The sequence below is a fragment of the Runella sp. genome (assembly GCF_965279615.1).
Lineage (GTDB): Bacteria > Bacteroidota > Bacteroidia > Cytophagales > Spirosomataceae > Runella.
Genome location: NZ_OZ257252.1, coordinates 7,987,666 through 8,103,008, shown reverse-complemented (window position 1 = coordinate 8,103,008; position 115,343 = coordinate 7,987,666). Strand labels below are relative to the sequence as shown.

The window sequence follows — 115,343 nt, the reverse complement described above, 5'->3', positions numbered from 1 at the left end:
TTTAAAAGATCCTTCATCTTAGTGGCCGAATACGCCATTTTAAGGCGAAGGATTTTTTTAAATGCTATCTCGTGCAGCAGTTCCTCGTCGGTCGGAACGGCAATATGGTGTTTTTCTTCCCAATTCTCGCTTAAATGATGTCTGCTGGTACAAAGGTCAATGGAAAAGCGTTGAATATCAGGATCAATATGGGAAAGAAAATAGTCGGTTGAAGGAACTTCACCTAAACTGAATCGTTGACGAAAGATATTTAAGACCAGATCAAACAACTGATTCTCAAATGCCATTTCTCCAATCTCGTGCAGCAAATACCGACAAAGTGAAATTCCCGTTTCAAGTTCTGTTTGCCCGTGTAGGATCAATAGTTTCACAAACGCCTGTTCCTGAAAATACAATCTTTGCTTGAACAGATCGGCAGGTGGCTCGTGCTTTGGAGCTACATTTGGAACGTTGGCGGGCACAGAATCTTCCACCAAAATTCCAAATTCTTCCTCAATAAAATTCTCTGAAAAATGAGATTGGAAAGGCTCCTGCGGGCGCTCACGCTCTCTTGTCCGTTCCTGCGATTTAGACTGCGACGATTTCTCAGCGGCTTTGTCCTGTCGCTGACGCAGGTGTTTATTCCCTTCCGAAATGAGCGTTTGCTCATCCATTTTCATCAAATCAGCCGTGCGTTTGAAGAAAATCTGACGTTTTATCGGGTCAGCGATTTTGGTAATACTTGTAACAATTTCGTTAATAGCTTCGGCGCGTTTGAAGGGATTATCGCCGGCATCCTTCAACAGCATTTCGGTCTTGAACGTAATAAAATCCTTCGTAGCTTGCTGTACGTGCTTTTTGAAGCCCTCCGCTCCCACTTTATACACGTAGCTGTCAGGGTCTTCACCATCGGGCAGCGTCACGAGGCTTACGTTCATGCCTTCTTCCAACACCATATCCAGCCCACGTAAGGCCGCTTTGATACCTGCTGCATCACCGTCGTAAAGAATGGTGATGTTTTGCGTAAAACGCGCAATCAGCTTGATCTGCTCTTCCGTCAACGATGTTCCCGAGGAAGCCGCTACGTTTTGAATACCGGCTTGGTGCAGCGAAATGACATCGGTATAGCCTTCTACCAAATAGCAAACATCTTCCTGCCGAATGGCATTTTTGGCCTGATAAATTCCGTAAAGTATTTTGCTTTTGTGGTAGACGTCGGTTTCGGGCGAATTGATGTATTTAGGTTGGGTTTTGTCCGCAGTTAAAATCCGCGCCCCAAACGCGATCACTTTCCCGGAAACATTATGAATCGGAAAAATAACCCGTCCGCGAAAACGGTCGTAATAACGGGTACTGCGGTTGGCTTGGGCATCGCCTTCTTTATGTAATGCCAATCCTGCTTTTTCCAAAAGTTCAGGATTATACCCTTTTTTGGCTGCTTCTTTGGTCAGCCCGTCCCAATCGGTAAGACTGTAACCGAGGCCAAACGATTTGATGGTTGGGTCATTGAAGCCCCGGTTACGAAAATAACTCAATCCGATAGCCTGCCCTTCTTCGTGCTCCATGAGCAGGCTTTGGTAATATTTCTGGGCAAAATTAAGCACAATGTAAAGACTGTCGCGCTCGTTTTGCCGCAACACTTCCTCGGGTGTTTGCTGCTCTTCTTCGACCTCAATATTGTATTTTTGGGCCAAATGCCGCAACGCTTCACCGTAGCTGACGCCCTCAATATCCATCACAAACTTGATCGAATCGCCCGCCGCTCCGCAACCAAAACACTTGTAGATCTGACGAACGGGATTGACGTTGAACGAAGGCGATTTTTCATTGTGAAACGGACAGCAGGCAGTATAATTAGAGCCTCTTTTTTTCAAGGACACAAAATCTCCCACCACTTCCACAATGTCGGCGGTCTGCTTGATTCGTTCGGCAATTTCGTTACTGATTCGCATACGGCAAAGGTACAGGATTTGAAGGTCGGTTAAACAATTTCCTGCTTTTATCAACCCCGAAAATCCGTAAAATAATTCTCCGAAATAAAGTTTTAATTCCTACCAACCTTTTAATTTCAGAATGCGTCTTTCTACTAACAACGGCTTAGAACTCAAATTGAACCCTTTATTGACATTTTTTCACGGTTCAACCTATTAAAGTGGCAAGCTGTTTTGAACACCATTAGTTTTACACAAAAATTCATGCAGCTATGACAACTTCACTAAAAAAACAAATCGCGGGTTTTATCTTCATCATTAGTGGATTGACCCTTCTTTCACTGCTGGTACTTGCTTAGTATTCAGCATACCCATATTAAAATCCCCCGTCAGGCACATCGCCGGGCGGGGGATTGTTTTGTCAGTGGTTTCTTCTTTCGGGTTCTCAAACCCGAAAGCACTCAATAACCCAAAAGCATTCGAAAAACCGCAGGTAATAAAGTTTTTCAGTTTATCATTTTTCGGTTTATCATTTTTCTGTTCAAACTTAAAACTTACATTTTAGCGTTTGCAACTGTTTTTGACCATACACGCCATACATTTTTATACATGATATTGGCAATGTCTTCTTCTTTATAACCGCGTTTGAGGAGTACATAGATCAGGTTAGGATATTGCGACACATCTTTCAAACCCGTCGGAAGGCTGTCTCCTACCCCATCGAAATCTGAACCAATACCGACGTGCTGAGAGCTGCCCGTCAACTTTACGACGTGGTCGATGTGATTGGCTACGGTTTCAACATCAGCAAACAACACCGGGTTTTCTTTCTGGAATTTTTTCAGCAGTTCCTGTCCTGCGGGATCGGTGTATTTCACTTTGTTTTCGATCAGGATTTTCGTAAACGCCCCTTGCAAGATTTCCGCCTGTTTGCGGTAGTTTTCGTCCAAAAAGCTCGAACCGAAGTTGATCTGAATTACGCCTCCTTTTTTCCCCAGCAGTTTGATCATATCATCCGACATGTTACGCTTAAATGTCGGCGTAAAAAAGCGGCATGAAGAGTGCGAAGCGATCACCGGAACGGTAGAAAGCTCAACCGCCTGGTAAAAAGAATCATCAGAAATGTGCGATACATCCACCATGATGCCCACGCGGTTCATTTCTTTCACTACCTCTTTGCCGTAGGCGCTTAAGCCTTTGTTGGTGAAGGTACTGTCGTACGAAGAATCACAGATCAGATTGTCTTTGGCGTGGGTAAGCGTTACGTAGCTGATACCCTGTTTGCGAAAATAAGCAACATCGGAAAGTTTTTCGAGCGGTGCGCCGTTTTCCATGCCCATCGGAAATGAGATAATGCCTTTTTTGAAATTGGCATCGGCTTGCTGCGGTGTGGTCACGACGCCAAATTTGTCGGGGTGAGCTTTGGCAATTCCTTTCACCATATTGATAAGCGTGTCGGCCAATTGCTTGGCACCGCCCGTTGTTTGATACGATGATGGAATATAAATGGACATGAACGGTGCCGAAAGGCCGCCTTTTTTGGCGCGTTCGTAATCAAAATCACCTTCGGTGGTGCTGATCGGAATGCCCATATACTCGCGCTCCAGTCTGAAGTTTTTGATTTTCAGCCGGTACGGCAAATCCACGTGCCCGTCAGTAAGAATATATTTGTGAGCGAGTTTGTCGGCCAATTGGCGCAGTTCTTCGTCTGATTTTTGCGCTCTAACGCTCAATGAAAGCGCTAAAATGCCTACTAATAAGGTGGTTAATAGTTTCATGATGAATGTAGTTGAGATAATTAAAGTACGTAATAAATTGTTTTTGAATGTGTTTCAGGGATTATAAATCCCTTTTCAGTTAGGTTCAGGATTGCAAATCCTGAACAGCTATTTTATTTCCAATAGATCAAGGTATCCTTTTAAATCCAACGCTCGTTTTTTGATCACTTCTACGCGGTCACTGACCGCCATAGGTTGATACATGGTGCCTTCCATGGTAGCATAAATGGCGTTCTGCGCCTTGAACTCCAAGTCACGGTATTCGATCCATTTGCGCTGGGCGGCCAATAGCGCAGCTTTTTGGTCCGCCTTCAGGTTTGCGCTCAACGCTTTGTAATTTTTATTGAGTTCCGCGTCCCATTTTTTATACGCCGCATCCAAACAGCCGATCATTCCGTGGGTGGAAGGATTTTTGTCCATGCAATTGTCCAAGGCGCTGTCAATCGGGTGTTTTTCAGACTCTTCCTGAGCAAAAGTACATAACGTCGATGTTGCCACTGCAAGAAGTAAAAGGACAGGAAATCTCATTGATCAGGGAATGGGTTTTAATGCAGACCACAAATTAACAAAACTTGGCAGTGATTCCATAACTTTGTCAAAGACCAAGCACACATAATTCAGCGTTCAGGTTGAGCACTACTAAATTTCTCTCATGACCACCGACGATTTTGTCCGACAACAACGAAGTCAACTCATCAAAGCGAAAGCGGCCGAATTGGGTTTTGATTTCTGCGGCATTTCTGCGGCGACCTTTCTGGAAGACGAAGCACCGCGTTTGGAGCATTGGCTTCACCGGCACCAACACGGACAGATGCACTACATGGCCAATCATTTTGACAAACGACTCGATCCGCGAAAGCTGGTCGATGGTGCCAAGTCGGTTATTTCTGTTTTGCTTAATTATTACCCCGACCAACGTCTGCCTGAGGGAGAAAATGACCTTAAACTCTCCAAATACGCCTACGGCACCGATTACCATTTTGTACTGAAAGATAAACTCAAAGAACTTGTTGCGCAATTGCAGGAAGAGATCGGCGAAATAAACGGACGCATTTTTGTAGATTCTGCTCCTGTTATGGATAAAGTATGGGCGGCCAAAAGTGGATTGGGTTGGGTCGGAAAACACAGTAACCTGCTCAACCGCGACATGGGCAGTTTTTTCTTCATCGGCGAGATCATCTGCGACCTTGACCTTTGGCCCGACGGAGCCATCAAAGATTACTGCGGCACCTGTACACGCTGCGTGGATGCCTGTCCTACGGATGCCATTGTAGAACCGTACGTGGTTGATGGCAGTCGTTGTATCAGTTATTTTACGATCGAACTCAAAGAAGCCATTCCCGCAGAAGTAAAAGGCAAATTTGAGAACTGGATCTTTGGCTGCGACATCTGCCAGGATGTCTGCCCGTGGAATCGTTTTGCCAAACCGCACCAAACGCCCGAATTTACTCTTCACCCTGAATTGGCCGAGTTTACCAACAAAGATTGGGAGGAAATTACACAGGAGGTGTTTCAGGAAATCTTCCGTCGCTCTGCCGTAAAACGCACAAAGTTGGAAGGTTTACAGCGGAATGTGGAGTTTGTGAAAGGAGATTAGGAAAATCCCTCCGACCTAAGGTCAGACGGGTATCTAAGCTTCAAAAAGAATTTGTTTACTCCAACTCCGTCAATTCCGGCATTTTAGATTTTCGGGTCAATAAATGAATAATGAGCCAGGCAATCAGGTAGGTACATCCGCAAATGGTAAAGATGATGTTGTACCCGCCGGCCAGGTTTCCGGCAGCTTTATAAGTGTCCAATAAACTTCCGATTAACATAGGGAAGAGAATACCACCCACCGCGCCGGCCATGCCGCCAATGCCTACAATAGAGCTTACAACCTGTTTCGGAAACATGTCGGAAGGCAGCGTAAATACGTTAGTGGCCCACGCCTGATGCAGCGCTACGGCAAAACTGATGAGCGCTACGGCCGTCCACACATTGGTGGCAAATTGGATTAGAATGACCGATAATTCCAAAAAAGCAATCACTAAAATAACTGCCTTGCGGGCTTTGACGGCGGTCCAACCACGCTTGATCAGTTGTGAAGAAAACCAACCGCCACTGATGCTTCCTACAGTGGTTGCGGTATAAATTAACATCAATTCCAAACTCGGTTTTTTGAGGTCCAGGTTGAAGGTAGACGCGAAATAAGAAGGAAGCCAAAAGAGAAAAAACCAATAGATCGGATCAATTAAACCTTTGCCCGTAATGTACGCCCAAGTTTGTGGGAAAGAGAATAATTTAAACCAATTTATGGTTGATTTCTCTCCCGCACCCTGTTCTTCTTTTTCCTGTCCACTCACGATATAATTGTACTCTTCCGTTGTCAGGCGTTTTTGTTGGGCGGGAATATTGTATAGCCAAAGCCAGAAAATCAGCCAGACAAAGCCCAACGCTCCTGTGATCCAAAAGACCTCTTGCCAGCCGTAAGAAGTTAATATCCAAGGCACAAGCAGCAATGCTACAACGACGCCGATACTTGTACCGGCATTGAAAAGCCCGGTCGCTAAGGCCCGTTCTTTTTTCGGAAACCATTCCGCCACCGTTTTTACGGCTGCCGGATAGTTACCTCCTTCTCCCAATCCTAACCCAATGCGTGCCACACCAAAACCAAAAGCACTCCGTGCTAAGGCGTGGAGCATTCCTGCAATGCTCCAAAAAACGATGGTAATGGAGTAGCCTTTTTTAGTTCCTATTTTATCGATCAGCCAGCCAAAAGCCAACAATCCGAGGGCGTAAGCGGCCGTAAAAGCCATCACTATGCGTGCAAAATCGGTTTCTGACCACGTAAATTCCTTTTCCAGAATGGGCTTCAACAAGCCAATGATCTGACGGTCAAGGTAGTTGATGGTGGTGGCAGTAAACAATAAAACCACAATCAGCCAACGGTAATTTTTGATCTTGGGGGCGCTCATCGGCGGGCAAGTTGTTTAGTAAATTGTAAAAAATGCGTTTTAAGTCCTTTCCAATCTTTTTCCTGAATCATTTTTTTATCCAGCAGTTTCCCACCCATTCCAACGCCGTCGGCTCCGGCACTGAAAAATTCAATCATATTTTCCAAACTTACGCCACCCGTTGGCAGCAATTTCAGTTGATTCAAAGGAGCTTTCAATTCTTTGATGTAAGACGACCCCATTTGCGTTGCCGGAAATACCTTTACCATGCTCGCCCCTAACATCCATGCCTTGAATATCTCGGAAGGCGTAAATGCCCCCGGAAAGATCGGCACCTCTTTCCTGACGCAAGCTTTAACTACTTTTTTATCCAAAATAGGAGTAACAATAAACTGTGCTCCTGCCTCTAACGCCTTTTGCAGATCGTCTTTTGTGCAGACAGTTCCCGCGCCGATATTTAATCCTTGTTGCTCATTTTCAACGGCATATCGAATAATTTTCTCGGCCTCAGGTGTATTCATGGTTATCTCAATGGTGGTCAACCCCGCTGCCCGATAAATGGGTAAAATCTGAATTATTTCTTCCAACGATAATCCTCGAATGATGCCGACAATAGGTGCTTTGTTAAATAGCTCCCACGAAAATGGATTTTTACTCATACTAATGTTTGTATAATTTAAAATGAATCAAGGTAATGCAAATGCTACATACTTGCCGCCCGGTTTCAAGTCATAACGGGTACCTCCGCACGCAATGGCAATGTATTGTTTTCCCTTGACAGTATACGTAATGGGTGTGGCAAAACCGCCCGCCGGTAATTTATACTCCCACACCACTTTTCCGGTTTTTGTATCAAAAGCCCGTAATTTTTCGTCGTACGTAGCGGCAATAAAAAGTAATCCGCCCGCCGTCACCACCGGCCCGCCGTGGTTTTCGGTGCCGGTGGTGGGGATTCCTTTCTTGGCTAATTCGGGGTATTCGCCCAACGGCACTTTCCACAAATATTCACCGGTATTCAGATCTACTGCATTGAGCGTGCCCCACGGCGGTTTGATGGCAGGGTAATTGTCAGGGTCGCGAAATTGACTGAAACCTTTGTTTTGAAACTGAGGCGTATACGGAAAATCACTGCCCTTTTTGGTTTCAACCGCCGCTACCCGATGAATATCATCGGCTTTCATCGTGGGTTCTGCATTCAATAAAAAATCAATGATAGCTTCGCGATCTTCATTGGCAATGTGCTGAAAAGAAGGCATTCGGTTACGGCCGGTTTCTATAAGCGTCGCAATTTGCTTTCTTGTGAGTTTCCTGCCAATATCCTTCAAATTTGGATATGCCTGCGTTGCGCCGGCGGTTGAGCTTTTCTTATCAATGGCATGACAAACGGCACAATTGGTGGTAAATAATTTTTCTCCTTTGGTCAATGCAGCCGTATTTTTTTGCACGCCGGTTGCCTGCATTCGCAACAGCCAAAGCATATTATTGGCATTGACGTACAGTACACCGTTCGGATCGGCGGCACTGCCTCCCCATTCAGCCCCGCCACCTATCCCATAATAAAGCGTTTCTTCCGGACTTGGCGGCAGGTTTTTTGGCCCGCCTCTGCTTTTCCCAAAAACCGAAAGCGCATAAGCCGACGATTTGGGTGAAATGGTAGACATATCCGCTTTTGTATAGGATTGATTGGAAAAAGGAGCGGGCTTGGATGGAACGGGCTGCGTGGACCAGGGAGCTTCGCCGGGCAACGCGGCAACTTTAGGAACCGGTACTTCTTTGACCGGAAAAAGCGGCTTGCCGGTATCCCGGTCAAAAACAAAAATCAGTCCGTCTTTGGTGGCCTGTGCTACGGCATCTACTTTTCGGGGGCGACCGTCGGGGCCTTTTTGCGTTACCGTAATTAAGTTCGGCGGACAAGGAATATCTCGGTCCCACAGATCGTGATGAACCGTCTGGAAATGCCAGAGGCGTTTTCCCGTTTCAGCATTTAAGGCAATGACACAATTGGCAAACAGGTTGGCGCCTTTACGATCACCTCCGTAGAAATCGACTGACGGTGAACCTGTTCCCAGAAAAACCGTTCCCCGTTTTTCGTCCACCACCATGCCCGCCCAACAATTGGCTCCTCCCAATTTTTTATAGGAATCTTTCGACCACGTATCGTAGCCATATTCCCCGGGAAGCGGAATAGTGCGGAAAACCCACGCCAATTTGCCGGTTCGCACATCAAACGCCCGAATATGACCGGGAAGCGCATCACCGCCTTCTGAGACCGACGAGCCCATGATGAGTATATTTTTGTAGAGTACACCCGGCGTTGTGGAACGAATATTAAAATTGTTGACATCATAGCCCATCGTTTCTTTATCGCCAAGTCCGGCGTGCAGGTCTGCCAAGCCGTTTTCACCAAAACTCTTGATCATTTCTCCCGTTAAGGCGTTGATTGCCATGAGTTTCGAGCCTACTGAATAGAGGATTCTTTTGTCAATTCCTTCTTCCCAATACACCACTCCTCTGACGGGGTGAAAGCTTGGTTTGACGTTTGGATTGGAAAATGGATCATATTTCCAAATTTGCTTTCCCGTACCGGCATCCACGGCAAATAATTTCAAGCGCGGCGTGGTGCCGTACATGATTCCGTTAACCACAATCGGCTGACATTGAATGTCATTTCCTTTTCCGTCCGGATTGTTATTTTCTTCCGTATCGTACGACCAAGCCAATTGTAATTGACTGACATTCTGTTTATTTATTTGGGTCAATTCCGAATACCGACTCCCCGCGCTGTTGCCGCCGTATTTGGGCCAATCGGTATCTTTATCGGTCTGCAGTTGAAAAGCTGCACCGCAAATCAGCACGATAAAAAAACTACCCAACAGGCATTTCCAATCCTTCATTTTTGTCTTTTTCTTCTTTAAATCCATTTGCCGAGGCCTCATTATTAGGATTCACTACTGCACTGATAATCATAATTTTATCTTAATAATCTTACATTATCAGTGTTCTAATAAATCAATACTATCAGTGCGCAATAAATTTATACTTGATCTTCCAATGCACTTCTTCCTGCGGCTTCACCGACAGTTTAATGTAGGGTTCAGGACATGCCGTTGTATGACACGCCCAATACACCAATTTTTCTAAAGGTTTGTCGCAGGTAATTTGCACACTTGCTCCGGTTTTAAGGTTTTGAATAAGAATATCGTAGTCTTCGGGAGTCGCATCAAAACCCTGCACGCCGCCACTATACACAAACTCACCCGACGCGATCTCTTTCGTGTATGAGATTTCTCGGTTCTCTGCTTTAACAACGGAGCCAAACCCCTTTCCTTCGGCTTTGATTTCATAGGGAAAAAGCGTTTTAATGTTCGGGCCGGTGGGCTCATTGTCGATCATAAAAAAGTTATGATTATACATTTGGGTTTCAATGAGCTTTTGTCCGGTGTTTTTCAGACTGTGCTCCAACACCAATTCGGGCTTGCCTTTTGTTAATTTTACCGTTTTTCGATACACATATCCGTAGCCGGCGGCGTCCGTAATTTCGTGAATGAACTCAACTTTGTCTTTTGAAGTTTTTACCGTCCATTTCCCGGCATTTTTGATCTGATAAGGTTGCGAAAATGAATAGGGTTTGGTATCAAGTTTGACCATCGTCCCGACGCCGATCTTCAGAAATTCGCCGCCTACTTCGGCTTCGTTGTAGCCCAATGCTACAAACTCTTCTACCGGTCCGGCAATGGCGTCGTGCAGTTTGGGGTCGTAGGGAGCCGGATTCCAGATGCCAAAATAGGAATGGCCTTTGTAGTCCAGTCGCGGCATCACGCCCGACCAATCAAACCGGGTTCCCTGATAGTATCCTTTACCGGCATCGGGCAGGTACAGTTCAGCCTCGATCAGCCCATTTGTAATTTTGGCTGAGGGGAAATCGACAGAAGAGATGAAACCGCCCGTTATTAGTAGTATTGGAAAGACAGATAATAGCTTCTTAATCATGTGAAAAGGCAGGTTGATATTGAGGCCGGTCATTTCCGGTTGTTCTTTTGTAATAACTCCATCTATAGATAAAAGGACTTTGGTAGTGACGGACGGGCCGTCCGTACCACATTACCAGTTATGGATGGAGCCGTCAGGGGCTTTCAATACAGGGTGCGGAAATTTCGTTTTTTCTTTTACTTCCATCACAAATGTGGCTTTTTTAGGGTCAAACTTCACTCCTAATCCGGGACTGTCGTTCAAATACAATTTGCCGTTTTTGAAGTTGATGAAGTCTTCGTTGAAATAGGGCGGTCGTTCGGGTTCGCCGCCGCCCAACTCCATCAGGCAGCGCATGGGACTGCTTGCACCCAACACATGCACCAAAGCCGCCGTCGACAAAGGTCCCGTAAAATGCGGGATCATGCCTACATAATGCGTTTCGCACATGGAGGCTATTTTTTTAAATTCGCTGATGCCGCCCGTATTGGGCAACGTAAAGCGGGTATAATCAATTTGACGATTTTCAATCAATTCGTTGGTATCCCAACGGTCACCGAATTGTTCACCTACCGCAATCGGCACTTTAGTCATGGCGCGCACGGTTTTGTAGACTCCGGGATTTTCCGAACGCACAATGTCTTCGACAAAATAAGGTTCAAGGTTTTCCAATGCTGTGCATATTTTCAATCCATCGGTCATGTCGAAACGGGTATGCAGATCAATGGCCCACTTTCCGCCACCGCCTACGGCAGCGTCAATGCGTTTGCAGAAGTCAATGGTTTTCCTGACGTTATCATAGAAATCAAAAGGCGTTTCGCCATTGCCTCCTGTGGGCCCGATTCGGTATGAGCGCAAACCGGCGGCGATGCAATCCTGTGCTCTACCTTCTTCCGTTGTGGCCTTGGAAGCCCGAAAACCTGTGGCGTAACATTCTATATAATCGCGGGTAGCGCCGCCCAGCAGTTCATAAACGGGTACATTTAAGGCTTTGCCTTTAATATCCCAAAGCGCCATCTCCAAGGCCCCCAATCCGTGCAGTTTTTCGCGCCCCGGCGGATAAAACATGCCGCGATAAAGATACTGCCAAAGATGCTCGATGCGGAAAGGGTCTTCGCCGATCATCATTTGCGCGCACTGCTCGATCATGTCTTTGGAACCGCCTTCGCCAATGCCGATGATGCCGCCATCGGTTTCTATTTCTACAATTCCACGCGTCTGATTAAAGAGCGGTTTGTTGTATCCGGGCGCTGCGTAATAGCGTATCTTGGTGATCTTCAATTTTGAAGCGGCCTGTGCTTCGTACAAAGGAATCCCGGCGGCTAAAGCAGTTGAGCCTAAAACCGCCATTTTTATAAAGTTTCTTCTTTGCATCGTGTAGATAGGTTTTTGTAAAAGGTGAAAAAAACGGCGAAGTGTAATTTGTAACCGATAATCTTACCGCTTTTTTTACTTGGGCAGAAATAAACTCCTATAAGCAGAGGCAAGTCCCGGGGGCAGAGGTAAACCCTGCCCCTCCGGTTTGTCCTATTTCTTTTTTACATAGTTAGGGACGAATAATTGTTCCGTCAAATTTCCTCACCTGCCAATTAGATTTGGTGGTAATGGGATATTTGGCGGCTTCTTTCTCATTGATATCCACACCGATGCCGGGTACTTCATTCACCGACATATAACCGTTTTTCATGGTTGGACAACCCGAAAACACTTCCAACGTTTTTTCGTTGAACGAAACGGCTTCCTGAATCCCGAAATTCCAAACTGCCAAGTCAATGTGCGCGTGCGCCGAATGTCCCACGGGCGACACATCTCCCGGACCATGCCAAGCCGTTTTGATATTGAACCATTCACCAAGTCGCGCTACTTTCATGGCCGGCGTAATACCACCGATCTGTGAAACGTGGATACGAATGTAATCAAACCATTGGTTGACCATCGGCTCTACAAATTCATTGATATTATTGAAGAGTTCTCCCATCGCAATAGGCACGGAAGTGCTGGTTCTCAACTGTTTGAACCATTTCATATTTTCGGGCGAGAACGGGTCTTCGATAAAGAATGGGCGGTACTCTTCCAGTTGTTTTATCATATTAATGGCATCCATCGGTTGCACCCGTTCGTGGATGTCGTGCAGTAATTCTATTTCGTCCCCGCAACCTTTTCGTACTGTTTCAAACAGTTTGGGAATGGATTTCAGATAGGTGCGCTCGTTCATGTAATTGTCGGTTTCGCCCCCAAAGCCCGCTGCCTTAAAATCCGGCTTTTGTTCGGTACTTCCCACGGCACCATATCCGCCCTGTTGGATGCGGATGAATTTAAATCCTCTTTCCATGATGCTTTTCACGCTATCTACCGTTGCTTCCGGGGTATTGCCGTTAGCGTGGGTGTAGCAGGGAATCGCGAAACGAACCTTTCCGCCGAGCAGTTGATACAACGGCATTCCCGCCCTTTTACCTTTTATATCCCAAAGCGCCTGATCTAAACCACTCAGTGCATTGTTCAAAACGGGTCCGTTGCGCCAATACGAACTTACGTACGTTGACTGCCACATATCTTCGATGTTGTCCACATCTTTCCCGGCACAAAACTCATTAAGGTACGTATTGATGGCTACGATCACGGTAGCGGCGCGTTGGGTAAAGGTAGCACAACCCAAACCATACAAGCCCGGTTCGGAAGTTTCGACCTTTACAACGATCAGATTGGAGCCTTGGGGAGCAGTAGCAATTGCCCGGACGCTCGTGATTTTGACAGGCTTCATCGCTTTGGCATACGACGGTGTCTCTTTCTCTTCACGTGCCTGCGCGTTGGGAACGCCGCCGAAAAGTCCAAGGAGCCCTGCCGAACCGCCAAGTCCCAACATTTTCATGGTTTCCCGACGGTTTACATCTATTTTGTTCATGATCAGTGTGATAAGAGTTTAGAAAAATAAAAGGCCTGAACGCCTGAATTTTACTTTTTATCCCACCAAACACAACGACATATTGCTAAAATATAAATAGCCATAGAACAAAGTCCTACGGCTATAATTCTTAACCTAAACTAAATCGTATGAGAAAATCTTTATCTATTGTTGTAAGCAGCGCCCGTTTGGGAATATGATCTTTTTTGTGTGGCTGCTTTCGGATATCATTGTTAAACCTTGTGGCAAAATTCCGGAAAAAATAAATGGCATCAATCACCCTAATTGCGCCATTTTTATGCTGCTTTTTGACGGTGCAAAAGTAGTTTTGGATTCCCGGATAGCACCATTTTGGCTGTTAGGCTTTCTTTACGTTTTTTTTCCTCCCTCCCTTTAGGGGTAACCGTAAATGAGGGATAAGTCGATAGGATATTTCATTTTTGGACTGATGAGTGAATTTTAAACGCCGTACTTTTTTTCTGAAATGCCGGAAAATTTGCCTTTTTTCGATTAAATCCAACTTCACATTTGGATAATATTGCCTCGAATAAACCCCTATAAATGGGTGATTTTTAACAAAATTGAATTGGAGAACTTTGTTGTCGGTAATCGTAAAGGCTTGCCGAGAACAGATTCAAAAACCAAATTCTTCAGTTCATTTATGAAAAAAAATCTATTGTTATTGATGCTTGGGATACTCCTGAGTGTCATTCACGGCCATGCCCAAAATCGCACCGTTACGGGAAAAGTCACGGCCGCCTCCGACGCCAACCCGCTGCCGGGAGTCAATGTCGTCATTAAAGGCTCTTCAACGGGAAGCACCACCAACGCCGACGGGACGTACCAAATTCAGGTTCCCAACAATGCTACGTTGGTCTTCAGTTTTATCGGTTACTCCTCCAAAGAGGTACCTGTAGGTGCGCAAACCACCATCAACATCAGCCTCAGCGACGACGTCAAGCAGTTGACGGAAGTTGTGGTAACGGCCGTAGGGATCGAGCGCAGCAACAAAACACTGGGCTATTCAGTAGAACGCCTTTCGGCCGATAAGCTGGTGCAAAAATCAGAGCCTGATGTGTTGAAGGCCATGCAGGGAAAAATTCCGGGTGTCAACATCAATGGTTCGGGAGGTGCCGCCGGAAGTTCATCGCGCATTACCATTCGGGGTGCCAATTCCTTTTTTGGGAGCAACCAACCCCTTTTTGTGGTGGACGGTATTCCGTACAACAATGATCTAAATGAAAGCGGTAGTTTCCGCGACAACGGAGCTGCATTTTCAAGCCGCATCGCTGACCTTGACCCTAACAATATTGCCTCCATGACCGTCTTGAAAGGTGCAGCGGCAGCAGCTCTGTACGGCACACGCGCAGCCAACGGAGTTATTGTCATCACGACCAAATCAGGTTCTAATAAACTGTCTAAAAAGGGGTTAGAGATCACATACAATACCTCTTACTCGGCCGAAAAAATCGCAAGCTATCCCGATTTTCAGAACAAATACGGTTCCGGTTCGCAGCAGGTATACGCCAATGCCAACGGAACGTGGGGACCTGCGTTCGGTCTCGGGCGTACATACAATGCTGCCGGCGGCTGGGTCAATTCTACTGCCCCCGTTGATTCCATTCCTGTTTGGGTAGGGTACAATACGTATGCCACCAGTTATCCGGCCATTGCTGCCCAATACGGCCTGCGTCCCAACGGAAATGTGGCCTATCAGGCCTACCCTGACAACGTTAAAAATTTCTTCCGCACAGGAAGTGTCTACGAAAATTCCGTGAGCATTACGGGCGGAGGCCCTAAAGCCAGCATTACGTCGGTGATATCACGCACCGACCAAAAAAGTTTTTTCCCGGGTTCGGGTTTTGAGCGTACCAACATCAGCATCGGCGGTAATACCTCGCTCGACAACGGTTTTGTGGTAGGCGCCAATTTAGCGTATACAAATACTGTCCAAAACAGCCCTTTGTTCGGCGGTGACGGAACCTCTCCTCTGGCACGGATGTTCCAACAGCCTCGCAACTGGCCGCTTGACAAACTTCCGTACGAAGATCCTTTTGGCAACGGTGTATTTTTCTTTCCTTTCGGGCAGGCCGACAATCCTTTCTGGTCGGTGAATAACAGCATTTTTACGAGCAAGGTCAATCGTATTGCACTGAATGGAAGCCTATTGTATGACATCACCAATTGGTTGAATGTAACCTATAAAGGTGGGTTCAACTCCTACAACGACAATCGTTTTCAGCGCATTTCGGCGGGTTCTTTGTCGGGAGCGCAAGGCGTGGGAAGTATGCAGTTTGACGCCATCGAATTTCAGGAGCAAGACCACAATTTGTTGTTTAACCTGACCCAAAATCTAACGTCTGATATTAACCTGAGAGCGATCATCGGGGCCAATTATAACCAACGCGGCAGCGACCAGACCAGCGTCAATGGCCTGGGAATTGTGACGCGCGGCATTGATCTTATCACGAATGTAAGCACCGTTACACCCAATACTGGCAATACGGGCACGAGCAAACGCCGATTATACGCCGCTTTTACGGACATGACCTTGGGCTATAAAAATTACTTCTTTTTGAACCTGACGGGCCGCAATGACCATTCTTCGACCCTTCCCGCTTCCAATCGCAGTTATTTTTACTATTCGGGAAGTGCTTCTCTTATTTTGACGGAAGCGTTCAACATTAAATCAAAAGCGTTGACAAGCGCCAAACTGCGGTTAGGTTACGCCAAAGTAGGTCGTGATGCCGACCCTTACCAAACACTTAACACGTTCAGAATCAATTTCGGAGAAAGTTCGGGACAAACGGGATCTACGCGCTACAATGACTATCCGTTCAACGGACAACCCGGCGCTTCGGTAGCTTCTTCTGCCTTTGACCCTAACCTCAAACCTGAATTTACAAAAGAGATTGAAATCGGTACCAACCTTGAATTTTTTGGTGGAAGGGCCATTATTGATTTGACTTACTACAATCGCCTCAGCACCGACATTATCGCGCGCCGTTCGTTGCCGCAGTCTTCCGGGTACAGTTCCTTTGTGACCAACTTTGGTTCTATTCGCAATTCAGGATTAGAGGCAGGAATTACGTTGGTCCCGATCCAACTCGCTAACAGTTTCAAATGGGATATTTTTGCGGCCTATACCCAAAATAAAAACATCGTAGAATCCCTGGCCGATGGCGTGGAAGAAGTGACGTTGCGTAATATTTTCACGGGACAACCTATTCCGGTCGTTCGTCCGGGTGAATACTTCGGTGTACTCAGAGGAACCGCCGTCGCTCGCGACGACAAAGGCAACGCGCTCATTAATCCAAACACCGGGTTGACCATTCCTGATGCACAGCAAAAGATCATCGCCAATCCTAATCCAAAATTTATTCTGGCAGTAACCAACACCTTCAAATACAAAGGCTTTACGCTCAGCGGGGTAGTAGATTATCGTCATGGCGGCGAAATGTATTCCTGGACCAACCAGTTCTTATTGGGTCGCGGCGTAACGCAGGATACCGAAGACCGCGAAGTACCTAAAGTAGTGGCCGGCGTTTTGGGCGATGCCAATACCCTCAAACCACTGTTGGGCGGCGACGGGCAACCGATTCCGAACACGATCCAAGTAATGGAAAACAACCTGTGGTTTCAGGCAGCAGGTGGCTCATTGGCCATCAATGCGCCCAACGAATTTTCGGTATGGGATGCCTCTGTGGTTCGTTTACGCGAGATCACTTTGGGATATTCTTTGCCTAAATCTATGTTGACCAAAACTCCTTTTGGTGGGGTGAGCCTTACGTTGAGTGGTCGTAACCTGTGGTTCTTTGCGCCTCACTTCCCTAAACACACTCATTTCGACCCCGAAGTGAACACATTTGGGAACACCAATACACAGGGTCTTGACTTTTTCTCGGCACCTTCTGTGCGTCGTTACGGAGTAAACCTGAGCGTTACTTTCTAAATAAGTTATCGGTTAAAAGACAATTGTTTTGATTGCTTTTTAACAATGAACATCAACTACCGAAACATCATGAATCGAACAACCACTCTTCTGAAATATGCCCTGCTGACGGTCGCAACGTTGCTGCTGAATGCCTGTAATCTTGACATTAACACCGATCCCAACAACCCTTCGTCCGTCAATACGGGGCAATTGTTGACCAATGCGCAGTTGGACATTGTCAACTCGCTCGGGGCAGGGCCTCCGGGCTTGGCCAATCCGGCGGGCGTATTTGTGCATCAGGTAACCCAACGAAGTACCAACGACCAATACGCCATCACAGGACAGGATTTTTCCGGAACGCAGGCATGGGCCAACATGTACCGCGCCATCCAAAACCTAAATGTATTGATAGATCAGGCCAATGCCAGCCAACAGTTTGCGTACACCGGCGTTGCTCAAATTATGAAAGCCCTGTCATTCAGCTACATGGTGGATGTGTGGGGAGAGGTGCCGTTTACGGAAGCCAGTACGGCGGCCAAAATTCAATTTCCCAAATTTGACAAAGGTCAGGATATTTACCCTCAGCTTTTTTCACTGATCGACGAGGGAATTGCCAATATTGCTAAAACCTCGGCCCTCAGCCCACGCACTGATGATCTGATCTACAGTGGCAATTTGGTTCGTTGGCGGCAATTTGCAAAATCCTTAAAACTGAAATTGTACAACCAGATCCGATTGGTTCAAAATGTAAGTACGCAGGTAAATGCGCTGATCGCGGAAGGTGATCTGATGACGGCAGGCGGTAACTTCTCGCTCAATTACACCACGGCAAGTGCACCCGACAACCGTAACCCTATTTTCAGAGAGGATTATAACATCACCACCTCCGGTCGCGATAATTACATCAGCCCTTATTTCCACGAAATCCTGCTGGGAACCAGTACGTTGAATCCTGTACTTTCGGGCATTCAGGACCCACGCATTCCCTATTACTATTTCAATCAGCTTTCGGCGGCGCGTCCCAATGCTCAAAACCCCGTGGAGTACCGCAATGGTAACTTTGTTTCCATTTACTTCTCTTCGCAAGGGCCCAATCAGGGTTTTGACCAGTCTTCTTCCATGTCGATCGTGGGACTTTACTACTGCGGCGGGCGTTTTGACGATGGCAACGGCGTGACTGCCGCCGGAGTGAGCGGCGCTTCTGCGCGCGGCGATGGCCCGCAACGCATTTTACCCTACCATTCACACTTATTTACGCGGGCTGAATTGGCTCAAACGGGCACAGGAACAGGCAACGCCAAGCAATTATTCACCGATGCCATGAATGCCGCGTTTACCGAAGTAAATGCTGTCGCTACCCGAGGGGCCGCTCCTCTGCTCACGGCGGCCGCTATCAAAGAATACGTGGATGCGGTTTTGGTCAAATACGATGCGGCATCCGACGCCGGCAAATTGGAATTGATCATGACCGAAAAGTGGATATCTAACTTTGGATTCGCATTGGAGTCGTACAATGACATTCGTCGTACCGGTTTCCCCAAAATATTTGACCCTAACGCCGATGCCCTTGCCTTTACCAATGTTAACCGTGGGTATCCGCAATCGTATCCTTATCCTGTTCCGGGTGAGTTGCAGTTGAATCCCAATGCGCCAAAGCAACGTGTAATATCAACCGACAAAGTATTCTGGCAAAAGTAGTTTGCGGGAAATTGTAAATCGTTAATCATTAATTGAAACAACATGAAGAATATCATAAAATCAACCTTTATCCCGGTGCTTCTGGCAATCGTTTTTGGAAGCTGCGAGCAAAAAAGTCCTTTCCCTGAAATCAAAAACGGTGCAAATTTTGTGGCACTGCCGGACCCGCTTCCTGCCTCCGTTACTGCGGCCAATGTCAATACCATTACCGTGGCATTAACGGGTGCGGCTTCGGCTTCAATGAGTTTTACCACCAAAAGCCAGAATGCCGTTGAAATTGAAAAAGTAGATGCCTACGTCAGTCATGTAAGAGGAACTACCGTTACGCCGGCAGCTACAACGGCCGCTCCGCACGGAGTGATGGTCAAATCCATCACAACATTGAATGGCAAAGAGCAACTGCCGGTCAGTGATTTGCTTACCAAAACCGGCGTTACGGCAGCGAATTTGAAAGCCAACGACCGCATACGGGTACGTTTTGTAGCAACCATGAAAGACGGTCGCGTATTTTCATGGCAAAATTCCGGGCCGGGCATTACGGTCAATCCACTTGGAACAACCTTTACACCCTTGCTCGACGTACTCCTACAGTAACTAAGAAAAAGGAATTTATTTGGGCGGGCCGTAGATGTACGGCCCGTTTTTTTTTATAAGAAATGGAAAGTAATTCAGAAATCAACAGTTAAGTGCTTGAGCAGAAATTTTAGGGTATTTGAAATAGTAGATTGTTCTTCAAGTCGCACGGTTCGCGGGTCGGGTTGTGAGCAACGACTGCGGCCGACCGTCCTCCACACAGGAACATACTCGCCGTGCGGAGGGTTGCTCACAACCCGACCCGCGAATCATAGCCGCAACACTTTTCCTGTAAAATCTAAATTTTATCCAAGTACTTAATAATCAACAACATACAATAAAAATATTTTCATTCCCTCCCCGAACTGAACGATTCCCGGAAGCAACTTGTATTATGTACATCAACAATAAATGTAATTACATATATGAATCTGCTTGAGAATTTACAGTGGAGATACGCCACTAAGAAAATGACAGGAGAGAAAATTCCTCAGGAAACGATAGATTATATCCTTGAAGCCATACGTTTGTCGCCCTCTTCATCGGGTTTGCAGCCTTACGAAATTTTGGTCATCACCAATCAGGAATTGAAAGAGAAAATACGCCCCATCGCTTTTGACCAAAGCCAAGTAACTGATGCTTCTCATGTGTTGGTTTTTGCCGCGTGGGATAAATATACCGAGCAACGCATTAATGATGTTTTTGCACGTTCAAACGCCGAGAGAGGTTTACCTGACAGCGCCACCGACGCTTACCGTACACGCTTGATCTCAATGACTACCACTCAAACACCCGAACAAAATTTTGCCCATACGGCCAAACAATCGGCCATTGCATTGAGCGTTGCCATGATCGCGGCAGCAGAGCAAAAAGTAGATGCTACTCCTATGGAAGGATTCAACGCGGCGGAATTAGATAAACTTTTGGGATTGACCGAAAAAGGGCTGAAAAGTACGGCTATATTGCCTTTGGGCTATCGCGATGAAGCAAATGATTGGTTAGCCAAACTTAAAAAAGTAAGAACTCCCAACGAACTGTTGTATACCCACTTAAACTAAAAGTGCTGAATAATTAAGGTGCTTTTTAAGGCAAAAATGCTCCCTGAAAATTTTCAGGGAGCATTTTTTATACCTTTTGAAGGGGGATTTTTAATTCGTTTTTTCTCTTTCGGGCTTATTCCTCTTCCAATACCTCCAACACATCCATCAACTCCCCGAATTCCTTATAGCCGGGCCGAATTTCTTCGCTACCGCGCAGGGCAATCCCTGCAATGTTTACATCATCCAATAAAAAATCCGCATTTTGGGTGGTGATCCCGAATCCCAGCAAAATAGAAAAACGAGAAGCCAAGGTATTCAGGAACGCCGGCCAATCGCCGTCAAAAGACGCATCAGAGGTTGACTCAAGCAAAAAATAGGTTGCGTAAGCCACATTGTTGGTCATGATCTCCTCAATCGTATCGGCATCCTGATCCGCTTCTACTCTGAGAATAAGCGCTTTGCTTGTTTCGCTTTTGAGCCACGGCAATAATTCAGCGTGACTTACCTGAATCACATCGGGTTGGTACTGAATTAATCTTTCCAACAACGTATCTGCTTCTATGGAATCGGTTTCGGCTACGATCTGCACTCCTGATACCCACGAACGAATATCCTGAAAACGTTTAAGCTCAATAAATGCCTCACTTGTTTCGTCAATGGAAAATCCGAGCATTTCAACGCCCATTCCTGCGCAATAACGAGCGTCTGACAAGTTGGTAACGTTACTTATTTTAACAATAGTCTTTAACATAACTTCGATCTTTCAAGGGACAAATATACGTCTGAAACTTGAAAATCACTGCCGAAAATTTCCGTCTATTATCACATTCCCTCACCGACCGTCACTTCGGCACGAAGCGTTGACTTAGCCTTGCCTCTGAATACTCCCGAAACAGGAGTAACCAACAGGGGGTCGGCAGAAGAAGCCAAATAAACGTGGTGATTCATGACAGCCTTCCCGTCTGTAGGGTCAAATCCTCTCCATCCGGCTCCCGGCAAGTAAACTTCCGCCCAAGCGTGCAGATCATGCTCCTGAAGCGCATTTCCGTATAAATAACCACTCACAAAACGGGCTGCAAGGCCTAAAGCCCGGCAACAGGCCACATACAGCTGCGCAAAATCACGGCAGGTTCCTTTACGTCCGATAAGCGTATGCTCGGGCAAAAGCGGAGCTCCCACATCCCGGCGCTCATACATGAAGTTTTGTGCAATGTCGCGGCATAAATCGGTCAAAAAAGCGATGGTTGTCCAACGAGCTCCTGCCGCCGTCTGACGTGCGTACTGTTCTACATACGTGGTCACACCTTCCCGCACAAGATAGGGTTGCAGGAATTTTTTAAGGGACTCAGGATATTGAAACGGAATACGTTCGGTATCAAAGGGAAATAAAACAAAATTAAACAAATTAAAATCATCAGAACGAACCGCCATTGTTACCGAAACGGTCAATTGCGCAGTAGGTTCTCGAAAATAAGCAATGCGTTGGTGATTTCCTTCAGCATCAATATTATCAGCCAGCATAGTGGGCACCGGGTCAATCGTCATTGTGTGACTGACGATCTGTTGGTGCGGGTACGCTTTGGGGAAAAGGTATAACGTATGAGGTTCCAGAAGTACAGGCTCAGAATACGTATAAAACAGTTGGTGGCTGACGTTTAAAATCATGGGAGTGGGTCTTTTCGAATTGACTGAAAATACAACGGCAGGGAGATTCCCTGCCGTTACTTATACTTTTTCGCGTACTTTCTCAAAGACAGGGTCCATCCAATCATTGGGCAAACGCTGGACGGAATTTTGCAGCAACATACTCCACTGCAACGATAAGTGAGCCAGATCATCTTTCTGAAAACGGTGCTCCGTGACGTGGAAACTATCCCGTTCATACATCACTACATCGATCGGATAATCTACATCATTGGCACTTACCCGGGTAGAATCAAAGGATAAAAATCCAACTTTCAACGCCTCTGCCAGTGACGAACCGTACTTTAAACTTCTGAAAAGCAATGGCTTTCCATAATTGGAATTTCCGATCACAAAGAACGGAGATGTTTCGCCTACCTCTACCCAATTTCCTTCCGGATATAATAAGTAAAGTTTATGTTCACTGTCGTCTTCCAGCTGGCCACCCACGATCGCGTGTAGATTAAAGCGCAGCCCCGCCGCATCCAATGCCTCTTTATCTTCATTTGCTACGCGCCGCACTTGTTGCCCAAAGGCATTTACCGCTTTGTATAATTTATTAAAGCTGTGGTCCTGTTCTTCCAGTGCTTCCCGAAAATACGTCACTGCTTTATCGCGCACCGAACGCAGGCCCGAAGTCATGATAAACAACGAATGATTCTCTAACTGATGCACAGAGATTTTTTTGTTGGTACTTACCTCCGTGCCCGAGGTAAGCCGGGTATCAGCAATAGCTACCAGGCCTGAAGCGACTTTAATACCAAGGCAATAAGTCATATTTCTTAAATGTCAAAGAGTAAAAGTAAATACGATATCTTATGAACGACAGACGTATTTTACCAAAATGCGTTACTGAACGGGAAATGGGTTTGTCAAACCTCTATAAATCATTCAACAGATTTTATATCAAAATAGGTTTCAAAAATACTTTTGCTTACCTCATTTCCTCTGATCTGGAATTGGTCAAGGTATTGGTGCAAACCTACCTTAAAAATATCTTCCACTTCCGTAAATTCAATTTCGGAGCGAAGTTTTCCCATCATTTTTTCCGCTTGATTGCTGAAACGATTAGTGATCGGCGTGCCCGAAATTTCGTATAAAGATAACTCTGCCTGACGAATACAATGGGCCATGGCCCGAGGAAAAAGTTTATCCAACATCAAAAATTCAACAATATGCGTAGGAATAAGTGTCTGATATTGTTGACGATACATATTGTAAGCGCTCACTGACTTCAGCACTGCTGTCCACAAAACCAACTCAAGGGTACTTCCTGTCACGTCGGAATCAGGCAGAAGTGTAAAGTAAGAAACGTCCAAAAAGCGGGAAGTTTTGTCTGCACGTTCCATAAAACGCCCCAAGCGTCCAAAGTGCCAGGCTTCGTTGCGCGTAATGGTAGCATCCACTATTCCGTAGTACAATTGTGTACCATTGCGCACCTGTGAATAAAAATCCTGCATGTGGTTAAGATCCCATTCTGACTGCGGTTTTACATCTTTGATCCACAGGTACAATTCATTGAGATTTTCCCACATTTCTTTTGAAATGCTTTCACGGATAGTACGGCCATTTTCACGGGCCAATAACAAACAGCTATAGATTGAGTTGGGGTTTCGTTTATCGAACGTCATGAAATTAATGACGTTTTCGCGGGAAGGCTCGTCATAATGCTGATAAAAAAGAAAATTGTCGGCAGTAGCAATCAAAAGCGGCTCCCATTGTTCATTTACATTGGGAGGTAAATCAAATGCCAAATTAAAATTTACTCCAATAAAGCGTGCATAATTCTCAGCTCGCTCAATGTAGCGATTCATCCAGTAAATGGAATCTGCAACGCGGCTTAACATGGCCATATCTGTAAGGTGGGGGTTGGTTATTGACAATCGCTAAACTAATGCAATAATCCGATATTTGACAATTTTTGACAGGAAATGTTAAGAAATCAGCAGTAACTTAAAGAGATAAAGCAGAATCCGGCAACAGATAAGGCATTATAAATCAAAGCATTTATCGAAAAAACAAACCCTGCAAAAACAGCTTTTGGTTTTTGCAGGGTTTGATAACTTATTTTGTCGAAAATTTATAGACAGTTTTGGTCTTATACACTTCTCCGGGGCGTAAGACCACGGTTGGGAAAGAAGGTTGATTGGGTGAATCGGGAAAATGCTCTGTTTCAAGACAAAAGCCGGAGCGTTTTGTGTAAGTAACGCCGTTTTTACCCGTAATGGAGCCATTCAGGAAATTTTCGGTATAGAACTGAACGCCCGGTTCGGTGGTAAAAGCCTCCAAAACCCGGCCCGATGTTGGCTCATAGACCGTTGCTGCCAACGCCAAAGGATCAGCTCCTTTGTTAATTACCCAGCAATGATCATAGCCACCGCCGAATTTGATCTGCTCATCTTTCGGATCGTCAATGCGAGCACCTATGGCCGTTGATTTCAAAAAGTCAAAAGGAGTTCCTTTTACATCCGCCAATTTTCCGGTTGGGATCAATGTGTTATCGACCGGCACAAACTTATCGGCGTTCAGCGCGATCTCATGTGCCAGTACATCGCGTTTGCCGCCTGTCAGGTTAAAATACGAGTGGTTAGTTAGGTTGATTACGGTTGGCTTGTCGGTCGTTGCTTTGTATTCAATTTCCAACTCGTTATCCTCGGTCAACTTATAGGTTACTTCTGCGGTCAGTGTACCGGGAAAACCTTCATCGCCGTCTTTGCTGGTATGCGTCAACTTCAGCGTCTTTTGGTCATCCAGAATTTCGGCTTTCCAAATTACTTTGTCAAATCCTACAAGTCCGCCGTGCAGGCTGTTAGGCCCATTATTGGCCGCCAACGTATAGGTTTTCCCATCAAGGGTAAATTTCGCCTTGCCGATGCGGTTACCATATCGCCCTACTAAGGCTCCGAAAAAAGGGCTGGCTTTTAAATAGCCGCTTAATGAATCATAGCCTAATACCATGTCTTCAAAGGTGCCGTTTTTGTCGGCAGCGGTCCAATGGGTAATAAGACCTCCGTAATTGGTGATTTTAATTTCCGTTCCTTTTTTATTCCGAAACGTGAAATGATCGGCCGTTTGGCCATCGGGCAATTGCCCGAAAGTAGTTTTTGTAATCGTGCTCATAGTATCGGCAGAGGTGGATTCGGCTTTTTGATTGGAGCCACCACAGGATAAAAATAAATACGCAATTGTGCAGAATGAAAACATTGATACAGCAAGAGGACGCATAGAAAGTTAGATTTAGTAGAACCTTACAAAAAGCAGTCAGGCTTTTCTTTCCTACTCACGGGTTCGGCATAATCTCTTTCCGGGGCTTCTATGTTCCGCTTTTGGGCCGTGTAGAATTAGACGTTCCGGGCCGATTTCCTCTTTGTTTAAAAGGCTTTTTCTTACGTTGGGGATTTACTTCTTTTGCAGCTCCGGGCTGACCATAAATGGGTCCCGCACCTAAAGACGCCGGCAGCGACATTTTAGGAATTTCTTTCCCGATCATTCGCTCAATAGCCACAAATTTACGTTGATCTTTATCATTGATAAAGGTAATCGCAGTACCGGTGGTTTCGGCTCTGGCCGTACGTCCGATCCGGTGAATATAGTCTTCGGGGTCGTGAGGAACATTATAATTCACGACCAAACTGATTCCCTCCACATCTATCCCGCGAGAAAGTATATCGGTTCCAATCAAAATGGGGAGTGCTTTATTTTTGAATTCACGAAGAATCCCTTCGCGTTCTTTCTGGTCTAAATCAGAGTGAAATGCCTTGGCAACCAATTTATTACGACGCAGTTCCTCGTCCAATTTTTTAACATTCTCTTTGGTAGAGGCAAAAATAATGACACTGCCGAAATCTCCTTCTTTCAGAATATTTTTGAGCAACGCTATTTTTTGTTCGTCATACACCAGATAAGCAAGTTGCAAAATACCTTCGGCGGGTTTAGCCACCGCAATACTGATCTGTTCAGGTTTATGCAAAATGGTATTGGCCAACGTTCTGATCTTAGGCGGCATGGTTGCCGAGAAGAGCAATGTTTGTCGTTTTTGGGGTAAATAGCTGATTATCCGAATAATATCATCGTAGAAACCCATATCCAGCATACGGTCGGCCTCGTCCAGAATAAGGTGCTGAAGATTGCCGAAGTTGATTTCACCCATTTGCAACAGCGCGATCAAACGCCCGGGTGTAGCAATGATCACCTCACTTCCTTCGGCCAGTGCTTTTCGCTGCTGACTCCAGGCGGCACCGTCGCCGCCGCCGTAAATAGCAATGGAACTCACGCCAGTAAAATAGCCCAATCCTTCAATCTGTTGGTCGATCTGAATCGCCAATTCACGCGTTGGAGCGAGAATAAGGGTATTGAGATGGCGATTACCGGAGGAGGCGTCAATGATCTTGTTTAGAACGGGCAACAAATACGCTGCCGTTTTGCCGGTACCCGTTTGGGCGCAGGCAATCAAATCTTTATTATTTAAAATAACCGGAATAGCTTGAGCCTGAATGGGGGTTGGCTGATTAAATCCCATCGAGTGCAGACCATCTAAAAGTTCTTCGTCAAAATCAAAATCGTCAAAAGTCAAGGGGTAAAGCGTTAGGGTGAACGAAAAAGAGAAAATTTACCATATAATAAAAAGATGCCATTCCGAAGTTTACAAATTTTTAACTTTAAAACCAACAATTGGTTGTGCCAGCAGTTAGCGTAATAGCAACGTATCAAAATTGTGTGGCTTGGTTGCGAAGTTAGTGCTTATTCCTCAATAAAGGCTTTGTTTTTCGCGAATTTAGCACATTTCTTCCAGTTTTAAAAACCAATTTTAACCAAACACCCGCTTTTTCCCTTGCATTAGGTTCATAAAAAAAATTAAAAATTATCACCTGACAATAATCATATTTTACATTTAATAGACTTATATTGCTGACGATTTAGTAATGCATTTACCCCAAAGACTCATATGATCATACTTAAAACGGCTAATAATATCGTAGTTAATTAACTCAACTTATGGAAATTACCTTAGGACTTAGGCCATCGAAAAACTGGATGGCACAAGTAGCTGAGCAATTTGGCACAGTCCCCCAATCACCTTATGGGTTTAATTATTCAAAAGGTAATTTTTTCTTCAAGCTAAACTCTCTCATCATTGAGCCTGATAAAGTCGCCGTCGTTTTGGGTGACATTTGTTGGGATGCTCCACTCAACACACTGAAAGAATCGATTCAAACCAATGATTACTGGATTTTAACCTTTACTCTTTCTGAAGAGGCTCATACATACTATCTGATCAATAATAAAACAAAACACGAAATCAAGGCGTATAAATCGAGCCTTTTTTATAGCTCTAAAATGACCGTGAACACGGTTTGGCCCGTCAAAAAACGGTCACGCTTTGTTTCCATCAGCTTTCACCGGGATTGGCTTTGTGAAAAACTTGGCATAAACACAGATAATGAGAACGAAGCGCCGTTTATCAGTATGTTGATGTCAGAAAGCGGGGTTTATTTTCAGGGAATTTCCCTTTTTGAACGAATTTTTTCTTTCGATAAGCTTTTTGAGGATACGCGTGATTTGAGTTGGTCGCTTTCGGTGGAAGCTCAATGTTATGAATTGATCGTCGACTTTATTAACCAGATCGCCCCTCCTCTGTCTGAGGTTACGGAAGGAAAATTCAGTCAAAGCGACATTAAACAAGTGATGGAGGTGGAAAGTCGTTACTTTTTGGCGACGAATATGCTTCCTCCATTGGAGTTTTTAGCCGGTGAAGCAAACATGAGTTTGTCAAAATTCAAGAAATGTTTCCGGCAGATCTACGGCTCTGCTCCCTATGAATACCATCTAAACAGTAAGCTTGATATTGCCAAAAATCTGCTTTTACAAAATAGATGGACAGTAGCAGAAATTGCAACCCAACTCGGCTATACCAGCATTGCCAGTTTTAATAAAGTATTCAAAAAGAAATACAACATGAGTCCCACCACACTGATTAATGAGCATCTTCCCCAAATGGCGTTTACTGTAAAAAAAACGAATAAAGCGTAAAGTACTACCGGCTCGAAAAACCGGCTTCCTCTTTAAAAGCCTTGCGATTTACCGCGAAGTAAAACGCCCCGGCAAGTTTACAAAAGTTAAAATAGTACTGAATTTTGGCAATCGGTGGGGAGAAATACCCAAAAAAGGGATATAAATTTGTATTCTAAACCCTTACTTTCCATGCCTTTTCGTCTATTGAAATACAATCGCAATTCATTGTTTATTGCGTTATTAGTTGGCCTTTTGACATACTCCTTCCAACCCTTACTGGCTCAGGGAAGATTGGAAGATTACCAACGTTCCGAAACACTTAAAAATCGGCTCAGAGACAAAGTGTACAATTCTCCCGCGTTGGTCAATTGGTCAACGAGCAGCCAATGGGCGTGGTATGTTGTTCAAACAGCACGCGGCAAAGAATTTATCGCCGTCAGCCCATCCTCAAAGCTCCGTCAGCCCGCATTTGATCACGAACGGCTGGCACAACAACTTTCAGAAGCTGCCAAAAAGAAAATAGAGCCTTATGCCTTGCCTTTCAGCACTTTCACTTACAGCAAAGATGACAAAGACATTGAATTCAGCGCGGAAGGATTTGTGTGGACGTACGGGCTGACATCCACTAATTTACGCAAAAAAGAACTTATTCGACCCGAAGATCGGCGTTATTGGGGCGCCCGTGACAATGGCCAAAACGATAAGCCTGTCTTCTCACCCGACAGCACCTTAACGGCTTACATCAAGAATTATAATTTGTATGTCCGTTCTGAAAAGACAAAAAAAGAAACTCAAATGAGTTTTGACGGCTCCGAAGGCGACTATTATTCGGGTTATGTACAGTGGTCTCCCGATTCTAAAAAACTGGTTTCCGCCAAAATACGCCCCAATCAAAAACACCTGATCTATTTTGTACGCTCGTCACCCGAAGACCAACTCCAACCCAAACTCGAAAGTCGTGAGTACCTCAAACCGGGCGATGCGTTACCCGTGCTTCAACCTCAGCTTTTTTTGGTCGAAGAGCGCAAACAGATCTCCATTGATGACGCTTTATTCAATCATCAATACAGCCTCTCACGCATAGATTGGCGTAAAGACAGTCGCGCGTTTACGTTTGAGTACAACCAACGCGGTCATCAGGCATACCGTGTTTTGGAAGTAAATGCCGCCAACGGAGCCATTCGGGCGCTTATTGATGAGCAAAGCAAAACATTCATTGATTACAGCGGAAAACGCTATCGCTACGACGTTGCCGACGGAAAAGAGATCATCTGGGCGTCGGAACGTGACGGTTGGAACCACCTTTATTTGTATGACGGGCTGACGGGGAAAGTCAAAAAACAAATTACCAAAGGTGAGTGGCTTGTACGTAATGTGGTGAATGTCAATGAAGAAAAAAGGACGATCACTTTTGCCGCCGCCGGTATGAATGCCCAACAGGACCCGTACTTTGTTCATTATTACCAAATCAATTTCGACGGTTCGGGGCTAACGCCGCTCACTTCCGACAATGCCAACCATACAGCGTATTTCTCGCCCGACAAGCAGTATTTCGTGGATACTTATTCTCGGGTAGACATGCCGCAAACGACGGTTTTACGCTCGGCCACCGATGGTTCGGTCGTGATGGAATTGGAAAAAGCCGACATTTCCGAATGGCAGAAAGCAGGCTGGCGCGCACCGGAAATCTTTACGGCAAAAGGTCGTGACGGCAAAACCGACATTTGGGGCATCATCGTTCGTCCCACCAACTTCGACCCTGCCAAAAAGTACCCCGTCATCGAGAATATTTACGCGGGGCCGCACAGTTCGTTTACGCCCAAATCATTTATGACCTACAACCGTTCTATGTTTGAATTGGCCGAATTGGGCTTTATCGTTGTTCAACTCGACGGAATGGGCACTTCCAACCGCTCCAAAGCCTTCCATGATGTATGCTGGCAAAACCTGAAAGACGCCGGTTTTCCCGACCGTATTTTGTGGATGCAGGAAGCCGCTCGCAAATATCCTTCTTTTGACATCAGCCGTGTTGGCATCTATGGCACCTCGGCAGGCGGGCAAAGTTCAACAGGAGGACTATTGTTGTACCCTGATTTTTACAAAGTAGGCGTATCATCGTGCGGCTGCCACGACAACCGCATGGACAAGATATGGTGGAACGAACAATGGATGGGCTATCCCATTGGCCCCCATTATGCTGAATGCTCCAACGTGACTCACGCCGAAAAACTTCGGGGGAAATTATTGCTGATCTTGGGCGAGGTAGACGATAATGTGGACCCTGCTTCTACCATGCAATTGGTCAACGCGCTCATCAAAGCCAACAAAGATTTCGACTTTCTGATGGTTCCCAACATGGCCCACTCTACCGGCGGCGAATACGGCGAACGCAAGCGTCGGGATTTCTTTGTGCGTCATTTGTTAAATGTTGAACCTCCGGCCTGGACGCTGCCATTGACGACGACGGGAGGTGGGAAATAGAAATAATAGTACACAAACTTTTCCACTAAAAATGACTGAAATTGACATTTTAACAAAACAAACAGAGGGCGCTTATGAGTGGACAAATAAGCTTATCAGAAGCATTGCTTTTGATAAATGGGAAACAATTCCTGCCGTTGTTGAGTCAAGTATAAGTTGGCAGGTTGGGCATTTGATCATGAGCCACTATTTTCATTCAGTTATGGTTATCGTAGGGCATCAACCGGACATTATTCAAAAGATTCCGCTTAAAGAATATGATGGACTTTTTACGAATGCTCTGCCCGAAAACGCCACCGGAAAAACCAACCCGCAAGACCTGTTAAATCACTTGGCAGTTGTTCAACAAAAATCTATAAACATAATCAGCGCCTTAACTCCTTCTCAATTGGAAGAAAAGTTAGTAGCCACTCCAACCCCGCATCCAATTGCAAAAACAAAGTTCGAAGCAATAGACTGGAATATAAAACACACCATGTATCATTGCGGACAAATAGGAATGTTGAAACGGATCATTGATGAACGATATGATTTTGGGCTAAGAAAATCCGATTGAAACAATGTACTTTTTCAAGAACAGGGCACAAAATCCACTCCCTAAACCATTAATTTACACTATTTTACAAGAAATTTCGAAAATATGGACAAAACCAAAATGGCCATTGAAGTATTTGACAAATATGCTCTCCAATACCAGGAAAAGTTCATGGACTTGGAGTTGTACAATGATACATTTGATGTTTTTTGTCAATATATACCCACCGAAAATGCCACTGTTTTAGATGTTGCCTGTGGGCCGGGGAATATTACGGCCTATTTGTTAAGAAAGCGACCTGATTTTAAGATACTGGGCATTGATCTGGCTCAAAACATGCTGAACCTTGCCCAGATCAATAATCCTACCGCTGAGTTTCAGTTAATGGATTGCCGGGATATTGCCTTGATCGGTAAAAAATACAATGCCATTATGTGCGGGTTTTGTTTACCCTATTTATCAAGAGAGGAAGCTGCAAAATTGATCGTTGACGCTTATCGATTATTAGAACACGAGGGCGTGCTTTATTTAAGCACAATGGAAGACGATTACAGTAAATCAGGCTTGAAAAAATCAAGTTCCGGCAGTGAAATATATATGCATTATCACCCGGGAGATGAATTGGTGGATGCGCTCAATGAAATCGGTTTTAAAATTATTGATCTGCAACGTAAAGATTTCCCAACCAACGATGGCTCGAAAACCACCGATCTGGTGATAATAGCGCAGAAATAAAATTACTCCCTTTAAATTGTTATTGATTATAAGAAAAGCCAATTGTACCTACCAATTGCCCGGCACGGTACAGTTTTACCTCATCAGGGTAGCCATCCGAGCGGTAGCTATAAGTGTAAGTAATGCTATCCCTGCGACTTTCGGAATCAATAACCCGTTGAGTCACCATGTTATTGATATTCGTTGCATCAAAATCAACTACTTCCGGCAGCAAAAAATCACCCGTTGTTCGGAAAGGGTTAGGCTTCGTGTCATACGTAAAATACTGATTCTTCCATTTTCGAGATAATGCTCCGTAACGCTGTAAAATCACATTTCCAATTTGATCTCGACGATAGAGCGTATACTCGGCCAGTCTATCCCATTGGTTATTCTTTTCTTCCCAAATCAATGCCCCCGCAGCATTAAAACCTAAACGAGTTTCCACGATTCCTTTTGGTTGGTTCCAATCCGTAAATACGGTATTTGTAGTTTTTAAGACTTTGAAAGCTGTATCGCTCAAAGAAACATACCCGATCTTGCGGCTCAGACTCAGCTCATTGGTTTTAGGAATACCGTATACGTAAGCATTGGGCGCTTCATTATTAAGTTGCGATGTAATATGCACTATTCCAATGGTGTCATAATTATAGGTATGTTTCTTATAAACGTGTAAACCATCTGCGTAATAGTCAGTTCGTTCTATAAGTCGGCCTTGGGTAGTATATTCATAAGACCGCAATAGTTTGCCGTTAGAAGTAACTTTTGTTAATCGTACATTAGGGTCAGGTGAGTTGGCCGGCCCAAAAGGAAATTGACGAATAGGTTCGTTTTTCCCGAAAACAGGCCGATACGTAAAGATAGAATCCGGCAATAACGGGTCAGAAGTTTCGACGGCGATTTCGGGGGTAAAGATGGGCGGGATGATTCGCGGTTTTGTTTCCGTATTGCAACCTAAAAGTGCAAACAAACCGAGCGAAAGAATGAAGTAACAAAGTTTAAGCATGGTCATTTATCAGAAATGGTGTTAATACCTTTTTTACTATTACTCAAAAGCTTCCGCTTTCTAAACAAATCTAAAAAGTATTTTGCTTATTAACAAATGTGAACTATTAATAATCAGGCATTTATATCAATAAGTACAAAAAGCGATTCGGGGCAATTGTTAATCTTTAAGATGTGTTTGATATCCATCAACACCTATAACTGCTTCTCAACGGTACGCTTTACCGATACCTTTTACGGTTTCATGGATTTGTTGATTGATTGTCATCTTGTCGGAAATGAAAATCAGGAATGCGACAACATCGGGCCTGCCATCAGTGGTGAATTTCATACTCGAACCTTACCTTAACATTTATTGAGAAATTATTCCAAAACCCGTCAGCTAAAACCCATACGCTGACGGGTTTTCTTATTAATCAAGTCTACCCGAAATCAAGAAGAATTATCGGCAAATCCGGCGGCGATTTTCTGTGAAAGAAACGAGATTATCGCTATTTTTGAACACGGCAAAAATCGGAAAAATAAAAAAAATTGCGCTGAGAAACGGAGATTCCTTAGGAGGGGCAAATGGTTGGCAAACGTGTATTTTTAACGATAGATATGAAAAAGCTTGAAATAATACTCCTCTTGGCAGGGCTCTTCTCCTGCGGTATTGGCAACCTCAAAGGCCAACCCAAAGGCGACTATCCGATTCAGCCGGTGCCGTTTACGTCGGTGAAAGTAAATGACCAATTTTGGGCACCGCGCATCAAACGCAATCACGAAGTCACGATTCCCATCGCGCTGGAGCAATGCTATACTACGGGACGAGTCAACAACTTTTTGTTTGCCGCCAAGCTCAAAACAGGCAAGTTCTGCACCGAATACCCTTTTGATGATACCGATATTTACAAGATCATTGAAGGAGCAAGTTTTTCTCTGCAAACATTTCCCGACAAAAACCTGGAAGCACGCATTGATACACTCATTCGCTACGTGGGCAAAGCGCAGGAACCCGACGGTTATCTATATACCACCCGCACCATTGACCCGTTGCATCCGCACCCGTGGTCGGGTTTGAAACGTTGGGAAAAAGAGTCAGATCTGAGTCATGAACTGTACAACAGCGGGCATCTGATCGAGGCCGCCGTAGCGCATTATCAGGCTACCGGCAAAAAATCATTACTGAACATTGCCATCAAAAATGCAGACTTGCTTTGCAAAGAATTTGGCCCCGGCAAGTTAGATTACGCCCCGGGGCATCAGATCGTGGAGATGGCACTGGTAAAATTGTACCGAACTACCAATCAGAAAAAATACCTTGACCTGGCCAAATTCTTTCTGGACGTGCGCGGCAAAGGCAAAGAATACAGCCAAGACCACAAAAAAGTCACGGAACAAACAGAGGCCGTCGGGCACGCCGTCCGCGCTACTTATATGTACGCCGGGATGGCTGATGTGGCTGCCATCACGGGCGATAAAGCCTACCTCAACGCCATTGATAAAATCTGGGAAGACATCATCGACGACAAGTTTTACCTGACGGGCGGCATTGGCGCGGCGGGCGGTCATGAAGGATTTGGGGCGGCTTACGAGCTGCCCAACATGTCGGCCTACAACGAAACCTGTGCTTCAATTGGCAATATTTACTGGAATTACCGCCTGTTCCTGCTTCACGGCGATGCCCGTTTCTACGATGTATTGGAACGCACGCTGTATAACGGCATGGTGTCGGGCGTATCGCTCAGCGGCGACCGTTTCTTTTATCCCAATCCGTTGGAATCGTTGGGGCAACACTCGCGCAGCGCGTGGTTTGGGTGCGCCTGTTGTCCGAGCAATGTGTGTCGATTCATTCCTTCGGTGCCGGGTTATGTCTATGCGCAACAAAATGACCGCGTATTTGCCAACTTATTCATTAACAGCACTGCCGAGATCTTAATCAACGGAACGGCCCTGCAAATTGCGCAAAATACCCAATATCCTTGGGCCGGGAAAGTAGACTTTACGCTCAATCCGGACAAGCGTAAGCATTTTGAAATGGCAATTCGGATACCGGGATGGGCACAAAATCAACCCTTGCCGAGTGGTTTATATACCTTCACAAAGAAAGATGATACGCCTTTTACTATTAGTGTGAATGGAAAACCCGCCGAATATCACCTTGAAAATGACTACGCTGTGCTTAAAAGGGAGTGGAAAAAAGGGGACGTGATCAGTTTGGACTTACCCATGCCTGTTCGTCAAATTGCCGCCAACGACAAAGTGGCTGCTGACCAAAGCAAAATTGCGATCCAGCGCGGACCTATTGTTTACTGCGCCGAATGGCCCGACTTTGCGGAAGGGCACGTTCTTAATCTGGTTCTGAATCCCGAAACGCCGCTAACGGCTTCGTATCGTCCCGATTTTTTAGATGGTGTTACGGTCATTAAGGGAGAAGCTCAACAGTCTAAACGGACATTGGATAATCAGATCAACGTCTCTAAAACCGCTTTTGAAGCGATTCCCTACTACGCGTGGGCCAATCGCGGCCCCGGTGAAATGGCCGTTTGGTTTGGTACAAAACCTGCGGCATCCCGCCCGCTTCCCGCGCCTACCATTGCCTCAAAAAGCACCTTGACGGCTTCTCATATGACTAAAACGCTCATGGCGCTTAACGATCAGGCAGAGCCCAAAAACTCCAACGACCACGACAATATTTACTACCATTGGTGGCCCATGAAAGATACACTGCAATGGGTACAATACACGTTTGACCGGCCCACCACCATTTCTTCCACCAAAGTTTATTGGTTTGACGACGGCCCTTGGGGCGGTTGCCGCGTGCCCGCTTCTTGGAAGTTAGTATACCAAAATAAGGCAGGCGAGTGGAAATCCGTTGAACCCAAAGGTGCCTTTGGCATAGCTAAAGACCAATACAATGAATTATCTTTTGAACCCGTAGAAGCCAAAGCGTTGAAAATGGAAGTAATGTTGCCAAAAGAATATGCCGGCGGTATCATTGAGTGGTCAGTAAAGTAATAAGCGACGGGCGTTTTTCTTTGTACTTTTTTCGAAAAAAGTATTATTTTGCCGCCTTACACAACCTATGATGAACATACTGAATTTTTCTACGCCTTCCTCACGCAATGCGTACGTGCAGGATTGGCGCAGCAAATACCACCAACACATCGCTGATTATGAGCGAGCACAGACTTCTTTTGTCCCTCATCTGCTGCCTGAATTTGCCACCAAATTTGACGTTTTTCAGGTGTTGGACACGCTTCAAAAGCGATTGGGGAGGGATACATTGATGCGGGCACTCAATCCGGAGGAAACAATTCCTTCGCCCTTAATTTCCCACACTGACAGTCAATGGCTTAAAAAATCCAACATGGCCGGCGTGAATGTTCGCACCATCGGCAGTTTTTGGAATGTCGTTGGATATGCACTCACCCTACCTACATTTCATGATTCTATACACTTGCTCCCGATTTGGGAGCCGGGAGTCGTTGGCAGTTTATACGGAAAAGTGAGTTGGAATATTAACGGCGAGTTTTACAGTTGGCAACTTCAACGGGCCGTTCCATGGTTGGATACTGTTGAAAAACAACTCAAAGCAGTCGTAAATGTACTTCATGCTTTGGGTAAAACGGTGGGCTTGGATGTCATTCCGCACACCGACCGTTTTTCAGAAATTGCCTTGATTCACCCTCGGCTTTTTGAATGGGTACGTCGGGAAGGACCTCAACTCGTTGACCATTCCGAACATATTTGGCAACAGGTTGAAGAGGTCATTTGGCAACATTTGCATCACCACGGCGCCGCCGACGGCAGTTGGTTGGATTTCGACAAAAATATCCTTTTTGACCCGTCAACACCTATTATAAGCGATAAAAGACGTCAGGAAATTATCTTTGGATTTGACCAACAGCAGCGCCTTCATCGACGCATTGCGCTCATGCAAACGCTGTTGGCACATGATTTTGAAACTTTGCCCATGACAATGGCGCCTCCCTACCGCGGCCTTCATATCAATCCTGACGTGTTCATCGTCGACGAGCGGGGGGCGCCTTGGTATCAATACGAATTTGATCATCCGCAAGCCATGTCGCGGGTATTCGGGCCGCTGACGCGCTATCGTTTTTACCACTCCAAAAACGATAATCAACAGTGGGAACTGGATTTTGGACGACCCAACGTAGCGGCCTGGCAGTATTTTACCCGAAAATACCTCGAATGCCAACAGCAGTTCAATTTTGATTTTATGCGCGGCGACATGGCCCACGTCCAAATGCGCCCCGACGGTGTTCCTACTCAAACGGATGCTTTCTACGATCCGCTCTGTGCCGTTAAAAAATACGTTCAGCAGCACAGCGCGCCTTACTTTGCCTTCTACGCCGAAACCTTCATTGCGCCACCCAATGTCATGGGTTATGGCGACGAGTTTGACCATTTAGAAGCCATCGAAGCCGATGCAACCTTAGGCGACCTCCAAGCGTCGGTCATTGATTCACAGGAATTTAACGAACGATTTACGTTATATGACCAATTGCTCCGGACTCGTACTTTTGCCCCAAGCTTTACCATCATTACGGCCGACAAAGACGATCCTCGATTTGACGAGTTTTATAGAACGGGCAACATCGTACGCTATTTTGTCGGGCTGTTTCTGACAGACATGCCGAGTTATTACAGTCTTGGGTTTGAAGTTCGAAACCTCCATTTCGAACGGGCCAAAAACGAAGAATATACTAAGTTATACGTTTTCCAAATCCACGACGATGCCGAAACCGACAAAGTAACCCACGGACCGTTTGAATGGGGAGAAAACATGGAGCAATTCCAACAACTCACCCAACTTCGTTTGTTTGCCGAAAGTATTTGGGAAGAAATAGCAGACCGCGAAATTCGTTGGCTGCTCCCACCCGATACGAACGGTCGTACGCTCATCGCCTGGACGCAGGCAACAAATCCAACATATTTTTTTGTGGCTAATTTGAGCCACGAATTCGAGGCTGCTTTAACTGTAATTGATGTCAGCAAGTATGATTTGGTGTTTCAGACTTCACCGGCATCGCAGGCACACATTGCACCATGCAGCGGTCAGGTATATAAAATCAGAACGTAATTTCCAACCAAAAGCGTTTAGGAAACGTCATTCGGTTAACAATGACAATCCTAAATGCTTTTAGCCATGATCAGAATAAGCGCCCTTTTTGTTGTTTTACTCCTCGCAGCAAGCTGCAATCAAAAAAGTATAATTGCTGATAATGAATTGAATAACTCCCAAAACGTCATCAATACCCGCGTAAGCTTCGATAAATTACCGGGAAAATGGACATTTACGGGCTACTTGAAAGACACTACAGTGCCTTCCAACGGCGAAGCCACGCTCGAATTTACGACGACCGAAACCGCCAATAAATTGCAGGTGGGCGGGCGGTCATTCATCAATCTTTACAGTACCACTTTCACGTACAACGAGGCAAATTCCACCATTCAACTCGTTGAGCCCATTGGAATGACCAAAATGGCCGGCTCTCCCGACCTGATGAAAGCCGAGACAAATTTTCTGAACAACCTGAAAAACGTCACTAAATTCTCTGTCGACGGTGCCGTCTTAAAACTCTATGTGGGCGAGCCGGCTGTGGAAATTATGAGTTTTACGAAGTAACCGCAGAAACGATTTATTCAGGGCAGTTGATTTGCGTTCGAATAAGATTCCCCGCATCGTCAACTGTAACACGCCAACAAAATCCGCTCGGCGATTTTAAAATAATTCCTCTGCTCGGATTGTCGACATACACATCGCCGTCAGTGACTTGTAATTTCGATTTAGGATTTCTTACGCCAATCCCGACATTTCCGTATGCGTCTATTCGCATCCTTTCCAGAGAAAAGTTACCATACAGATCATTGCCGGTCATAAATTTTATAACGCCAAAAGGATTTTGTGCACTGCCCGAACGTAAGATCAGCCCATTGTCCCGCGAATAGATTTGCCCAAAACCGGCAAAAGCACCATTTGCATAGTCATATTCCTTAGCATGATGGGACAGAAATGTTGATGTCGAAGCTCCACCACTACCCGACGATAATTCAATAGAAACAAGAGAGGAAGGAATCGTAGCTTCATTTCTTAATTTTAAATAGGTTCTGGGATCACCCGTTGGAGAAGATGCCGTTAACCCGTTATTGCCTTTCATTAACAGAAAGTTATTGATCCCTTCTGACGACTGTCCCAATACGGCGTATGCTGTCAGTGTAAAAAAAAGTGTGCAGAATAGAAGTGGCTTTTTCATGGAGACAAGGTTTTTCTTTGTGCAATTACATTTTTAAGGAAAGTGATAACAGGTGCAATTATAATAAATGATATTACCAAATAAGGATATTTATATCGAAGGTTTCCCTGCGAGCCAACGTACGTCATCATAAATCCTAAAAAAGTGAAACCATTAACGACCCAAACAATTAGCGGAGCAGTAGGACGTTGTCGCCAATAAAAAACCAATTGATATCCCCACACGCCCAACAACAGCAAATAGTATCCAAATTGAAGCGTGTGAATCGTTAAGAAGGCAATGCAATAGGCAAGTGGCTGTTGCCAAAATTGCCGCTTTGCCCGAGGTTGTCGAGCATCTTTGATAAATCGTTCAAAATTCCAGTTCGGATTTCCCAGCAGCGGGCTGATGGCAATATCATCATTTACAAACGTGGTTTTGATCTTTAGCGGCCAAAATGAAAGCCATTTTGCCGGGTGACCCACGATCCATTTTACAGCACGGTTTTGAATGTAATCTCCTTTCTCATAAAACGTTTTTTTTGACAGATAGACCGAATCGTTTTTGAGAATGGAGTCGTTGTAGATGCCCGTTGCACCGTCAAAACCGCTCATGAGTAAATTGATGGGTCCTGTCGTAGTGGAATAGACAAACTGCCCCGTTTGAGATTTACTGTACATTCCCATTGGCAATACAAACAGCAATACTCCCAAACCGATTCCTATTAATTGTTTATAATCATTTCGTTGATTAAACTTCCAATTCCATAACCATACCAACCCGTATATCAGCAATAGCGCTACGATCAACGGTCGACATCCCAAAGCAAAACCTGCCATTAATCCGGATAAAAAACCCCATTTAAAATTGGGTTTTTGAAAATAGAACCAACTGCTGAGCAAAGTACAGGTAGTAAAAGTCAGTTCGCTCAAATTCAAAACCACCAAGCCCAAACTGTTCAAATAAAGCACATACATCCACGCCGCTGTCAGGGCGCTTTGTTCACCAAAAAATTTAAGGGTAAGGCGATAAACTAAATACAATTGCAGCAAATTAATGCCTGCATTCAGCAAATGTACCGTAACGGTCGCATTGTATATTCGCAGAAATAAGGCTCCCAGATTGACGTGAAACAAACTGGCCAGCCAAGGGTCATAGATCGTTTCGGGATACGGAAACCACGTACGCATTTGGGCCGCTCGACTTGCCCACGTAAAATAAACCAATGAATCGCTTCGAAGCGGATACTGTCGAAAAATCGCAAAACCAACACAAATGACCGCATACAGTCCAAACAACCACCAAAAGGACTTAGTCGATTTAGTTGCAGAATTCATCAGATTCCCAGGCAATTAGTAGTTCGATAAAAAATCGTGGTGCAGGTAAGGTGCGATACGATAGGCGCCATACCGTAAAAATCGATCCATCGAAAACCTTGGCTTTGCATAAAACCTTTCACCTCAGCATAGCTTTCACGTTCTGAATTATCCAAGATCAAGACGCCATCGGGAGTCAGTGAGTCTACAGAAAAACGCATACATTCTACTCTTTTTCGACCATCCACTACGATGATATGGTAGTTATTACCGGTTATTTGAACGGCTTTCACGTATTTCTCACCCAATTCTCGGTACATTACTTTGGCATTGGCCGGGAGTTGTTGAGACACTTCCTTTACCCATGCTTCGTCATGCTCTACCGCCTGTACTGATTTTACATGAGTTGAATACCAACGGGTAGAATTGCCTGAGCCATATTCAAAAACAGTAAAATGGTTTTTCAAACGCGGTCCAATAAACGCAATAAAAGGATAAGTGCACCAAGGAAGCGGTTTTCCGGCGGCATCTACCGAACGCTTTGTATGAAAACTTCTGAACCAACCGTTGTTCTTTAATTCACTCTCCAAATATAATTGCACACTTCCCCCCAATTTCAAAGCATTCAGCAATTGCCAAACCTGTTTTTTCAATGCCTTAATCATTGTATGATCGTCTATCAATTTTTAATAAATAAATCACTTAAACCGCGCCAGAACAGTATCCAGTAAACCGTTTATCTCCTCTGACACTCGCCATTTCCACACATAGAACCCCAACAAACTACAAACTACCGCTGTACGAATGACAATCCATGTCATAGCCATCAGAGGAGTTTGGGTATGTGAAGGCATCAAGTACGAAAGCAAAAAAACACCACTAAATACCACCAAAACCTGTATACTTTGTGCCGAATAGGGCGAAATACCGAAACGATATTTTATATATCCCATTCTCAAGGCAGAATAGACCAACGTTGTAAAGGAAGTAGCTATCGCCGCCCCGATGAATCCATACGATGAGATCAGCCAAAGGTTAAGAAAAAAGCCCAAAAGTGCCGTAAAAATGATGATCCATGTGGCCATTTTGTAATGTTTTGAGTACAAAATAATTTCGGTATTGAGTCCAGCCGCCATGTCAAACAACTTGGTAATCAGCAGAAAAAGCACCACATACTTCCCTTCGCCGTATACGTTGCTTTTGGGAAGCAGGTAAAATATATCGTCAATATTCACCCATATCAACAGAAACACCAAGCCACCACTCAATAACAAATGCAGCGCCGTTTTCCGGTTCATTTTTTCCAATTGTGCAAAATCGTCATTACGTAAATGTTGGGTCAGGATCGGAATGGAAATTTGAGCCAACGCTTTTCTCGGAATTTCAATGACACTTGCCATGTAAGAAGCGACAATAAAAATTCCCGCATTGACCAGATCGCGTTCACCGGCTAACATGGTTCGGTCAATAAATAGGATAATATTTACCCCTAATGCCCCTAAAACGGTGAAAGTACCATAACCCAACATTTGTTTCAGCAGGGATGTTGTAAGAATCCTGCGGTCGGGCCAACGCCAATATCCTTTTCCCAATACAATGATATAGCCTATGAACAAAACCACCGCAAATCCGTAGGCGGCAATAATGAGATAAAGCATCCAATCAAAATTGATCCAACCTATGCCAAATATAATCACCAACAACACATTGGCCACGCGCAGATACACCTCTCGAATAAACATCGGAACGGCAATACGCGAGTTATTTCGACAATAGGCATCCAACACTGTAATGTAGATCCAAAACACCGTCAGTGGAATCACTAAGAAATGGTAATCAACCAATAAAGCGGAATTTTTGGAAAAATAGCCTACGATCAACGGAGTAAACAACCAATATACCAGTCCGAAAAGAACAACGCCGACCAAAGGCAGCATCAGCAAAAAACTCAAAATACCTCCGTGCTTTTCTTCGTCGTTTCGGAAAAGGCTGAAATAACGATCTACAATAAAGGGAGTTCCTAAATGCGCAAACGAAGCAAACAAAAGACTGTTCTCAAAAAGAATGCGTGACAATGCATACTGCTCCACCGATAAAAATTCGGTGGAAACATACATCTGATTGATAACACCCACCAACACGCCTAAATAGGAGCCTAGACTGGCTTTGAGGCTTTGACGTACAACAATACCCACGGGCGTTAGTTTCGGTTAAATAAAATCGTTAGTTATTGAATTTTTCCACTAAAACAGCAGCGATCCGCTCTGCGGCGTTGCCGTCCCACAGAGGGGGAATAATGCCTTTTTTGGTACGCCCTTCGAGGGTTTCGAGCACTTTTTCATGAACCGTTTCGGGGTTGAGGTCTGCCAATAATTGGTTGGTTCCCAGTTCTACCGTTACGGGGCGTTCGGTGCTGTCGCGGAAGGTCAGGCACGGCACTTGCAGGTACGTGGTTTCTTCCTGAATTCCGCCTGAATCGGTTACGACCAACGCTGAGTTTTCCATCAAATGCAGGAATTCAAGATAGCCCTGCGGTTCGGTCAAAATCAAGCCTTGGATGGCGTCCAATTTTGCTTTTAAACCAAATTTTTCAATGTTATTCTTCGTCCGAGGATGAATCGGGAACAGGACTTTTTTGTAAGGAGTTGTATTTTCAATGATTTGCAAAATACTCGTTAGCCCTTCGGCGGTGTCCACATTGGCGGGTCGGTGCATGGTCATCAACACAAAATCACCCTTTGACACGCCCAACGAAGGCATAATATCCAGCATGCTCGCCTTTTGGCGATAGTGCACCAGTGAGTCTATCATGCAATTGCCCACCATAAACACTTTTTCGTCAGGCACCCCTTCGTGTTTGAGATTATCAATGCCGGCCTGTTCGGTCACAAACAAATAATCTGAAATACTATCCGTCAAAATACGGTTGATCTCTTCGGGCATCCGACGGTCACCGCTGCGTAATCCCGCCTCTACGTGAGCAATCGGAATGTGCATTTTGGTAGCTACCAACGCACAGGCAATGGTGGATGTCACATCTCCTACTACCAACACCAGATCGGGCTGCTCAACCTCCATTACCTTCTCAAACTCCAACATGATCTTGGCCGTCTGTTGGGTATGCGATCCGCCGCCGATTCCCAAAAAGTAATCAGGTTTGGGCAATTCCAATTGGTTAAAAAATACGTCCGACATCTTGGCGTCATAATGCTGCCCCGTGTGAACGATTTTTGATTCGATCTCACTTTTTTTCTGAAAAGCACGGTGCAGCGGCGCTACTTTCATAAAATTAGGCCGTGCGCCTACAATGTTAAGAATCTTCATTTCTTCGTTACAAATTCAAATACGTTGCGATACCCTTCGATAACGGTCTGTATGTTTATCTCATTTTTAATGATCGCCAATGAATGTTCTCCAAATGCCAGGAGGCGTTCAGGATCAGCCAGTATCAAGTCTAAAACCCGTGCTAAATCGCCGGCATCTCCGTTCTTGAAATAATAGCCGTTAAGCCCTTCCCGTACCAGTCGCTTTTCGGTGCCGTCGGCCACGGAGCATACGATGGGCTTGGCAAAACACATGGCATCGTTGATTGACAAACCGCCCATGCCACCAAGCACATACACCGCTGATTCGTGCAGGTATTGGCCCAGATCCTCCGAGTTATACACGCCTCCCACAAAACGCACGGCATCTGCCAGTCCTGCCTCAGCGGCTTGCGCCTTTAGTTTTTCCAATTCCGGACCAAACCCTACCACCACCAATTCAATGTCGGAATACGTCGATTGTAATTTCTTCACCGCTTCAATGATCAGATCGACCCGTTTCCATTGCACCAAACGCCCCACATGAATCAGGCGATGCGGATTGGGGGGTAATAAAGCAGGGCGTTTTTTAACCTTTTCAAACGCGGCCAACAGTTCATCGGTATCGGGCGAATTGGAAATGACAAATATCTTCTCCGGCGGTACGCCATAACTGCCGATGATCTCGTGGGCTTCGTCAATGTAATTAATGTGGGCATCGGCCAAGGGTAAATTCAGGCGGCGCAGAAAAGAGGCGATCCAGAAAAGAATAAACCCTATCCATGTTTTGTTGGTATCCTGAAAATTTTCGGAAAGAAATTGGGGTGAAAAATAGAATTCCTGCACCCTTCCCCAAATGGCATAATTGAATGGAATATCGCGCGCAATGAGCTTAGCTCCCAAGCCACGTAACTTCCAATAAAAGAAAGGGTTAAGCGTCAGATATAAAAAATAAGGCCACGTTGTAATGATGACAATATCAGGTTGAAACGCTTTGAGCGTTGGCAACAGATCCTTAAAAAAAGGTTTGCCGTACCAAGCGCGGTATTCTTCCAACTCAATGACTTGAAACAGTGTATTGTCTGTTTCTTCTTTTACCGCTGCCCCCGTTGCTTTTCCTTTTTGAGCGGGCTTTATCATCAAAACTTCGTACCCTGTCCCCGCTACGATCTTGTTCAGAATCAGCTTAAAGTAATGAGGCAAGGCAGGCATTACAAAACAAACACGCATTGTCAAAAATTAGTCATGAGTGGTCATGTTGGGTCCAGTGCATCACGTCAGGAATGACCAATTATTTCCCGGCATTTCCCCGCAACGGTTGACCGAATGGCCGCAAATGTACAAATTTCTAGTTAGGCTTCAGCGTCCATGTTCGGTCGGCTACGCTCTTAATTTTATCCTTGGAAAAATAAACGGGAAAATAACCGTCTTTGGCCCATAGTTCAAACAGGTCGGAATAATGCGGATCGTCGGGATTGGCCGATTGACCGGGGTTATTGATCCCCAAGGTTTTATCCCAGTTTTCGGTATCCACTAAAATCCGAAACGAAGCGCCGTGTTCCTGATTGAGGTTATTGCCGGTATTGCCCACCACTTCCCCGTAGCCACCGCGCGGCAAAGGCCCAAGATTGATCTTCGCCTTTTGATCGGCGCTCACCAAATCACTCAAAATGTGCGTAAGCGTAATGTGTTTATTTTTAGCCTGCCCGTACTGCCACTGATCCATATTGTTTCCCAAACGCGCGGTCAACTCCAAAATTGCTTTATCTAAAGCGTTCACCAACAATTTATTACGCATCTTGATCGGATCAGACCCGAATTCAGGTCGAGGCGTAACCGTCCAATCCACCAACCGTTTGGTTGGCAGCGTTTTAAAGTAGGTCTGAATGGTTTCCGGAACGGTCAATTGGTAGATGCTTTTTCGGAATTCGGTTTCCCACTGCACATAAACGGCGGCGGCAATGGAATTAGGCTTCAACTGGTAATCCCATTCCTGCAACAGGCTTTGGGCTTTGGCTACTTCTTTGCTCTCTTTTTTTGCATTCGGCTCCAAGGCTTTCAGCAAAAGCGGGACCAATGTCCGGGCCGTTCCTGATAAGTAATCGGTTTGCAAGGTCGCAAAATCCTGCAATGACATTCGTTTGCCGGCGGTCAGCACTTCTTCAATGCGATGGGCCCGAACGGGATTAGCCCACGTCCAGCCAATGGCATTACGATTCGGAAAGTCAACGGGTGTCATGTTATTATTGGCGGTTGCTACATAACCTTCCGCAGGATCAAATTTGTTTGGCAAAAGCTGAATCGGCAAATAACCCGCCCACTCATAGCGCCCATCGCCGGGAACGGGCACAAGCCCCGTCCAGTTTTTACGAATGGGTGAAATACCCACCGCCTGCCAACCGATGTGGCCGTTTTTGTCGGCATAGATCATGTTCTCACCGGGAATACGGCTGAAACTGCATGCCGTTCTGAACTCTTCCCATGTACGAGCCTGATTCATGCGCAAACTCGCCAAATAAGGCGCACAGCCCACTTCCTGCCAACCGGCCCGTACCGCGTAAAGTTTATTTTTTGCTGCGTCTTCAAACACCACCGGCCCGTGGCGAGTGTATTTAAGCGTCACAATTTCGGGCTGTTGTCCCGCTATTTTTACCGTGTCCCTGATTATTTTAAGGGCTTCCCATTTTCCTTGGTATTTGTACTGATCCGCATTTTGAGGATTGGTTTCGTAGACATACAGGTCTTCGTTGTCGGTTTCAAAAATGGTCAAACCCCACGAAGCCACTTCGTTATGACCTACCGAAACGCCCGGCAATGACGGCTCTCCCGCTCCCACTACATTCCATCCCGGCGCGTGTAAATGCACCCAGTACCGCAGCGACGGCACCGATTGTGCGCGGTGTGGATCATTGGCGAGCATCGGATAACCGCTTTGCGAAAGCTTTCCATCAATGATCCAGTTGTTGGAACCTACATTGAGTTTTTCTTCCTCGTACCAACTGTCAAAATCAAAGGCAGGCGTCAAACTTGCTTTTTTGTCGTCTTTGGTAAATTTTAAAGGAGCGCGAAACGCTTCGTAGAGTTCCAAAATATTCTGAAAGATCTCTTCACCGTTCACGAGCTTATCCAACGTCAAATCGGGCTCGTTGGCTGTTTTGGCGGGGTGAAACCACTGTAATTCACGCAATTTATCCGCTCCCACCAACGACACAATCCGGGCATTGTTGAGTTCCTCCTTCACATTGCTCAACAATCCCTGATGCCGACTGATAACGATCTCGGGTGTCCAATAGTCCGGCAAGGTGTTCAGAACCTTAAACTCAAACGGAAGCTTTTCGGGCGATGCCCGCATCTCACGAATGTACGCATTGATCCCTTCTACAAACGCATTGATAATGAGCGTACTCCGAGGGTGATAATGCGCCAGTTCGGCCGTAAGATTTCCCCTGAATTTAAACAATCGACTGCCGATGTCGCGTTTCAATTCTTTTTTACCGAGCAATTCCGCCGTGGTTCCGGTAGCTTGCCGGCGCCAAATTTCCAACTGAAACAGGCGATCAGAAGCCGCCACGTAGCCCTGCGCCATGAACAGATCATGGTCATTTTGGGCATAAATGTGCGAAATTCCCCATCGGTCACGAATGACCTCTACGGGTTGTTGAAGACCTTTAATGGTGAGATTTTGGCAGGATGAATCCGCGCAAAGTACAGATACTCCAACCGCAAGAAGCAGTAAAAATCGTTTCAAGGGTATAGTCAGGTTAATGAAGTCTAATTTTAACGAAATTTGGAGGATTTCTCAAGAAAGAGGGATAAAATACCTGTTTCACGCGACTATTCTAATCAGTGTTACTATCTTGACCCACTTATAACATCAAGCCTGCGCTCATTTACAAGCATGTAAATCAAACGCTATAAAGAAAATCAAAAATCCATTGAAAGTCCTTAAAAGTAGAAAGAGAAAGGAAGTTATTTTAGCATCTGTTTAAAGAAAAAACTCAAAAACCAGACACAATCCACTGTAAATCAAAACCTTACAAAACAAATTTTGAAAAATTTGCTTTTTATAACGGAAGCATTTATTTTGCAAAAAAGCGCATAAAACAAAAGCTCTGATCATTGGAGACCATTATGAAAAGACTATCCGGCAAAGCAATATCACAAACAAAATAAAGAAAATGCAGGAAAGAAATCTCTCAGAATTAACAGACCAAGAATTAGTACAGGAAGCAAAAAAAAGAAAATCAGTTTCCATAATTAATGCTCTATTAATTGGCTTCCTTATAGGAATTGTACTTTACAGCGTCATAAAAAACAGTTTAGGTTTTTTCACGCTAATCCCTTTGTTTTTTGCATACAAATTGATCAATAATTCAAAATATAACAATCAAGAGTTAGAAAATCTTTTAAAAGAGCGAAATTTAAAATAAGAAATGGCGGAAAATTGTCAAAACTATAATGGAATCATTACAGGTTTTTTTGCAGTAAGCGCGAGCAAAAAAAGCAATTTTAAAATCCGAAATTTCTAAACGTATCAATAATTTAAATTTCATAAATAATCAATCGGTCAAATGCAGAAGAATATTTACGAAGGATTGACAAATGAAAAATTGACAAAAAGAGAGGCTTACTAAAAGGCATTTTGGCCGGCTTTGGAATTATTTTCATAGTAGCTATCACTATTGTAATTTACCTTGCAGTTAACTATTAGCAAAAAAAACAAAAAATGGAATTCAGTCCCTTCAATACTATTGTCAAACTCTGCCTCCAAGGTATGGACTTTGAAGAAAAAGGCCAACCTGAAGAAGCCGGCAGAATATTCGTTCAAGCCTGGAACGAAGCGACAAACGAATTTGAAAAATTTCTTGCTGCTTATTATATGGCTCGACATCAAATAAATGTTCCGGACAGATTAAGCCGGTTTCAAATGGCTTTACAGCTTGCATTAAAAATAAATAACGACTCGGTTAAGGGAGCTTTTGCTTCTCTATATATTAACATCGCAAAATGTTATGAGGCCTTAAACGACTTTGACAAGGCAAACGAAAATTATGAATTGGCAAATTCATGCACTGACAAACCGTCTGACAAGGGACCTTTTTATCATGGCTCGAAGGCGGATCTGGAGGTTGGTGATTTTCTCACAGCAGGGTACGGGTCTAATTACAAGTCAGAACTCACAATGAATCATATTTATTTCACAGCCTTACTCAATGGGGCCGGACTTGCAGCAGCATTAGCAAAAGGTGATGGACGTGAACGTGTTTATATTGTTGAACCCACAGGGGAATTTGAAAATGACCCGAACCTTACAAACAAAAAATTCCCGGGTAACCCTACACGCTCATATCGTACCCAAACGCCCCTAAAAATTATTGGCGAAATACCGGATTGGGTAAAACAAATGCCCGAAGAAATCCAAAAATTGCGGGAAAAGTTGGCGAATAATAAAGGAGAAATTATTAACTAAATAGTCGACAGACCTTTTATGCCTAGGTTCATCATCAGTAATTTCATATGAACAACTCCAATACACACAATCAGCGTATCGCAAAAATGACCTTTTCTTCTGTCTATCCTATGTATCTGACAAAAGTAGAAAAGAAAGGCAGAACAAAAGAAGAATTACATCAGGTCATTGAGTGGCTCACAGGCTTCGATAACACGAGACTGGAGGAACTGATAACAGAAAAAGTAACTTTTGAAACATTTTTCGAATATGCTTCGCTAAACCCCAATGCGTACTTAATTACCGGAGTAATCTGTGGATATCGTATAGAAGAAATCGAAAATCCTTTGACGCAACAGGTTCGGTATTTGGATAAGTTGGTAGATGAGTTGGCGAAGGGCCGAAAGATGGAGAAGATTTTGCGAGTTGCGTGAGCGACCGACGAACAATTTGTAATTTTTTACCTATGACATAATGGTAAAAGACACAGGTCTGATGATCATCAGCTAGTTTATTTCATTTCTTCCGTAAAGTCATATTTGCGTATTTGTCCAAATTCACCCTTTACATTGTCTATTTTACACCCTTTAGAAGTAACATTTAGGCAATACCTTTGCAGCATAAAATAACAGCTTTGCAATTTTAGGGCATAAAACTCAGCGAAAGGCTCATTTTTAGAAATTGCCGTTGCAAGAGCAACATGAGCATTTTAGGGCCGCATTTGGCAGGAAAGAAACAGTAAACTATTATAAAACTTAGAGCTATGACCACAAATCAACTGATCGTAAAAATGGTATTTGACAGATGGAACACCCTGCTTAAAAATGGTGATACTATCCTCAATGCAATTACCGATGAACAATTGCAAAAAGAAATTGCCCCAAATAAGAACCGAGGAATCTACCTGTTGGGGCATCTGATTGCCGTGCACGATGATATGCTTCCTTTATTGAATCTAGGCGATAAAGAGCATCCCGAGCTTTTTGAAATATTTGTAAAATCTCCTGACAAATCAGTCGAGGTAATTCCTTCTCCTCAAGAATTGAGAGCCTTATGGAAAAATCAACTCGAAAACTTAACCCAAAAATTGGCGAGCCTTTCGGTGGATGAATGGTTTGAAAAACACACTTCGGTTTCTGCTGAAGATTTCATTAAAGAGCCTCATCGAAATAAACTTAATATCATTATTACCAGAACAACCCATTTGGCTTATCATGTGGGTCAATTGATATTACTGAAATAAATACCGAATGAAAAGCCGTATCCAGTAATAAGGGAATTTATGGAGCAAAGTTTATTTCCTGCTTCTTAGGTACATTGGCTAAAATAGTTTGATGCATTTCGCAGTTGTTTGACCCCATCCGGGGTCAGATGTTTGTAGAAAAGAGCAGCATTACTACAAATATCTGACCCCGGATGGGGTCAAACAATTAATGCAAAGTATTTTTAATGGACTACTTATATGTAATGGGATTGATCTATTTTAAAAAAAGAAAGAATGAATAATTACGAAACATTTTATCAATTGCATCACAAGGAAACCCCGTTGATTCTTGCCAATGCCTGGAATGTAAAGAGTGCTCAAATAATAGAACAAAATGGGTATGATGCCATTGGCACATCAAGTGGGGCTATTTCAAACTCATTAGGATATGAAGATGGGGAGAAAATGCCTTTTAAAGAGTTATTTTATATAATACAAAGGATAAATAACTGCATTCAAATCCCACTATCGGTTGATTTAGAAAGAGGATATACCGATAATTTATCCGACTTAACTGACAATATTGAGCGGCTCATTGAAGCCGGTGTGGTGGGCATAAATTTAGAAGATGCTCAGGGCGAAGAGATTTATTTAAAAAAAATCAGCAACATAAAAAATCATCTGGAAAAACGTAATCATAAGCTTTTTATCAATGCCCGAACTGATGTTTTTTTGCAAAAATTGGATTCTCCACTTGAACTTACCATCAAAAGAGCAAAATTATACAAGGAAGCCGGCGCTGATGGCTTGTTTGTAACTGCTGTTGCTGACCCCACAATTATTAAAGAAATTGCAGCTTCTACCACACTTCCCTTAAATGTCGTTGGCTCGCCCAAACTTTCTTCTTTTAAGGCGCTGGCTGACTGTGGGGTAAAAAGAATCAGTATGGCGGTGTTTTTATACAAGGCAACTTACAATCAGTTAGAACAACTCACTAAGAAGGTCAAAGAAAATCAATCTTTTGAATCACTGTTTTAGTTTATACTGTATTGAATTGTCAACGAAACGTTTATAGGGAATGGCCTGATTAATTACCGAAAACGCATTATCAATTCAACGCTTCTTTATTGTATTTAGCCCTGTACTCCAACGGCGACATTCCGGTAATTTTTCTGAATACTTCACGAAACGCTTTCACATCCGAATAACCCACTTCATACATTACTTCATTGATTGTTTTGCGGCTGTTTTCAAACGATTTTTTGGCTGATTCAATTTTCACCCGTTGCGTATATTCAACCGGCGTATTTCCGGTCGCTTTAATAAATCTTCTATCGAAATTTCTCCTTCCCGCCGAGAATTTGGAAGACAGATCTTCAATTGAAATTTTTTCATGCAGTTTGCTTTCAATATAGGCTTGTGCCTTAACTACCATTTCATCCCCGTGCAATTTTTGCCCTGTAAAAATCGAAAATTCAGATTGGCTGTTTCTATCCATTTCAATCTGGAAAACTTTGGAACAATAAATAGCGGTTTGCCTGTCATAGTATTTCTCAATCAGGTAAATGATCAGGTTTAAAAATGAATACGCACCGCCATTCGTATAAATACCTTTTTCGTAAGTAATCAGTTTATCAGTTTGTAAATTCACTTTCGGGAACATCGTTCTGAAATTATCGGCAGCAGACCAGTGGGTAGAACAACTTTTCCCATCCAACAAACCGCTCGAAGCAAGCAGAAATGCACCGGTGCAAATAGCGGCAATTTCGGCCCCGTCTTTATATTGTTTCGCAATCCAATCACTCAGTACGCTGTTTTCCTTTAAGGCCTTCTCATAATTATGATTCAATGATGGGATAATGATGAGATTTGTCTTTGTGATGGCTGAAATATCAGTGTGCGGTTTTACGGCAAACAAGCCGTCATAGAAATCGACCTGCTTTGAAACACCGGCCAATTGAATGTTGAACAGCTGCTTATTCCCATTTTGCTCCCAATAATCATTGGCCTGCGTAAAAATTTTGTATGCCCCTACAATGCTGCTTAGGTTGTTACCTTGACCGTCGGGGACTATAATTGTCAGATGTTTCATAAAGTAAAATTTTGACAAAGTTAAAAGCAATGTCTGTCCAAATCAACCCATCATAAAGTCCATTTTACACCCATATCAAGGACAGTTCGGACAATATCTTTGTATCTTTAACTACTGAACAAAAGAAATAGATCATGACAAACGAAAAAGCCCCGACAACTGAGGAAGTTGCTGCACGATTCAATGACCTTGCCCAAAAAGAAATGTGGTTTGAAATCCAGGATGAGCTTTTTGCAGATAATGTAAAGAGTATAGAACCCACAAATTCTCCCTATTTCAGGAATGCGGAAGGTAAATCAAGTGTTCGTAAAAAAGGAGAGAATTGGGTGAAACGGGTAGAGGCGGCTCATCGGCTTTTTACAACCGAACCTGTGGTGAGCGGCAATCATTTTGCCGTTGGCAGAGAGTTGGATATTACGGTTCAGGGGTTGGGAAGGCTACAAATAAATGAGATAATGCTATATGAAGTAAAGGACGGTCAGATCATAGCAGAGCAATTTTTTTATTAAGAACTCTTTTCTTAACGTTGCTTTAGCCTTAGAGGTGCCGGCCAAATCAACGTCAATTCTAAAATCGAACAAAACAGCTTATGAAAATTAAACCCGTTGAGTTTATTGCTCTATCGGCCTGTATCATGATGTTAACGGCATTGGGAATCGATATTATGCTTCCTGCCTTTGGTAAACTCAGAGAGCACTTTGGACTCAGCCCTGAGTCAACGGCCACTGCACAAATTATTTCTTTCTTTTTCATGGGTCAGGTCGCTCAACTGATCTTTGGTATACTTTCTGACCGTTTCGGGCGACTGGCAATTTTACGGATCGGATTTCCCCTCTACATCATTGGTGGCGTAGCGGCCGCCTTTGCCCCAAGCCTTGAGCTTATGTTGGCCGCGCGTTTTTTGGCCGGTATGGGAGCATCCGCCGTTTTTATGACCACCATCGCCGGGGTTCGCGATCGTTTTGTTGGCGACCAAATGGCCCGTACCATGTCTCTCATCTTCACAATTTTCCTGTTCACTCCGGTGATTGCGCCTTTTTTAGGAATGGCTATTCTGTCTTTTTCAACGTGGCAAGCGGTATTTCTTACTCCGCCTTTGTTTGCGGTCATCGTTTTTATCTGGTCACTCCGATTGGAAGAGTCCCTTCCACAGGAAAAGCGTCTCTCTCTTAACGGCAAAAGTATCGGACAGTCGATCCGTAAAGTGATTACTAACCGGACCTTTCTTCGTTACACCGGGATCACTACCCTGCTTTTCACGGCACTAAGTTCGTATGTCGCCAGTTCCGAACATATTATTGGGGAGATATACGGCAAGCCGGAATTGTTTGCATGGGTCTTTGCCGGTATCGGACTGCTGATGTCACTTTGTACCTTTATTAATTCCTACTTTTCGTCAAGGTTTGGGGCCGGGGTAACCATAAGATGGCTTTTGGTCGTGTATACTACCGTGGCCGGTCTCTTGCTGTTGTTTACTTTTTATTCCGGTGACCCACCAAATATGTCGGTATTTTTTAGTGGAATTGCACTGCTAATGGCTATAAATCTGGCGGTAGAGCCAAACAGCAGTGCCTTGGCGCTGGAATTTATGGGCGAAAAAGCCGGTATTGCTTCATCGGTATACGGTACATTCTTTTTTTTTATTGGCTCAACGCTCGGCTCCTTCATTAGTTTATCAATGACCAAAAGTGTTTTTCCGCTTGTCTTGAGTTTTTTTATCATTGGACTGGCTGCTTTACTGCTGGTATTCAGCGATCATCACCTGCCCGGTAGAAAAAACGGCTAGAGGCTTATGCTGCTTTTTTTCAATAGACAATAAAGGTGTCGGATCGTATTGTCCAAATCAGCCTGTTATAATGTCTATTTTACACCCTCTCAATTACCTATTAAGACACTAATTTTGTCTTGATGTAATGAATATCAACTTAAAAAAACAGTTAAGGCCATGAATAATCAAGATTTTACTACGGTCTTTTTAGTAGACCAAACACCGGAAGAAGTATTCAAAAGCATTAACCGCGTCTCCGCATGGTGGACCGACGATCTTGAAGGCAATTCGCAACACGTAAATGATGAATTTACGGTTCATTTTGGAGAAATTCATGTTTCAACGCAAAAAGTAGTGGAGGTTATTCCCGACAAAAAAGTTGTATGGCTTGTGACCGACAGCAACCTTAATTTTATCAAAGACAAACAGGAATGGACAAACACTAAAATCAGTTTTGACATCTCTACCCACGATAATAAAACTCAACTTCACTTTACTCATTTCGGATTGAATCCCGAGGTTGAGTGCTACAATAGCTGTTCAAAAGGATGGGATTATTATTTGAAAGGAAGTTTGTTCAAGTTATTAACAGAAGGAAAGGGAACGCCCGGCTTATAAAAAATAAGACGGCCTGATTCTCTTCGGAATTCAGGCCGTCTTTCAATCAACAAAACAGCTATTGATAGTAAGTAAATCTACTCCTGATAAAGCATTACCTGCGGCGTGGTTCCCGGTTCTACGGCGTAAAACTCCGAGCCGGAAAGCCATCCAAACTGAGAGGTGCCCCTCGTTATAGGGCGCAATTTTTGAGCAGTTAAATCGTAAAGCCAAACATGCGGCTGTCCTGACAAGGTAGAAGAAAATAAAAGCTGATTGCCCGAAGGTGACAACATAGGCCATTGAATGGAACCTTTGGCGGGCGTCACAAACAAAGTTTTGGTAACAGCATCCTTTTCAGGGTCGTATTGAACAATTTCCTGCGCTTCCTGCGCAGAAGTTGCGTATCGGTGCACTAACAACGAACGGCTGTCGCTTGTCCAAACCATATCGTACGGTTTTTCTAAGGTTGTGCGCTTGTCAATTTTTGTATCGGTATCATAGATCAACACGTTTCCTATACGGTTATAATCCGTATAGGCAATTTTTTTACCATCGGGCGAAAGCGCAGCCTGCCATACATTGGCAGCAGTCGGCAGCGTAAATTCACTGAATGAACCTTTGGTCACGTCATAAATTACATAGTTGCGACGTTGGCTTGTAGGAGCTTCAAAAATAATCTGCCCGCCGTTTCCGATCCAATTTCTGAAAAAGATCGTTGATGGATACGTGAGTTTCTGCGTTTTGCCGGTAGCAAGTTGAGTTAACGTAATATCTTTTGAATCCTGCGACTGAGTCAGGGAATAAGTGCCCGCCGGTGAAAGGTAAAAGCTGACAGTATTGGTTGTTTGCAGCAACTGTTTTACGGGCTTCAGTTGATTGGGAATCACTAAAATAGGCGTACTTAACGCTGACCAATAATCGCCTTTGCTCCCTTTTACGGCCACAAAATACTGCTTATCCGACTGTAGACCGGTAAGTTCAATGGTTTTTTGTTCCGTAGTTTGAATCAATTTCAAATTTGACGGACTGCCTTCTGCCAACCACACTTCCGTTTTGTCAAAATCCACAGGCTGCGGACCGGTAGTACCCATAAATACACTTCCGATGGATTGAATACTTACTTTTTCATTGTCATAACTTGCAACTGCACTCATAAGTAACGGCTCCTCCGGAGAAGGCTCAGGCGCCTTTTTACAACCGATGATTCCAATTAAACTAAAGAATAAAACTGCAAAAAAGGTGGAGGTGTTTTTCATAACAGACAAAGAATAATGGCTTTCTCAGTAAGACGTTTTTATGGCGCTAAGGGTTGTACAGCTAGCGTTCTATTTTATCAGCTTTTAAACTTGCTATGATCTGTTTTACCAATGCTTCGTTTATTTTGGCGTAGCTTTCCTGCGTCCAACCGGCCACGTGAGGCGTAAGAATTACGCGGGGTGACGTGCGCAGGTAATCGAACGATTTTTGTTGCTCGGGTGTCAGAGTGGCTAACTTCTCATTTTCCAACACATCCAAACAAGCCCCACGCAGTTTACCGCTTTCCAATCCTTTCACAACGGCTTCGAGCTGTACAATTTCGCCGCGCGCAATATTGAGCAGAAAAAAAGGTCGGGCCACGTTGGCGATAAAATCGTCATTGACCATCAACTTGGTTTCGGGAGTGAGAGGTACGTGCAGGCTGATAACATCCGCTTCCGCCATGATTTCTTCCATCGACGATTCCTGCGCGTATTCGTCTCCATAATTGATCAAATATTTATCATACGCCAATACTCGGCAGCCAAATCCACTCAATCGTCGGGCAGTGGCACTTCCGTTAAAACCGTATCCGACCAATCCAACTGTTTTGCCCATCAGTTCGATTCCCCGGTTTCCTTCGCGGTTCCAAATTCCCTGACGGACCTCGCGATCAGCTTTTATAATGTTTGCAAACAATCCCAGCAACATTCCTACCACGTGTTCTGCCACAGCGTCGCGGTTTCCTTCATTGGCCGCAAATACCTGAATATTTTGTTGATGAACGGCCTCCAGATCAATCAGATCCAATCCGGCTCCTGCCCGGGCCACAAAACGCAAACGGGGTGCCAGTTGAAGCATTTCTTCATCAACTGCGGTTTTACTTCTAATAATAAGTCCTTCGTAATCACCAATATGGGATAAAATATGGGAACGTTTGAAAGCAGGCTCGTAACGATACTCCAATCCTGCCCGATCAAGCATCGGGAACAGCGAGGGATGCATTTCGTCAACAATTAAAATCTTCACGACAGTGTCAGTTAGTAATCGGCACAAAAATAGTGCGGTTTATTCGTTAAATTGCAGCCTGAACAGTAAAACGATTTTATTGATTTTGGAGGTTAAGGTGGTAAAAACAGTGAATATTGCTTTCTTATTCCCTTCCCTTTTCCTCAAAATCTTATTTTTTATCCATGAATCATGAGCGAATTAAACCTTGATAAACCTGTTATTGGAATAACAATGGGAGACTACAACGGTATAGGACCGGAAGTCATCTTAAAAACATTGCAAAATAATCAATTAAATCGCATCTGTACTCCTGTCATTTACGGTTCTATGCGCATTCTGAATCGCTATCGAAGCCAACTGCCGGAGATGAAAGACTGGAATTTATTCGGACTTCAGAAAATCGATCAGGTAAATCCCAAAGTAACCAATGTCATTACGTGTTGGCCTAATTCGGATGAAGACATTCAGCCCGGTAAAGTGACTCCGGAAGCCGGAAAAGGCGCTTTTGAAAGCCTGAAACGGGCGATGGAAGATCTGAAAGCGGGCAAATTGGACGCATTGGTTACAGCTCCCATCAATAAGAATAACATCCAGAACGACGAATTCAAATTTCCGGGTCATACCGAATACCTGGCTGAAGCTTTTGACATCAAAGAGCCACTCATGTTTATGGTCAGTGATATTCTGCGTGTTGGGGTAGTGACGGGACATATTCCGCTTTCGGAGGTATCAGCCACTATTACCAAAGAAAAGATCATTGTAAAACTTCAGGCAATGTTGAAATCTCTGCGTGGCGATTTTGGCATCCGCAAACCTCGTATTGCCGTGCTTGGACTCAATCCGCACGCGGGTGAGAACGGGCTATTGGGTAAAGAAGAAGAAGAGATCATTACACCGGCCCTAAAAGAACTTCGTAATAAAGGACAGCTCATCTACGGCCCTTATCCGGCCGATGGCTTTTTTGCCGCCCAAACCTATCGTAAATTTGACGCGGTATTGGCCATGTACCACGACCAAGGTCTTTCGCCTTTCAAAACCATTGCCTTCAGCGATGGGGTTAATTTTACGGCTGGACTTCCCATCGTTCGTACTTCCCCCGATCATGGCACTGCCTACGACATTGCCGGCAAAAATCAAGCCGATGAAACGTCTATGCGCCAAGCCATCTATACCGCCTGCGACGTAGTTAAGCATCGCAAAGACCAGGCAGAACTTGAGAAAAATGCACTGAAAAAGAATCCTGTAGTAGAGAAGATGACTTCGCAGGAAGAGAAATAGATAGAAGCGAGGAGATAGGAATATTTTAGATAATTTTCAATCAATAACCTATGCAGAAATCCAAAGGTTTTCGTGATTTAATTGTTTGGCAAAAAGCCCATCAACTGGTATTGGAAGTATATACACTCACTGAAGCATTCCCCAAAGAAGAATTTTTCGTTTTAACTTCACAAATTCGTCGCAGTACTATATCCATCGCAGCGAATATCGTGGAAGGATACAGAAAACGTACAAAACCTGATGAAGTAAAATACATGAATATTGCCCAAGGTTCATTAGATGAAACCTTTTATTATTTCATTTTAGCTCAGGATTTAGGGTATGCAAATACTGCCGAACTTCAGGAAAAAATAGAAGAAATTGCAAAAATGCTCCACGCTTATTCCGCCTCTATCCAAAACTCTTAAACTTACTACATTCGATTTTGTCTATCTTTCTGTAGCTCATTACTAAAAACTCACTCCCGGCTACTGACTCCTGATAACTATCTTAAAATATGCTGAAATCAATGACCGGCTATGGAAAGGCCACCTTCGAATCAGAAACCATCTCGGTGACTGCCGAAGTAAAATCTCTGAATTCCAAATTCTTAGACATTTATTGCCGTATTCCGCGCAACTATTCAGAGCGCGAAATAGAAATCCGTAACCTCATTACACAAGCCCTCGAACGCGGCAAAGTTGAGTTTAATCTGACCGTTACACCGGTAGGACAAGGCGGCTCCGGCACGATTGTGAACCGAGCCTTGGTAAAAGCCTACTACCGCGATCTGCACCAAACCGCCGAAGATCTGGGGTTTGCTCCCGTGCCTACTGACGTGCTTCGGATGGCGCTTATGATGCCCAATACTTATTTGACCGATGCTGTCAATGAAGACCAACAGGCCGCTGATCTGGTACTGATCCAAAAAACAGTTCATGAGGCCCTCAAAAAATGCACGGAATTTCGGGTTCAGGAAGGGCTTGCCCTCGACAAAGCATTCAAAGACGCCATAAAAAAAATAACCGATCTGCTGGCTGAAGTGGAAGAATTGGACAAAAGCCGTATTCCGGGCGTTCGGGAACGACTGCGCAAGAACGTGCGCGATCTGCTCAATGATGAAGCATTTGACCAAAATCGGTTTGAACAGGAACTGGTGTATTTTATCGAAAAATTTGATATTTCGGAAGAGAAAGTTCGCCTTAAAAATCACTTGACGTACTTTATCGAAACCCTTCAAAGCAAAGAAAGCAACGGCAAAAAACTCAATTTTATCGCTCAGGAAATTGGCCGTGAAGTAAATACCATCGGCTCCAAAGCTAACGATTCAGCTATTCAGCATTTGGTAGTGCAGATGAAAGATGAATTGGAAAAGATCAAAGAGCAAACGGCGAATATTATTTAAAAAGTATTAAGCGAACAGTGTGAATTGAAATCGCTCCATTTTACTTTAACCGTTCTCCTTTTTCCTTACTTTTATTTTACGTGCATTTATGCAAAAGATTGTCATTACAGGGGCAACGTCCGGCATTGGTCGGGCGTTGGCGCTGGAATTTTCCAAACGTGGCTACGCCGTTGGAATCGCCGGGCGCCGTACCGAGCGACTGATTGAAATTCAACAACAACTTCCTCATTGCGTCTACGAAACCATTGACGTTACCGACGCAAATGCCGGACTGGAAGGCTTAAAACGTCTGGTGAAAAAACTCGGCGGCATGGATGCGCTCATCATCAACGCGGGTGTCGGTACGCTTGACCCTGATTTTGAAGAAACCGACACGATCATTTCCGTAAATGTCAGAGCTTTTGCCCACCAATCGCAATGGGCATTGGCCTACTTCAAAGAAAATCGCTTAGCGGGGCGCATCGTGGGAATATCCTCCGTGGCTACCCATATTGCTACGGCAGGCTCCGAATTATATTCTGCTTCCAAAGCGTTTGTTACACGGTATTGGCAAGGATTGCGACAGGCCGCAGCATTGACAGGCTTAGGAATTTCGGTCACGGAAATTCGTCCCGGTTATGTAAAGTCAGAAATGACGGCGGGCCAAAAAGGGATGTTTTGGCTTTCCCCAACTGAAAAAGCGGCCCAACAAATTGCGAATGCCACCGAACGCAGAGCACGCGTTGCTTACATTACCAAACGTTGGCGGCTGATTGGTGCCTTGCTCTCCATCCTTCCCGATGCGTTGGTCGATATGTTGATTTTGAATTCGCTTAGAGGGCCGGCTCCTACTAAATCTACTTCTTAGCTTCCAGTTTTTTCTTTACTACATCGACGGGATATTTGAGCGCCAGTTCTCGAATTTCGTAACTGAAAGTTTCAAAGGTTTCGCGCCAAAGTTGCGCCTCTTCGGTTGTATAAGGATAAAATCCGTGCGCATTGGCCACACCTTTTCCACCTTCCTTTACAATGCCATCGATCAACGCCGGCACTTCCGCGCTTGTACTCAAGGTTGGAAAAAGGTCTTTCATTACGGTATGATAGGCCGGCACGCCCGTCAGGTCCATCCAGCGAAAAGGGCCGGCCAAGGTCATCCAGTAGCCGGCATTGTTGCGACAGGCGCGGTCTACATCTTCAACCGTTGCGTAGCCGTTCTCAACCAAGTTGAAGGCTTCGCGGTACAGGGCGTACATGAGGCGGTTGGTAATAAATCCGCGAATGTCTTTTCGTACCAATGTAGGTTCTTTACCCCAGGCATGTGAAAGTTCATAGAGCCATTCACCTTTGGAAACATCGCTCAATTCACCGCATATCACCTCCAAAAAACGTGTTGTATGGGACGGTTCTGCCCAATGCAGCCCAAAAAAGCGCTCCGGATGCTGAATTTCTTTTTGTAAAATACTGATGGGAATGGCCGATGTATTGCTCGTTATTACGGCATCAATTGAAACTACGGCTTCGATTTTTTCGTATACCGATTTCTTGATGGAAAGATTTTCCAGTGTACATTCGATCACCAACCGGCAATCTGCCAGCGCGTTATAGTCTTCAGTTACCAACAGTGATTCAAAAAAATGTTCCGGTAATTGTGAAGTCAATCTTTCTTCCTGTGATTTGCGCAGATGTTCGTAAATACGCGGATGTGCTGTTGGAACATCAATGGGAAGCGGTGCTACGGCTATCACCCGATGCCCTGCCAGTAATAAACATGTGGTTATGCTGCAGCCCATCAAGCCAAGTCCGACGACACCCACAGAAAATTGGTTAGTATTCATTACAAATGTTGCGCTTCTCCGAAGCTTATTGGTATTTGTTGGCCGTTGATGGTGTTTTTCACCACCAATTTCTACAAAGGTTGCGCTTCTCCGAAGCTTATTGGTATTTGTTGGCCGTTGATGGTGTTTTCACCGCCAATTTCTACAAAGGTTGCGCTTCTCCGAAGCTTATTGGTATTTGTTGGCCGTTGATGGTGTTTTTCACCGCCGACCTTTTCCAGCCATTATCGATATTACCCATAATCAATATCTAAACTACTTCTGTGTAAACTCCTCTAAAATTGGTTGATATTCCTTCAAAAATACTTTGAATTCCTGTTCCAGTTTTGGCAAATCTTCCGCTAATGTGCTGGTATCGTTGGTTTTTAGCTTGCCTTCTCCGATTCGGGCGATTTCGGCCACTCTCGATACGCCAATCGTTCCGGCACTGCCTTTCAGGGTGTGCAGGTTGCTTTTTACTGTCTTAATGTCATTGTCGGTAAATGCCGTTAGGGCTTCGCTGACCAATTCCGTGGCTTCGACAACAAAATCTTCAAAAATAGAACTTACCAATTCCATTCCACCCAATTGGCGCAATTGGCCTACGATCTCCAGATCAATGATTGGCAATTGAATATCCTGCGCAATTTCTTTTTGTTTCTTTTGCAAAACAATACCTTCCTGAAATGTTTTGCCGGCATCTATGATCTCTTTCACTTTTTGGATCAATACCTGCGCTCGAATCGGCTTGGGTACGTAGTCGTCCATACCTTGGCTCAGAAAACGCTCCCGGTCTTCTTTCATTGAATAAGCTGTCATAGCCACCACCGTAGGCAATTTGGTGCCAAACAATTCACGCAGGCGTTGGGTGGTTTCGATACCGTCCATATCGGGCATTTGAATGTCCATAAATATGGCATCGTAATACGGACCCGCAGAGGAAAAATTGGCATCCACCAACTGAATCGCCAACTTGCCGCTTTCAGCTGTTTCTACCACACAACCCGCTTTCTTAAGTATTTCGCTGGCCACTTTGCGGTTAACAAAGTTGTCATCCACCAACAAAAGCTTCGGGTGATATTTACTGAAGAAATTCTCAAATTTGATTTCCTGATTATCCGCTTTTTGCTGCGTAGGGCTGATCATCGTTTCTTTGGTCTCAAAGGTAAACCAAAACGTACTTCCTGTATCCACGTTTGATTCCACTCCGATCTCACCCTTCATAAGGCGGCACAATTCTTTCGAAATGGCAAGCCCCAATCCCGTTCCGCCAAATGTCTTGCGTGAAGACGTATCTACCTGACTAAACGCATTAAACAGCAGATTTAAATTTTCAGTTGAAATCCCGATGCCTGAGTCCTGCACTTCCACTTTTATTTTATGAAATTTGCCCTTCGTCCATACCGACGACACTTTCAATTTTACTGAGCCGTTCTCCGTAAATTTAATGGCATTGGACGTCAAATTGGAAAGGATTTGCAACAAACGGGTTTGGTCGGCAATGATGAATTGAGGAAGGTTCTCACCAAAATGAAAACTCAACGTATTGTTCTTATTACGAGCCGTTTGCGCAAACAATGAAGTCAACTTCTCAAAAATTTCCTCCAACGCCACCGGCGCTTCGTTAAGTGCCATTTTGCCCGCTTCGATTTTCGATAAGTCCAGAATATCGTTCAAAATATTGAGCAATGTTCCCGACGAGCGACGCATGGTCAGTATATAATCTTTTTGCTCCGGATTCAACGGGGTTTCGTTCAACAGGTCGATCATACCGATGATGCCGTTCATAGGCGTCCGAATTTCGTGGCTCATATTAGCCAAGAATCGTTCCTTCACTTTCAGCGAGCGTTCAGCTTCTTCTTTGGCTTTGACGAGTTCCTCCTGATTGCGTTTCAACTCCGTAATATCCCGCGCCAAGGCCGCTACAATCGGTTCCCCTTCTTCGTCGCGCAGGAGCAACATGTTAAACATGAATTGGCGGATGGTGCCGTCTTTTATGCGGAGTTCAGCCTCAAAATTTCGCAGGCTTTTATCCCGACGCAGTCGCACCAGTGCCGCGTGAATGCGGTGCTGATCCACGAAATAATCCGTGATATTGGTTCCCATAGCCTGTTCAACCGTATAACCCGTTCGTTTGAGCACGGAGGGGCTTATCATTGTAATTTTACCACTGCGATCAGTACGAACATAAATGTCCTGAAGATTGACGAAAATCCCCCGAAACTTCTCTTCACTTTGTTGCATCGAAAGTTCGGCTAACTTACGCGGCGTAATGTCCCGCGCCACACCCGATACTTCTTCAATAATACCCTCTTTAGGTTGAATGGGGTTTAAACTAAATTCCAGCCACATATCGCCTTCTCCGTTACGGGTTTCGATTTTCATCTCAAATCCCTGAGGGTTACCCCGAAACGCCTGCCGATAACGGTCTTCCATCTGGCGTCGGTTCTCGGTCGTCATCAATTGCCATCCTAACCGCTCGGTTGTGGTATTGATAGTGGGAGTCGTGCGCAGGTGCTGCTGCAAAAACGTCGAATAATTTTTATTGAACGAAGTCAATTGCAATGCCTTATTGACGGACCAGATCAAGTAGGCGCTGCTGTCAAAAATAGCGTTCAACCTTGCCGTTTGTCGGTTCAGATCCGCCTCATTTTGCTTTCGGGCAATAGCTAACGCCACTTGTCCTGAAATAAATTCCAGCATTTCGAGATTGCGCGGCCGGTACTGATTGGGATTGGTATACGATTTTACCCCAATGATGCCTGTCACCCGATCACCAATGCGCAACGGTACGCAGAGCAATACTTTCGGTATTTTTCCGTACATGTAAAGGCCCTGCTTTTCAGCCAACTCCATGATGTCTTTTTCGTACAAAAAGAGCGGTTTATTGGCTCGTATGGCGTATTCCGTCAGGCCGTTTCCAATTTTACGTTTGGTAAATCGGACATTCCCCTTAAAATATTCATCCACATAATAAGGGAAATACATGTAGCTTTTGGTAGGATCATACAAAGCAATGAAGAAGTTACGGGCGTCGATCACTTTCCCCAATTCTTCGTGAACCCGGGTGTAAAATTCGTCCAGGTCCTGCGTTTTGATCATCCAATTGGCAATACTGTAATAAAGACTTTGCGAGCGTTCGGCCCGCACTCGGCTCGTGGCGTCGTGCAAAATACAGCGAAAAGCAGTAGGTCTATTGTTTTCGTACCGGCATGTCACGCTGCCGGTCAGGTAGATCTTTTTACGTTGCTTGCTCCAGAAAACAGTTTCAAAATCGGGCACCTTCTCCCCTTCTTCCACCCGTTTCAGTAATTGCAGCGTTGCGTCCGCTGCCTCGGGCCAAAGTACGTCTCTTAAGGTAAGTGACATAAGCTCTTCAGCCTCATACCCAAGCCGTTCGCGCCACGCCCGATTGACGAACAGAAACCTCCCATCCAACGAAACCAACTGGATCAGATCGCTTGTATTGTCGATCAGATCCTGCAATTGAGCGTTTGATTTATTAAGGGCTGTAGCCACTCTCAACTTATTGGTAGCATCTTCACCGATCAGCGTAAAGTCAATAACAACTGCTGATTTTTTATTGATGATCAATGAGTTGACTTGAACATTACGTAAGTTCTTATTTTTAGCTACCAACAATATCTCCCGAAATTCCGCCAATTTTCCCCGTTCCAGCGACTCGTTCAAAAAGGCTTTTATCTCGTAACGTTGCTCAATCGCTACCAGATCTTCAAAAAAATTGAATCGTTGTAATTCCTCCGGGCTCCAGCCCAGCATTCGGATCGTATACGCATTGGCATACAGAATGGCGCCGTCTTGGGCCACCGTCAGGCCAAAGAGGTTAAGTTGTTCAATAATAGGGTTTGGTTGGGTAATCAAAGGGGTTTCCACAGTTATTTCAGTTTTGGATCACATAGATAGGTACTGCATTATACTTCAGGAACATCAAATACTCATCATGAATTCAACAAGATTTTCTTCCGATTCAAGGTGTATCTTTTTGCGTAAACGATACCGTTTCAATTCTACACTCCGGTACGTAATATTGAGTAGTTGAGAAATTTCTTTTGACGAAAGGTTCATCCGTAAATAAGCCGCCAACGTCAAATCTCCTTTCGACAATTCAGGATAGTATTCAATAAGTTTCTTAAAGAACTGTTCATGTACCTGATTGAAATTTTGTTCAAACAGGTGTCGATCGTTGCCCATTGCAATGCGCGTTTCGATCAATTTTGATAATTGCTGAAAATCAATGGGGCGATGATGCTGTTGAATGTCATGCACTTTTTCCTGAATATCCTGAAATAGTTCATTCTTTTTGATCAATTCCATGGTTGAGTTGGCCAACTCTTCCGATTTTCTTACAAGATCCTGTTCCAACTGCTCATTGCGAATTCGAATGATTTCCTGCCGGTTCCGTTTCTCCTGCTCTTTCAGTTCCTGCGCTTTTTGACGCATAAGCTCTTGGTTTTGCGCAATCAGACGGTGTAAATGTATCTGATAAAAACCATAAATCAGTAAACAGAAAAGCGAAAAATAGAATAGTTTACTCCAAATATTCCAGTACCGGGGAGGAAGGATATGAATAGTCAGCGTTGCTTCGCGCCGGCTTGTGTTTGTTCTTAAATGAAGTGTATACTTCCCGGGCGAAAGATTATTGAACTCTTTAAAGGAACTTTCGGTAAAATCTGACCAAGTATCTGAATAGTTTTCCAGCCAGTAACTATATTTCACAACAGAAGCAAAATCGGTAGAACTGAACCCAATAGTCAGATTATTCTGATCATAGTTCAACTTCACCGCTTTGGCCGCTTTATTTGATAAATAGGTTTGGGCCAGTTCGGGGAATTTTTCAACCGAATAGCTTCTGATGAGTGGAATACCTTTATTTTGAGTAATGAACGCAGGAGAACGGAGAAAAGCAAAGCCATTTTCGCGACATAATATCCGGGAGGTTGAGTCAAATGATACGATAGTTTCGTAGTCATCTACCAAAAAATTATTTTGAAGAGGAATTTCCTGCCATTGAGAAGGTGTCCGACGGATTCTCAAAGCCCCTGATAGGAAGTGAAGGCGGGTAAGACAAAGTTAGGATTTGAGTAAAGACAAAAGTTAGAATCACGCAAAGATGCGGAGGAGCAAAGGGAATAAATTGCTGCTTGGTGCCTTTGCGTGATTCGTTTTAGCCAAAACTAACGTACTTTCGTGCCATAATCGCTTAAACAAGCCTCTGGCTTGCCCCCGAAAGCATGAAAGTAAGAGCAAAAAAACACTTAGGGCAGCATTTTTTGCGCGACTTAGACGCGTCGAAACGCATTGCTGATCTGTTGTCAGGACACGGCAACTATGATACTGTATTAGAGATAGGCCCGGGCATGGGCGTACTGACGCAATTCATATTGCCCAAAGCTGAATACACTACTTACGTCATTGAAATTGACCGCGAATCGGTCGCTTACCTGAAAGTGCATTTTCCCACACTCGAAGGTCACATCATTGAAGGCGATTTTCTGCGCATGAATTTAAAGGAATGGATAGAGTCTGTGAAGGAGAACAGGTTGGTGGAGACACCAACCACGGAAAAAGACTCAAGGTCGGTGTCTCCACCGACCACGGAGGCCGAACCTCAGCCTTCTCGCCCCTCTTTCGCCATCATCGGCAATTACCCCTACAACATTTCGTCGCAAATCCTGTTTAAAGCCTTAGAATACAAAGATTTTGTTCCGGAAATTGTGGGTATGTTCCAGAAAGAGGTTGCGATGCGCATTGCTTCGCCGCCGGGCAAAAAGGATTACGGAATTTTGAGCGTGTTGTTGCAAGCTTATTATGACATTGAATACTCCTTTTCCGTTCCGCCGGAAGCGTTTGACCCGCCGCCGAAAGTCACGTCGGGGGTGATTCGTCTGAAACGAAACGCCGTAACGCAGTTGGAATGTGACGAAAAGAAATTTGTGCAGGTCGTGAAAGCAGGGTTTAATCAACGCCGTAAAACCTTGCGAAACGCACTGAAACCCTTGGGTATTTTGTTTGATCATCCTTTGTTGGACAAACGGGCCGAGCAATTGAGCGTGGCACAATTTGTGCTTTTGACACAATTGGCAACCACCGGGGCGCAGGAAGCAATTGACCTGACCTAATACCCATACCTTGACCATTGATGAGCAATGACTTTCGAGTTGACCAAAGAATACCTTGAGGAGATTGAAAAAGCCGTTGAAGCGCGTGATGAAATTCAATTGCGCACGGCTATGGAAGAATTGTACCCGGCAGACATAAGCAGTATTCTGTACGAACTTGATACCGAACCTGCTCATTATCTGTTCAGTTTATTGGATACGGAAATTGGGGCCGAGATATTGGCAAACATCGACGAAGCCGACCGTCGTCGATTTTTATCGGATTTCAGCTCATCAGAAATAGCCCGTTATATTGAGGTTTTTGACTCCGACGACGCCGTGGATCTGCTCAAAGAGCAACCTATTCAGGTTCGGGAAGAGGTCATTGGGTTGTTGCAGGACCGCGAGCAGGCGCGCTTTATCATTGACCTTCTCCCCTACGACGAAGATGTAGCGGGAGGTTTAATGCAAAAAGAGTTGGTCAAAGCCAACGTAAATTGGACGGTCAACGAGTGCATCGAAGAAATCCGAAAACAAGCCGAAGATGTTGAAAAAGTGTACGCCGTTTACGTCGTAGACGACGATCAAACGCTCGTAGGACTTATCTCACTAAAAAACCTGGTGTTGGCGCGTAAAAACACCAAGATCGGCAATATATACGACGAAGACATTCACTATGTCGAAACGTTCCGCCCGATCGAAGAAGTGACGGAGATCATGCAGCGCTATGACTTGGAAGCCATTCCCGTCGTCAACGTGCAGAAACGCCTGCTTGGGCGCATTACTATTGATGATATTTTGGACGTGGTGACCGAAAAGGCCGAAGAAGACATTCAGGCGATTTCGGGTATTACGGGTGAGGTGGAAGAAGATGACAATCTCTGGGAACAGGTCAAAGCCCGTTTGCCGTGGCTGATTGTGGGAGTAATTGGCAGCTTGATGGCCGCTACAGTTATTCGTTTTTTTGAAGGAGAATTAACCAAAGTCGCAGCACTGGCGCTGTTCATTCCCATCATGGGTTCTACGGGCGGTAATGTGGGTATCCAAACCGCTTCGCTCATTGTGCAGGCGCTCGCCGACAAAACGGGTTTGGAAATAAGTTGGAAAGACCGTTTGTTGAAGATCGTGGCCATCGCCTCTCTCAACGGCGTGATTATCGGCATTTTAGCGGGCGTTTATGTGCTCATCTTCAGCGAAACACAACTCTTTTGGGTAGTAAGCCTGTCGTTGTTAGCGGTCGTGTTATTGGCTTCTTTTATGGGAACCATCACGCCACTCATTCTCAATCGGTTCGGTATCAATCCTGCCGTGGCATCGGGTCCTTTTATCACTACTGCCAATGACTTGGTTGGCATTGGCACTTACTTCCTCATTGCCCATTTTTTATTGAATATATAAAGAGAATACTTCTTTAAGGAGCCGGGCACGGGTTTTATGCCGACATGGAAAATTACTGCAACTGAAAAAAATTTGTAATTTTGCAGGCATCAACAAAAAAGGCGAATTAGTGTAGGATATAATTTCTTTCAAAGATCAATAATTGGCGAACCCGCAAAGCGGTTTGCTATACTATTCACTTTTAAAAAAGAAATTATGCTTACGGCACAAAATCTGTCCTATATACATCCTAACAAAGATTTATTGTTTGAAAACATAAATCTAACGATCACGGGTCTGCAAAAAATTGCCCTGATCGGCAACAACGGCATAGGAAAATCAACCCTGCTTAAAATCATGGCAGGAGTTTTACAACCTTCAAATGGCTTCATAATCACCGATTCAACGCCTTATTACGTACCGCAGCTTTTCGGGCAGTTCAATGACCTTACCATTGCACAGGCGCTCAGGATCGAAGATAAATTAAGGGCATTAAAAGCAATTCTTGACGGTAACGTAACAGAAGACAATCTGGTACTGCTCAATGATGATTGGAACATCGAAGAACGTTGTCATGAAGCATTGACCTATTGGAAACCGGGCGAATTCGACCTGAATCGAAAAATGGCAACCCTAAGCGGAGGTCAAAAAACCAAGGTTTTTCTGGCCGGGATTTCCATTCACCAACCTAAAATAATCCTGTTGGATGAACCCGGCAATCATTTGGATACTTTGGGGCGCCAAATATTATATGACTTTATTCTCTCAACTTCCGCCACATTGGTGCTGGTGAGTCACGACAGAGCCTTGCTCAATATGCTTGACTCTCTATATGAATTAAGCAAAAACGGAATAACCGTATACGGCGGTAATTATGATTTTTATGCCGAGCAGAAACAAATCGAAAGCAACGCTTTGAATCAAGACCTGAGAAGCAAAGAAAAAGCGCTGCGAAAAGCGAAAGAAATAGAGCGGGAAACGGTAGAAAGGCAACAAAAATTGGATGCCCGGGGCAAGAAAAAACAGGAGAAAGCCGGACTTCCGACCATCTCTATGAAAACGTTCAAGAACAATGCCGAGAAAAGCACTGCCCGTACCAAAGATGTCCATGCCGAAAAAGTAGGCGCTATTTCACAGCAACTGAGTCAGTTGAGGAAAGAACTGCCGGATGCGGATAAAATAAAATTTGGCTTTGACAATTCATCCCTGCACAAAGGGAAAGTATTGGTCGAAGCAAAAAATATCAACTTTGGGTATCAACAACGACTGCTATGGAAACAGTCGTTGGACCTACTGATCACAAGCGGTGAGCGAATCGGTGTTAAAGGATTCAACGGCTCCGGCAAAACTACGTTACTGAAACTCATTTTGGGTGAAATTGAACCCCAATCGGGCACCATCCAACGAGCCGATAGGAAGGCGGTGTATATTGATCAGGATTATTCTTTGATCAATAATGCACTCACCGTGTATGAACAGGCCCAACAATTTAATTCAGCCAATTTGCCCGAACATGAGATCAAGATCCGTTTAAACAGGTTTTTGTTCACAAAAGGTTATTGGGATAAGTCCTGCAATGGTTTGAGCGGCGGGGAAAAAATGCGGTTAATGCTTTGTTGCCTGACAATAAGCAATCAGTCGCCGGATGTTATTATTTTAGACGAACCAACCAACAACCTGGACATTCAAAACATAGAAATTTTAACCGCTGCCATCAATGAATACAAAGGAACACTCATCGTTGTGTCGCACGACAGCTATTTTTTGGAACAGATCAACATTGAACGGACAATTGATTTACCGTAAGAATGGCTACTGATATGAACGCTCAAATTGAGCCGGCAATTAAACAACTGATCCAGGAAGAAATCGGAACCTGTACCATCATTCCGGCCGCAGGTGGTGCCACATCGGCAACGCTTTACAGGCTGATTTCTTCTGAAAAAGGAGTTTATTACCTGAAAATCAACCATGACCCGGACGCTACCGAAAGCTTAAACGACGATAAAACCATCTATGAATGGCTGTCCGGGAAAATAGAGGTTCCTAAAGTCATTTTCTACAAAAAAACAGCTACCTATGAAGCTCTCTGTGTGACGGAAATCGAAGGAATAACATTAGAAGCAATGATCGGGACGGTAGCCGAAGAGGAAATCATCCAACTCTATGCCCAAACGTTGAAAAAGCTGCATTCCATGCCCATTGAAGATTGTACTGTTCAACGAAATCTTGCGGGCAAACTGAATACTGTAAAGTACAGAATAGAACAGGATTTGATAGCAGCCGACGAGTTTGAAGAAGGCTACCAATACTTGTCACCGAAAGAATTGTTTGAGCGACTTCTCCGGAAAATACCCGACAACTACGAACCGGTGTTTACACATGGAGACTATTGCTTTGATAATTTGCTCATTAAACAAGGGAAGTTAAGCGGACTTATTGACATTGGCCGGGGCGGTATTGCCGATAAATATCAGGACATTGCCCTTGCCATAAGAAGTATCCGGCATGAGTTGGGGGATGAATATATTGGCTTATTTTGTAAAGAATATGGGTTGGAAAATCTAAATAAAGAAAAGGTCTTTTTTTACACCTTATTGGATGAATTTTTCTAAAATGAAACTGATCGACAAACTCGCATGGATAGAAATAAAGAATAAATCTATCCTCTCCACCAAATCATTTGGGAAGGACAAATATTATATACCGGGTGGAAAAAGAGAAAACAACGAAACCGACGAACAGGCGTTGTGCCGTGAAATAAAAGAAGAACTTAGTGTAGACTTAACAAAGGAAACATTAAAACCGGTTGGCGTATTTCAGGCGCAGGCGCATGGACATGCCGCAGGTATAATGGTAAAAATGACCTGTTACATGGCTGAATATTCAGGCCAACTGAGCGCTGAATCAGAAATTGAAGAAATTAAATGGCTTAACTATTCAGACAAAGACAAAATTTCGGAAGTGGATAAATTGATTTTTGATTACTTACATGCAAATGAATTATTAGACTAACAGTATTTTCAGTAATTAAAAGTAAAAAACCAATAGTATGAATGAACCTAACTACTTGGAAATCAATAAACAGTCTTGGAATAATCGGGTAGAACATCATTTCAAATCAGACTTTTATGACGTTGAAGGATTCTTATTGGGCAATACTTCTTTAAATGAAATTGAACTTACTCTTCTTGGTGATATAAGAGGCAAAAGTATTTTGCATTTGCAATGTCATTTTGGGCAAGATACTATTTCATTGGCCAGATCAGGCGCAAAAGTGACCGGCGTAGATTTAGCGGATAAAGCAATAGATACTGCCAATAAACTTGCCGAAATGGCAAAAACTGAGGCTGCTTTTATTTGTAGTGATATTTATGATCTGCCAAATCATTTAACTGACCAATTCGATATTGTTTTTACAAGTTATGGCACAATCGGTTGGCTGCCTGACCTAGACAAATGGGCAAACGTTGTTTCCACTTTTTTGAAACCCAACGGAAAATTCATTTTCGTGGAGTTTCATCCTGTCGTTTGGATGTTTGACCATGGTTTTGAAAAAATAGAGTATAACTATTTTAATTCAGGCCCAATCATTGAAACAACAAACGGAACCTACGCCGACAAAGAAGCCGAAATAACGCAGCAGGAAATCAGTTGGAATCACAGCATGAGTGAAGTAATAAACAGTCTGCTAAAAAATGGATTAGAAATCAATTCATTGGACGAATTTGATTATTCTCCTTATAATTGCTTTAACAGGACAATTGAAGTTGAACCTAAAAAATACAGAATAGAACATTTAGACAATAAAATCCCGATGGTTTATGCTATTGAGGCAACAAAGAAAACCAACCATAATAACCTATAAATGAGGATAATAAACTATATCATTCCCCTTCTTTTTGGTACAACATTTGCGTTTGCCCAAACACCTAAGTCAGTACAAGCCAACACTCCTAAGCCATTTGTGCTCGGGGTGATTGACGAGCTCCAATCGGAACAATTGGCCGAGAAAAGAGTTCTCAACATTTATCTTCCGGAAGGCTACAACAAAAACGATACGCTGAAATACCCGGTCATTTATTTATTGGACGGTTCAGCAGATGAGGACTTTATCCACGTAGTGGGTCTTATCCAATTCAATAATTTTTCCTGGATCAATCGCGTTCCGAAATCAATCGTTGTTGGCATTGCCAATGTTGACAGACGCCGTGACTTTACGTACCCAACCACGATGGAAGGCGATAAAAAACGTAACAAAACCGCCGGAAAATCGGAAAAATTCATTGCTTTTCTGGAGAAAGAATTACAGCCTTACATTGACCATAATTACAAAACTACCAACTCAAAAACCATCATTGGGCAATCATTGGGAGGACTTTTGGCAACCGAAATCTTACTGAAAAAACCTACTCTGTTCAACAAATACATCATTATCAGCCCAAGTTTATGGTGGGATAATGCCTCATTGCTCAAGCAACCTTCTGCCTTATTGGAAGCCGCTTTTAACGCAAAGACCGACATTTATATCGGCGTTGGCAAAGAAGGGCTCACGCCAAGTGACATACCCCACGTCATGGAAGTGGATGCGAACCTATTGGCCGAACGACTCCGAACCGCTAAAAGCAAAAACGTAACCATTCACTTTGATTATTTGCCTCAGGAAGATCACGCTACCATTATTCATCAGGCCATTTTTAATGCATTAAGACTGCTCTATCCCTCGACTTCCGACAAAAAATAAATTCAAAAAAACGCTGCAACACACCCTGCGCTCCATCTTCCTTGGTTTGGATACAAGGATACGGGATTCGGTTACTTTTTTTCCTGCGAGCTTCCTGACCTTTGCATTGTCAAAAGGAAGTTACATTAAAACAGTTAACCATGAACACGTTAAAAAAAATCGCTTTAGGCAGTCAGGGACTTGTGGTGCCCGTAGTGGGGCTTGGCTGTATGGGCATGACCAAGATCGCGGGAGCAGATATTTACGGAAAAGCCGATGAAGCCGAATCCATTACCACCATTCATCGTTCGTTGGAATTAGGCGGCAATTTCTTAGATACCGCCGATCTTTATGGCCCGCTGGCAAACGAGCGGCTCATTGCAAAAGCCATCAAAGGCAACCGTAACAAATACATCATCGCGACCAAATTTGGCTATGAAGTAGATGACAATGAGCAGCTTACCTGGCAAATAAACGGCAAAAAAGAGTACGTAAAGAAAGCCGTAGAACGCTCACTGAAAAACCTGGGCACCGACTATATTGATCTTTATTATTTGCACCGATTAGACCCAAATACCCCGATAGAGGAAACGGTTTCGGCAATGGCCGAATTAGTCAAAGAGGGTAAAGTTGGGTACATCGGGCTTTCGGAAGTATCGTCGGCAACGATCAGAAAAGCGCACCAAATTCATCCTTTAACGGCGGTTCAGACCGAATATTCATTGTTTGAACGCAGCGTGGAAGAAGTCGGTATTTTGGATACGCTCCAAGAACTCGGGATCGGCTTTGTAGCGTATTCACCGTTAGGAAGAGGTTTTCTTTCGGGCGATAGTGAAATTAAAAGCCCGGACGATTTTGCCGAAAATGATTTCCGCAGATCAATCCCCCGTTTTCAGGGCGAACAATTTTATAAGAACATTGAGTTAGTAAATGAAATAAAAAAATTGGCCGATGAAAAAGAAATTACGGCTTCTCAATTAGCCATCCGTTGGGTCATTGAGAAAGGCTTTGTGCCCATTCCCGGTACCAAACGTGTCAAGTATATTGAGCAAAACATCGCCGCTGCCGATAGTATGTTCACGACCGAAGAATTGGAGCGATTGGAAGCAATTGTTCCTTTGGGCACCTCCACCGGCGCCCGCTATGATGCAGTGAATATGACCATCATTGACCAATAAAAACATCCTTAACCGTTGAAAGAAGTTGCCTCATAGGTAGCTTTTTCCAACGGTTATTTCTAATTTACATCCATGAAAAAAGAAATAAATCAACCTTACCTCATCAATTCCATTTCTGAATTACACCGATTATTGGAATTGCCCAAACCGACGCATACGTCGGTAAGTGTTATTGATTTCAACAAAATAAAGTGCTTTGCTGACGTAAGCCTCCAACGGGTCATTTATAATTTTTATTCCATCTGCATCAAAAAGGATTTCAAAGGCAAGATGAAATATGGACAGAATTACTACGATTTTGACGAAGGCATCATGACCTTTTTCTCTCCCGGGCAAGTGATTTCCACTGAACTTACCGATGATATGGCCCTTTCGGGATGGTGGCTCGTGATTCACCCCGATTTTATCCAAAATTATCCGTTGGCCAAGACCATCAAAGAGTATGGTTTTTTCTCCTACGCGGTCAATGAAGCATTGCACCTTTCCGAAAAGGAAGAAGCAATGATCGCTTCCATCATGCAGAATATTGAGCAGGAATACCTTTCCGTCATTGATACGTTCAGTCAGGATGTCATTGTATCGCACATTGAGTTAATGCTCAATTATGCCAATCGGTATTATAATCGGCAGTTTATTACTCGCAAACATGCCAACAATGATCTTTTAGTAAAAATGGAAACATTGTTAACGGATTATTTTAACAATGAAAAATCGGGACTTCCAACGGTTCAATACCTTTCGGATCAGCTTAACATTTCTCCCAATTATTTAAGTGACATGCTGCGTTTGCTGACCGGTCAAAGCGCCCAACAGCATATTCATAATAAACTGATCGAGAAAGCGAAAGAGATTTTAACGACCACTACTTTGTCGGTGAGTGAAATAGCGTATACGCTTGGGTTTGAATATCCACAATCGTTCAGCAAACTTTTCAAAAGCAAGACCCAATTTTCACCGCTTGAATTCAGGAATTCTTTCAATTAATTAACCTAAGTTGCTACGTATCAAGTTCAAAGAATTTACAAGCAATAAAAGCATGGTCAATCGCTTTCAATATATCCTCTAAAATGACGTAAATTGCACTTGTGCTTTCTTTGAATATAAGACCTTGTTGTTTTGTGTGCAATTCAAAATTACTTGGGCTCTTTTATTTTTAATTTAAAGGTGAATAGCCGGCAACTTAAGTTACTGTTACCAATGAGATTTACTTCTATACTTTTTTTAACGCTTCTGGCGATCAGCAACAGTAAAGGTATCGCGCAAAGTGCATCGCCAAACCAAAACACATCCAATAAGCGGGGAATTATTACCGGTGCCGACCAAACTGAAAAATATTTGCCTTATATAAAAGGAAAACGGATTGGCCTGATTGCAAATCAGAGTTCCATTATCGGCAACAAAAGCAGCGTGGACAGTTTAGTGAGCCTTGGCATTAACATTGTAAAAGTGTTTGGACCTGAGCATGGGTTTAGAGGCAACGCCAGTAACGGAGCTGTGGTGGGCGATGAGAAAGATGCTAAAACCGGCATTCCAATCATCTCTTTATATGGCAAAAACCAGAAACCAACCAAAGAACAGCTGGCAGATATCGACCTTATGGTCTTTGATATTCAGGATGTGGGCTGCCGCTACTATACCAATATCAATACGCTTGAGTATGTGATGGAAGCCTGTGCAGAAAACAACAAAGAACTGCTGATTCTTGACAGACCTAATCCTAACGCATATGTAGTAGACGGACCGGTAATGACGGATGATAAATTTAAATCGGCCATCGGGATCCATTATACGCCTATGACCCATGGCATGACGATAGGAGAATTTGCACAATACCTTAACGGCGAAGGATATCTTAAAGAGCCATGCAAAATAACGATTATAAAAGTTGCCAATTACAATCATCAAATGCCTTATGTATTGCCGATACATCCCTCACCGAATTTGAATACGCAGCAAGCTGTGATGCTTTTCCCAAGTTTATGTATGTTTGAAGGGACAGCCATCAATGAAGGCCGGGGAACGTATATGCCATTTACTATTTTGGGAGCGCCCGCATTGAAGGGCAAGTATTCATTTTCATACAAACCCGTAAGTATTCCCGGAATGAGTGAGCGGCCAAATCAAAAAGACTCTGTTTGCTATGGTCTCGATCTTCGTACCTATGATATAAGCAATTTACGCAAGAGCCGCCGGATCAACCTGACATGGCTCATCGAACTCTACAATGCCTATCCCGATAAAGCCCATTTCTTTGGTCAGGAAAGGGCCAATACAGGTGTGTCTCCCTTTGACTTGCGTATCGGCACAGACCAGCTTAGAAAGCAGATCATAGCGGGAGTACCTGAAGCTGAAATCAGAAAAAGCTGGGAGCCGGGATTGCAAAAGTTTAAGGTTATACGGGCAAAGTATCTTCTATATCCGGATTAATCAGTCAGTCATTTTTATAAGAGAAGTATGAGTCTAACGGTCGGCCCTCCCGACCGTTAACTTCAAGTACCCTACATACAGTTTATGCTCAATCACTTTCAGCATCTGCTTTTCTTAAAATAGGAGTTGATGCGGGGCCATCGACGACGCGCTACGGCGTATATTTTTCCGTCGGTGAGTTTGATCTGTTTGGGAAAAATGCTTTCTACAAAATGCAGATTGATGAGGTACCGTTTATGAATGCGCAGAAATTGACAGTGAGGCAAGCACGGCTCCAATTGCTCCAAACACTTCGATACCAGTAATCTTCGTCCGTCGTTCAGGCAGATGCAGGAATAGTTTCCGTCGCCTGTAATGCATATAACTTTTTCAAAATCAACATATTGCCCTGCCTCAAAAGTAGATAAACTGAAAAGAATCATGATCGTCAAATTTAGAAGCTTACCTTTTGCACCTTATTCTTTCGTTCTTCCCGCTTGAGTTGTTACGTCATTTTTGGCCGAAACAACCGTTTTCAATTCATTGATTTGAGCCTGTTGCTGCACGATCATTTCACGTTGCTCATCGATCAGTTCTTTGAGCGCTTTGATGGATTCAACAAGCATCGGGTCAAAATCGCCGTAAGTAGCTGATAAATACCCGTCGGCATGTTGTTGTACGGTGGTCGGAAAAACGTCTCTTAATTCCTGCGCAATGAAGCCGAATTGCAGTTCTTTTCCTTTCTTTTCGTCTTTCCAACGATAATTTGCACCTTTCAACTGAAGCACTTTTTCCAGCATTTCCCGGCTGTTGAGATAGGTAATATCTTTTTTCAATCGACGGTCAGAAGGGGAATCCCAATTGCCGCCGCCCAGTGTTTTATATGCATTTCCTTCCACTTCCAAGCGATAGCTTAACGTCGGCAATCGGCCAATGCCCAAATTACCCGGCCCGGAAAGGGTCATATTAACCGCCGGTGTAGTACCCGCCGAAGTGGTGGTGATAAAATCCATCGCAGCCCCTGTACTGGCAGCATTCCAGTTGGCAGAAGCCCTCATTTCAATGCGCGCTTTCCCATTGGTAAAAGCAGTTCCGTCGTACCCCCGCGCACCGAATCGCGCCAAAACATCATTCGACAGGGTTGACGTTGGTGTACTTACAGTTCCGTTGGCCGAAACGCCAAAGAAAGTAGGCGCATCACCAAATCGTTTGACGGCAATGGCATCGTCACTCGTGGCCAGTACTTCCAGCGCGTATTCGGGAGTGGTGGTATTGATTCCTATTTTGCTGTTCACACTCACCACTCCGCTCTCCGTGATGGTCATCCGTTTTAAAGGTGTATCGGCATTGGTGGGAGTAGTATAAAAATTCATTTCGGTACCGTTTTCAGCACTTGCCCACGTTTCGGTGGCCCTCATTTCGATCCGGGCTCCTTCTTCAAAGTAAGAACCATTGAATCCGTGTCCTTCAAAACGGGCTAAGATCTGGTCATTGGTTGAGGCCGTTGGCGCATTGACGGTACCGCTCGCGTGGCTTCCGTAAATGTGCGAGTTGAACGTATTGGCGTTTCCATAGGTTCGGACGCCCATACCGCCGTTGCCCGCCACTTCAAAATCAGATTGTGGAATGTCCGTCCCAACTCCTACCCTTCCATTGTCGGTAATGATCATTCGGTCAATGGGAGTTGTAGTTCCGTTTTCAGTCGTTGCAAACACCAGCTTAGCACCGTTTTGCGTCGTCGTCCAGTTCTGAGCAGCCTCAAATCGTATCGTACTTCTGGCACCCGAAAAAGCCGTTCCGTTGTAGCCCGCAGCCTGTAAGCTAAACAGATCGTTACCGCTTGTGACGGCCGTCGGGGCAGCGATGGTGCCATTTTGTCTTTTGGATAAAATATTAGGCGGATTGATACCCTGCAAAATAATATTTTCTCCCGCTCCGCTTTGTTTCGTTTCTATCTGATTGGGAGTGAGCAAAATACTTTGCGCCAAACCGGCGGCTCCAATGAAGGTTAAAACAGCAATAAAGAATAATTTTTGCATGATCTTAAAAGTTAAGGTAAAATATAGAAAGTGATGCGTCTCGAAATGAGACAAAGAGCTACCTACAAGGCCTTTTAGGGAAAGGCCTCGCCACCGATAAAAAACAATTCATAGGGGAAAGCACTAGATATTTTTCATCACTATTGAAGACTATCAGTCTTTTTTACCATAGAATACAATTGTCTTTTGCGGGTCAGGGTCAACCAGTCTGACACTCAACACCCCATTAACCAATGTAACCAATTTAGTAGTACCCTGATAACCTTCAACGCCCAATTCGACGGACTTTTTCAGCGTGAGCGCCTCCAGCGTACTGACTCCGTTGGTCACTTTTCCGGCCTTGTCCGTCACGGTGGCCGTAACGGTAAAAGTGGCCTGCTCATCTGTTATTTTTTTGACCGATATTTTAGCGGTTGCCGTTTGTCCCGCCGCGTTGGTAGCGGGAAGGTTGATGGTCGTAGTGGTTCCTATTGTATACGACGTGCCTGTATATTCGCCTGCAATTTGGTCGGCCAACGGAGGCTCGGGATCTTCTTTTTTACAGGAAGTCACTCCTGAAATAAGGACAAGCAAAGCAACACAGATCCACCAATTAAGCCTGGGTAAAGTTTTCATAATACAAGTGTTAAAAAGTTTTCCTAAAACCGTTGGCATACAATGCATTAACGACACAAAACTAGCAGTGTCCGCTTCTGAAAGCAATCCTGTAAAAAGAGGATTTTCAAAAAATCATGTTTTTGAATGATTTTATTAAATGGTTTTAATTCAGAACTTTACCGTTGTATCTTGAGGTTCCTAAACTCAATTCAGTTACCTATGAAACCCCTCTGCCTCGTCCTACTGCTGCTGATCGTATGTGTGCCCGGCTGGCCGCAGCAAGCAGAAATAGATGAACTTCATAAGCAATTAAAAACCGAAACCATTGATACTTCCAGAATTCATTTACTCGGCGATTTGGCCCGCATTTTAATTCAGCATGCTGATTCTATTGAAGCCAAAAAATTGCTGGAAGAGGGACTGGAGCTTAGTAAAAAACAAAATTATGCCTACGGGTTTGGGCATATCTACAATGGCTTCGGAAATTATTATGCCGAAATCTCACAAAATGATCTGGCGGAAAAATACTATCAGCTTGCGTACGACAATTTCAAAAAAAGCACGAAAGATCATGCCATGTTAGGTGCTGCGTCTGCCTTGGGTAATTTGGGTATTCTTGCCCAAGCCAAAGGAGATATTGAGAAAAGCATCAGGCTACATTTACAGGGGCTGGATATATGGCAGGCATCAACCGTTCCTGAACGATACACGGCAGTAGGCAATATTTACAGTAATGTGGCCTCTATGTACAGCAAACAGGGGCAGTTTGAAAAAGCCGTTTATTATGATAAAAAAGGCATTGAAATCCGTAATAAATTCGGCAAAAGAGACTCTGATATGAGCGTTGCTTATCTCTTTTTAGCCGACGATTTCAATAAAAACAAACAACAGGACAGCGCAAAAAAATACTTAGCGATTGCCCAAACATTGGTCGATGAACTTAAAACTCCGGCCCTTTACATGCGTTTTCATGCTGTATCTGCCCGTATAGATTTTGACGCAAAAACCTTTGATAAATCATTGGAACACAGCAAACAGATGCTGAACTTTGCCAAAGACGTGCAGAATATGACTACTGAAATGAATGCTCATTTATTGTTGGCAAAAAACTATCAGGCCCTCAATCAGCCGCAAAAAGCCATTTCACATTTGAACGAGGTCATTCGAATTTCATACACTAATCGGAATATCAATCAACGAAAAAATGCGATGTTGGAATTGTCGAACGTTTACCGGCAATTAAACAACCCGGCCCAAGCCTATCAATACCTCACTCAATACAATACGCTCAAAGACAGTTTGAACGAAGAGGAAGGAAAACTGAAACTCAATGAAATAGACAGTAAGTATCAGGCCGCGCAGAAAGAAAAACAAATACTAGTGCTTGAACAGGAGAAACAACGGCAGAATACCCTCATTTACAGCCTGATCGCGGGTCTTACAGCCATCAGTTTGATTGGGGTTCTGCTCTATCGGAATATCAATATCCGAAAAGAAATAGCCGAAAAAGAAGTAAAACAATTGCAGCAGGAACGCCAATTGATCGCCACTAATTCTATTTTGAAAGGACAGGAAGAAGAGCGCAGCCGTGTAGCACGCGACCTGCACGATGGCCTCGGCGGGCTTCTGTCCGGCATAAAACTAACGCTTAACACCATGAGAGGAAATATAATTTTGCCCGAATCAGGCGCGTTGGCTTTCGGTCGGGCGTTGACTCAGCTCGACAATGCCATCAGCGAAATGCGTCGCGTAGCGCACAGTATGATGCCCGAAGCACTCGTTAAATTTGGCCTGACCGAAGCCCTTCAGGATTTCTGTGACGGCATCAATGAATCGAGACAATTGAAAGTAAGTTTACAAACATTTGGCTTAGAGACTCCCATTGAGTCATCCACCGAAGTGGTGTTGTATCGAATTGTACAGGAATTGCTGAACAATATCATTAAACATGCACACGCCACCGAAGCCTATGTCCAGATCACCCGCGATCACAACCACCTCAGCCTTACCGTCGAAGACGACGGAAAAGGATTTGATATGACCCAATTGAATCAAAAGAAAGGTGCAGGCATGAACAACATCGAAACCCGCGTGGCGTATCTTAACGGAAAAATGGACATTCAGTCCCAACCCAACGAGGGCACTTCGGTGCATATCGAAGTCGAAGTATAGAACCTAACCGGAGCGCAAAATGAATCATAGGATATTTATCGTTGATGACCACCCATTGGTCGTAGAAGGGCTTAAATCGGTATTAGCTGATTGCGAAGGAATCAGCGTTGCAGGAACCGCTTCCAATGCTTTTGAGGCGATGGAGTTTTTAAAAAACAATGACGTTGACGTTGCCTTTTTGGATATTAACCTGCCCGATGTAAGCGGAATAGATCTGTGTCTTAAAATAAAAGAGCGCTACCCAAATGTTAAATGCCTGGCATTGAGCACTTTCAATCAACGAAGTTATATCTCCCGTATGATCCGGAACGGTGCGGTAGGGTATTTGATCAAAAACTCTACCAAAGAAGAAATCCTTACCGCCATCCATCAGGTACAGGCAGGCGGTTATTATATGAATGTAAGCCTGAACGAAACCCCTTCGGCGGATAAACCCAAGCCTCTGCCCTTTCTGACGCGGCGCGAAAAAGAAGTACTTACCCTTATTGCCGAAGGCCTCACCAACCCTCAAATTGCCGACAAAATTTTTGTCAGCGTGACGACGGTAAACACGCACCGTAAAAATCTCCTGATGAAATTTGAAGTTACCAATACGGCTAACCTTATTAAACTGGCAGCTCAGCATCAATTGATCTAATGTGCTTTAACAGTTTACTTTTCAATGCAAGAAAAGGTAACGAAATTTACGTATAGATAAAAAAGATCGGGTTATGACCAAGCACATATTATTTTTTCAGGGAGCGGGCGACGAAGGCTATGAAGCTGATAAAGAATTAGTGGATTCGCTACAAAAAAACTTAGGGAAAGAATATGATATAGATTATCCTAAAATAAACTCTGATGAATCTTTACCTGATTTTGGGTGGATCAAACAAATAGAAAACAAAGTTGCTGCGCTCGAAAGCGATATTATTTTGGTGGGACATTCTTTAGGTGCGTCAATGTTATTGAAATATCTTTCCGAAAATCCGGTAACCCAAAGGGTTAAAGGCGTTTTTCTTATAGCTACCCCATTTTGGGAAGGAAATGAAGATTGGAAAACAGGTTTAAAACTTCAAGATGATTTTGCTTACAAGGTGCCCGACGAAATTCCGTTTTTTTTCTATCACTGTAAAGATGATGAAGAGGCACCTTTTTCACACCTGAACCGGTACAAACAAAAACTTACTCAAGCAACTTTTCGCGAAATCAACAATGGCGGACATCAACTGAATAACGATTTAACTCCGGTAGCTAATGACATAAAATCACGATACATTGTGTGAATGTAGCCGGCCTTTTAAACAAAGCACATTCGGATTTTATGGAAAAAACTTTATGTTTAATATGTCGTTGGAAAAATTCGGTTATTTAACAGGTCGCAGTCTGACAACTTTTAAACGGGACTTCTTTAAAACATTCAAAACAACACCGCAAAGATGGCTAACGCAAAAACGGTTGGAATAGGCCCATTATAATCTTGCAGAAAAGAGCAGCAAACCCGTAGAAATTTATTTGGAAACAGGTTTTGAAAACCTATCGCACTTTTCATTTGCTTTCAAAAAGCAATTTGGGTATTCACCAACGGAAGTATCGGGACAAAAAGCCGCCCGCTAACAAGGTATCGGCATAATGGCACCTTGTATCCGACGGCCAAAATGCTGCCGGGCTGTAGTTTATAAATTCAGCTTTTAGTTATAAATTTAGTCCCGATAGCTATCGGGGGGCCGAACGAACAGTTGTCAATTCTTCACCTGCACAAAACGCTGTGTATTTGACTTACCAATAGTAACCGTATTTAATTTGATGCTCATATTACAGTTGACAACTAAATCAAAAAGACATGAGACGCAGAAACTTTGTACTGACCACGCTTGCAGCAATGCCAATAACAGCTTTTGCTAAAATTAAATCGATGTTAAGTTCAAGAACTGACAAAGGATTTAAAGTCGCTTCCGGTGAGGCAAGATTTGGCATTCACTATAGAATGAAAGGGGTTACTTCAAATACACTCGACATCAAAATATCCGGTAAGGATACCGAAAATGATCTGGCTGTTTTTGAGCAGACCGGCTTAACTCCAAAAGGCGGGCCGCCTTTACACGTTCATCCAAATCAAGACGAATGGTTTTATGTTGTTGAGGGTGAATATTTATTTCAGGTTGGAGAGGATAACTATTCTATGAAACCCGGCGACACAATTTTTCTTCCCAGAAAAGTAAAACACGCCTTTGTTCAACTTACGGAAAAAGGAAAAATGATCGTTTCCTATCTCCCTGCCGGCAAAATGGAGGGCTTTTTTGCGGTTACTGACAAGTGGACTTCCCCTCCAACAAAAGAAGAGATAGCAAAAGTATTTGCCGATCATGATATGCAGGTTGTAGGCCCACCCTTAAAGGTCAGCTGACAATTTCAACATAGCATGAGGAATAGACTGATAAATAAAATTAAATAACTATGAAATTTATATCGCTTCAACCATTTGTTCCATCAGGAAAGGACTTTGAAAAGTCGAAGCAGTTATTTGTAGCGTTAGGGTTTAAGATAAGCTGGGAAGATTCAGACTATGTTGGCTTTGAAAGAGACGGTTGCAAATTTATTCTACAAAGATTTGACAATCTCGAATTTGCGCAAAACTTTATGCTGACCGTAAACATTGATAATGCAGCGCAATTCAGAAGTTACGTTATGGACAAAAATTTACCGGAGAAATTCGGCATTCGCATCGGAGAAGTAACGCAGCAACCTTACGGCAAAGAAGTGAATATCATTGATATTGCAGGTGTTTGCTGGCATTTTGTTGAATAATGATCATAGATAAAATAAAACTGCGGGTCAACAAGCATACTTGCAAAATGGAATTATTGCCAAAAACAGACGACTGCCATACTATTCCAACTAAAAATCGATCAAGATAAACCGTAGGCCGTGGAGACATGGCCTGCCAAATTCGTTTTTTTACAGTTTAGCAGATTTTTCTATTTTTGTCGTTTCCTAAACGGTATCATCACCTCGGCCAATTTACCAATGCCTAAATTCTTTCAGTCTGCGTTTTTTTCACGCCACACTTACCTTTATATCATTCTTTGCTTATTTTTATTTGCCTGTCCCAAAGATCCGGCAGAGCCTACCAAAAGCAGTGCCAATTCGATCACTTCCTTTTCCTTTGAGGGATTGACTCCCGCCATTCGTGCAATCATCGACAACAATCAACAGTTAATCACGGCTTCTTTACCAATAGGCACAGATAGCCGTAGGTTAATCCCGTCCATTGTTATCTCCGAAAAGGCTACGATTTCTCCCGCTTCGGGAGTGGCACAGGATTTTTCCAAACCAATAACCTACACCGTTACTGCCGAAGATGGCAGCACTAAAAGCTTTGAGGTACGGGTAACCGTTGCCAAAAGTTCCGCAAAGCAAATGCTCACTTTTGTATTCAATTCATTAACTCCCGCGATTATAGCCTCCATTGACACTATCAACCATAACATCATTGCCGAACTTCCTTACTCAACCAACCCAAGTGCCCTTGCTCCTACCATTTCTATTTCTTTGGGCGCAGTAATTTCTCCCGCTTCGGGAGCCGTACAGGATTTCAGCAAACCGATAATGTACACTATTACCGCCGAAGACGGTACCAAGCAGACGTATACAGCCGCCATTTCAAAGGCTAGACCTACCAAAGACGACATTGCAAAACTCTCAAATCAGTGGGAAAATATCCTTCCTATGCGGCTCGACCTTCGTGAAGTTACTGCAAACGGGGCTTTTTGGGGAATAATATCAAGTCCCGGTTATTACCTAAGTACGTATCAGAATGGAAAAGAGTATGTATTCAACAAACCCGGTTCAAAAATCCCTACCCAAAAAATGGGGAACATCGTTGAATTGGACAATACTGTTTGGGTTAATTCAACCGCCGGTCTAATTGCCATCACGGCTGGAGATACCACGCTTTTAAATTCAAAAAACAGCGATATAGCCTTTGAAAACGCCGGCTTTCTTAAAGTACTTGACAATAGTCTTTATTGCTCCGTCAATGCTTCGCTTTACAAACTTGTACAAGGCAAATGGCAAAAAGTACTGACCGTCAGCGATGGCACCATTCTCAACTTTACTCAGTATAAAGGTGTTTTCTACCTCAATACCACTGCATTTTTGTATAAGTACGATGGCACGTTTGAGAAGTTCACTAAACCTGTTACAACCGGTAGTATAAGCAGTCATATTGATATCAGCGCTACCGGTACGGTATGGATCAGCGATTGGAGTAATCTCACCAAATTTAAAAATGGTGTATTCCAACGATTTTCGAGTGAAAATACTGCCGGTTTTCCGCCCTCAGGAATGCAGAATTTTGTCATAGACAATAACGAAATGGTTTGGATGGCTTGGGGCAAACATGGTATCGTTGTATTTGAGGGCGATAAGATCGTCCATAATTTTTTGAAAACTAATTCGTCGCTTCTAACAGATAACTTCGGTTACATTGTACTAAAAAACAATATTGTATACGTCGGATTTTACAGTACAAATTCAAATCTTGCGGTAGCGAAATTGAAATTAAATTAGCGCATTTTCCCGTTTTTGAAATGAATGATTTATAGTAAATTTACGCAGCCTTTACCAAAGTAAACCATAAATTACCGGCCAAATTTATCACCTTAATGTCTCCCGTCAGCCTTATTATTATTTTATTTACCGGCCTTACATCGTACAAAGGCTTCAAAGATTATCCCTTCTTCCACAAATACAGTTTTGAAATTGAACGAGTGACGGTATTTAAAGAATACCGCCGCCTCATTACATCTGGTTTTTTACACGTAGACTGGCGGCATTATATTTTCAATATGTATTCGCTTTATGCCTTCACCGGTACTGTTGAAATTATCATGGGCAGCGCAAAGTTTCTTGCCATCTATTTCGCAAGTCTTATCGGAGGCAATCTTTTGGCACTCTATATTCATCGACACGATTCGACATATGTGGCCGTAGGAGCATCCGGGGCAGTTTGCGGGGTTATTTTTGCGAGTATCGGTCTTTTTCCATACATCAATATTACCCCTCTTTTCTTCCCATTTTCATTTCCCGCCTGGATATATGGTATTGTATATGTTCTTTATTGCATCTATGGCATTAAGTCGTTGAATGACAATATTGGCCACGATGCTCACTTAGCAGGCACCTTGGTTGGGCTTTTGACTACTGTTGGATTGTATCCTTCTGTTTTGCAAACCAACTACTGGGCATTGGGAGCTATTGCTTTGCCTGCAATTATTTTTATTATTTTGATCTTGAAAAGGCCCGATTGGATCTATATTCAGGGATTTTCATTTAATGTAAAGAATTATCGAAACATTGACGACCGTTATCACGATCAAAAATATGAAAATCAAAAAAAATTAGATAAGATTTTGGACAAGATCAATTCAAAAGGAATAGATAGCCTTTCAAAAAAAGAAAAGGAAATACTGCACAATCAATCAAGGGACTAATGCCCAAAAACGCATAACCGTCGAAAAACTCACGAACTCGCTTCAGCATTCATCAACAGACAAAACAAAATATGACCAAACCATCTCACTTAGCGTTATTTCTATGTATTACCTGCAAGACATTTTGCCAATCAACAGCGGCATTACGGCAAAAAATACAGCAAATCGTTTCGACAAAACATGCGGTTGTCGGCGTTGCCATTATGGGGAATAACGGTAAGGATACGCTGTCCATCAATGGGAATGGACATTTTCCAATGCAAAGTGTCTTTAAATTGCATATTGCGTTGGCGATATTATCCCAAATTGACAAAGGGAAATTTTCGTTTGATCAAAAAATAAAAATTGAGAAGCAAGACCTCCTACCCGATCTTTACAGCCCGATCAGAGAAAAATACCCTCAGGGAACCACGCTGACAATGGCTGAGATTTTAACTCCTACGGTTGCTGAAAGTGATAATGTTGGGTGTGAGAAATTATTAAAACTTATTGGCGGCCCCCAAGCGGTGGAAGATTATTTCAGAAAGAATAACTTTAAAAATATATCCATAAAAATCAATGAAGAAGTGATGCAGGCTAATTGGGAGCTGCAATTTCAAAATTGGACAACGCCCAAAGCAGCTAACGAAGTATTAACGTCTTTTTATTACAACAGAAAAAAGTTATTATCCACAAAAAGCCATAGCTTTATTTGGGACGTAATGAAAAAAACGGAAACAGGCAAAGACCGATTAAAAGGGCAATTGCCTAAAAATACCGTTGTAGCGCATAAAACAGGTTCTTCCGGAGTTAATAAAGAAGGATTAACGGCCGCAGTGAACGATATCGGGATTGTCTTCTTACCCAACGGGCAACACTTCTTTATCAGTGTTTTTGTGACAGCCTCAAAAGAAAATGCGGCGACCAACGAAAAGATAATTGCAGATATATCAAGAGCAGCGTGGGACTATTTTACAAACAAGCCTAACTAAAATGAAAGAAACACCTACATTGTACGAATGGGCGGGAGACAGGCAAACCTTTGAAACATTGTTTGCCCGATTTTATGGCAAAGTTTTGAAAGACGACCTGCTGGGAGAAGTATTTAAAAATATGTCGCCTGACCACATCCAACACGTTGCTCATTTTGTAGCCGAAGTTTTTGGCGGAGAAAAGCTTTACACGACCGAAGACGGAGGAAGCCACGCAAAAATGGTGGGGAAGCACATAGGAAAAATGCTGACCGAAGAAAAACGGCAACGATGGGTTCAGTTACTGCTGCAAACAGCCGATGAAGTAGGGCTGAAGGACGATCCCGAATTTCGTTCCGCGTTTGTAGGCTACCTGGAATGGGGCACTCGCATTGCCGTCATTAATTCCCAATTGACCGAAAACCCCATGCAAACCAATGAACCAATGCCCAAATGGGGGTGGGGCGAAACCGGCGGCCCTTATATTCCAAACTGAAAACTAATTATTGGTCGGTGTCTCCATATACCTAAAGTTTTAAGTTTTTAAAGCAAAAATTTACGCCTATAGTAATCGTAAGTAGGTGTAGACACAAACCAAGGTGAAAGTATAAGCATTCATATTGAAGTCAGCGCTACCAACAAAGGCATCAACTGTAAAAAAATAGAGAAAGAAACCGACAATAATCATTTTAAACGTTGACTTTTATGTTGTCGTTACAGTCGGGATTAGCCCTATCTTTATGTTGAAAAATAACCGATACTCGGTGATCAACTTATAAAACTCACTTAACAGCTTACTGAAAATGGAAAATACATTCAAAGAAACGTTCACTATTCATGGCGAAAACCTCCTCAAAAAAGTAGAAGAGTTGATTGAGGAAGGCAACATCAGAAAAATAATTATTCATGATAAGTCCGGCCATGAACTTATGACCTTTCCCCTTACTTTCGGAGTAGTAGGGGCAGTTTTTGCGCCTGTTCTCGCCGCAATCGGAGCAGTAGCTGCTTTGATCGGTGAATGTGCCATTACGGTAGAAAGAGAAGAGCCAACGTCGGAGTCGAAAACTGAGCTATAAAATATCGCCTTTTACAGGAGTATTTTGAAATTCCTGAAAAAACAAATTCACCCCTGACATAGGGCTGTCATAGTGCTGTTTTACCTTTGTGAAGGTTAGAAATCAATCACTTAACAAAGCATCAAAATGGCACAATCACACGTATTACGGGGTCTGGCAACTATCAGCTTTTATGCCACTGACCATCAGGCCGCAAAAAAATGGTACACCGAATTCTTAGGCATTGAACCTTACTTCAATATGCCCGGTTATGCCGAGTTTCGGATTGGCGATTTTCAGCATGAATTGGGTATCATTGACAGTGCTTTTGCCCCCGCAGACGCCGGCAAAGGCCCTGCCGGTGCCATCGCTTATTGGCACGTTGATAATTTACAAACGACCCTTGATCGACTGATTTCCTTGGGAGCAACACTTTATCAAGCCATTACTGACCATAGCGGCGGGAAGGGAAGTTTTGTGACGGCATCGGTGGTTGACCCTTTCGGCAATATTTTGGGCATCATGACCAATGTACATTATCTTGAAACTCTACACCAAAAAAGATCATAGGTAAGGCTCTGTAACTTAAAATGAACAAAAACAATTATTTATCAGCACTGCTTTTCTTACTGATAACAAGCTGTCTGTCAACTAAAAAACCTACTGAAAATAGGTTGAATGACCTAACTTATGAAACAAAGTCAGATACGTTTAACCTGTTTGATCAGGCACGCCGGCGCAGCATTCCGTTGGCGATTTATAAACCAAAAACAGCTAAGAAAATTTCCAAGACGAAAGTTGTCATTTTCAGTCACGGCTATGGTCAAAACAAAGGCGGAGACAATGTGGCATACTCGTATTTGACCGACTATTTGGCCTCAAAAGGTTACTTTGTCGCAAGCATTCAGCATGAGCTTTCAACGGACGGACTACTGCCATTGACCGGCATTCCGCAAGTGGTACGACGTCCCTTCTGGGATCGCGGCGCGGATAACATTTTGTTTGTCATTAACGATTTGAAAAGAACAAATCCTGAATTGGACTTCAAACACATTACGCTCATCGGCCATTCTAACGGCGGCGACATGACGGCTTTATTTCCGCAAAAATATCCGGATATCGTCGATAAAATCATCACATTGGACAACCGAAGAATGGCGCTGCCAAAGGCAAAAAAGCCGAAAGTGTATTCTTTACGTTCAAGCGATCAAGCGGCTGACGAAGGCGTTTTACCAACTGACGAAGAGATGAAAAAGTTTGGAATAGCCATCATAAAACTCCCAAACACCATTCACAACAACATGGACGACAGTGCAAACGAAGCACAACGGCAGGAAATCAGGAAATATATAATGGCATTTTTGAACAATTGAAAGCAAAGTTTGTTCGTAAAAAAACAATAATAAAGGCATCAAGGTTAGGCTTCTCCGAAGCCTAAATACCTCAGCTATAAACCATTTCTACAAAGGTTAAGCCTCTCCGAGGCAGTTAGACGACCACATTATGACCATTTCGTGACTATAACCTGACCATACCCTCCCCCTTTCTATCCTACTCGATACCCCAAACTTTGCTTAATTACTTTCAATGAAAAAGTACTGTTGAGGGTACCTATATTTTCGATCTTCGAGAGTTTGTTACGTACAAAACCGTGGTATTCGTCCAAACTTCCCATATTTATCTTCAACAAAAAATCCACTTGTCCCGCCATGTGGTAGCATTCCTGTACTTCTTCCAACTTCTGAATTTCCTTTTCAAAACTTTCAATGAATGCTTTGTCGTGGTAGCGCATCGATACCTGACAAAAGATCGTGATGGGTTGGCCTAACAATTCTTTGTCCAGAATCGCTACGTATTGTTTGATAAAACCGAGGTTTTCCAATCGCTTAATTCGCTCATAGACAGGCGACAGCGTCAGGCCCAGTGTGGCGGCCAATTCTTTGGTGGTGAGCTTGGCGTCGGCCTGTAAAAGGCGCAGCAGTTTTTTATCAATGTCGTCGAGTTGTTCCATTGCCGAAAATTTTTCTTTCTATCCTATCTTCTTTTAATACCATTCAATAAAATTAACTTCATTATTGTATTATAACCACAAAATTAACTGATTTTATGGCATTATTTTACTAATTCTAACGGCTTATTTACTTTTGTGCAGCGAATTACACTTCATTCCTTTACCCAAAATCAGTTACTCAACACCATTGACCATGAAGCACGAAACCATTTTAGTGATCGGTGCCAACGGGCAGATCGGCACGGCACTTTTACCACGCCTGCAAAGCATGTACGGATTTGGGAATGTCATTGCCACCGACGTACGTCGAACGGGAAACGAGGAAGCTATTTTTGAGATAGTCGATGCGACCAATGCCTCTGCGTTGGCTGAAATCGTTCAACGTCACCGTGTTACCCAGATATATCACTTAGCCGCCATACTTTCGGCCAAGGGAGAAGCCGACCCGCTGTGGGCATGGAATCTCAACATGCAAACGTTGCTCAATGTGTTGGAAGTAGCCCGAACGTGTAACCTCAGCAAGGTTTTTGTCCCAAGTTCCATTGCCGCTTTCGGCGAACACGCCCCTAAATACGAAACACCCCAATCTTCCGTCTTAGATCCCGCTACGGTCTATGGCATCAGCAAAGTAGCCGCTGAAAACTGGTCGGTCTATTACCACAAACGCTACGGGTTGGATGTTCGCTCTTTGCGTTATCCGGGCGTTATAAGTTACCAATCCATGCCCGGCGGCGGTACCACCGACTACGCCGTAGCTATTTACCACGAGGCTGTCCAAGGCCATGATTTCGATTGTTTTTTGTCCGCCGATACGCTTTTGCCCATGATCTACATGGACGATGCCCTCCGCGCCACGCTTGAATTAATGGAAGCCCCCGCCGAAAATATTACCGTACGTACCTCTTACAATCTGGCAGGAATGAGCTTTACACCTGCCGAACTGGCGACTTCTATTCGGCGCTATTATCCTGATTTTAACGTAACATATACGCCTGATTTTCGACAAGCCATCGCCGATTCATGGCCCAAAAGCATTGATGATTCGGTCGCGCGAAAAGAATGGGGCTGGAAACCGGCATTTGATCTCCCCAAAATGACGGCTGAAATGATCTCACACCTCACCGAACTGTACCACGTAACCATCTGAAACCATGTACGGAACTGTCAAAGAAGAACTTCAAAAAGAACTGGCTGCTATCAAAGAAGCCGGCTTATACAAATCTGAACGCATCATTGTCTCTCCCCAATCGTCGGTAATTGCCGTGCAGGATGGGCGCGAGGTGTTGAATTTTTGCGCCAATAATTACTTAGGACTTTCGTCGCACCCTGAAGTGGTCAAAGCCGCGCACGAAGCCCTTGAAACGCACGGTTACGGCATGTCGTCGGTGCGGTTTATTTGCGGAACGCAGGATATTCACAAAGAATTGGAACGTCAAACGGCCGAGTTTGTCGGTGCCGAAGACTGTATTTTGTACGCCGCCGCTTTCGACGCCAACGGTGGGGTATTTGAGCCTTTATTGGGCGAAGAAGATGCCATTATTTCCGACGAGCTTAACCACGCCTCCATCATCGACGGCATTCGTTTGTGCAAAGCCAAACGTTTTCGCTACAAAAACAACGACATGGCCGATTTGGAAGCCCAACTTCAGGCTGCCGCTTCGTGCCGTCGTAAGTTGATCGTGACCGACGGTGTATTTTCAATGGACGGCACCATTGCCCAATTGGATAAGATCTGTGATCTGGCTGACCAATACGGCGCGATGGTGATGGTCGACGAATGCCACGCCAGCGGTTTTATGGGCAAAACCGGTCGCGGAACGCCCGAGCACAAAAACGTTTTGGGACGCATCGACATCATTACCGGCACGTACGGAAAAGCCCTCGGCGGGGCGTCGGGTGGGTTTACGGCGGCGCGCAAAGAGATCGTGGAAATGCTCCGCCAACGTTCGCGCCCTTACTTGTTTTCCAATACTTTAGCTCCTTCCATTGTAGGCGCTTCGCTCAAAGTATTGGAATTACTGCGTAATTCTACCGCTTTGCGCGATAAACTCGAAACAAACACGCGCTATTTCCGCGAAGCCATGACCGCTGCCGGATTTGACATTTTGCCGGGCGAACATCCCATTGTGCCTATTATGCTTTACGATGCGCCATTGGCACAGGAATTTGCCAAGCAATTGTTGGAAGAAGGCATTTATGTGATCGGGTTCTTCTATCCTGTTGTTCCCAAAGGCAAAGCACGCATTCGGGTGCAGATCTCGGCCGGACACGAGCCGGAGCACCTTCAACAAGCGGTAGCTGCTTTTACAAAAGTTGGGCAAAAGTTGGGTGTTATTCCCGCAGCCGAAACCATAGAAAATTAATTCCTTTCCCGTTTTCTTAACCATGACGACGCCGGGCTACTTTTGTAGCTCGGCTTTTTTCTTTGACCTTTTGATAACTTTCTTTTGACACCAAATACCCGGTTTTCCTTTTCTTGGTAACTTGACAAAGAATATCCTATCAGCCAACGATTATGAGAAAGTATCTCTTATTTATTATCATCATTATTTCTTCCTGTTCTAAACCTATCAACATTCCCGGCGATACTAATGATGTTATCTATTTAGGAAGCGGAGAGAAAATTTATGCAATTGATGCCCAAACCGGAACGCAACGGTGGGTTACAGAAAGCAAAAATGCCACCTTTTCATCGGTCAGTGTAGAAGATGATCTGTTATTTACGCAAACTTCTCAGAAATGTATTGCTTTAAGTACTAAAACGGGTGAACAAAAATGGGAGTATTCATCCCGAGCCATTGGTTCATCAGGTGTTCCTCCATTGGTTCAGAAAAATGTAGTGTATACGGCGGCAGGATTCATATTTATAGCAACAGGCATTACAGCTTTAGATGCCAAAACCGGAAAAGAAATCTGGTCTTATTCTATAGGGCAGGCAGCAGGCAGTTCTACGCCTATCGTCGTCAATGGAACTTTATATGTTTGTATGGATCGTTCTTTATTTGCGTTTAATGCCACAACAGGAGAAAAAAAATGGCAGTATGTTACAACTATCAATGAACTGGGCACTCATACTTCTCCGGTCGTTGGGAATGGAGTTGTTTATTTTGGGAGCGGTACAAAAAAAGTCATCGCGCTGGATGCGGAAAGTGGAGACAAACGGTGGGAGTTTTCAATCGGAAATGCTGAACCCGGCTCTCCCACATTAGCAAACGGGATTTTATATTTTGGTACTGATACAAAAAAAATATATGCATTAGACGCTAAAACGGGTTTACTGAAATGGCAATTTGAAACCTCAGGTTCTGTGGGAACGCCAACGGTAGCGAATGATTTAGTGTATTTCAGCAGTATTGATAGAATAAATAACAAAGACCACAGGTTTTATGCATTGAACAGCCAAACCGGCACAATCCAATGGGAATTTGAAACAAATGGTGAAATAGGAGGATGTGTAGTTGCTAACGGCATAGTTTATTTTGGAAGCAACGATAAAAAACTTTATGCCTTTAGTGCTTTATATGGCACTAAATATTGGGAGTTTCCAACTGAAGATGCAGTAGTTAATTTTCCTTGTGTAGTAAGTAAATCAGGTAAAGTATTCAATTTTTCTTCAAACAGGGCACAATCATTTTAACTCCCGAAAGAAGCATCAATACCGTATGAAACTATCAATTTTGTTATTACTTTGCTTATTGCCGGTGTTCTGCACATTTTCCCAATCCAAACCCAAAGCCAACTACCCCTATTTGTTGTATTTACCCAAAGATTACGCTTCAACCACCAAAAACTACCCGGTCATAATCTACCTCCACGGCAGCTCGCATCGGGGAACGGATCTGAACAAACTGAAAAGTTACGGCCTACCTTATGTCATTGACAAAGGGCGGGAGTTTGAGTTTATTATCGTCTCGCCCCAATGCCCGAACGGTAAATTATGGTACACCGATAATTGGTTTGAACCCCTATACGCTGAACTGAAAACGAAGTACCGCATTGACCCTTCACGCGTGTATCTGACGGGCATCAGTATGGGCGGTGGCGGGGTATTTGAAGTGGCTAAAGATCACCCCGATACCTTTGCGGCATTGGTTCCGCTGTGTGCGTGGCAGAGCAATACCTCCCGTATTTGCCGGTTAAAAAATACTCCCATCTGGACCTTCCACGGCACGGCCGACGAGGTAGTGCCGATCTCAGAAACGGATGAAAAAGTCAGGACATTGCAAAAATGCAACGCCACTATTACCTACACCCAACTGGAAAATGACGGTCACGGTATTCAGTGGCTGTACGAAAAACAGGATAAATACGACATTTATCAATGGATGCTGAAGTATAAAAAATAATGGGTCGTTATCCTTCTTTCCGCTCCTGCTTTTCAATTCTGAATTTCATTTGAAAAACGTTATTGCTGCGGTTGCTTTCCAAATACGTGTGGTTGGGGTCTACTTCTATTTCCAAAAAATAATCGCCCGTTTTTAAGTTTTTAGGGAGCGTAATGAATTGCCCTTCATAGAGCATTCCATAGGTATCAAAGCCGCCAACGCTGATGCCCTGTTTATCATAGTCACAGGTGGCATAATTGCCCATTCCAAAATTGAGCATCGTCTCACCATAATTTTTACCGTCAATGGCGCACAATCCATCTTTATTATAACAGCTACCCGTCGTATACAGGCAATAACTCACCTTTTTACCTTTTGCCACTATACTACTTTTAGTACCCTCTTTTTTTAACAACCTGAATTCCACCCAATTGTCTACATGATAGTGATTGTGGCCCGGCAGGTTTTCGATGTACATCGTTCCTGCCGACAGGTCTCTGCTCACAATTTCTTCGTCATTTTTCGAATAAATTCTTTGCTTGATCTTTAACCTGCTCATGCTGCCATCGGGGCAGACCAAACAAGTATCCACTTTTTGGTCACCGCATATCCATTCGTTGGTTCCTACTATTTCCAATGGTCCTACGCCGATATTGGCAATAGAGGCCGCAAATCGTAATTGTCCCGGATATACTTTGTGGTTCCAGGGATATTCCTGAATCTGATTCTGCGTAAACAGCGGTACAATGACCATGTCGGGCAGTAATTCACAGTTTGCTTCACCGTTTGGGCAACGACATGTTGCATTATTTTTAATTGACGCCGGTTTGTTACTGAAAATCAATTGCACAGAATCAAGCCTTCCCACAATGTCTTTTTTCAGATCTTCGACCAATACAGTCCAAACGCCATTGGGATTTTGCCCGTTGTTGATAAAATCCAAACGACCATCAGGAACAAAATCGCCCGTAAAAGGAGCTTTTCCGTCACTGATCCGGCCATTTTTCCCAAATTGAGAGAAGCGAGTCTGTATATAATGTTTACCCGCCTCTTTTCCATTGCGATTGGTCAACCAAATACTTGTGCCGTCGGGGGCTTCAAGGGTAATTTTCAGGTCGCTTACTCTTTCGTGGTGCAAGGTGAGCAGTACAGCTTCCAAACCAAAGGTACTGTCAACCTTCGTTGGCAATCCGATGATAGTCAATTTAAAACTTTGCCGAGCATATATTCCGGCATAATCATTCAGGTTTCCACCTTTGCCGGTAAATGTTTGTGAATGGGCAAAACCGCCCAAAAAAGAGAGAAAAAAAGCAACTAAAGTCTTCACACGATGAGTTTTCCGTTAAGCTCGCAAAATACAGCTATTTTGTGAACTCCGGCGTTCTCAATCCATATCGGGCGTTGAGCTTTATTTTTCAGCGACCTATCCCAAAAATTCATTCTTATAATACGATTTTAGCCTTTACTTTGCAGTCCACAATTTTATCCGTAATGATTGCAGTAATACAACGCGTAAGCGAGGCTTCCGTTACCATTGAAGGTCACGTAAAGGGGCAGATTCAACAGGGTTTTTTAGTGCTTTTAGGTGTCACTCATACCGATACCAACGAAGATTTGGAATGGCTGGCTAAGAAGATCATCGGGCTGCGGGTCTTCTCCGACGCCGATGGAAAAATGAACCTTGACCTTAAATCAGTAGAAGGGAATATCTTGCTTATCAGTCAGTTTACACTTTATGCAAATACAAAAAAGGGCAATCGTCCGTCGTTTATCGAAGCAGCTCGCCCCGAGGTAGCCATTCCTTTGTATGAGCAAATGATCCAACGACTTTCGGCGGAATTGGGGCAACCCATTCAAACGGGCGAATTTGGTGCCGATATGAAAGTCTCTCTGCTCAACGATGGACCGGTAACGATTATCATCGACTCTAAAAATAAGGTATAATTATTATACAAGTGCCCGAAGTTTCGTAAGATTGTTGTAATTTCATCCTTTCGTTTTCTTTGTCATACACTTGGTTATCAGAATATTCAAAGACTGCCATTTTTTACCTGACAAATACAATTCCTTCTAACTTATGTCTTTATTTCAACGTTTATTTTCCGGAAAAACGCATCGAATTTTTAAATGGTTGGCAACTGATATGCATTCCCATTTATTGCCCGGAATCGACGATGGAAGCCCCGATATGCCTACGACGATGGAATATCTCACGCAATTGCAGGAAATTGGGTATCAAAAAGTAATTACTACGCCGCACGTCATGCGGGAATTATATCCCAACAAAGCGGCCGACATAAAGGCGCTTGCCGCCAAAGTAAATGAAGAAGCGGTTGCGGCAGGGCTGACAATAAAGTTGGAAGCATCGGCCGAATACATGTTGGACGATGGCTTTGATACACTTTTGGAAAATGACCAACTGATTCCCATTGCCAATCGATACATACTCATCGAAATGTCGTACGTAGCCCCGACGCTTAATTACGAAAATACGATCTTTAAAATTCAAGCCCAGGGATTCATTCCCATTCTGGCGCACCCTGAGCGCTATAACTACTTGTCCATGAGCGATTTTGAACGCATCAAGTCGCTTGGCTGTCTGCTACAGGTCAATTTGCTTTCTCTGACCGGGTATTATGGAAAACATACCCAAGCCATTGGACAACAGTTGATCCAACAAAAACACGCCTCGTTTTTGGGGAGCGATATGCATCATAATCGACACTTGGAAGCTATCAAGGAAATTTCTTCTTCCGGCAAACTGGTACGTCTGATCGAAAACACGGAGTGGCAAAATTCGAAGCTTTAAACAAAAGTTTCAATGCTGAAACAATAGCAGAAGGATTGAGGTATTTCTTAGGCAAAGTGCCCCGGCCCCTAATTAATTTTGTTCAATAATCAGGGCCGGAGCTAAGATTAATTTGTATTTTTAACTACCAGGTCTTTAAAGGCTTTGCCCAGTTCATCCATATCATGTCCAAATTCGGTTTTGAACATTTTCCATTTTTCTTTGCCGTCTACTTTATAATCATCCATCCTCATTTTCATGTCGATGTTCTTTTGTTTCAGCACAGCTACTTTCTTTGTATAATCAGCTTTCGCGTCTTCTTTTTCATTTTCTATTTTTGTATTAAATTCCGCAATGGCCAAGTCATTTGCCGCAATTTTAGCCGCCGTTTCTTTCCTGTAATTTTCAACATCCGCCAAGTACTCCCTGTTTGCTTTGTCTAAATCTACATTTGCTTCTTTGACATTATTTTGCGCATTTTTTACCTTTTGAGCAGGCGTCATGCAGCTTGTTAAAATTGTACCCGCCAGCATAGTGAATACGGCCAATGTTAAGATGTTTTTTTTCATTTTAATTGCTTTTAAAAAAGTACCCTTTAATTTACTTCGCGGGTATATCGAAGCTTTCTTTAAGTTTCCTTGTCAGGTCGAAATTAGTTTTTCGAAAAATACTCTCTCACAAATGCATATTGCTGATTTTCCGTCATTTTATCAGCCGGAAGCATTTCGATTTTTATCTTATCAAAATGATGATCTGCCTTCAATAAATTAAACAGCTCGGCTTTTGCATTTGTTGGTCCAAAAAGTAATACATCTTCATACTCTCTGATCGCGTCACTCAGCTTTTTATAGTATTCAGATTGATGCTGCTGTTCTTTATTGTGCATCAGGTTTTCGCTGTTACTCAATGTCGTATCTTTTTTTGACTCAACGGTAACCGTCTGAAGTGACTCGTCGGTAAACTCCATTAAATGAGCGGTTTCGGAATCCATCCAAATGCCTATTTTTTTTAATATTACCATAGTTTGTACTAATTTTATAAAGGTGTGTCAAAACACTAACCGAAAATCTTTGTTAAAAAGTGAGAAGTATTATTCATACTTTTACAATTATGCAGACTTGATTAATTACACAAAAGTGAGCTTTTTAGCTTCAGCAAGCATTACATAATTACTTAAAAGAGTTACATCATTCACACATTATTTCCATCGGGACCTCGTTGTCTCTTCTCAGGCAGGAATACATAATATCAGCAAAAGTATGGCATTATTGACGCTCATCAGACATGGACAATCTACCTATAATTTAGAAAATCGTTTTACGGGAAATACGGATGTTGAACTTACTCCTTTGGGGAAAGAAGAAGCCAAGCGTGCCGGCGAAAAACTAAAGAATATTACATTTACTACGGCCTATACATCCATGTTGAAACGGGCTCAGGAAACATTGCAAATTGTTTTGGAAGAATTGAAGCAAACGACCATTCCCGTTATCAAAATTGCGGCTTTTGATGAACGGCGGTACGGAAGTTTGCAGGGGCTGAATAAAGCGGAAACAGCCTTAAAATACGGCGATGCACAGGTGGAGATCTGGCGGAGAAGCTACGATGTATGTCCGCCCGATGGCGAAAGTTTAAAAGATACTTTTAACCGAACGGTGCCTTATTATAAACAGGAAATTGAACCCAAATTAAAAGCCGGGGAAACTATTTTGATTGTGGCTCATGGCAACAGTCTTCGGTCTTTGATGATGTATCTGGAAAATATCAGCCCTGAGGCTATCGCAGAGGTAAACATCGCGACGGGTTCTCCGAGGCTTTATACTTTTGATAATGAGCTGAAATTGATGAGCGTAAACTATTTATAGCCTTCCTACCTTTTACTCACAAACCGATTCCCTTTGATATAAAACCGATAAGGCAGATCGGCGCCCTGTGTGATTCCGATTCGCGTAGTGGTCACTACCTCAAAATCGGTATGCTTTGGCGGAATAATAAAGAGCGAGGCATCATCCAACAGCGAAGTTCCATTGTGACCGGCGAGGGTAATTCCCATTGCCTGCACCAACTTTGCGGGACCGTTGCAAAGTTCTCGAATCGTAAAATTGCCGTGTCCTTTTCTTGCCGCACGGCGTTTTTCCATCAATCCAATGCCTTCGGTGGGTTCTAAGGCACGGATCAGCACAGCCTCGCCTTTCCCTTCTTCGGCACTGACAATGTTGACACAGTGGTACATCCCATAGATCAGATACACATAGACCGAACCGGCAGGGCCAAACATGGCGGCGTTGCGCGTTGTTTGTTTTCGATAGGCGTGGCAAGCCGGATCGTCGGTAAGGTATGCTTCCGTCTCTACGATGATGCCGGCCGTGCGGCCTTCAGGGCTATCGTGCACGAGTTCGCTGCCCAAAAGCCGATTTGCCAATGTCAGCGTATCGTATTTTTGATAAAAATGAAGGTCTAATCGTTGCATGACTATCGTTAATGAATGGCTTTTGGTTGCAAATTTTACGTTTTTTTTACAACTAACCTTCCAATAATTCTATTTTTAACTTTACTAAATCCTCCGTGTTGTTTTCTTTTTTTGTTAAATTTGACATTCGCTCTTATGAATCAACGGATGCGCAACTTTATTTTTTTGGCCTTTGCTTTGGTTTGGCTGTGTGTGGAGACGCAGGCCCAGCGCATCTATGGAGGGCAAATCGACCGCCAAATTCAGGGTCAGACTCCGGAAGCATACTCCTATCGCATTGGTTGCACCTTTTTTGCTGATAAAGCAGGCTATGATGCACTTCCCAACAGGCTCCGTTTTGGTATTTATCGAAAAAAAGACAATGCATTCATTCAGGAATTCTTTGCGGACAAAAATAGTGACATAAGCGGCAGTAAATCAGCATTTTCCTGTAATAAAAGCAGCAAAACAGATTATCTCTTTGTCCGTTACAATCAAAATCTCATCCTTAAACCCACTGTTTTTTCCGACCCTGACGGCTATTACATCATTAATGATCCTGTGGGCAATCGGAATCCTACCAACAACGTTGCCTCTTCCCAAATTGTACTTTATCATTGGTTTTCGCCCCAGTACCTCTGGGAATATTTTGATGCTTCCGAACCCGGAAAAATCACTCCACAATGGGCACCCGATTCCTACAACTACTTCTGTACCAACGTCGAAGCAAATTTCAGTTTACAGATTCAGGCCGTCCCACTTGTAAGCACGCTCAATCGAACCAATTACACCCTTATGGTGCAAAATACAGCGCCACTCATGGGCGGTTTAAACGGGACTGCACCTTATCGAAGTGTGGATTGGAAAGCAGGGTATTCAGAGAGCCAAATGTTGCCGGGCGGCAATTTTCTGGTACCTGTTACGTATTTTATCAGTCCACAGGGATTAGCCGATCTGCAAATTTCCGCCAGACCGCTCAAAGCAGGCGTATACTCGATTGGCTTTATAGTTAAACACAGCCGCAATGGCGTGCCGTTGAGTGAGATTTACCGTGAGTATCAAATTCAGGTAGATGATTGCCCCCCGCCGCCACCCGCCAACATTCGCGTCAGTCAGGTGAATAAGCCTGCCGTCATTGCTTCGGCCAGAGTATGTGATGGCAAGTCGGTTCAACTCAATGCCGGCGCCAATCAGCCCAACATTACGTACGAATGGTCTAAAGATGGGAAAGTGATTGCGGGCCAAAAAGACTCCACATTGGTGGTAAAAGAAGAAGGTACCTATTCGGTTCAATTAACCAAAAAGGAGTCGTGTTTCCCGAGTACATCACCTCCGGCGTTCATCACGATTGTACCCAACCCCAAAGTTTTAATCGAATCATCCGTTCCAAGCGGCCTGTTATGTCCCGGCGGCTCGTTAAAATTATCAACACTTACGTCAGAACCTTTTGTTAAATACCAATGGCGTCGCGACACTGTGGCCATTGCCTCCGCCACGGATTCAACCTATAAGGTAACGCAGGTAGGTAACTATACCGTTGAAGTAATAGACCAAAACGGTTGCAAAGGTGAGTCTAAGACTTTTCTCATCAAAGCCGACAGCAGCGTCAAAGTGATCATGCAGGCCCTCCCTGTTAAGTGCAGCAATGATACAAGTTTGGTAAAGTTGGAAGGTACGCCGGTGGGAGGAAAATTTAGTGGAAATGGGGTAACTGCCAACAAATTCTCCCCCAAATCGGCAGGTGCAGGAACACATAAAATTGCCTACCTGCTCGACGACCCCAAGGCCTGCGTGGTGGGAACTGCCGAGCAAACAGCCACCGTTCTTTCTTCCCCTGCCCTTGAGTTGGGGCCCGACCAATTCATTTCTTCCATTGGTGGTGTTCAGCTTAATCAAAACAATGTATTAGCAAACGATTTTAACTTTCAATGGACGCCCCCCATTGGTTTGTCTTCTTCTACCGTTTCAAGTCCTTACGCCGACCCTGATCAAACAACCACTTATCAATTGACCGTCAGCGGCACAAATGGATGTATAAGCAAAGACACCATCACGATTGGTATTGTGCATGGAGTATACATTCCTGATGCTTTCACACCCAACGGAGACGGAGTCAATGATCTATGGGAACCTAAAGGGCTGGAAGAGTTTCCCGATGTTGAAATTCAGGTGTTTGACCGCTGGGGCCATGCCATTTATTCTTTCTCTAAAAATAACAGAAAACCCTTTGACGGCCTATACAACGGTACTTCACTGCCATCCGGCAATTATGTTTACCAAATTCTTACTCAACCCGAAGGCCATACCTATCGCGGCAGCTTACTGCTTTTGAGGTGATTGTCGGGGATAAGCGTTAAATGTTCAATGCTGAATGTTAAGTGTAAATGTATTACGCCAACAAGTCTATAATATCTTCTTTCGTCAACGATTTTACAAAGCTTTCTTCCGTAGTGATCAGTTCGTTAAAGAGCTTTTGTTTACTGCGTTGAAGATCCAGTATTTTCTCTTCAACGGAGTTTTTTGTAATGAATTTATAGGTAAAAACGGTTCGTTGCTGTCCGATTCGGTGCGCGCGGTCAATGGCCTGCGCTTCAATGGCGGGATTCCACCAAGGATCTAAAATAAAGACATAGTCGGCAGCAGTCAAATTCAGACCAAGGCCACCGGCACGGAGCGAGATAAGAAATATCTTGATTTCGTCGTTTTCCTGAAAAAGTTCTACCTGCTCTTGGCGGTCGGTGGTTGAGCCGTCCAAGTAGGCATAACGAATTTTCCGCTCGTCCAAATAGCGTCGCAGAATAGTAAGGTGTCGAATAAATTGACTGAATATCAACACCTTATGGTCTCCTGCCAACAATTCTTCCAGTTTTGCCTGTATCTCTTCCAATTTCCCTGATTCGCCTTCGTATTCGTCATCGATCATACGCGGGTGATTGGCCAATTGCCGTAATTTGGTCAATCCCTGCAACACCACGATCTGTGATTTGGCAATGCCTTCTTCTTCAATTTGTTCCAAAATAAAGTTGCGATAATACGACTTGGTTTCTTCGTAGCGCTGCTCCTGTTCCTCTGCCATGTCGCAATAATGAATACTTTCTACCTTGGGCGGCAAATCTAAAGCTACCTGCGACTTATGACGACGCAGCAAAAAGGGTTTGATCAGTGCAAACAGTTTTTGAGAACGTTTTTCGTCGTTATGCTTCTCAATTGGTATCTGAAAATGTGACCTGAAATACGATTGACTTCCCAACAAGCCGGGATTAACGAATGACATTTGCGCCCACAAATCCATCGTTGTATTTTCGAGCGGCGTACCTGTCAGGATCAATCGATGTCGGGCTTCCAGTTGCATTACTGCTTTCGTAATATGCGAAGACGGATTCTTAATGGCCTGTGACTCATCCAAAATGATGTAATGAAACGGATATGATCTCAGCATATCAATGTCAATGCGCACAATGCCATACGAGGTCAAGATCAAATCATATCCGTCAAACTGCCGGGGATTTTTATCGCGGTAGGTGCCGGTATAGATCAAAACGCGCAATTCGGGTGTAAAGCGCCGCGCTTCCAGTTGCCAATTGTACAACAAAGACGTCGGCATCACCAGCAACGAAGGGCGATTTGCACCTTTTTCTTTTTGGTATTGAAGCATTGCCAATGTCGTAACGGTTTTTCCCAGCCCCATATCATCGGCCAAACAACCGCCAAAACGGTAATTACTCAGAAAATTGATCCAATCATACCCTGCTTTTTGGTAAGGTCGTAACGTACCCGTGAACCCTTTTGGCAAAGGATTTTCATCGATCTCTTTAAAATCCCGCAGTTGCTCCAGTTTTCGGCTCATAATGACCTTGGCCAGGCTATCTTCTGCGAATTCCTGAACAAGCGCCAAATGGTGTTTACGCAACAAAAACTGCTGACTGTCAGGGTCGTATTCTGCAAACGCAAACAATTCAGAATAAGTAGTTAACCATGCTTCGGGGATGATGGCTATTTCGCCATTGGGTAAAGTAAATTCTCTTTTGCGAGCCAGAATTAGGTTCTTTAGCTTGATAAACGGGATTTCAAACTCTCCGAAACGCACCTTGGCATAAATATCGAACCAGTCCCGCCCTTCTTCAAACGAAATATCAATCGACGAATAACCCAGAAAATACTGCTTGCCGTTTTCGGTATTTTGACGAACCTGAACTCCTGCCTCCTTTAACGTAAAATGATTGATTCTCAACCACTCAAAGGCTTCACTTTTAGAGAGCTTTTTACGCCCCTGCTGCATTTCAAGGCCTAGTCCTTTGAGCAATAAAACCTTTGCTTTTTCGATCCTTAAATCCCTTCTGACCTTGTGAAAAATGTAAGAATCGCCGTTCTTCTCTAAACTTACATTGGCATTAGCGGCAAAATTGTCAAACTTAAACGTGAAATTTCCGTAACGAAACGACAATTCCAACACCACCTGCGACGAATCTTCCGTTGTCATTGCGTTGTCTTCTTCCGTTGTTTCAAAAAGCGTTGGGTTATTGGCAGCCGTTGAAGTTAACTCCGTCAAATTCAGAATGGGAAGCAACTCGGCGGTCTCGTATTTTATGTCAAATCCTTCGGCATACACTTCGTAGGAAGCAACCAAAGGCACCACAAATCGTTGAAAGTACTGCTCTTCAACCGTACGTGGAATAATGATCTGAGGTTTGGTCAAAAACGGCCGAATTTTTTTACCATCCACATGACGGTCAAAATGATACAGTTTGTCTTGTATTAACAGCCAAGCGGGTTCATCACAAACCAATAAGGCATTTTGATTTCGAATGTGAAGGCGCTCGCCGTTGTATTTTATATTAGGATAATAATGCGTATTTTCTTCGTTTCGTTTAAAATGGAAATAGACCTTGGCACGTTCGGGCATCCACTGAATCTGCGTCCAGGCAGGATTTCCGTCGGAGCCCATTACGTATAAATCCTTGCTTTTCAGTCGCTCCAGAATTTCTATTTTCCATTTTTCGATGTAGCCCGCAATGGCCTCCTGTATCAGTTTATCTCCTTTTTGGGGATCATATACTTTCAGAAAAAAATCAAGCGCACGAAGCTTTTTGGGATTGAATTTTTTCAGAATGGTGTCCTGCTGTATTGCCTCGATGGCTTTGACCAATTCAAAATCATTTTCATCCAGTCCCTTCGAAAATTCAGCCACATTTTTGGTCGAAACGATCTGATTCAGCAAGGTTAATTCACCTTTACTATTGACTTGGACTACATATGAACCGAATAAATACCCCAAATATTCATGTTGAAAAAGCGAATAAACGATCGAAAAAGGTTGGGTAGTAGCGACTTTCATACTAAAAAAACAGCGTAGCAAAGAGAGACAAAAATCCGAAACGGCCGTTCGGAAAGTGGAGCCACTTTTCGAACGTTTACAAATATACGCGCAGGCTACCTAACAACCAAATATGAATCTAACTAAAAATAAGAAAGCGGCTATTGCCGCTTTCCCAATAATATCATAGGTTTATTGTGAGAAAAGTCTTGAATTGCTTCTCTGATAAAGTACAAATGTCTCAATTTCTTTCCCCAAATAATTATACCCTTTTTTCCTTAATTTGTTCTGATTTAACATTTTGGCCATATTTGTGCATCAATACACGACAATCAAGCATGAAAACCGAGTACGAGAATATTACGCCCGACAAAGGCAGTTCTTTTAAATTATTGCATTGGCGCTCGCACGAAGACCGTTTTTTTTGGCATCAACATCCCGAGTATGAGATTGTATACATTCATAAAGGCTCCGGCAAACGACACATCGGCCAACACCTTTCGCATTTTGAAGAGGGGGCATTGATGTTTATCGGCCCCAACGTTCCGCACCTTAATTTTGGCTACGGCGCCGACAACGAACACGAGGAAATCGTTATCCAATTACGAGATGACTTTCTGGGAGAATTATTTCTGCAAAGCCCCGAACTCCACGACGTCAAGCGCCTTTTTGAGTTGTCGAAACAAGGGCTTAATTTCCACGGGAAGACCCGACAGCACGTTGCGGCTCAAATGCTGAGAATGCCGTCGCTCAATCACTTTGACCGCCTGATCCAATTGTTGCTTATTTTACAGGAATTGGCCGTTACAAAAGACTATACGGTTTTAAAAACAAACGGGATTTCTTACGAGCACAGCCATCGCGAAGAAGCCCGCATTCGTCAGATCTACGCCTTTGTCGAAAAAAATTATCAAAAAGAGATTGATTTACAGACCATCGCCAATTTGGCTAACCTGACGATTCCTTCGTTTTGTCGTTATTTTAAAAAAATTACGCAAATGACCTTTACTGATTTTGTCAATGAATATCGGGTAAAGCAGGCCTGTAAGATGTTTACCCAAAACCAGTCGGTAACGGATGTGTGTTATGCCAACGGTTTCAACAACCTGTCGCATTTTACCAAAACGTTTAAGTCAGTAACGGGGAAAACCCCAAGAGAATATAAGAAGGAATTGGTGTAGAAAATTGTAGAGACGCCGCATCAGCGTCTCTACAGAATAGAATCATTATTTCAATTTCGCTACCGCTTCTTTGATACGGCGACAGGCTTCAATCAGATTTTCGTCGGAAGCTGCCGTTGAGATACGCATGCAGTTAGGAGCACCAAAACCGGAACCTGCCACCGTTGCCACGTACGACTCGTTGAGCAACCAAGTACAGAAATCATCGGAATCTTTGATAACTGTTGTGCCGTCTGACTTACCGAAATAATAGCTGATATCAGGAAATGCGTAAAAAGCGCCTTCGGGCATGTTTACTTTAAAACCGGGAATCTCTTTCAGCAAGCCCACTACCAGATTTCTACGACGCTCGTACGCTTCGCACATTTCTTTTGCACAGTCTTTCGGTCCTGAAATCGCGGCCAAAGCGGCGCGTTGAGAGATCGAGCCTGTTCCGGAAGTTACCTGTCCCTGCAATTTTTCCACGCCGTCGGCGATCCATTTAGCGGCACCAATGTACCCGATCCGCCAGCCGGTCATGGCATATCCCTTAGCCACTCCATTGACCGTAATAACACGGTCGTGGATTTCGGGGATAGAACCGATGCTGAAATGGCCATTTGGCGTAAAATTGATATATTCATATATTTCGTCGGCCAACACATACACGTTTTCATGTTTTTCAACGATGGCAGCCAACGCGCGTAATTCGGTTTCTGAATACACCGAACCGGTAGGGTTGTTGGGAGAAGCAAACATGACAATGCGCGTACGCTCGGTCATGGCTTCTGCCAGTTGTTCAGGTGTTACTTTAAAATCGTTTTCAAAGCTGCCTTCAACAATTACGGATTTCCCTTCAGCCAGCTTAACCATTTCGGAATAGCTTACCCAGTACGGCGACAAAATAATTACTTCGTCACCGGGATTCACCAACACTTGGATCACATTTGCCAACGAATGCTTAGCGCCTGTCGAAACCACAATATTTTCGGCTTTCCAATTAAGATTATTCTCGTTCTTGAACTTATCAGCGATCGCTTTGCGCAGATCAGCATAGCCGGCAACGGGCGAATACCCGTGGTAGCCTTCGTCAATGGCCTGCTTGGCAGCTTCGCAAATGTGCTTAGGTGTCTTGAAATCGGGCTCACCGACGCTCAAGCTAATCACTTTATGGCCTTGGGCGGCCAATTCACGCGCTTTTTTTGTCATTCCCAGCGTAGAGGATTCTTCAAGCGCATTAATACGGTCGGCCAACGAACCGGCCGTTTCGACAACAGCAGTCATATTTGGTTGTTTAAAAAATTCGCCGCAAAATTACGATTCCGTACAAAAACTTCCTACTTTTATTTAAAATTTATCAAATCAACCCCATGTCTGTTGCATATTTGCAAACACCGTTGGGTATTGCTTACATGGAAGGCGATACGCACGGCATTCAGGTTCTGAGCATCAAAGATGGCAACGTACCTCTCTCCAACGATCCCATTCCTGAAGATCTGGCACCTGCCATCCGTCAATTATCTGATTACTTTAAAGGATTACGAACAACGTTCGATTTTCCGCTCAATCCGCAGGGAACTGATTTTCAAAAAAGAGTGTGGGAAGAATTACTTAACGTGCCCTTCGGACGTACAATGTCGTACCTGGAGCTCTCCCGCCGTTTGGGCGACGAAAAAGCCATTCGCGCCGTGGCCGCCGCAAATGGTAAAAATCCTGTTTGGCTGGTCATTCCGTGCCATCGTATCATTGGCTCAGACGGCTCGCTTACGGGCTACGCAGGTGGACTTTGGCGCAAAAAATGGCTGATCGAATTTGAAAAAGGAGGATTGCAGGGAAGCCTGTTTTAGAGTCCGATGTAGTAATCATAACCACGTTCGGCCCAATAATCGCTTGGCTTTTCATTATCAAAATAAATACTGCCAATTCGTTTGAGGCTTTTCACACCATATTTCACGGGAATGATCAGTCGTAAAGGGTAGCCGTGTTGCATCGGCAGGGGTTTTCCGTTCATTTCGTAGGCCAAGATGGTTTGCGGATGCAGCGCACTTTCCATGTCAATGCCTACATAGTAATCAAAATCGGGCGTGCTCATCCCTACGTAGTTCATCAGGAGTTCTTTTTCCAAGCCAAAATGGTTGGCAAAATCAGCGAAGCGCACTCCTCCCCACCAACTGACCTGACTCCATCCTTCAATGCATTTGAAATTATAGACCACTTCGGTTTTAGGCAATTTCATTAACTCTTCCAGCTTGACCGAAACCGTTTTACCGACTGCTTTTTGAATTTCCAGTGTCCATTTTTTAGGCTCAAAGAGTTCGGTATCCAATCCTACATCACCGTTTACGCGCACTTTTTTGGCAGCATCACTTTTGGCATATTCTTTTACCAATCTTGCCGAATTGAAGGTAGTTTTAAACAATTTTTCGTTGATCTCCAATCCTTTACGCAACGGCTCAGGTATACCACCCAAAATGCCTCCATCCAGCGGCTGCGTATACAACCAACGCCAGCCCGCAAACCCAATGCCCGTCAGGGCAAAAAACTTCACAAACGACAGCCAGCTTCGCCGGGTATATTTCTTTATTTCCCGGTCCTGTATTTTTATTTCTTTCATGGCTTTTAGGATTTGTCTTTTTCACGCACAATTTCAAAACCTGCGACCATTCCCCGAAAGTTGTTCCAACCCGCCCGAATGACCTGTACCAAATGAATAAAGAAGAACAAAACGTAACCCACCGTCAGGATAAAATGCTCGGCACGAGCAGCTTCGTATCCTCCGCAAAGTGCGGTGAGCCAACCTACCTGAATGGGTTTATAGATCGCAAAGCCCGTAATCACGCTGCCCACTCCCATCACAATGATGGCGCTGTAAGCTACGCGTTGGGCGGCGTTGTATTTGGTTTGCGAAGGCAGCTCTTTTCGAATTCCCAGATCGTGCAAAACCACTTGCCAACTTTCCTTCAACGCGCCTTTTTGGGGAACCAAATAACGCCATTCTCCCGAAATGAAAGTATAAAGAACATACAACAATCCATTGAGCATAAACAGCCACATAAACACGAAATGATACGCCATGCCATCTCCCAAACGATAAGGTATATTAAACCATTTATAAAATCCTTCGGGATAAAATTTAAACAGCATAAAATTACCAACCTGAAGCGCATAAACATCATTGGCCCAGTAGATCAGCGTTCCACTCCAGATCATGATGGTCAATACCGGAAAGTTGATCCAGTGCATCCAACGAGCGGCTAACGGATGCTTGTAGATAATTTTGGTCGCCATGACTTTAAAAGAGGATGATTTAGAAACAAAAAACGGCTGATGAACTGAACCACCAACCGCCTTCTGCCTGACTTTAATTTTGTTATGGCATCACCACTGTATCAATCACGTGAATCACGCCATTGCTTTGGTAAACGTCTTTGATGGTCACTGTTGACATTCCACCTTTTTCGTCAGTCAAGACCAACTTATTGCCTTTCATCATGGCTTTAAGTGTACCGCCCTGTACCGTTTTCAACGTAGCAGTACCGTTGCCGTCTTTGATCGCTTTGGCAATTGTTTTGCTATCCATTTTACCTGCCACTACGTGGTAAGTCAGGATTTTAGTAAGTGTAGCTTTGCTTTCAGGTTTTACCAATGTTTCAACCGTTCCTTTTGGCAATTTGTCAAAAGCTTCGTTGGTTGGAGCAAATACGGTGAATGGACCGGCACCTTGCAACGTTTCAACCAACCCGGCGGCTTTCACGGCTGCTACCAAGGTAGTGTGGTCTTTGGAATTAACGGCATTTTCGATGATGTTTTTAGAAGGATACATGGGAGCGCCACCTACTTCTACCGTTTTTTCCATTTTACCTTGGGCAAAAGATGCGTTAATAAACAACGCTGAGACGAATAACATTACGACTTTTTTCATGATTGTTTTGAATAAGAATTTGTATTTACAATTGGTTAGTATGTGTAACTTGAATTACAAACAGACTTACGGGATTCTACTTTTGATTAGATTTAGCCGAGTTGTTTTTTTTCTATAATCTTTGACAATTATTTTACAAATCGTTACAAAACAGCCACTTACAAAAACAATTATTTTCAACAATCAAAAAAGAAGAATGGCAACTTTCTCAAATTCATTGGGTTTTCCTTAAAATTTTATGGTTTGGCCACGAAAAATCAGTTGAAATTCAAACATAACTACCTCGCCTGAACCAACTGCCGGTCGTTTCCGACATATATTATTTTTGGTATATAAAAGATCGGCTTCATCAATTCATTTATAGTAAAAAATCTTAGGTTCATATAGACAAAATAAGGGTCTGCATAAAAATATGGTAAGAAGCCTTTATTTAGCTAAATTTATTAATCAGGGGTTTATATTCATTAATTACAACAATCAGCAATGGATGAATATCCACATTGTGCTTTTTATACACTCGCTTTTAAACTTAAATTATGCTCCTGATTGTTACCACCAATGACTGAGGCAAGCGAAGATATCTTCACTTCAATTGAAAATCAGAGCAGATGTAAAGCCGTAGAAACCATTAACCAATGACCGCTCATTCATTATTCTTTTGGGTGCTGATTACGACATTAAGTAGCTTATTGCCGGTAGTTAATGCTTCAAATCCATTAGAGAAACAACCTCATACTGCACAACACGACACAACTCGCATTCGAATATACTGTGAGTTGGCACAACACTTTCGGTTTCAGGGTAAACCCGACAGCAGTTTGCTATATGTACAAAAAGGGCTGCAACTGGCGAGAAAAAATGGGATCACTACCTACCATTCCGAGCTATATAGACATTGGGGGCTGTATTTTCGCTCCAAAGGCCAATTTGACAAAGCTGCCGGTATTTTGCGAAAATCCTGGAATTGGGGGTGGAAACACCACCAAAATACCAACATTGGAAAGACCGGCTATGCTTTGGCTGTGATCTATTCGGGAAAATCAATAGCGACCGGCCTGAGGGCAAATCATATCGCAACGATCCGGCAGATTTACGAAAATTTGAGATTCGCCAATCACTACAACGCCAAAGAAAATCTCACCTCCAACTACACATTATTAGCTTTCCTCTACCAAAACTACGGCAACGATTCGTTGGGCTATGCCTATTTAGAAAAGGGGCAAGCTCTTTTTAAAAAGAGTTTAAACAATAAGCAGGATAGTTTATCTTCATTGGTCAATAATATAGAATTAAACCTATTTCATAAACGCCCAACCGCAATCGAGGCTGATTTTCAGGAAATAATGCAATTTAAGGGCAAAGACGAAATGGCATTCAGCTACAATAGTCGATTAGCTGAGTTAGTCTTAACATACTTAAAATTCAAAGATTTTTCTCATTCATTTACGTTGGCCCAATTAATAACAAATAACCCGGCGATATTGGCCTCTGTAAATGATGAGAGCAAAATGATGGCTTATTGCGGTCTTACAGAAATATATCTGCACCAACACAAGTACAAAGAAGCCCAAAAAGCGCACGAGCAAACGCTTTACTATGCCAAAAATGGGGCAAGGCTGTGGATAAAAAAAAGGATTTTAATAAACCAAGAGAAAATCTTAGAATCTCAGGGGCGGTTTAGGGAAGCCTTGGCGCTTACAAAACAGATACAGTCTATTCAGGACAGTTTGTCCTCTGCCAAATATGGTTTTGAATTAACGGCAAGTCAGGAACGTTTCGAAAGTGAGCTCAAGGAAGAATCACTCACTCAAAAGATAAAGATACAGGAACTCGAAAATCAAAGTAAATCACAAAGCCTGCGGGAAGCTCGTGAAATACAGACGGCAACTTTTCTGATCATATTTATTTTAGCGATTGTTGTTGTCATCATTGCGCTGCAAATCAGGAAAATAAAAACACAAGCTAGTGAATTAAAGAGCCTTAATGATAATAAAGACCGCATTCTCGGTATTATCGGGCATGATCTGAGAACGCCCGTTATTAACCTGCAATTGAGTTTAACCGATATCATACAGCACCCCCCGAAGAACTCAGGTATGCTGTTGGAAAATCTAGCCAAGCAGGTGCCTAAGGTGAACAACTTGCTTTCCTCCCTTGATAATCTGCTTTATTGGTCCATTTCTCAACGTGACAAAATAACGATCCATAAACGCCCGGTAGCTATTGCAACCGGCGTAGAAGATGTGCTGGAATGGTTGGAGTTAAGCATCGAAGTGAAAGGTATCCATATCTACAAGCATATTGACGAGAATTCTATGGTCACGGTCGACGAAAATCACTTTCGCATTATTCTTAGAAATCTGCTCCAGAACTCACTCAAATTTACACCGGCCGGAGGAAATATTACACTTGCTACCCAAAGTATAAATAACACCGTTCAATTAATTATTCAGGATACCGGTGCCGGTTTTTCCAAAACACTTAAAGAATCACCGCAACGCGGAACACAGTTGGGCCTCAAACTGGTAAAAGACCTAATGGAAGCCAATCAAAGCACTGTAGAAATTGAAAGTCAGGAAGGAAGCGGTACAACAGTTAGGCTTATTTTTCCGACAATGAACGCCAATGGCTCAAGTGCAAAATTTGTGGAGCAACTTTGATTAAGCATATAACTGAGTTAGTCGGTACAGGCAGAATTCCACATTTCGTACCCCTCTGAATTGGCTTCTAAACGCTTTGATTTTGACGTTGAAGGATGAAGGTCAGCATTAGCCTTGAAAAAAGCGCAGTAGAAAGCCTATATATACTAAGGTATTTATTCAGTCAACCGTAAGTTTGTGGGACGGCTATTACTCAAAGATAAAAATTATTTATATCAGGTTTGCCATATTTCCAGTCCATGGTAAGCATCTTACTAAGTACCTCAATTATATCCTCAAAAGTGGAAGGTTTTGTGATATAAAAGTGAGCCCCCAGACTGAAAGCGCGATCAATGTCTGCTTTTCGTAAGGAAGTGGAATAAATCACAACAGGGATATCTTTCAGTTTAGGATCTTGCTTAATTTCTTCAAGAAACTCCATCCCATTTTTTTTAGACATATTTATGTCTAAAAAAAGAACATCAGGCAATTCTGATTGATGAAGTATATCCATTAAGTCAATACAATCAATAGAAGCTGTAAATTGGGTACGCTCCGATATTTCCTGTAAAGCTTCCTTAAATAAATGCAGATCTTCTTTATCGTCGTCAACAAGCCAAAAGGTCAATGGGGTTCTCATATCTCAGTAATCATTTCTACGACACTGTAATTATCCAACAAAAATAAAGTATCTGACGTCCAAAGTAACCGTTTTACAAAAAATCTTTACCTATAAGTAACTGTTTTGTTGGCAAGATTAAAATCTATAAAACAATACCTAAACCGTCCTCAAATCATTGCTT

102 protein-coding genes and 1 pseudogene (1 of these 103 running past the window's edge) are annotated in these 115,343 nt (G+C 43.7%); 60 read left to right on the top strand and 43 right to left on the bottom strand.

What is annotated here, in order from left to right:
• The 3 genes from dnaG to ACQY73_RS34405 all read right to left on the bottom strand — a co-directional run.
• A protein-coding gene (gene dnaG / locus ACQY73_RS34415) for a DNA primase (RefSeq protein ID WP_428659499.1) crosses the window boundary here: on the bottom strand, positions 1–1,931 show its 5' portion. The gene continues 136 nt to the left of window position 1, outside the view; only the first 1,931 of its 2,067 coding nucleotides appear in the window; the start codon lies at positions 1,929–1,931; its stop codon lies off the left edge, out of view.
• 533 nt (positions 1,932–2,464) lie between these two features.
• Positions 2,465–3,688, bottom strand: a complete 1,224-nt coding sequence (locus tag ACQY73_RS34410; RefSeq protein WP_428659496.1) for a dipeptidase — start codon at positions 3,686–3,688, stop codon at positions 2,465–2,467.
• Between the two features lie 108 nt (positions 3,689–3,796).
• The gene (locus ACQY73_RS34405) at positions 3,797–4,216 is read right to left on the bottom strand and encodes a lysozyme inhibitor LprI family protein (protein ID WP_428659493.1); all 420 of its coding nucleotides are present in this window, start codon (positions 4,214–4,216) and stop codon (positions 3,797–3,799) included.
• A gap of 124 nt (positions 4,217–4,340) precedes the next feature.
• On the opposite strand from ACQY73_RS34405, the gene queG reads away from it, so the two are divergent.
• Positions 4,341–5,285 carry a tRNA epoxyqueuosine(34) reductase QueG gene (gene queG / locus ACQY73_RS34400; protein ID WP_428659490.1) on the top strand — a complete coding sequence of 315 codons (945 nt, stop codon included), beginning with the start codon at positions 4,341–4,343 and terminating at the stop codon, positions 5,283–5,285.
• 55 nt (positions 5,286–5,340) lie between these two features.
• Here the strand turns inward: queG and ACQY73_RS34395 are convergent, their stop codons facing one another.
• From ACQY73_RS34395 to ACQY73_RS34370, 6 genes are all read right to left on the bottom strand, one after another.
• Positions 5,341–6,645 carry an MFS transporter gene (locus ACQY73_RS34395; RefSeq protein WP_428659487.1) on the bottom strand — a complete coding sequence of 435 codons (1,305 nt, stop codon included), beginning with the start codon at positions 6,643–6,645 and terminating at the stop codon, positions 5,341–5,343.
• Complete coding sequence (locus ACQY73_RS34390; protein WP_428659483.1) at positions 6,642–7,283, bottom strand: bifunctional 4-hydroxy-2-oxoglutarate aldolase/2-dehydro-3-deoxy-phosphogluconate aldolase; 642 nt, start codon at positions 7,281–7,283, stop codon at positions 6,642–6,644. Before ACQY73_RS34390 ends, ACQY73_RS34395 begins: the two co-directional genes overlap by 4 nt.
• Positions 7,284–7,310: 27 nt before the next feature.
• Positions 7,311–9,518 (bottom strand): PQQ-binding-like beta-propeller repeat protein, encoded by a 2,208-nt coding sequence (locus tag ACQY73_RS34385; RefSeq protein WP_428659480.1) that lies wholly within the window; start codon positions 9,516–9,518, stop codon positions 7,311–7,313.
• 124 nt (positions 9,519–9,642) lie between these two features.
• Entirely contained in the window at positions 9,643–10,614 is a 972-nt protein-coding gene (locus ACQY73_RS34380; protein WP_428659477.1) for a hypothetical protein, read from the bottom strand.
• A gap of 111 nt (positions 10,615–10,725) precedes the next feature.
• Positions 10,726–11,967 (bottom strand): mandelate racemase/muconate lactonizing enzyme family protein, encoded by a 1,242-nt coding sequence (locus ACQY73_RS34375; RefSeq protein ID WP_428659474.1) that lies wholly within the window; start codon positions 11,965–11,967, stop codon positions 10,726–10,728.
• A gap of 172 nt (positions 11,968–12,139) precedes the next feature.
• A complete protein-coding gene (locus ACQY73_RS34370) occupies positions 12,140–13,495 on the bottom strand; it encodes an enolase C-terminal domain-like protein (RefSeq protein WP_428659471.1) in 1,356 nt (451 codons plus the stop codon).
• Positions 13,496–14,156: 661 nt separating this feature from the next.
• Here ACQY73_RS34370 and ACQY73_RS34365 point away from each other — a divergent pair.
• The 4 genes from ACQY73_RS34365 to ACQY73_RS34350 all read left to right on the top strand — a co-directional run bounded on the left by ACQY73_RS34365 (position 14,157) and on the right by ACQY73_RS34350 (position 20,758).
• Positions 14,157–17,447, top strand: a complete 3,291-nt coding sequence (locus ACQY73_RS34365) for a SusC/RagA family TonB-linked outer membrane protein (protein WP_428659468.1) — start codon at positions 14,157–14,159, stop codon at positions 17,445–17,447.
• Positions 17,448–17,492: 45 nt separating this feature from the next.
• Positions 17,493–19,127, top strand: coding sequence for a SusD/RagB family nutrient-binding outer membrane lipoprotein (locus ACQY73_RS34360; RefSeq protein WP_428659466.1), 1,635 nt, complete (start codon positions 17,493–17,495; stop codon positions 19,125–19,127).
• Positions 19,128–19,169: 42 nt separating this feature from the next.
• A complete protein-coding gene (locus ACQY73_RS34355; RefSeq protein WP_428659463.1) occupies positions 19,170–19,721 on the top strand; it encodes a hypothetical protein in 552 nt (183 codons plus the stop codon).
• A 404-nt stretch (positions 19,722–20,125) separates the two neighbouring features.
• The gene (locus ACQY73_RS34350) at positions 20,126–20,758 is read left to right on the top strand and encodes an NAD(P)H-dependent oxidoreductase (RefSeq protein WP_428659460.1); all 633 of its coding nucleotides are present in this window, start codon (positions 20,126–20,128) and stop codon (positions 20,756–20,758) included.
• 115 nt (positions 20,759–20,873) lie between these two features.
• Here ACQY73_RS34350 and ACQY73_RS34345 read toward each other — a convergent pair whose 3' ends face one another.
• From ACQY73_RS34345 to ACQY73_RS34320, 6 genes are all read right to left on the bottom strand, one after another.
• Complete coding sequence (locus ACQY73_RS34345) at positions 20,874–21,491, bottom strand: N-(5'-phosphoribosyl)anthranilate isomerase (RefSeq protein WP_428659457.1); 618 nt, start codon at positions 21,489–21,491, stop codon at positions 20,874–20,876.
• 71 nt (positions 21,492–21,562) lie between these two features.
• A complete protein-coding gene (locus ACQY73_RS34340; protein WP_428659455.1) occupies positions 21,563–22,405 on the bottom strand; it encodes a transglutaminase family protein in 843 nt (280 codons plus the stop codon).
• A gap of 60 nt (positions 22,406–22,465) precedes the next feature.
• The gene (locus tag ACQY73_RS34335; RefSeq protein ID WP_428659452.1) at positions 22,466–23,200 is read right to left on the bottom strand and encodes a peptidase; all 735 of its coding nucleotides are present in this window, start codon (positions 23,198–23,200) and stop codon (positions 22,466–22,468) included.
• 110 nt (positions 23,201–23,310) lie between these two features.
• Positions 23,311–24,270 carry an alpha-E domain-containing protein gene (locus ACQY73_RS34330; RefSeq protein WP_428659449.1) on the bottom strand — a complete coding sequence of 320 codons (960 nt, stop codon included), beginning with the start codon at positions 24,268–24,270 and terminating at the stop codon, positions 23,311–23,313.
• A 217-nt stretch (positions 24,271–24,487) separates the two neighbouring features.
• Positions 24,488–25,648: an aldose epimerase family protein gene (locus ACQY73_RS34325; protein ID WP_428659446.1), complete on the bottom strand. Its 1,161-nt coding sequence runs from the start codon at positions 25,646–25,648 to the stop codon at positions 24,488–24,490.
• Between the two features lie 88 nt (positions 25,649–25,736).
• A complete protein-coding gene (locus tag ACQY73_RS34320; protein ID WP_428659443.1) occupies positions 25,737–26,996 on the bottom strand; it encodes a DEAD/DEAH box helicase in 1,260 nt (419 codons plus the stop codon).
• Between the two features lie 422 nt (positions 26,997–27,418).
• Between ACQY73_RS34320 and ACQY73_RS34315 the strand changes: the two genes are divergently transcribed.
• From ACQY73_RS34315 to ACQY73_RS34300, 4 genes are all read left to right on the top strand, one after another.
• Complete coding sequence (locus ACQY73_RS34315) at positions 27,419–28,453, top strand: helix-turn-helix domain-containing protein (RefSeq protein WP_428659440.1); 1,035 nt, start codon at positions 27,419–27,421, stop codon at positions 28,451–28,453.
• A 171-nt stretch (positions 28,454–28,624) separates the two neighbouring features.
• Positions 28,625–30,916, top strand: coding sequence for a DPP IV N-terminal domain-containing protein (locus ACQY73_RS34310; RefSeq protein WP_428659437.1), 2,292 nt, complete (start codon positions 28,625–28,627; stop codon positions 30,914–30,916).
• Between the two features lie 31 nt (positions 30,917–30,947).
• A complete protein-coding gene (locus ACQY73_RS34305; RefSeq protein WP_428659434.1) occupies positions 30,948–31,472 on the top strand; it encodes a DinB family protein in 525 nt (174 codons plus the stop codon).
• Between the two features lie 84 nt (positions 31,473–31,556).
• The gene (locus tag ACQY73_RS34300) at positions 31,557–32,186 is read left to right on the top strand and encodes a class I SAM-dependent methyltransferase (RefSeq protein WP_428659431.1); all 630 of its coding nucleotides are present in this window, start codon (positions 31,557–31,559) and stop codon (positions 32,184–32,186) included.
• Positions 32,187–32,205: 19 nt separating this feature from the next.
• Here the strand turns inward: ACQY73_RS34300 and ACQY73_RS34295 are convergent, their stop codons facing one another.
• Entirely contained in the window at positions 32,206–33,171 is a 966-nt protein-coding gene (locus ACQY73_RS34295) for a hypothetical protein (RefSeq protein ID WP_428659428.1), read from the bottom strand.
• A gap of 177 nt (positions 33,172–33,348) precedes the next feature.
• Here ACQY73_RS34295 and ACQY73_RS34290 point away from each other — a divergent pair, with 177 nt between their 5' ends.
• The 4 genes from ACQY73_RS34290 to ACQY73_RS34275 all read left to right on the top strand — a co-directional run bounded on the left by ACQY73_RS34290 (position 33,349) and on the right by ACQY73_RS34275 (position 38,802).
• Positions 33,349–33,519: a hypothetical protein gene (locus ACQY73_RS34290; protein WP_428659426.1), complete on the top strand. Its 171-nt coding sequence runs from the start codon at positions 33,349–33,351 to the stop codon at positions 33,517–33,519.
• 251 nt (positions 33,520–33,770) lie between these two features.
• Entirely contained in the window at positions 33,771–36,167 is a 2,397-nt protein-coding gene (locus tag ACQY73_RS34285) for a glycoside hydrolase family 127 protein (RefSeq protein WP_428659423.1), read from the top strand.
• A gap of 67 nt (positions 36,168–36,234) precedes the next feature.
• Positions 36,235–38,256 carry a hypothetical protein gene (locus ACQY73_RS34280; protein WP_428659420.1) on the top strand — a complete coding sequence of 674 codons (2,022 nt, stop codon included), beginning with the start codon at positions 36,235–36,237 and terminating at the stop codon, positions 38,254–38,256.
• A 66-nt stretch (positions 38,257–38,322) separates the two neighbouring features.
• On the top strand, positions 38,323–38,802 hold the full coding sequence (locus ACQY73_RS34275; protein ID WP_428659417.1) for an META domain-containing protein: 480 nt from the start codon (positions 38,323–38,325) through the stop codon (positions 38,800–38,802).
• 13 nt (positions 38,803–38,815) lie between these two features.
• Here the strand turns inward: ACQY73_RS34275 and ACQY73_RS34270 are convergent, their stop codons facing one another.
• The 7 genes from ACQY73_RS34270 to ACQY73_RS34240 form a co-directional block, all read right to left on the bottom strand.
• Positions 38,816–39,430 (bottom strand): hypothetical protein, encoded by a 615-nt coding sequence (locus tag ACQY73_RS34270; RefSeq protein WP_428659415.1) that lies wholly within the window; start codon positions 39,428–39,430, stop codon positions 38,816–38,818.
• Entirely contained in the window at positions 39,427–40,746 is a 1,320-nt protein-coding gene (locus tag ACQY73_RS34265) for an ArnT family glycosyltransferase (protein WP_428659413.1), read from the bottom strand. Before ACQY73_RS34265 ends, ACQY73_RS34270 begins: the two co-directional genes overlap by 4 nt.
• The gene (locus tag ACQY73_RS34260) at positions 40,746–41,390 is read right to left on the bottom strand and encodes an FkbM family methyltransferase (RefSeq protein WP_428659410.1); all 645 of its coding nucleotides are present in this window, start codon (positions 41,388–41,390) and stop codon (positions 40,746–40,748) included. The genes ACQY73_RS34265 and ACQY73_RS34260 overlap by 1 nt, the downstream gene beginning before the upstream one ends.
• Positions 41,391–41,423: 33 nt before the next feature.
• Positions 41,424–42,920 (bottom strand): polysaccharide biosynthesis C-terminal domain-containing protein, encoded by a 1,497-nt coding sequence (locus ACQY73_RS34255; RefSeq protein WP_428659407.1) that lies wholly within the window; start codon positions 42,918–42,920, stop codon positions 41,424–41,426.
• A gap of 28 nt (positions 42,921–42,948) precedes the next feature.
• Positions 42,949–44,049 (bottom strand): non-hydrolyzing UDP-N-acetylglucosamine 2-epimerase, encoded by a 1,101-nt coding sequence (gene wecB / locus ACQY73_RS34250; RefSeq protein ID WP_428659404.1) that lies wholly within the window; start codon positions 44,047–44,049, stop codon positions 42,949–42,951.
• Complete coding sequence (locus ACQY73_RS34245) at positions 44,046–45,257, bottom strand: glycosyltransferase family 4 protein (RefSeq protein WP_428659401.1); 1,212 nt, start codon at positions 45,255–45,257, stop codon at positions 44,046–44,048. The genes wecB and ACQY73_RS34245 overlap by 4 nt, the downstream gene beginning before the upstream one ends.
• A gap of 118 nt (positions 45,258–45,375) precedes the next feature.
• The gene (locus tag ACQY73_RS34240) at positions 45,376–47,775 is read right to left on the bottom strand and encodes a penicillin acylase family protein (protein ID WP_428659398.1); all 2,400 of its coding nucleotides are present in this window, start codon (positions 47,773–47,775) and stop codon (positions 45,376–45,378) included.
• Between the two features lie 430 nt (positions 47,776–48,205).
• Here ACQY73_RS34240 and ACQY73_RS34235 point away from each other — a divergent pair, with 430 nt between their 5' ends.
• The 5 genes from ACQY73_RS34235 (at position 48,206) to ACQY73_RS34215 (ending at position 51,718) form a co-directional block, all read left to right on the top strand.
• Complete coding sequence (locus ACQY73_RS34235) at positions 48,206–48,457, top strand: FUSC family protein (RefSeq protein WP_428659395.1); 252 nt, start codon at positions 48,206–48,208, stop codon at positions 48,455–48,457.
• Between the two features lie 626 nt (positions 48,458–49,083).
• Entirely contained in the window at positions 49,084–49,497 is a 414-nt protein-coding gene (arr, locus tag ACQY73_RS34230; RefSeq protein WP_428668587.1) for an NAD(+)--rifampin ADP-ribosyltransferase, read from the top strand.
• Between the two features lie 47 nt (positions 49,498–49,544).
• Positions 49,545–49,910: a DUF2200 domain-containing protein gene (locus ACQY73_RS34225; protein WP_428659393.1), complete on the top strand. Its 366-nt coding sequence runs from the start codon at positions 49,545–49,547 to the stop codon at positions 49,908–49,910.
• Positions 49,911–50,239: 329 nt separating this feature from the next.
• Positions 50,240–50,719 (top strand): DinB family protein, encoded by a 480-nt coding sequence (locus tag ACQY73_RS34220; RefSeq protein WP_428659390.1) that lies wholly within the window; start codon positions 50,240–50,242, stop codon positions 50,717–50,719.
• A 255-nt stretch (positions 50,720–50,974) separates the two neighbouring features.
• Positions 50,975–51,718 carry an isocitrate lyase/PEP mutase family protein gene (locus ACQY73_RS34215; protein ID WP_428659388.1) on the top strand — a complete coding sequence of 248 codons (744 nt, stop codon included), beginning with the start codon at positions 50,975–50,977 and terminating at the stop codon, positions 51,716–51,718.
• A gap of 70 nt (positions 51,719–51,788) precedes the next feature.
• On the opposite strand, the gene ACQY73_RS34210 is transcribed toward ACQY73_RS34215, so the two are convergent.
• Positions 51,789–52,772: a GlxA family transcriptional regulator gene (locus tag ACQY73_RS34210; protein ID WP_428659385.1), complete on the bottom strand. Its 984-nt coding sequence runs from the start codon at positions 52,770–52,772 to the stop codon at positions 51,789–51,791.
• Positions 52,773–52,906: 134 nt separating this feature from the next.
• On the opposite strand from ACQY73_RS34210, the gene ACQY73_RS34205 reads away from it, so the two are divergent.
• From ACQY73_RS34205 to ACQY73_RS34195, 3 genes are all read left to right on the top strand, one after another.
• Positions 52,907–53,281: a SnoaL-like domain-containing protein gene (locus ACQY73_RS34205; protein ID WP_428659383.1), complete on the top strand. Its 375-nt coding sequence runs from the start codon at positions 52,907–52,909 to the stop codon at positions 53,279–53,281.
• An 80-nt stretch (positions 53,282–53,361) separates the two neighbouring features.
• Positions 53,362–54,558 (top strand): MFS transporter, encoded by a 1,197-nt coding sequence (locus ACQY73_RS34200; protein ID WP_428659380.1) that lies wholly within the window; start codon positions 53,362–53,364, stop codon positions 54,556–54,558.
• Positions 54,559–54,717: 159 nt separating this feature from the next.
• Complete coding sequence (locus tag ACQY73_RS34195; RefSeq protein ID WP_428659377.1) at positions 54,718–55,158, top strand: SRPBCC family protein; 441 nt, start codon at positions 54,718–54,720, stop codon at positions 55,156–55,158.
• Positions 55,159–55,235: 77 nt separating this feature from the next.
• On the opposite strand, the gene ACQY73_RS34190 is transcribed toward ACQY73_RS34195, so the two are convergent.
• The gene (locus tag ACQY73_RS34190; RefSeq protein ID WP_428659374.1) at positions 55,236–56,396 is read right to left on the bottom strand and encodes a TolB family protein; all 1,161 of its coding nucleotides are present in this window, start codon (positions 56,394–56,396) and stop codon (positions 55,236–55,238) included.
• A gap of 61 nt (positions 56,397–56,457) precedes the next feature.
• Positions 56,458–57,405, bottom strand: a complete 948-nt coding sequence (locus ACQY73_RS34185; RefSeq protein ID WP_428659372.1) for a 2-hydroxyacid dehydrogenase — start codon at positions 57,403–57,405, stop codon at positions 56,458–56,460.
• A 171-nt stretch (positions 57,406–57,576) separates the two neighbouring features.
• On the opposite strand from ACQY73_RS34185, the gene pdxA reads away from it, so the two are divergent.
• The 4 genes from pdxA (at position 57,577) to ACQY73_RS34165 (ending at position 60,896) form a co-directional block, all read left to right on the top strand.
• Positions 57,577–58,665, top strand: a complete 1,089-nt coding sequence (gene pdxA / locus ACQY73_RS34180) for a 4-hydroxythreonine-4-phosphate dehydrogenase PdxA (protein WP_428659369.1) — start codon at positions 57,577–57,579, stop codon at positions 58,663–58,665.
• Positions 58,666–58,715: 50 nt separating this feature from the next.
• Positions 58,716–59,072, top strand: a complete 357-nt coding sequence (locus ACQY73_RS34175; protein WP_428659366.1) for a four helix bundle protein — start codon at positions 58,716–58,718, stop codon at positions 59,070–59,072.
• An 89-nt stretch (positions 59,073–59,161) separates the two neighbouring features.
• Entirely contained in the window at positions 59,162–60,049 is an 888-nt protein-coding gene (locus tag ACQY73_RS34170) for a YicC/YloC family endoribonuclease (RefSeq protein WP_428659363.1), read from the top strand.
• Positions 60,050–60,137: 88 nt separating this feature from the next.
• Entirely contained in the window at positions 60,138–60,896 is a 759-nt protein-coding gene (locus ACQY73_RS34165; RefSeq protein ID WP_428659361.1) for an SDR family NAD(P)-dependent oxidoreductase, read from the top strand.
• On the opposite strand, the gene ACQY73_RS34160 is transcribed toward ACQY73_RS34165, so the two are convergent.
• On the bottom strand, positions 60,886–61,863 hold the full coding sequence (locus ACQY73_RS34160) for a 3-hydroxyacyl-CoA dehydrogenase family protein (RefSeq protein WP_428659358.1): 978 nt from the start codon (positions 61,861–61,863) through the stop codon (positions 60,886–60,888). The two genes, ACQY73_RS34165 and ACQY73_RS34160, sit on opposite strands and share 11 nt — an antisense overlap.
• 5 nt (positions 61,864–61,868) lie before the next feature.
• Here ACQY73_RS34160 and ACQY73_RS34155 point away from each other — a divergent pair, with 5 nt between their 5' ends.
• Positions 61,869–62,117: a hypothetical protein gene (locus ACQY73_RS34155; RefSeq protein WP_428659355.1), complete on the top strand. Its 249-nt coding sequence runs from the start codon at positions 61,869–61,871 to the stop codon at positions 62,115–62,117.
• A 1-nt stretch (position 62,118) separates the two neighbouring features.
• Here ACQY73_RS34155 and ACQY73_RS34150 read toward each other — a convergent pair whose 3' ends face one another.
• On the bottom strand, positions 62,119–65,736 hold the full coding sequence (locus tag ACQY73_RS34150) for a PAS domain S-box protein (RefSeq protein ID WP_428659352.1): 3,618 nt from the start codon (positions 65,734–65,736) through the stop codon (positions 62,119–62,121).
• A gap of 54 nt (positions 65,737–65,790) precedes the next feature.
• Positions 65,791–66,897, bottom strand: a complete 1,107-nt coding sequence (locus ACQY73_RS34145) for a triple tyrosine motif-containing protein (protein WP_428659349.1) — start codon at positions 66,895–66,897, stop codon at positions 65,791–65,793.
• 197 nt (positions 66,898–67,094) lie between these two features.
• Here ACQY73_RS34145 and rsmA point away from each other — a divergent pair, with 197 nt between their 5' ends.
• From rsmA to ACQY73_RS34095, 10 genes are all read left to right on the top strand, one after another.
• A complete protein-coding gene (rsmA, locus tag ACQY73_RS34140; RefSeq protein ID WP_428659346.1) occupies positions 67,095–67,982 on the top strand; it encodes a 16S rRNA (adenine(1518)-N(6)/adenine(1519)-N(6))-dimethyltransferase RsmA in 888 nt (295 codons plus the stop codon).
• A gap of 27 nt (positions 67,983–68,009) precedes the next feature.
• The gene (mgtE, locus tag ACQY73_RS34135) at positions 68,010–69,359 is read left to right on the top strand and encodes a magnesium transporter (protein WP_428659343.1); all 1,350 of its coding nucleotides are present in this window, start codon (positions 68,010–68,012) and stop codon (positions 69,357–69,359) included.
• Between the two features lie 195 nt (positions 69,360–69,554).
• Complete coding sequence (locus ACQY73_RS34130; protein ID WP_428659340.1) at positions 69,555–71,144, top strand: ABC-F family ATP-binding cassette domain-containing protein; 1,590 nt, start codon at positions 69,555–69,557, stop codon at positions 71,142–71,144.
• A 14-nt stretch (positions 71,145–71,158) separates the two neighbouring features.
• Positions 71,159–71,953 (top strand): APH(3') family aminoglycoside O-phosphotransferase, encoded by a 795-nt coding sequence (locus ACQY73_RS34125; protein ID WP_428659337.1) that lies wholly within the window; start codon positions 71,159–71,161, stop codon positions 71,951–71,953.
• Entirely contained in the window at positions 71,940–72,353 is a 414-nt protein-coding gene (locus ACQY73_RS34120) for an NUDIX hydrolase (RefSeq protein ID WP_428659329.1), read from the top strand. The genes ACQY73_RS34125 and ACQY73_RS34120 overlap by 14 nt, the downstream gene beginning before the upstream one ends.
• 37 nt (positions 72,354–72,390) lie before the next feature.
• Positions 72,391–73,206, top strand: a complete 816-nt coding sequence (locus ACQY73_RS34115; protein ID WP_428659326.1) for a class I SAM-dependent methyltransferase — start codon at positions 72,391–72,393, stop codon at positions 73,204–73,206.
• A complete protein-coding gene (locus ACQY73_RS34110; RefSeq protein WP_428659324.1) occupies positions 73,207–74,082 on the top strand; it encodes an alpha/beta hydrolase in 876 nt (291 codons plus the stop codon).
• A gap of 140 nt (positions 74,083–74,222) precedes the next feature.
• Positions 74,223–75,239 (top strand): aldo/keto reductase, encoded by a 1,017-nt coding sequence (locus ACQY73_RS34105; RefSeq protein WP_428659322.1) that lies wholly within the window; start codon positions 74,223–74,225, stop codon positions 75,237–75,239.
• A 72-nt stretch (positions 75,240–75,311) separates the two neighbouring features.
• On the top strand, positions 75,312–76,223 hold the full coding sequence (locus ACQY73_RS34100; RefSeq protein WP_428659319.1) for a helix-turn-helix domain-containing protein: 912 nt from the start codon (positions 75,312–75,314) through the stop codon (positions 76,221–76,223).
• Positions 76,224–76,436: 213 nt separating this feature from the next.
• On the top strand, positions 76,437–77,666 hold the full coding sequence (locus tag ACQY73_RS34095; RefSeq protein WP_428659316.1) for an exo-beta-N-acetylmuramidase NamZ family protein: 1,230 nt from the start codon (positions 76,437–76,439) through the stop codon (positions 77,664–77,666).
• Positions 77,667–77,764: 98 nt separating this feature from the next.
• Here the strand turns inward: ACQY73_RS34095 and ACQY73_RS34090 are convergent, their stop codons facing one another.
• The 3 genes from ACQY73_RS34090 to ACQY73_RS34080 all read right to left on the bottom strand — a co-directional run bounded on the left by ACQY73_RS34090 (position 77,765) and on the right by ACQY73_RS34080 (position 80,299).
• Positions 77,765–78,088, bottom strand: a complete 324-nt coding sequence (locus ACQY73_RS34090) for a LytR/AlgR family response regulator transcription factor (protein WP_428659313.1) — start codon at positions 78,086–78,088, stop codon at positions 77,765–77,767.
• Positions 78,089–78,121: 33 nt separating this feature from the next.
• Entirely contained in the window at positions 78,122–79,684 is a 1,563-nt protein-coding gene (locus tag ACQY73_RS34085) for a tail fiber domain-containing protein (RefSeq protein WP_428659310.1), read from the bottom strand.
• Positions 79,685–79,837: 153 nt separating this feature from the next.
• Positions 79,838–80,299 (bottom strand): hypothetical protein, encoded by a 462-nt coding sequence (locus ACQY73_RS34080; protein ID WP_428659307.1) that lies wholly within the window; start codon positions 80,297–80,299, stop codon positions 79,838–79,840.
• Between the two features lie 201 nt (positions 80,300–80,500).
• On the opposite strand from ACQY73_RS34080, the gene ACQY73_RS34075 reads away from it, so the two are divergent.
• The 13 genes and pseudogenes from ACQY73_RS34075 (at position 80,501) to ACQY73_RS34015 (ending at position 91,305) form a co-directional block, all read left to right on the top strand.
• Positions 80,501–82,453 carry a tetratricopeptide repeat-containing sensor histidine kinase gene (locus tag ACQY73_RS34075; RefSeq protein WP_428659304.1) on the top strand — a complete coding sequence of 651 codons (1,953 nt, stop codon included), beginning with the start codon at positions 80,501–80,503 and terminating at the stop codon, positions 82,451–82,453.
• A 19-nt stretch (positions 82,454–82,472) separates the two neighbouring features.
• Positions 82,473–83,090 carry a response regulator gene (locus ACQY73_RS34070; protein ID WP_428659301.1) on the top strand — a complete coding sequence of 206 codons (618 nt, stop codon included), beginning with the start codon at positions 82,473–82,475 and terminating at the stop codon, positions 83,088–83,090.
• A 73-nt stretch (positions 83,091–83,163) separates the two neighbouring features.
• Positions 83,164–83,718: an alpha/beta fold hydrolase gene (locus ACQY73_RS34065; RefSeq protein ID WP_428659298.1), complete on the top strand. Its 555-nt coding sequence runs from the start codon at positions 83,164–83,166 to the stop codon at positions 83,716–83,718.
• A gap of 193 nt (positions 83,719–83,911) precedes the next feature.
• Positions 83,912–84,049 (top strand): annotated as a pseudogene (locus ACQY73_RS34060) (helix-turn-helix domain-containing protein); the annotation flags it as partial.
• Between the two features lie 226 nt (positions 84,050–84,275).
• Positions 84,276–84,839, top strand: coding sequence for a cupin domain-containing protein (locus tag ACQY73_RS34055; protein WP_428659295.1), 564 nt, complete (start codon positions 84,276–84,278; stop codon positions 84,837–84,839).
• A 50-nt stretch (positions 84,840–84,889) separates the two neighbouring features.
• Positions 84,890–85,240 carry a hypothetical protein gene (locus ACQY73_RS34050; protein ID WP_428659293.1) on the top strand — a complete coding sequence of 117 codons (351 nt, stop codon included), beginning with the start codon at positions 84,890–84,892 and terminating at the stop codon, positions 85,238–85,240.
• Between the two features lie 219 nt (positions 85,241–85,459).
• The gene (locus ACQY73_RS34045) at positions 85,460–87,004 is read left to right on the top strand and encodes a DUF5018 domain-containing protein (protein WP_428659290.1); all 1,545 of its coding nucleotides are present in this window, start codon (positions 85,460–85,462) and stop codon (positions 87,002–87,004) included.
• Between the two features lie 95 nt (positions 87,005–87,099).
• Positions 87,100–87,927, top strand: a complete 828-nt coding sequence (locus ACQY73_RS34040) for a rhomboid family intramembrane serine protease (RefSeq protein WP_428659288.1) — start codon at positions 87,100–87,102, stop codon at positions 87,925–87,927.
• Positions 87,928–87,998: 71 nt separating this feature from the next.
• Entirely contained in the window at positions 87,999–88,898 is a 900-nt protein-coding gene (gene bla / locus ACQY73_RS34035) for a class A beta-lactamase, subclass A2 (RefSeq protein ID WP_428659285.1), read from the top strand.
• A 1-nt stretch (position 88,899) separates the two neighbouring features.
• Positions 88,900–89,373 (top strand): group II truncated hemoglobin, encoded by a 474-nt coding sequence (locus ACQY73_RS34030; protein WP_428659282.1) that lies wholly within the window; start codon positions 88,900–88,902, stop codon positions 89,371–89,373.
• Between the two features lie 307 nt (positions 89,374–89,680).
• On the top strand, positions 89,681–89,953 hold the full coding sequence (locus ACQY73_RS34025) for a DUF4342 domain-containing protein (protein WP_428659279.1): 273 nt from the start codon (positions 89,681–89,683) through the stop codon (positions 89,951–89,953).
• A gap of 126 nt (positions 89,954–90,079) precedes the next feature.
• Positions 90,080–90,502, top strand: coding sequence for a VOC family protein (locus ACQY73_RS34020; RefSeq protein WP_428659276.1), 423 nt, complete (start codon positions 90,080–90,082; stop codon positions 90,500–90,502).
• Positions 90,503–90,606: 104 nt separating this feature from the next.
• The gene (locus ACQY73_RS34015) at positions 90,607–91,305 is read left to right on the top strand and encodes an alpha/beta hydrolase family protein (protein WP_428659273.1); all 699 of its coding nucleotides are present in this window, start codon (positions 90,607–90,609) and stop codon (positions 91,303–91,305) included.
• A 173-nt stretch (positions 91,306–91,478) separates the two neighbouring features.
• Here the strand turns inward: ACQY73_RS34015 and ACQY73_RS34010 are convergent, their stop codons facing one another.
• Positions 91,479–91,943: an Lrp/AsnC family transcriptional regulator gene (locus tag ACQY73_RS34010; protein WP_428659270.1), complete on the bottom strand. Its 465-nt coding sequence runs from the start codon at positions 91,941–91,943 to the stop codon at positions 91,479–91,481.
• A gap of 193 nt (positions 91,944–92,136) precedes the next feature.
• On the opposite strand from ACQY73_RS34010, the gene ACQY73_RS34005 reads away from it, so the two are divergent.
• The 4 genes from ACQY73_RS34005 to ACQY73_RS33990 all read left to right on the top strand — a co-directional run bounded on the left by ACQY73_RS34005 (position 92,137) and on the right by ACQY73_RS33990 (position 96,289).
• On the top strand, positions 92,137–93,090 hold the full coding sequence (locus ACQY73_RS34005; protein ID WP_428659267.1) for an NAD-dependent epimerase/dehydratase family protein: 954 nt from the start codon (positions 92,137–92,139) through the stop codon (positions 93,088–93,090).
• A 4-nt stretch (positions 93,091–93,094) separates the two neighbouring features.
• Positions 93,095–94,306: a glycine C-acetyltransferase gene (gene kbl / locus ACQY73_RS34000; protein WP_428659264.1), complete on the top strand. Its 1,212-nt coding sequence runs from the start codon at positions 93,095–93,097 to the stop codon at positions 94,304–94,306.
• Between the two features lie 152 nt (positions 94,307–94,458).
• Positions 94,459–95,580, top strand: a complete 1,122-nt coding sequence (locus tag ACQY73_RS33995; RefSeq protein WP_428659261.1) for a PQQ-binding-like beta-propeller repeat protein — start codon at positions 94,459–94,461, stop codon at positions 95,578–95,580.
• Between the two features lie 25 nt (positions 95,581–95,605).
• Complete coding sequence (locus ACQY73_RS33990) at positions 95,606–96,289, top strand: alpha/beta hydrolase-fold protein (protein WP_428659258.1); 684 nt, start codon at positions 95,606–95,608, stop codon at positions 96,287–96,289.
• A gap of 7 nt (positions 96,290–96,296) precedes the next feature.
• Here the strand turns inward: ACQY73_RS33990 and ACQY73_RS33985 are convergent, their stop codons facing one another.
• Complete coding sequence (locus tag ACQY73_RS33985; protein ID WP_428659256.1) at positions 96,297–97,595, bottom strand: lysyl oxidase family protein; 1,299 nt, start codon at positions 97,593–97,595, stop codon at positions 96,297–96,299.
• Between the two features lie 164 nt (positions 97,596–97,759).
• On the opposite strand from ACQY73_RS33985, the gene dtd reads away from it, so the two are divergent.
• Both dtd and ACQY73_RS33975 read left to right on the top strand, forming a co-directional pair.
• Complete coding sequence (gene dtd, locus ACQY73_RS33980; RefSeq protein WP_428659253.1) at positions 97,760–98,212, top strand: D-aminoacyl-tRNA deacylase; 453 nt, start codon at positions 97,760–97,762, stop codon at positions 98,210–98,212.
• A gap of 133 nt (positions 98,213–98,345) precedes the next feature.
• Positions 98,346–99,077 carry a tyrosine-protein phosphatase gene (locus tag ACQY73_RS33975; protein WP_428659251.1) on the top strand — a complete coding sequence of 244 codons (732 nt, stop codon included), beginning with the start codon at positions 98,346–98,348 and terminating at the stop codon, positions 99,075–99,077.
• A gap of 107 nt (positions 99,078–99,184) precedes the next feature.
• Here ACQY73_RS33975 and ACQY73_RS33970 read toward each other — a convergent pair whose 3' ends face one another.
• On the bottom strand, positions 99,185–99,625 hold the full coding sequence (locus ACQY73_RS33970) for a hypothetical protein (protein WP_428659248.1): 441 nt from the start codon (positions 99,623–99,625) through the stop codon (positions 99,185–99,187).
• An 83-nt stretch (positions 99,626–99,708) separates the two neighbouring features.
• Positions 99,709–100,077: a hypothetical protein gene (locus ACQY73_RS33965; protein ID WP_428659245.1), complete on the bottom strand. Its 369-nt coding sequence runs from the start codon at positions 100,075–100,077 to the stop codon at positions 99,709–99,711.
• A 238-nt stretch (positions 100,078–100,315) separates the two neighbouring features.
• On the opposite strand from ACQY73_RS33965, the gene ACQY73_RS33960 reads away from it, so the two are divergent.
• The gene (locus ACQY73_RS33960; protein WP_428659242.1) at positions 100,316–100,921 is read left to right on the top strand and encodes a 2,3-bisphosphoglycerate-dependent phosphoglycerate mutase; all 606 of its coding nucleotides are present in this window, start codon (positions 100,316–100,318) and stop codon (positions 100,919–100,921) included.
• 5 nt (positions 100,922–100,926) lie between these two features.
• On the opposite strand, the gene ACQY73_RS33955 is transcribed toward ACQY73_RS33960, so the two are convergent.
• Complete coding sequence (locus ACQY73_RS33955; RefSeq protein WP_428659239.1) at positions 100,927–101,526, bottom strand: DNA-3-methyladenine glycosylase; 600 nt, start codon at positions 101,524–101,526, stop codon at positions 100,927–100,929.
• Positions 101,527–101,661: 135 nt separating this feature from the next.
• Between ACQY73_RS33955 and ACQY73_RS33950 the strand changes: the two genes are divergently transcribed.
• Entirely contained in the window at positions 101,662–103,842 is a 2,181-nt protein-coding gene (locus ACQY73_RS33950; RefSeq protein WP_428659236.1) for a gliding motility-associated C-terminal domain-containing protein, read from the top strand.
• Positions 103,843–103,894: 52 nt separating this feature from the next.
• On the opposite strand, the gene ACQY73_RS33945 is transcribed toward ACQY73_RS33950, so the two are convergent.
• Positions 103,895–106,840 carry a DEAD/DEAH box helicase gene (locus ACQY73_RS33945; protein ID WP_428659233.1) on the bottom strand — a complete coding sequence of 982 codons (2,946 nt, stop codon included), beginning with the start codon at positions 106,838–106,840 and terminating at the stop codon, positions 103,895–103,897.
• Between the two features lie 317 nt (positions 106,841–107,157).
• Here ACQY73_RS33945 and ACQY73_RS33940 point away from each other — a divergent pair, with 317 nt between their 5' ends.
• Positions 107,158–108,000 carry an AraC family transcriptional regulator gene (locus tag ACQY73_RS33940; protein WP_428659230.1) on the top strand — a complete coding sequence of 281 codons (843 nt, stop codon included), beginning with the start codon at positions 107,158–107,160 and terminating at the stop codon, positions 107,998–108,000.
• Between the two features lie 45 nt (positions 108,001–108,045).
• Here the strand turns inward: ACQY73_RS33940 and ACQY73_RS33935 are convergent, their stop codons facing one another.
• Positions 108,046–109,263 carry a pyridoxal phosphate-dependent aminotransferase gene (locus ACQY73_RS33935; RefSeq protein WP_428659227.1) on the bottom strand — a complete coding sequence of 406 codons (1,218 nt, stop codon included), beginning with the start codon at positions 109,261–109,263 and terminating at the stop codon, positions 108,046–108,048.
• A gap of 86 nt (positions 109,264–109,349) precedes the next feature.
• On the opposite strand from ACQY73_RS33935, the gene ACQY73_RS33930 reads away from it, so the two are divergent.
• Positions 109,350–109,826, top strand: coding sequence for a methylated-DNA--[protein]-cysteine S-methyltransferase (locus ACQY73_RS33930; RefSeq protein ID WP_428659225.1), 477 nt, complete (start codon positions 109,350–109,352; stop codon positions 109,824–109,826).
• On the opposite strand, the gene ACQY73_RS33925 is transcribed toward ACQY73_RS33930, so the two are convergent.
• From ACQY73_RS33925 to ACQY73_RS33915, 3 genes are all read right to left on the bottom strand, one after another.
• Complete coding sequence (locus ACQY73_RS33925) at positions 109,823–110,593, bottom strand: molybdopterin-dependent oxidoreductase (RefSeq protein WP_428659223.1); 771 nt, start codon at positions 110,591–110,593, stop codon at positions 109,823–109,825. The two genes, ACQY73_RS33930 and ACQY73_RS33925, sit on opposite strands and share 4 nt — an antisense overlap.
• A 5-nt stretch (positions 110,594–110,598) precedes the next feature.
• Complete coding sequence (locus tag ACQY73_RS33920; protein WP_428659221.1) at positions 110,599–111,267, bottom strand: cytochrome b/b6 domain-containing protein; 669 nt, start codon at positions 111,265–111,267, stop codon at positions 110,599–110,601.
• Between the two features lie 82 nt (positions 111,268–111,349).
• Positions 111,350–111,901, bottom strand: a complete 552-nt coding sequence (locus ACQY73_RS33915; RefSeq protein ID WP_428659219.1) for a fasciclin domain-containing protein — start codon at positions 111,899–111,901, stop codon at positions 111,350–111,352.
• A gap of 635 nt (positions 111,902–112,536) precedes the next feature.
• Here ACQY73_RS33915 and ACQY73_RS33910 point away from each other — a divergent pair.
• Entirely contained in the window at positions 112,537–114,561 is a 2,025-nt protein-coding gene (locus tag ACQY73_RS33910; protein WP_428659217.1) for a tetratricopeptide repeat-containing sensor histidine kinase, read from the top strand.
• Positions 114,562–114,754: 193 nt separating this feature from the next.
• On the opposite strand, the gene ACQY73_RS33905 is transcribed toward ACQY73_RS33910, so the two are convergent.
• Positions 114,755–115,180, bottom strand: a complete 426-nt coding sequence (locus tag ACQY73_RS33905; protein WP_428659214.1) for a response regulator — start codon at positions 115,178–115,180, stop codon at positions 114,755–114,757.
• Positions 115,181–115,343 lie beyond the last annotated feature (163 nt).

Coding starts and splice junctions, on each gene's coding strand:
- ACQY73_RS34410 (WP_428659496.1), bottom strand. CDS start 3,688: ATGAAACTATTAACCACCTTATTAGTAGGCATTTTAGCGCTTTCATTG.
- ACQY73_RS34405 (WP_428659493.1), bottom strand. CDS start 4,216: ATGAGATTTCCTGTCCTTTTACTTCTTGCAGTGGCAACATCGACGTTA.
- queG (WP_428659490.1), top strand. CDS start 4,341: ATGACCACCGACGATTTTGTCCGACAACAACGAAGTCAACTCATCAAA.
- ACQY73_RS34395 (WP_428659487.1), bottom strand. CDS start 6,645: ATGAGCGCCCCCAAGATCAAAAATTACCGTTGGCTGATTGTGGTTTTA.
- ACQY73_RS34390 (WP_428659483.1), bottom strand. CDS start 7,283: ATGAGTAAAAATCCATTTTCGTGGGAGCTATTTAACAAAGCACCTATT.
- ACQY73_RS34385 (WP_428659480.1), bottom strand. CDS start 9,518: ATGAAGGATTGGAAATGCCTGTTGGGTAGTTTTTTTATCGTGCTGATT.
- ACQY73_RS34380 (WP_428659477.1), bottom strand. CDS start 10,614: ATGATTAAGAAGCTATTATCTGTCTTTCCAATACTACTAATAACGGGC.
- ACQY73_RS34375 (WP_428659474.1), bottom strand. CDS start 11,967: ATGCAAAGAAGAAACTTTATAAAAATGGCGGTTTTAGGCTCAACTGCT.
- ACQY73_RS34370 (WP_428659471.1), bottom strand. CDS start 13,495: ATGAACAAAATAGATGTAAACCGTCGGGAAACCATGAAAATGTTGGGA.
- ACQY73_RS34365 (WP_428659468.1), top strand. CDS start 14,157: ATGAAAAAAAATCTATTGTTATTGATGCTTGGGATACTCCTGAGTGTC.
- ACQY73_RS34360 (WP_428659466.1), top strand. CDS start 17,493: ATGAACATCAACTACCGAAACATCATGAATCGAACAACCACTCTTCTG.
- ACQY73_RS34355 (WP_428659463.1), top strand. CDS start 19,170: ATGAAGAATATCATAAAATCAACCTTTATCCCGGTGCTTCTGGCAATC.
- ACQY73_RS34350 (WP_428659460.1), top strand. CDS start 20,126: ATGAATCTGCTTGAGAATTTACAGTGGAGATACGCCACTAAGAAAATG.
- ACQY73_RS34345 (WP_428659457.1), bottom strand. CDS start 21,491: ATGTTAAAGACTATTGTTAAAATAAGTAACGTTACCAACTTGTCAGAC.
- ACQY73_RS34340 (WP_428659455.1), bottom strand. CDS start 22,405: ATGATTTTAAACGTCAGCCACCAACTGTTTTATACGTATTCTGAGCCT.
- ACQY73_RS34335 (WP_428659452.1), bottom strand. CDS start 23,200: ATGACTTATTGCCTTGGTATTAAAGTCGCTTCAGGCCTGGTAGCTATT.
- ACQY73_RS34330 (WP_428659449.1), bottom strand. CDS start 24,270: ATGTTAAGCCGCGTTGCAGATTCCATTTACTGGATGAATCGCTACATT.
- ACQY73_RS34325 (WP_428659446.1), bottom strand. CDS start 25,648: ATGCGTCCTCTTGCTGTATCAATGTTTTCATTCTGCACAATTGCGTAT.
- ACQY73_RS34315 (WP_428659440.1), top strand. CDS start 27,419: ATGGAAATTACCTTAGGACTTAGGCCATCGAAAAACTGGATGGCACAA.
- ACQY73_RS34310 (WP_428659437.1), top strand. CDS start 28,625: ATGCCTTTTCGTCTATTGAAATACAATCGCAATTCATTGTTTATTGCG.
- ACQY73_RS34305 (WP_428659434.1), top strand. CDS start 30,948: ATGACTGAAATTGACATTTTAACAAAACAAACAGAGGGCGCTTATGAG.
- ACQY73_RS34300 (WP_428659431.1), top strand. CDS start 31,557: ATGGACAAAACCAAAATGGCCATTGAAGTATTTGACAAATATGCTCTC.
- ACQY73_RS34295 (WP_428659428.1), bottom strand. CDS start 33,171: ATGCTTAAACTTTGTTACTTCATTCTTTCGCTCGGTTTGTTTGCACTT.
- ACQY73_RS34285 (WP_428659423.1), top strand. CDS start 33,771: ATGAAAAAGCTTGAAATAATACTCCTCTTGGCAGGGCTCTTCTCCTGC.
- ACQY73_RS34280 (WP_428659420.1), top strand. CDS start 36,235: ATGATGAACATACTGAATTTTTCTACGCCTTCCTCACGCAATGCGTAC.
- ACQY73_RS34275 (WP_428659417.1), top strand. CDS start 38,323: ATGATCAGAATAAGCGCCCTTTTTGTTGTTTTACTCCTCGCAGCAAGC.
- ACQY73_RS34270 (WP_428659415.1), bottom strand. CDS start 39,430: ATGAAAAAGCCACTTCTATTCTGCACACTTTTTTTTACACTGACAGCA.
- ACQY73_RS34265 (WP_428659413.1), bottom strand. CDS start 40,746: ATGAATTCTGCAACTAAATCGACTAAGTCCTTTTGGTGGTTGTTTGGA.
- ACQY73_RS34260 (WP_428659410.1), bottom strand. CDS start 41,390: ATGATTAAGGCATTGAAAAAACAGGTTTGGCAATTGCTGAATGCTTTG.
- wecB (WP_428659404.1), bottom strand. CDS start 44,049: ATGAAGATTCTTAACATTGTAGGCGCACGGCCTAATTTTATGAAAGTA.
- ACQY73_RS34245 (WP_428659401.1), bottom strand. CDS start 45,257: ATGCGTGTTTGTTTTGTAATGCCTGCCTTGCCTCATTACTTTAAGCTG.
- ACQY73_RS34235 (WP_428659395.1), top strand. CDS start 48,206: ATGCAGGAAAGAAATCTCTCAGAATTAACAGACCAAGAATTAGTACAG.
- ACQY73_RS34225 (WP_428659393.1), top strand. CDS start 49,545: ATGAACAACTCCAATACACACAATCAGCGTATCGCAAAAATGACCTTT.
- ACQY73_RS34220 (WP_428659390.1), top strand. CDS start 50,240: ATGACCACAAATCAACTGATCGTAAAAATGGTATTTGACAGATGGAAC.
- ACQY73_RS34215 (WP_428659388.1), top strand. CDS start 50,975: ATGAATAATTACGAAACATTTTATCAATTGCATCACAAGGAAACCCCG.
- ACQY73_RS34210 (WP_428659385.1), bottom strand. CDS start 52,772: ATGAAACATCTGACAATTATAGTCCCCGACGGTCAAGGTAACAACCTA.
- ACQY73_RS34205 (WP_428659383.1), top strand. CDS start 52,907: ATGACAAACGAAAAAGCCCCGACAACTGAGGAAGTTGCTGCACGATTC.
- ACQY73_RS34200 (WP_428659380.1), top strand. CDS start 53,362: ATGAAAATTAAACCCGTTGAGTTTATTGCTCTATCGGCCTGTATCATG.
- ACQY73_RS34195 (WP_428659377.1), top strand. CDS start 54,718: ATGAATAATCAAGATTTTACTACGGTCTTTTTAGTAGACCAAACACCG.
- ACQY73_RS34190 (WP_428659374.1), bottom strand. CDS start 56,396: ATGAAAAACACCTCCACCTTTTTTGCAGTTTTATTCTTTAGTTTAATT.
- pdxA (WP_428659369.1), top strand. CDS start 57,577: ATGAGCGAATTAAACCTTGATAAACCTGTTATTGGAATAACAATGGGA.
- ACQY73_RS34175 (WP_428659366.1), top strand. CDS start 58,716: ATGCAGAAATCCAAAGGTTTTCGTGATTTAATTGTTTGGCAAAAAGCC.
- ACQY73_RS34170 (WP_428659363.1), top strand. CDS start 59,162: ATGCTGAAATCAATGACCGGCTATGGAAAGGCCACCTTCGAATCAGAA.
- ACQY73_RS34165 (WP_428659361.1), top strand. CDS start 60,138: ATGCAAAAGATTGTCATTACAGGGGCAACGTCCGGCATTGGTCGGGCG.
- ACQY73_RS34160 (WP_428659358.1), bottom strand. CDS start 61,863: ATGAATACTAACCAATTTTCTGTGGGTGTCGTCGGACTTGGCTTGATG.
- ACQY73_RS34155 (WP_428659355.1), top strand. CDS start 61,869: ATGTTGCGCTTCTCCGAAGCTTATTGGTATTTGTTGGCCGTTGATGGT.
- rsmA (WP_428659346.1), top strand. CDS start 67,095: ATGAAAGTAAGAGCAAAAAAACACTTAGGGCAGCATTTTTTGCGCGAC.
- mgtE (WP_428659343.1), top strand. CDS start 68,010: ATGACTTTCGAGTTGACCAAAGAATACCTTGAGGAGATTGAAAAAGCC.
- ACQY73_RS34130 (WP_428659340.1), top strand. CDS start 69,555: ATGCTTACGGCACAAAATCTGTCCTATATACATCCTAACAAAGATTTA.
- ACQY73_RS34125 (WP_428659337.1), top strand. CDS start 71,159: ATGAACGCTCAAATTGAGCCGGCAATTAAACAACTGATCCAGGAAGAA.
- ACQY73_RS34120 (WP_428659329.1), top strand. CDS start 71,940: ATGAATTTTTCTAAAATGAAACTGATCGACAAACTCGCATGGATAGAA.
- ACQY73_RS34115 (WP_428659326.1), top strand. CDS start 72,391: ATGAATGAACCTAACTACTTGGAAATCAATAAACAGTCTTGGAATAAT.
- ACQY73_RS34110 (WP_428659324.1), top strand. CDS start 73,207: ATGAGGATAATAAACTATATCATTCCCCTTCTTTTTGGTACAACATTT.
- ACQY73_RS34105 (WP_428659322.1), top strand. CDS start 74,223: ATGAACACGTTAAAAAAAATCGCTTTAGGCAGTCAGGGACTTGTGGTG.
- ACQY73_RS34100 (WP_428659319.1), top strand. CDS start 75,312: ATGAAAAAAGAAATAAATCAACCTTACCTCATCAATTCCATTTCTGAA.
- ACQY73_RS34095 (WP_428659316.1), top strand. CDS start 76,437: ATGAGATTTACTTCTATACTTTTTTTAACGCTTCTGGCGATCAGCAAC.
- ACQY73_RS34090 (WP_428659313.1), bottom strand. CDS start 78,088: ATGATTCTTTTCAGTTTATCTACTTTTGAGGCAGGGCAATATGTTGAT.
- ACQY73_RS34085 (WP_428659310.1), bottom strand. CDS start 79,684: ATGCAAAAATTATTCTTTATTGCTGTTTTAACCTTCATTGGAGCCGCC.
- ACQY73_RS34080 (WP_428659307.1), bottom strand. CDS start 80,299: ATGAAAACTTTACCCAGGCTTAATTGGTGGATCTGTGTTGCTTTGCTT.
- ACQY73_RS34075 (WP_428659304.1), top strand. CDS start 80,501: ATGAAACCCCTCTGCCTCGTCCTACTGCTGCTGATCGTATGTGTGCCC.
- ACQY73_RS34070 (WP_428659301.1), top strand. CDS start 82,473: ATGAATCATAGGATATTTATCGTTGATGACCACCCATTGGTCGTAGAA.
- ACQY73_RS34065 (WP_428659298.1), top strand. CDS start 83,164: ATGACCAAGCACATATTATTTTTTCAGGGAGCGGGCGACGAAGGCTAT.
- ACQY73_RS34055 (WP_428659295.1), top strand. CDS start 84,276: ATGAGACGCAGAAACTTTGTACTGACCACGCTTGCAGCAATGCCAATA.
- ACQY73_RS34050 (WP_428659293.1), top strand. CDS start 84,890: ATGAAATTTATATCGCTTCAACCATTTGTTCCATCAGGAAAGGACTTT.
- ACQY73_RS34045 (WP_428659290.1), top strand. CDS start 85,460: ATGCCTAAATTCTTTCAGTCTGCGTTTTTTTCACGCCACACTTACCTT.
- ACQY73_RS34040 (WP_428659288.1), top strand. CDS start 87,100: ATGTCTCCCGTCAGCCTTATTATTATTTTATTTACCGGCCTTACATCG.
- bla (WP_428659285.1), top strand. CDS start 87,999: ATGACCAAACCATCTCACTTAGCGTTATTTCTATGTATTACCTGCAAG.
- ACQY73_RS34030 (WP_428659282.1), top strand. CDS start 88,900: ATGAAAGAAACACCTACATTGTACGAATGGGCGGGAGACAGGCAAACC.
- ACQY73_RS34025 (WP_428659279.1), top strand. CDS start 89,681: ATGGAAAATACATTCAAAGAAACGTTCACTATTCATGGCGAAAACCTC.
- ACQY73_RS34020 (WP_428659276.1), top strand. CDS start 90,080: ATGGCACAATCACACGTATTACGGGGTCTGGCAACTATCAGCTTTTAT.
- ACQY73_RS34010 (WP_428659270.1), bottom strand. CDS start 91,943: ATGGAACAACTCGACGACATTGATAAAAAACTGCTGCGCCTTTTACAG.
- ACQY73_RS34005 (WP_428659267.1), top strand. CDS start 92,137: ATGAAGCACGAAACCATTTTAGTGATCGGTGCCAACGGGCAGATCGGC.
- kbl (WP_428659264.1), top strand. CDS start 93,095: ATGTACGGAACTGTCAAAGAAGAACTTCAAAAAGAACTGGCTGCTATC.
- ACQY73_RS33995 (WP_428659261.1), top strand. CDS start 94,459: ATGAGAAAGTATCTCTTATTTATTATCATCATTATTTCTTCCTGTTCT.
- ACQY73_RS33990 (WP_428659258.1), top strand. CDS start 95,606: ATGAAACTATCAATTTTGTTATTACTTTGCTTATTGCCGGTGTTCTGC.
- dtd (WP_428659253.1), top strand. CDS start 97,760: ATGATTGCAGTAATACAACGCGTAAGCGAGGCTTCCGTTACCATTGAA.
- ACQY73_RS33975 (WP_428659251.1), top strand. CDS start 98,346: ATGTCTTTATTTCAACGTTTATTTTCCGGAAAAACGCATCGAATTTTT.
- ACQY73_RS33970 (WP_428659248.1), bottom strand. CDS start 99,625: ATGAAAAAAAACATCTTAACATTGGCCGTATTCACTATGCTGGCGGGT.
- ACQY73_RS33965 (WP_428659245.1), bottom strand. CDS start 100,077: ATGGTAATATTAAAAAAAATAGGCATTTGGATGGATTCCGAAACCGCT.
- ACQY73_RS33960 (WP_428659242.1), top strand. CDS start 100,316: ATGGCATTATTGACGCTCATCAGACATGGACAATCTACCTATAATTTA.
- ACQY73_RS33955 (WP_428659239.1), bottom strand. CDS start 101,526: ATGCAACGATTAGACCTTCATTTTTATCAAAAATACGATACGCTGACA.
- ACQY73_RS33950 (WP_428659236.1), top strand. CDS start 101,662: ATGAATCAACGGATGCGCAACTTTATTTTTTTGGCCTTTGCTTTGGTT.
- ACQY73_RS33945 (WP_428659233.1), bottom strand. CDS start 106,840: ATGAAAGTCGCTACTACCCAACCTTTTTCGATCGTTTATTCGCTTTTT.
- ACQY73_RS33940 (WP_428659230.1), top strand. CDS start 107,158: ATGAAAACCGAGTACGAGAATATTACGCCCGACAAAGGCAGTTCTTTT.
- ACQY73_RS33935 (WP_428659227.1), bottom strand. CDS start 109,263: ATGACTGCTGTTGTCGAAACGGCCGGTTCGTTGGCCGACCGTATTAAT.
- ACQY73_RS33930 (WP_428659225.1), top strand. CDS start 109,350: ATGTCTGTTGCATATTTGCAAACACCGTTGGGTATTGCTTACATGGAA.
- ACQY73_RS33925 (WP_428659223.1), bottom strand. CDS start 110,593: ATGAAAGAAATAAAAATACAGGACCGGGAAATAAAGAAATATACCCGG.
- ACQY73_RS33920 (WP_428659221.1), bottom strand. CDS start 111,267: ATGGCGACCAAAATTATCTACAAGCATCCGTTAGCCGCTCGTTGGATG.
- ACQY73_RS33915 (WP_428659219.1), bottom strand. CDS start 111,901: ATGAAAAAAGTCGTAATGTTATTCGTCTCAGCGTTGTTTATTAACGCA.
- ACQY73_RS33910 (WP_428659217.1), top strand. CDS start 112,537: ATGACCGCTCATTCATTATTCTTTTGGGTGCTGATTACGACATTAAGT.
- ACQY73_RS33905 (WP_428659214.1), bottom strand. CDS start 115,180: ATGAGAACCCCATTGACCTTTTGGCTTGTTGACGACGATAAAGAAGAT.